Raw genomic sequence first — 115,343 nt, forward strand, 5'->3', positions numbered from 1 at the left:
GTCGCCATTATCGGATTGGGGCTACACCCTTTTGGCCGCTCACCTGAGTTTACCGGCCAGCAACAGGGCGCCAATGCCATTCGCGCTGCGCTAGCCGATGCCGGTTTAACCTGGAAAGACATGCAATTTGCCTACGGCGGCAGCCAAGATGCCGGCAACGCCGATGCCCTGGTGAATGAGCTGGGTTTAACCGGATTGCAATTCACCAATATATGGAACGGCTGCGCCACCGGCGGCAGTTCGCTGCACGCCGCTTACACGGCCATAAAATCCGGCGAATACGATATCGGTTGCGTGGTTGGTTTTGACAAACACTCGCGCGGAGCCTTTAACCCTAAACCCGCTGACTGGGGGTTGGACGATTGGTATGGTGAAACCGGCATGATGCTCACCACGCAATTTTTTGCGTTAAAAACCCAGCGCTACCTGCACGACCACGGCATCAGTGAAGATGCCATAGTGCGCGTGGCAGAAAAGGCTTTTTTTAACGGCTCTATTACGCCCACCGCCTGGCGCCGACAAGCCCTCAGTTACGACGAAATTGCCAACTCCACCATGGTCAGCGACCCACTGCGAAAATACATGTTTTGCAGCCCGGCAGAAGGTGGCGCCGCGCTGATTCTATGCAACGCCAAATTGGCCAAGCGCTTTACCAGTAAACCACTGTACTTAAAGGCCGCTGCTGTGCGCACCCGCCACTACGGCAGCTTTGAAGTGTTCAGCCCGTCCCAGGCCATGACCGTGGCTGATGCTCCTACGGTGACCGCATCCAAAGCTGCCTTTGAACTGGCCGGCATTGGGCCGGAAGACATCGACGTAATGCAACTGCAAGACACCGATTCCGGAACCGAGATCATCCACATGGCAGAGAACGGCTTTTGCGAACACGGCGAACAAGAAAAATTACTGCGTGAAGGCGCAACGCGCATCGACGGCCGCTTGCCGGTCAATACCGATGGCGGCTGCCTGGCCAACGGCGAGCCGGTGGGCGCCTCGGGTTTGCGCCAGGTATACGAAGTGTGTGTGCAACTGCGCAACGAGGCCGGCGAACGGCAGGTTCCGAATAATCCACAGGTGGGTTACACCCACGTTTACGGCGCACCGGGTTTAAGCGGCGTAAACATCATTTCCCGATAACGACGAATAAGTAAAAGCGGAGATTAGCTATGACAACTCAGCAAAAAAGACAGCAAGGTGATGGTGTACGCTGCGAAGGCATTTCGTTTCAGGAATTACTCGATGCAGAAGAAGTAGAAGTACCGGCTTATTTACGGGAAAACACCTGTGACTATATGGGCGATGAAGACCTAGACGTTGCTCGCTGGATCTCTCCGGAATACCACCAACTGGAAAAAGAAAAGCTGTGGCCGAAGGTGTGGCAAATGGCCTGCCGTGTTGAGGATATTCCGGAAGTGGGTGACCACCACGTGTACGAGGTTATCGACCAGTCGGTGATTATCACGCGCTCATCCAAAGATGAAATCAAAGGTTTTATTAACTCTTGCCTACACCGTGGCCGCATTCTGCGCGAAGAAGACGGCTGCGTGCAGGAATTCGCTTGCCCTTTCCACGGCGCCACCTGGGATTTGGACGGTAATTTTAAGGGCATCCCCTGTAAGTGGGACTTCCGCCATTTAGAAGACAAAGATATGAGCCTACCACAGGTTAAGGTAGATACCTGGGGCGGCTTTGTATTTATTAATTTCGACCAAAACGCAGAGCCTTTGGCCGATTACCTGGCGCCCATGCCGGAACATTTTCAGCGTTTTCCACTACACGAATACTACAAAGGTGCCCACGTACAACGCGTGGTGCAATGTAACTGGAAGGTCGGCGCAGAAGCCTTTATGGAATCTTTCCACACGGTGGCTACCCACCGCGAGATTATGACCTTTACCGGTGATGCCAATTCCCAGTACGACACCTTTGGCGACAACATTAGCCGCTCCGTTACCCCCATGGGTGTGGCCAGCCCACACTTGGAAGGCATTGCCGAAGAAAAAACCTTAAAAGATATTTTGGATTTATCCGGCCGCATGGCGCTGAGCGGCTCCGACGGCCAATTACTACCAGAGGGATTCACCGCACGTAAATACGTGGCCGATATGAACCGCAAAATCTTTGAAGATGTCAGCGGAGAAGACCTGAGCGATGCTACAGCTGCGGAGTTGGAAGATGCGATCTTGTACAGCGCCTTCCCCAATATGCAGGTTTGGACTGGCTACCACGGCAATATTGTGTACCGCTTTTTGCCCAACGGTGACGACCCCGATAGCTGCTTATTTGATACCATGTTGCTGTTCAGAGTGCCCAAAGGGGAAGAAAAACCCGCTGGCAAGCCGGTGACCAAACTACGCCCAGACCAATGCTTTGCCGATGCCAAAGAGCTAGGCGACCTAGGTGTTGTGTTCGACCAGGACGACGCTAATATGCCCATGGTACAAAAAGGCATGAAGGCCTCTAAAAAAGGTGCGGTGAGTTTGGGCAGTTACCAAGAAAGCCGTATTCGGCACTTGCACCAAACCCTGGATAAATACCTAAAAGCCTAAGCTACGATCACGCGTAAAGTCAAAAAAGGCCAAGCTGATTATTCAGCTTGGCCTTTTTATTTTGCCTCTCGCTTATTACCCGAAATGGGCTACTAAGCCGTTTTACTACACCGCTCGAACAAGCTGCTGTAAATTTTATTGTAGAGCTTTTTTAATGCGCATTCTTTTTCCGGTGAGGCGTAAAATTCACGAATGGGCCGTCGCATAATGGTGCCCGCATGCATCACCCCAAAAAACTCCACCATGGCCTCAAGCTCAACTTCCGTGGCATCCGGCAGTGTTTTGCGCAGCATCTGGGTAGCGCTGTCCTTCATGAGGGACTCTTTTTCCAGCAAGATATCGTTTACCAACTCATTGCGGGTGGCTTCGGCGTATACCTCTAAAATAAAGTTGCGATCGCTGTCAGGGCACATGGTTTGAGTACGCTCATTGGTGTACAAACAGGCTAAGTCCTCAAACGTTGTCTTAGGGGAGTGATAATCACTGAGTAAATCCTCGACATAACCCTCCACCCGCTGCGCAATAATCTCTTTAACAATGGCTTCTTTGTTTTCAAACAGACGGTAGATCTGCCCTGCCCCCAATTGAGTGCGCTTAGCGATATCCGCCATGGAAGTTGCCGCTAGGCCTTTTTCTTTAAATAGCTCATCGGCGGCATCGCGAATAAGCTCCCGCCGCGCCTGCTGTCGCTCTTCTCTTGCTAATTGGGCCGTATTCTTCACTGCTGTTCTCGTTATTACTGTAAGAATTTTTTGACACTTTACTACTAGCAAACTCAAATGTTGTTGCTATTGAATTTGATGGCACGTCCCTGTGCAATTTTCCTTTGCTATGTCTATTTGCTATGTCTATTTGTTATGTCTATTTGTTATGTCTATTTGTTATGTCTATTTGTTAAGTCTATCTGCTATGTCTTTTTGCTGTGACTCTTTGTTCTGTCTGTTTGCTTCGACACTTGTCTCGATACTTTGTCTCGATACCTTGCCAAGGCACTGCTTCGCCAGCAATGAGAGTGCATTTTACGTTAGCCTTCCTCAACCGCTTGTACGGATAAATTCTGCCAACCGCCACCCAGCACCTTGTATAAGGTGATCTTTTGCACCAGGGCAGCAAGCTCCGTGCTCACTTGGCTTTGACGCGCAGCGTATAAATTGCGCTGGGCATCGAGCACCTCCAAGAAGCTGTCCACACCCTGGTTAAAACGCATTTCGGCCAGTTCATAATAGCGTTGGTTGGCATCGGCAAAGTCCGCTCGGGCACTGAGTTCGGCATCGTAGGTGGCCTTGCCGGCCAGAGCATCGGACACTTCCTGAAACGCCGTTTGCACGGCTTTTTCGTAGGTGGCCACTTCCACTTGCTTGCTTAGCTCGGCCACGTCCAAATTGGCCTTGTTGGCACCGCCGGTGAATAAGGGCAGCGAAATGCTGGGCGTAAAGGTCCAGGCGCCGGAATTGTCGTCAAACAAGCCACTCAAACTGCTGGACTGAGAACCGGCAAACGCCGTTAACGAAATACTGGGAAAGAAAGCCGCGCGCGCGGCACCAATGTTGGCATTGGCGGCCTTTAGGGTGTGCTCTGCGGCGATAATATCGGGCCTACGGGTGAGCAAATCCGATGGCAACCCAGCACTGACCGCCGGGAACTGCCAATCTTTGCCCAGTGAAGCGTTAGCCAAGGTCTGCGCCGGTACGGCAGTACCCAGCAACAACCGCAGCGCGTTTATATCTTGCCGCACTACTCGCTGGTACTGAATTAAATCCGCCTGGGCACTTTTCACACTGGTTTCGGCCTGGGTTAATTCCAGCTCATTGCTTACCCCGGCATCAAAGGTTTGTTTCACCAATTGCCAAGCGGCCTCTTGGTTAGCATGAGTTTCCTGCGCCAGCCTAAGCAGGTCGTTGTCAGCACACAGGGTAAGATAGGCCTGGGCCACTTCTACCATTAAGCTGGTTTTAACCGCCACTGCGTTGGCTTGGGTTGCAAAAAAAGTTTCCAACGCTTGGCCTTTTAAACTGCGAATACGGCCAAACAAATCCAGCTCCCACGCGGTAATCCCTAACCCGGCCTGGTAATCCTGATAGGTCACCTCACCCCCTTGCTGCGTCATAAATACGCCCTGGGGTAAATGGGTGGCTGTTTTGGTGGCCGTGGCATCCAGTGATGGCAGTAACGCCGAGCGCTCGATACGGTAGCGGGCCTTAGCCGACTGAATATTGAGCGCAGCGATTTGCAAGTCGCGATTATTTTGCAGCGCTAGTTGAATCAGGTTTTGCAAATCTGGCTGATTAAAAAAGCTCTGCCAATGGATTTGATCCACCGCTTGTTCGTCCGCCGAGGCCGGCACCGGTTGGCCCTGCCATTCGCTCTGCACCGGCAATACCGGTGCTTGATATTCTGGCTGCATAGTACAGCCAGTAATACCCACAGCGGAAATCAGCATCGTTAGCAGCGTTTTGTTAGTCGCAATCATACCGTCACCTCCTGACTAGCTGCCTGATCCTGCTCGGGTTTGGATTGGGGATTGGATTGGGGCTTAGGTTTGCGACTAAACAGTTTAACGATCACTACGTAAAACATGGGCACGAAGAACACCGCCAAAAATGTGGAGGTGAACATGCCGCCGATCACCGCGGTACCGATGGAATGCTGACTACCGGCGCCGGCACCTGAGGACAGCGTCAGCGGTAGAACACCCATAATAAAGGCCATGGACGTCATAATAATAGGGCGAATGCGCAGGCTCGCGGCTTCTACTGCTGCCTCCACAATACCTTTGCCTTGCTCGTGTAGCTCTTTGGCAAACTCCACAATCAAAATGGCGTTCTTCGCCGCCAGGCCAACAGTGGTTAACAGCCCCACTTGGAAAAACACATCGTTTTCTAAACCACGCAGTAACATTGCACCCACAGTACCCAACACGCCTAGAGGTACAACCAGTAATACAGAGATAGGGATGAACCAGCTTTCGTACAGGGCGGCTAAGCAAAGGAAAACTACGGCCAGGGAAATGGCATACAGCATAAGGGTTTGCGAGCCCGCTGTTTGCTCCTCGTAGGAAATACCACGCCATTCAATGCGGTACCCCGGCGGCAGTTTTTCCGCCAGTTCTAGCACGGCTTGCACCGCATCTCCGGAACTGTAGCCCGAAGCCGGCGCACCTTGGATATTAACCGAGGTGACGCCATTAAAGCGTTCAAAGCGAGGCGAGCCCCAGGTCCAATCGCCGCTGGCGAAGGCTGAAAAAGGCACCATGTCTCCGTCGCTGTTACGGAAATACCAACTGTTCAAATCGTCCGGAGTACTGCGTGAACTTGCCCTGCCCTGAATGTAGACGTTCTTCACCCGATCATTAAACATAAACTGGTTAACAAAGCTGGAACCCCACGCTGTAGACAAAGTGTTGTTAATATCGGTTAGGCTCAAACCCAGGGCTCGAGCTCGTTCGTCGTCAATCTGTAATTTGTACTGGGGTTCGTTGGGCATTCCGTTGTGGCGTACCATAAACAAACGCGGGTCTTGGTAGGCCATACCCAAAAACTGACCCATGGTTGCCATTAAGGCTTCATGGCCATTACCACCGATATCCTGCAAATAAAAATCAAAACCGGTAGCGTTACCTAGCTCCATTACCGCTGGAGGCACCAAGGCAAATATCTGAGCTTCGCGCACTTGCGAAAAATATCCCATGGCTCTGCCGGCAACGGCTTGCGCACTGAGGTTGGGGTCTTCTCGTTCGGCCCAATCTTTTAACTTAACGAACATCATGGCAACGTTCTGGCCACGGCCAGCAAAGCTAAAGCCGTTGGCGGCAAACGTCGATTGCACGGCCTCGGGTTCTTGCTCGGCGAAATAGGTTTGGACTTTATCGATCACCTGCTGGGTGCGCAGCGCCGAGGCGTTGGCGGGCAAGGTTATTTGCACCATCATAACGCCCTGGTCTTCCTCCGGCAAAAAGGTCGTTGGCAGACGCGAGAACAACCAACCAGTAACACCCACAATACCCAACCAAACCACCATAAACAGCACTCGGCGATTGATCAGGGTGCGCACACCGGAGATATATTTAGCACTACCGCGATCAAACCAACGATTAAACCAACCGGCAAATCCCTTGGTTTTTTTCTCGGCGCTGAGGGGTTTTAACAAGGTTGCGCACAAGGCTGGGGTGAATATTAAAGCCACGATCACCGATAAAATCATGGCAGCAACAATGGTGATGGAAAACTGCCGATAGATAACACCAGTGGAGCCGCTGAAAAATGCCATGGGTATCAACACCGCACTGAGTACCATGGCAATACCAAATAAAGCACCTTGAATTTGCCCCATGGATTTTACGGTGGCTTCTTTGGGGCCTACGCCCTCTTCGTGCATCACTCGCTCAACGTTTTCCACCACCACGATGGCGTCGTCCACCAACAAACCGATGGCCAATACCATGCCGAACATGGTGAGTGTATTAATGGTGTAACCGAACGCGTATAAAACGCCGAAGGTACCCAATAACACCACCGGTACCACCATGGTGGTTACCAATGTGGCACGCAGGTTTTGCAGGAACACAAACATCACAATAAACACCAAAACAATGGCTTCTATTAATGTGTGTACCACTTTCTCAATGGAAGCTTCAACTACCGGTGAGGTATCGTAGGGAAATTCAACCTGCACGCCGTCAGGTAAAGACGGTTTTAGATTTTCCACCGCTGCTTTTACGCCATTGATGGTATCCAGCAAATTGGCGCCAGTGGCTAAGCGCAAGGCCAAACCCGAGGCTGGGTTTCCTTGCACTGTGGTGGAAATGGCGTAGCTCTCTGGCCCCAGGCCAACGTTGGCCACGTCGCTTAAACGCACCTGGGAGCCATCGGGGTTTACTTTTAGCAGTACATCTTCAAATTGCTGGACGCTCTCAAAACGAGTTTTACTTAAAATGGTAGCACTGACTTTTGAGGTAGGAACCGTGGGTAAGCCGCCAATTTGGCCGGAGGATACCTGCACGTTCTGCTGCTGGATCGCGGTGCTAACATCGCTGGGGATCAAATTGTATTGCGCCAGTTTTGCTGGGTCTAACCAAATGCGCATGGCGTACTCGGAGCCCATCAACATAAAATCGCCCACGCCTTTGGTGCGCACAATGGGGTCTTCCAGCTTCGATACCAACAGATCGCTCAAGTCGGAATCGGTCATTTGACCGTCGGTATTGATTAAGCTCACCACCAACATAATGTTCATCTGGTATTTGCGTACCGGAATGCCCTGCTCGGTTACCGATTGCGGCAACAGTGCTTCGGCCAAGGACACTTTGTTTTGCACTTGTACCTGGGCAATATCTGGGTCTGTGCCCTGATCGAAAGTAACAATAATTGTGGCGCTGCCATCGCTGTTACTTTGTGATTCGATATATCGCAGGTTATCAATGCCGTTTAATTGCTGCTCAATCACCTGCACCACGGTCTGTTGAGTGGTCTCCGCACTGGCGCCCGGGTAGGCAACGTTAATGGATACCGCCGGCGGGGCGATATCCGGGTACTGATTAATGGGCAGCTGCTTGATGGACATGGCACCGGCCATCATGATCAACAAGGCAATAACCCAGGCAAAAATTGGCCTGCGGATAAAAAAGTTAGACATGAATTATCCCTACCTTAGCGTGCGGAAGGGTCGGTCATGGACAGTGCCGCCTTCGGTTCTTTTTCCGCTCGCGGCGTTTGCTCGGTAACGGCAACCGTGGCTCCGGCGTTGATCATCTGTAAGCCTTCAACAACTACTTGATCACCCGCGCTGAGTCCCTTGGCGACCAACCAATTTCCTTGCATCATATCGCCCAGTTCGACGGTACGACGCTCAACCTTGTTTTGTTCGGCAACAACGTATACCCAGGCATCGCCTTTGTTATCATGTTGAATGGCTTCTTGCGGTACTAGGATGGCATTCTCTTGTACGGCTTTTTGCAGCTTAGCATGCACAAACATGCCAGGTAGCAGGGCTCGATCTGGGTTGGGAAAGGTCGCTCGTAAGGTTACCGAGCCGGTGCCGTTATCCACTGTCACCTCAGAAAATCCCAACTTACCCTCATGGCTGTAGACGGTGCCGTCTTCCAACAGCAAGGTTACGGCTGCTTGGTGATCGTTAACTGCTTCCAATCTGCCCTGCTGCAGGTCTCGGCGCAGCTTTAATAACTCTCGTGAAGATTCGCTTAAATCTACGTAGATCGGATCTAACTGGGAAATGGTTGTTAGATAGCTGCTCTGACCGCTGGTGACCAGCGCGCCTTCGGTAACCAAAGAGCGACCGATAACACCGCTGATAGGCGCCTTAATATTGGCGTATTCCAAGTTGACTTTGCTGGAATCCAGGTCTGCCTTGGCCTGCTCTGCGGTGGATACAGCATCGTCGTAAACCTGCCGGCTGATGGCGTTGGATTTAACCAAAGCCTCGTAACGACGCGCGGTGGCAGACGCAGAATTGTAGGATGCCTGAGCTTTGTTAAAGGCGGCTCGGTAGGTGGCTGGGTCGATTTGGTAAAGCGCTTGGCCTGCTTTTACTTCGGCGCCCTGGGTGAAAAACCGCTCTTGGATAATACCTTCAACCTGGGGGCGAACCTCAGCGGTTTTAATCGCCACAGTGCGACCCGGCAGAGTGGTAGATAAAGTAACCGGACTTGATTCCAGGGTGACCACGCCAACATTGGTAGGTGGTGGTGGCGAAGTTTGCTGAGCGACCTCTTTACCACAAGCTGATAGGAGCGCAACAAGCGCAATTAGGGGGACAGACATCCGCGACATAAGAGAGATACCGAATCGGTTGGCGTAAAAATGAGAATATTCGATCTCAAAAAATGAGATTACCCATTCTCATTTCTCTATAGTGAAAAGTCAATGCGAAGATGCATCAATTTTATTGAGCAAGTTGGAGAGTTTTGGTGAACTCCAGGCCCTTTAGTAGCCCATTTAAGCAAGCAACTCGCAGGGTAACGTGTTCATCAGTGGATAAGATCGGCGAACGCCGTGGAATAAGTAGCCTACCGTGGAAAAGAGAACAAGGCGTGTCGTAATCGACTATTGGCAAGTGTTTTGAGGTTATTGATAAAACGGCACAAACACCAAGCTGTGGTAGGCATTCATTGGCACCATGGTTGGATTGCTGTCGCTTGCAGCTGCTTGGCGCCGGAGTCGTAATACATGGAGGCGGCCAGCGGCAGGTTTTCTACAATCAAGCGCGGCTCCTTACCCGGCGCGATCTCCGTTATGCCACCTTGCCTAGCACTTGACACAGAGCGTGTTCCATCCGGCAAAATTACCAGGCCATCATTACCGGCTTGGAGAGTGGACTCCCGTCGCAGCAACTCGCGCTTTGGGGAAAAGATTAATATATCGGTGCTGTGTATATCATCAATCGTTAAATCAGCAACTTCCTATGCAGGGATCTTGAGTTAGGCCCCGTTTGCACGGGGCTCACACGACCCTATTTTTTTAATTTAAAAACCCAAAGTGTAATGGACCCGGTGGGGTTTTGGATTTCGGGCGTTAGTTCAGCATAATGCCGATCCTGTGGATTACCGGCGCCAGTGGTCACGGCAATATATTGTTCGCCGCCAGCGCTGTAGGTAATTGGCGAAGAGCTCGCCACCATATCCAAACGCGTGCTCCACAATTCTTCACCAGTTTTTTGGTGATGAGCTCGGAAATAGCGGTCACGAGCACCGTGAAATACCACACCTCCGGCAGTGGCCAAAACAGAGCTGGCGTTGGTGGCCCGACGCCGTTGTTTCCACAGTGTCTCTCCGGTTTTTAAATCGATAGCGTGTAAACCGCCAAATAATCCGTCGTTACCCGGCCGAGCACGCATGGTAAATTTTTGGTCGATACCACCGTTAATACGTTCTTCTTCAGGCAAAGGCTCCCAATAAAAATCCGCACAGCCATCGTTAACCGGTACAAACAGCACCTGGGTATCCGGCTGGTAGGCCGTGGCTGGCCAATTGCGAATCCCGCCGGCAGAAGGACAGATCAACTTGGCCACATTGGGCTCTGGTTTTAAATCCGGGTTGATGGTTTTAGCGCCGGTGACTGGATCGACCGCAGTGACAACATTTTGCAATCCCACATCGCGGTAAAATACAAATTCACCATCTTGACGATCAATGGCATCGAACAACCCCATTTTACCGCCGGTGACTAACAGTTTGCGCTTTTCGCCGTCGACAGTCATATCCACCAGGGTTTGTTCGAAGGTCCAATCCATGTCCCACACATCGCGTTTCATGTGTTGGAAATACCAAGCCAATTCACCGGTGTCTGGCTTTAGGGCAATGGTCGCTTCGGTATAGGCAGCATCGTTGGTGTGGCCTTCTGGTGTATCTACCAATAGCAGTGATGCTGTGTTGTAGGTGTTGCCTACACCAAAATAAATCAGATCCGACTTTGGATCATAACTGCCGCCAGTCCATACGGCGCCACCAAACCGTTGTTCCACCTGACGTTGAAGCGTCAAACTAAAACAAGGAGGGTTACCAATATTGCCCGCGAACCATTTCATACGTCAATTGTCTGAACATACTCGCAAATCTCACATGGGGAATGTATGACAACTGTTAAGTCAGCAATATTAGCAATAACTTTCTTAATAGCCAGCCTATCATCAGTTGCCCAAGCACAGAAGCTACACCCTGAGCAAGAAAACCCGATACCCAAAGTCATATTCTTCGACGTTAACGAGACACTACTGGACTTAGAATCCATGCGTGAATCAGTAGGTGCAGCACTCGGAGGGAGAGACGACCTTTTACCGCTGTGGTTTTCTACTATGCTGCACTACTCCCTAGTAGAGAGCGCCACCGGCCGCTATCACCAATTTGGTAAGGTAGGTGTTGCAGCCCTGATGATGGTGGCAGAGATTAACGACATTGCAATTACGGAGCAGGACGCTAAGAAAGCCATTGTTGAGCCACTCAGAAGCCTGCCGCCTCACCCGGATGTGAAACAAGGCTTAATTGCCCTAAAAAAAGCCGGTTTCACCTTAGTCAGTCTAACCAATTCCTCTAACGCAGGCGTAAAGGCGCAATTTGAAAACGCAGGCTTGCTGGACTTATTTGATCGCCGGCTAAGCGTTGAAGATATCGAATTGTACAAGCCCCATCTAAAAACCTACCAATGGGCCGCTGAACAAATGGGCATTCAAACTGATCAAGCGTTAATGGTAGCCGCGCATGGCTGGGATACTGCTGGCGCTAAAGCTGCCGGTATGCAGGCCGCGTTTATACAGAGGCCTGGAAAAGTATCCTACCCGTTAGCAATTGATGCCGATTACACTGTTAAAAACCTTACTGAGCTAACAGACATTTTGCTCAAACCATAACGTTTTACTCAGCACTTCAATTTACCACAATAGCGCTTGCTCAACCCTAGCGCTGCTGGGCTGACCTCACTTATGGGGCTTTAGTGATGTAGCGAGAGCCTTAAATATCTACTCATCATCCTGGAGCGGCACCGCGGCCGCTCCAGATCCCAGCCCACTTAAAATTCTTAAATAGATCAATCAAACCAGAGAAGCAAAATAGAGAACCATCGGATTTTTTTGACGTCACAAGCGATTCTCTCGCTTCCGATCTCGTCATTGACAAAGTTTCGACACCCACCAGAAAAATAAATCAGCTGCCCAAAATAAACTAATTAAGTGCTCACTTAATTACAGCGAGAAGCCATCTATTTATTAGCCTTCTTGTACTGCATGGCTATCGCAGCCCAGAATAAATTAGCGTCGACTTTACAAGACTTACATCAGCAAAACTAAATTCAGCCGCGCTAGTTTGCATTCGGCTTTTGGTCAAGTTCACACTGAGTAAGGATTGATATCAAACACCCTTTCAGAAGAAATTATTGGTATTTTTGAGAACTGCAGCAGAGTTCTAACCACCGCCAAGAACAGAAAAAAACGCGCCTCCTATACTCAATTTGACATGCGTAGCAACCGCCGACGGACCGCATTGCTGAATGACAATTGACTTAGTAGCTGTTCTTAAATATGAAAAAACACCTTACCGTACTTGCCTCCGCCCTTGCTTTGGCCTCCGCAGAACTAAAGGCGGATTTTCCAAACCAAGCTTCATCGTCTCCGGGTAAATTAATCAGCAAGTCGCACCCGGAATTAGGCCGTTTATCTACCATTGATGTGCTTGGCGATTACATCATCGCCATTCCAGAACAGCCATCCGCCCCCGAGGGCTCCGATTTTATTGTGCGGGCAATCGATATTTCTGACCCGAAAAATCCGCGCACGGTGGCAACCTTCGGTACCACTAAGCACCCTATGCTTGCCCACGGCACCTACAAACGCGGCAATCAATTGTATTTAGGTGGCTGGCCAACGGATGCCGTAACGTTGGAAAACGACGGCTCGCTAACCCATGAGCGCTGGGAGGGCTGGGATGTTAAAGAATTTGGTAAAACCGGCGGCCAATATCCGTGGGCGGTAAAAAACTGGTGGAGCTACAACCCAGTTTCAGGTAACGCTTATATTAAAAAGCACAATAAAACGTTAGCGGAATGGGATCACCTAGGGCTGACCGGTGTGGTCGGCTTCCCCACCGTAGTGGGTAATGTATTGCTGTACGGATCGGATCAGTCCATGTCCGGGGCTGCCGCCTACGATATCAGCGACCCTACCAACCCAGTATTGTTGGACGTGCTCAAATTACCAGAGCAACACCCTACTCTATCGGTAACCAAGTGGAAAAACGGCAGCACCGAGCAGACCCCACTGCCCTACGGACTGGGCGGCTACTGGCATGAGATTCACAGCCACTACATGGTCTTTGCGCGCCGCCACGAAAACCCCGGCATACAAGTGGTTGATTTCTCTGACCCAACCAATTTAAAACTGCACTGCGATGTGTTTTTTAAAGATCCTAAGCACGGCTTAACCAATAAGCGCGGTACTCACGACCCAATGTACCTGAACTTTCAGGATGAATACGTGTTTGCCGAAAAGCTTAAGGTCAATATAGAAACCTGCGAAGTTGAACAATACTTCGACGAATTAGAAGCCGGTATTGAAACCAATCAATACTCTCGCCCCATCGGTAATTTACTGCTTACCGGTGGTGGTAATAACTACCTTATTGAAGGCAGCGGTGGCAAGCCTGGCGGCCTGGGAATTTGGGCGCACCAATCTCAAAAAGATACTCGCCCACCCTACGTGGCCTACCACATCCCCAAGGCAAATCAGACCAATTACCCGGTGGGTGCCCCAATCACATTGATGATTCCCGAAACCCTGCACTCCACCACCATTACCGCAGGTGAAACGCTTAAATTAACCAAAGTTGGCGGCGGCGAAGTAGCCATCGATTACGTGCTTACCCACGCTGGCCTGTTAACCGTAAGCCCCCTTCAAGATTTGGAGGCTAACAGCACCTATGAAATGGAACTGGCCGGCATAGAAGATGCCGTGCACAACAAAATGGAGCGCTACACTTTCCGCTTTGCCACCGGTAGTTCTGTAAACGACGACGATAAAGGCGGCGATACCGGCGGTGGTTCTGGCGGTGGTGGCTCAGGTGGCGGCGGTGGTAATGACAACGGCAGCGACCCTGTTGTGGTAGAGACCAATACAGCCCCAGTCATCAATAATGTTAACGTCGGCCCCAGCAGCACCGCGGTTATTGGTGATAGCGTAACCGTCTCGGTTAACGCCAGCGATGCCGACGGCGACGCTTTGCAATACCGCTTCCGCAAACAAGATGGCGAAGAATACAGTGCTTGGACCTCGTCCAGCTCCGCATCGTTTAATTACAGCAACGTTGGCAGTTACAGCATTAACGTGCAGGTAAAAGATGGCAACGGCGCTCAGGTTACATCCGTTGCCCATGTGGCCGTAGTACAGGACATGGTATTGGGTGAAGCCAGCTTGGTCAGTGGCCCCATGGCACTGTCGTTAAACGGCGACTTTATTTGGGTAGCCAACCCAGATAACGACACCATCAGTAAAATTTCCACCAGCACACATCAATTGCTGGCAGAAATACCTGTCGGCAAAAAACCCACATCCATCGCCATGGATAAACACAACCGCGCTTGGATCACGTTAAAAGATGAAGACGCCATTGCAGTGGTAGATCAACACGGCGGCCGTTACGACACACACCAACTGGATTACGGTAGCGCCCCGGTGAGCGTGGTATTTAACCGTGAAGGCACACTGGCATTTGTTGCCCTGGCTAACAGCGGCGAAGTGATCAAAATTAACCGCTGGACCAAAGAAATCACAGGCCGAGTAGCCGGCATCACCGATCCAAAAGCCATGGCGCTAACCCACGACGAATCCCGTCTGCTAGTCACTCGTTTTACTTCGGGCCAACATTGGGGCGAGGTCTATGAGCTAAACACCACAGCCATGACCCACACCAACACCATCCGCCTGGAAGAAAGCTTGGTACCTGACGACCTGGACAACGGCCGCGGTGTGCCCAATTATTTGGCCAGCATTATTGTCGACGGGTCTGATCAGTACGCTTATGTCGTGGGTAAAAAAGACAACACCGCGCGCGGCCTGTTAAATGGCAACGGTGATTTGGACGATGACAACAGCGTACGTACTTTCATCGGTAAAATTGATTTGGCCAGCGGCACCGAGGTTCGAGCCGAGCGGTTGGATTTCGACAACGCCGACTCCCCCAGTGGTTTGGCCATCTCGGATAATGGCCAGTACGTGTTTGCAGCTCTGCAAGGTAACAATCAAATTGCTGTGCTCAGCCGCGATACCACCAATGGCAAACTACTGGGCACGGTGAGCAAACTGGCAACAGGCCTAGCACCACAAGGCCTGCTGTTTGACGCGGCTAGCCAACAGCTGTTTGTGAAAAACTTTACCGATCGCAGTGTTTCCACAGTGGACCTTGCACAATTTCTTACCGGCAGCCTGGCCAACCCGGCAATTGTAGAAACCGTTACCGTGGGCAACGAAAAACTCAGCGCCCAAGAGTTGCAAGGCAAGCAGATCTTCTACAACGCCGCCCACGGCTTGGATGAGGAAGGCCAGGTCACCGGCCGCACCAGCGCCGAGGGATATTTGAGCTGCGCCACTTGCCACTTTGAAGGTGGCCAAGATAACCGCGTGTACGATTTCACCGGTCGTGGTGAAGGCTTGCGCAACAATATTTCACTGGTGGGACGCATGGGCACCCGCTACGGCAACGTGCATTGGTCTGGCAACTTCGACGAAATCCAAGATTTCGAAAACGACATGCGCCACAACTTCCTTGGCCGAGGCCTGATGAGCAACAGCAGCTTTGCCGCCACCGAAGACCCGCTGGGTTCTCCCAAAGCCGGCCAAAGCGCAGAGCTAGACGCACTAGCCGCCTACGTTGAGAGCCTGGGCAAAGCGACATTGGATCGCAGCCCCTTCCGCGATAGCCAAGGCCAAATGTCTTCTGCGGCCAAAGCGGGTGAGCAAGTCTTCTCCGATCTCGGCTGTAGCAGCTGCCACGCCGGCAAAGGCTTTACCGATGGCGAATTACACAATGTGGGTACTCTGCGGGAATACTCTGGCAAACGCCTGCACGCTAGCTTGCCCGGCATCAGCACGCCCTCCTTGCTGGGTGTATTCAAAACCGCGCCTTACTTGCACGACGGTAGTGCAGCAACCTTAGAAGACGTGTTTAAACTGATTGGTGGCCGAGTGTTCCAGGCAGAAGACGCCAACCTCAGTGGCGGTGCCAGCGTGGTGACCCCGGCGGCGGATTTCTCGCACTACCGTAAAGGCGTCGGCGTGCAGCTTACCGCTGGCAGTAAGCTAGCCCTTACCGCTCGCTCTAATCCGCACACCGGTATTGTTCGAGTTCGCTATTCCACCGCCGCGGCTAACGCCACCTTGCAATTAAAAGTGAATGGCACCTCCTACTCCACAAAATTAGCCACACTACCCACCGTGGATGGCCTGCAAACGGCGTTTGAGGAGGCCATATTCACCGCTCAATTGGGCAGCGGCTTCAATAACATTGAAGTGAGCTTTACCAGTGCCAATGGCAACGACAAGGTGTACGTTGACGACCTCACCGTAAGCCGCCCCTGGGAGCAAAAACTGTCTTTGGCGCACACCAAAGTGCAAACTGCCAGCGCCACACAGCGCAGTAACCTAATGGCGTACTTAAAGCAATTGGACCAAGCCAGTGCCCCAGAGGATGACGAAGCCGTGAAAGTGGGATCAGCCCCGGTATCTCCAGTGGTAGATGACGCCCCCAAAGTAGACGTCTGTGGCCGCCCCAGCTTCTCATTCGGAGCAGACAAAGGCGCTTACGTGTGGAAGGACTGCGAGCAAGCCAAGTGGTTTATGTATGTGTCCCCCGGCGGTACCAGCATCGACTACAGCGGCAGTATTTCATCGAGCACAGGCTTCACCGCCACTAACAAAATTAGCTTTGAGCGGCACGACACCTTCAACGCCAGCGCTCAGTTGATTGAGTTCAGAATGCGCGCCTGGGGCAGCTCCGCCGATGGCATAGCCGTCTCCGTGGCCGATACAGCCGACGCCTGCTTTAACATCGATACCAGCAACGCCAAGGTTTACCTTGGGCCACAAGCGGTAGAAATGAGCCAAGGATTTGACCTAAACTCGTTGCAGGGTTGTGACTAAACGCGTGCTAAGGAAGCTGAGCAACAGAGATTGTTGCTTGGGATAAATTAACGATCGGCATAATGAGCGATAGGCACAACTGCTGCCCCGCCCCACCATCCACAGAAGCCCGCCACAAGCGCGGGCTTTCTTGTGTATGGCTAATTCAATCCGGGCCTGCAGATTTTGCAGGGGCAGAAATCCGGAGAAACTAGAAATCTACGGGAGGAATACTGTAAACGCTCCGAGCGACAAGAGAAGGAGCGTAAACCTCAGCGGAAACGGGACAAAAGCCGAGATCATGGGCATGAGCCGGAAATACAGTGTCCTTTAAATGAGAAAATGTCCTAAAAAAGATTGAGAATGTCCTATAAGTGGGATAACTTGATTTAAGAGACATTTTTGAGAGTGAATATGACACAGGAAATTGAGCGGCAAAACCAAGAAATCATCACGCTTCTGAGTGAAAACCCCGAAGGGCTTTCTCGTGGCCAAATCTCTAAGTCCCTAAGTTTTACTATAAATGATAAGACCTTACAAAGACGGCTAACGGCACTTGTTGATGCAGGCAGGATAGTCAGAAAAGGTGAGCGGAAGGCGACTCGCTATCACCCTCTTGAAGCTTATATAGAGACAAATAAAGGACACTTAAAGGACAACTCAGCCACTATATTCAGTCCTGAAAGCCAAGAAAAACTTAAATTCCTGGATACGCCCCTCCATGCTCGGGAAAAGGTGTCCTATAACCGTGATTTTTTGGACTCCTACGTCCCTAATCAAAGCCAATATGTCCCTAAAAAACTGCGAGAAGCACTCTTTCAAGAAGGCAAACGCTTCGACAGGGCATTAGCAGCAGGCACCTACGCACGGGAAATTTGCCAGCGGCTACTCATAGACCTGTCCTATAACTCCAGCCGCCTGGAAGGCAACACTTACTCACGGCTGGATACGCAAAAGCTCGTTGAGGAAGGCATTACCGCAGAAGGCAAGGTTCATGAAGAAACCGTAATGATCATGAACCACAAGGAAGCAATCCTGTTCCTGGTGGAAAACGCACAGGATATTGAGCTAAACAACCTGATGATCCGCAACCTACACCATTTGCTATCGCAAGATTTGCTGGCAAACCCTGGGGCTTGCGGCAATATCCGGTCGATTGAAGTGAATATTGGACAATCGACCTACCAGCCGTTAAACAATCCCCACCTGCTAAAAGAGCTATTCGAGCTGATTTTACTCAAAGCCCGCAAGATCGAAGACCCATTTGAGCAAAGCTTCTTTTTGCTGGTGCATCTTTCATACTTGCAGGCGTTTGAAGATGTCAACAAGCGCACTTCACGCCTGAGCTGCAACATTCCCTTTATCAAGGAAAATTTATGCCCGCTCAGCTTTACCGATGTTTCGCGGGATGATTACACCGCCGCTTTGCTTACCATGTATGAGAAAAACAACGTCGAACCCATGCTAGAACTTTATGCCTGGGCCTATCTGCGCTCGTGCGAGCAATATGGTGTCGTCAAAAAATCGCTCGGCGAAATTGATGCGTTCCGCATTCAGTACAGACAACAAAGAAAAGAAGCCATGGGGCTGGTCGTCAAACACGGGTTGCACGGCAAGAAAGCAGAAGACACTATCGAAAATTTTTGTGAGCAAAATGGCATAGGCGAGGCTGCAAAATTTACAGCCATGACGCTAGCCGATTTAAGCACATTGCATGCTGGTGCAATCATTGGCTTGGGTATCACTGAAGCGCAGCTCGACGCATGGCTTTCGAGCAAGCCGTAAGCTACGGCTTGATTTTATAGTTTTGTATTGGGTCTGCCGTTTAGAGCCGCCAGCAACACCGGCGGCGTTTTGCTTTCGCGCTTGCCATGGGATAAAGGTTTTTTACCGCGGCTCTCGGCAGTAGTCATCGTTTGAGCCACATGGGCAGATCGCCAACTATCTTTTCGCCATAGCATCCAAGGGCTTCCCTTGGTCGTAACCCACTGGCAAAACAGCGGTCGGGATTGGCAGATATTTGCTCCCGCAATACCTGCATTCACACCGTCCATGGTGCTCAGCGGCGAAACGCTCACGGCATCCAATCGGCGCACGGTTGGTCGGGGCTATGAAATGCCCAATGGTCGATGGGAGATCAAAGGGGAGAACTGAAATCTCCACCATTGCCATGGGGTCTTTGGGTAGATGTTTATGCCAGACGATTACTCGAACCTATCAAGCTTCTCACCCTTTCCGACCGCGCATAAAAAAACCCGCCAAAGGGGCGGGTTTTTGTATATGGCGCACTCGGAAGGATTCGAACCTTCGACCGCTCGGTTCGTAGCCGAGTACTCTATCCAGCTGAGCTACGAGTGCGTAAGTTGAAGATATTTCAATCACTTAGGTGTGATATTCGTCTTCATTTTGCTTCCGGCCACTCCGGAAGAGGCGCGTATACTAATGAGAAATTTCTTAGCCGTCAACACTTTATCTCATGTGATCTACATTCAATTTTAATAAAACGTTCAAACGGTGGCACAAAACGTTCAGTTTGGGTTCAACTCGAAAACACTACATTGAGTGTCATTGGGATGCAGGCCCAATACCGGGGGTGCCAGCCCCCATCTAGTGGACTCTTAACGGGCTTATGAAGGCCCGTTTTTTTTGCCCCCTCAAACCACCTCCCCTAATATTAATAACCCCAGCTCTTCCCCCGCTCGACACATTCACGCTAACTATCAAACACCGGTGGTTACTGCAATCGGGCTTAATGCCAAGCTGGGTAAGAGGCTTGCTATCTAAGCCCTACTATAACCACATCCAGACTGATACAAGGAGACCTTTGTATCAGAGCAAGGGTTACAAATACTGACAGGCCAAATGATGACTGACTAAAAGCCGCTGGCAACGCGAGTCGAAACCTGTTTTACCAGGCTTTTACGCGAGGCCAAGGGCCTGCTCCTTTGCATCCATGCAATCGCGGCATTAGTGCATCCATGCACGTCACGGCCTCGCCGAAATACCGCGCCAGGGACGGTTGCTTGCGAAACACTCTAATCAAAAATACCTGGAGGGAACTACCGAGGCACGTCCCTGTGCCTCGCCCTACGGGCGCACTTCGAGCGGTGCAAATCGTTCGAGCCACCTGGATCGGTTAGCCGTCCCCGGCTAAGCGCCCCCAGCTAGGCGCCCCCAGCTAGGCGCCCCCAAGCAAATGCCGATTACGCAGGATTATTCATCGGCCAGACGTTCTATCGAACCTAAGGGCTCTTATCCCACGCCTCACCGTCATTTAGACACATCGAGTTACTGCCTCATCCCCCTCACAGAACCGTACGGACGTCGTCTACGGCTCCTGCATACTCTTATCACATTGAATGTGACACTCTACCCACCAACAGCGCCCTTGCCATTCGGATTATCTTCCCCTCAGTCAGGGTGATCTCGCTTTCTTTCAAACGAGCGGGTTTGCCAGCTTCGCTGGGCAAACGAAAAAACCGCCTCAAATGAGACGGTTTTTTCGGATGTGCGATTAGCTGATATGTTAAGTGCTATCCGTCGATGTAAACGGGAGGCATCGCCAAAGTCCACACCAACACGCTGCCCACTCGCACTACGACAGCCATAACGATGGCAACGGTCACCACCGAAGTAGCGTACATAAAGGCGCGCTCTTTGGGGATATTCATGAGAATGGGAATGCCTTCGTAGATCAAATACACGGAGTAGGCACCGGCAAGGCACAAAGCCGCTGCGTTGAGGTATATACTGGGGTAGAGCTGCACAATGCCCGCCAGAAATACCGGTATGGTTACGTACACAGCCAGAGCTGTACCTTCGTAATGCCTCTTATCCGCGTCGTCGCGCACACCGTATGTGTGGGACATCCAATTGATAAACTCGCCCAACACATACACACCAGCCAACAAGGAAACGTAGGTGATGGCACACAAGCTGAGTGCACTCATGTGGGTGAGCTTAACGGTGTTGCCGCTGCCGAAGGACCAGCCGAATTGGGTGACCCCGATGTACGAACAAATAACCGGAATTAATGCCAAAAATGGCACGTGACTAACAAACACTTGAATGAATGAATGACGCTCGCTGCGGATGGCCCGCCACTCGCGATCAGGGTGAATCATAATACCGAGAGTATGCTCCAAGATGGCCATAGGCCCCTCCTAGCTGTGAGTGTTGATTGCTTTTATTTTGGTAACAACGACTAAAGTATTAGCGACTATCTTGACCGCCTCCAATAAGAACTTCTCATTAGCAGACTATTTCTAAGAAAGAATCACCATAATTAATAGCCAATTGTAATTACCTTCACAGGTACGAACGGTGGATAGCGGCGGATTGGGATAAGGAAGATTAATACGCAATTAAAATAGGGTTTTTAATTGCCAAATAGCAGCTTTGAGGCGGGATTGTTTTAATTTAAGCGCCGAATATTGCCAATATTCTTAATGAAAATTGGCAATAGCGGAGGCGGCGGTGTTACCCAAGCGTTTCGTTTAGCAACAAACCGAAAGTCTTGAGGCTTTACTTGATGATTTTTAAGCTCGGCTTCGCGCCCTGCGCCGTAGGCTTGGGCTTGTTGGTGCTGACCGAACGAAGCTCACCACCGGGTTTTGGTGGCTCGGGAGGCTTCTCTAGATCGAACATCATACCGCGGCCATTTTCTTTGGCGTATATACCCAATACTGCATAAGCGGGCACATAAATACTGATCGGCACACCGCCGAAACGTGCGCTGAACGAAATAGCCTCTAGGTCCATGTCTAGGCCCACTACAGCAGATGGCGAGATGTTTAACACAATTTGGCCATCTTTATTAACGTATTGCTGGGGAACCGAAACGCCCTTTGAGTAGGCATCAACTGCTAGATAGGGCGTGCAGTCGTTATCGACGATCCACTGATAATGCGCCTTGATCAGATAGGGTTTACTGGAAGTCATCGTCATGGTGGTAGCTCACGGGCGATAAAGCAAAAAAGGTTGGTATTTTGAAGGCTGGGACGATTGCCGCAGGCCAACCGTCCCGGGAGAAATCCGCTTTAGGGGCGCATTTCCCGTTCTAGCTCGGTGAGGCTCGCCTGGAATGACTCACGCTCAAACAGACGATCCATATAGTCTGTCAGGGGCTTGGTCTGTTTGGTGCTAGGCAGATTGATATCCATAGCATCCAAACGCCAAAGGATAGGCGCCATGCAGCAATCGACGATACTAAACTCTTCACTCATGAAAAAATTCATTTCAGCAAAGATAGGCGCTACGGCCATCAGACTGTCTTTCAGCTCTTTACGCGCTTTGGCGGCGGCTTCTTTGTTTTTACCGGCCAAAATCACATCAACCATGGGTGACCAGTCTTTTTCAATACGGTGCATCCACAAGCGGCTCTGGGCGCGGGCCACCGGGTATACCGGCAACAGTGGCGGATGAGGAAAGCGCTCATCGAGGTATTCCATCATCACTTTGGTTTCGTACAAGGCCAGGTCACGGTCTACTAAGGTGGGTAAGGAACCGTATGGGTTTAGGTCGGTTACTTCCTCGGGTAGGTTCTTGGGATCGGCGTCGATGATATCGACGGATACGCCCTTCTCGGCCAAAACGATACGCACGCGGTGGCTGTAGTGATCTTGCGCGTCGGAAAAGTACGTCATGGATGAGCGTTTCGCAACAACTCCCATTATGGTTCACCTCGATAATTTAATATGTAACGGAATTCTTATGCGGCGTTCGGTTACCAGTACTCCCCCAACCTAGCCCTGCTAGAGCTTGCCGGCCACGGGTTAAAACAAAGGGCAATTTAAATGCCGAATTTGGTTCCAACTGCATTGAACTGCTAATAACTTCAGCCAAGCCAGCCATTATAGCTTATTTCGACAACAAAATGGGCAATCAAATAGCCACATTACATAACTGTATAGAAATAAACGCCGTCAACCTGTTCACCTTTTAGCCAACACAATCAAAAAAGGCGACCCTTTGCAGGGTCGCCTCGTCAGTTTTGGCGAACGGCTAGCCGCCATTCAGTTCTGCACAGTAACTTAGTGCAGGTCGCGCCAGTATTCGCGATTCAGCAGGTAAGCGAAAACAAAGAACACCGCCACAAACAACAAAGAGTAAACACCAATGCGCTTGCGATCCATTGCAGAGGGCTCTGCCACATATTCCATAAAGTTGACCATATCGTATACGACTTTGTCGAACTCCTTCTCGCTCATTGAGCCTTTGGTTTTACCCACTTCAATCTTGCCGCAGTTTTCGTCTTCGATCGCTTCACCCAGCTTGTTGCGCAGCACGTGACCGTGATCATCGTGCATTTCGCCAGGGGCACATTCCGGTAAGCCTTGCAGCTCCATCAAAACGTGAGGCATAGCAACCTTATCGAATACCTTGTTGTTAACACCGGTAGGACGGCTTTCGTCTTTATAAAAGTTACGCAGGTAGGTATACAACCACTCTGGGTTACGAGAGCGCGCTACCAGGGTCAGATCCGGAGGTGTAGCACCAAACCACGCTTTGGATTGCGCGGCAGGCATTGCAACACTCATTAGATCACCATAGCGATCGTCGCCCAACACGAGGTTGTCGATCATCAGATCTTCTGGGATTTCCAGGTCGGTGGCGACCCGCTCCCAACGCGAATACTCCAATGAGTGACAACCCATGCAGTAGTTAACAAAGTACTTGGCACCGCTTTGCAGTGAGGCTTTGTCGGTGAGATCTGGTTCCATGTGATCACAAGCAACCGCGCCACAACCGCCGCCGCCTGCGGCAACAGCTTTAATAGGCACAACGGCAAGGATCAAGAAGAACGCCACACCAGCCCAAACAACACCCGCTGGCAAGCCTTTGGCTTGTACGCGATCTGGCTCTTGCTCAACAGAGTCTTTGTTGGTTAACCATGGCGTTAACAGAGTTAACAAGCCCAAGTAGATACCAGTAACACGAACCATAAATGGCACAGGAATTTCAGCATCCATTAGGCCGAAAGACATGTAGATAAGCCCAAGACCAAGCACTACGGCAATCACCCAGTTAACGATGGTCGCCTGGTTGCGGGTTGGGTTGCTGTAGGCCGGCATTTGGATAAAGTAAACGAAGTAGTACACCGTGGCCAATTGAGCCAACAAGGTACGGCCTTCGGTTGGCGACTGCACACCCAGGTAACCCAATACCACGAACATAGCAGCGAAGGTCAGCAGGTGAATGCGCGGTAACCAGCCTTTGTAGCGCATGGATTTCACCGGGCTCTTGTCCAGCCACGGCAGCACAAACAAGATGGCGATTGACGCACCCATGGCAATTAAGCCGAGGAACTTGGAGGTCAATGGGCCGATGTCGATGGTGACCGCACGTAAGATGGCGTAGAACGGCGTGAAGTACCAAACCGGTGCAATATGTTCTGGTGTCTTCAGGTTGTTGGCCTGCTCGAAGTTAGCGTACTCCAAGAAGAAGCCGCCCATCTCAGGCATAAAGAACATGATGAAACAGAACACGAACAAGAATACCGCGATACCCATAAGATCGTGCACGGTGTAGAACGGATGGAAAGGCACGCCGTCACGTGGGATACCGTTTTCGTCTTTGTTCTTTTTAATCTCAACGCCGTCTGGGTTGTTAGAACCAACTTCGTGTAGCGCGAGAATGTGCAGCACCACTAAGGCCAACAACACGATTGGTAAAGCAATCACATGCAGAGAGAAGAAACGGTTAAGAGTAATGCCAGAGATCAGGTAGTCACCACGAATCCACTGAACCAAATCTTCACCGACCACCGGAATCGCACCAAACAGCGATACGATTACCTGGGCCCCCCAGTAAGACATCTGCCCCCAAGGCAATACATAGCCCATAAAGGCCTCGGCCATAAGCGCCAAGTAGATGGTCATACCGAAGATCCACACCAGTTCACGTGGGGCCTTGTACGAACCGTATAGCAGGCCGCGGAACATGTGCAGGTAAACAACGATGAAGAACGCCGAAGCACCGGTGGAGTGCATATAGCGAATTATCCAGCCGTAGTCGACGTCACGCATGATGTATTCAACCGAGGCAAAAGCCTCCTCGGCGCTGGGCACGTAGCTCATAACCAACCAGATACCGGTTAGCAACTGATTTACTAAAACCAGTAGAGACAAGACCCCAAAGAAATACCAGAAGTTAAAGTTTTTGGGCGCGTAGTATTTACCCATATGGGTGTCCCAAGCGCGCTGTACGGGCAGCCTTTCATCTACCCAATTCCAGATATTGGCTAACATTTTCATGGATTTTAGGCTCCTTGCTCTGGATCGATACCAACGGTCAGAAGGGCGTCACCTTCATACGAATAGGGAGGCACCTCCAGATTCAAGGGGGCGGGAACGCCCTTGTAGACTCGACCGGCCAGGTCGAATTTGGAACCATGACAGGGGCAGAAGAAACCACCCTGCCAGTTAGCACCGCCAAGGTCTGTGGCGCCCACCTCGGGCCGGAACATAGGCGCGCAACCCAAGTGTGTGCACACACCCAATAACACCAAAAATTCGTCTTTCAACGAGCGGTATTTGTCTGTGATGTATTCTGGCTGTTGTGGTTCTGCGGATTCTGGGTCGCGGACTAAACCGTCAACCTTATCGATGCCAGCAAGAATTTCTGGCGTGCGACGAACCACGTAAACCGGCTTACCACGCCATTCCAGCGTGACCATTTGGCCGGGCTCAAGGTTGGCTATATTGGCTTTCACCGGCGCTCCGGCAGCTTTCGCTTTTGCGCTGGGGTTCCAGGAACCAACAAAGGGCACTGCGGCACCGACTGCGCCCACAGCGCCGACCACGGAGGTGGCTGCCGTCAGGAACTTGCGTCGACCGGCATTGACACCGTCTTCACTCATGAGGATCTCTCCCATATCAGGCCTTCTATCTATTGGATAGCGGAGTGTGTATTACTAAGTTTAGAATTTAGAAATTTGTTTTATGGGGCTACGCCAAAATTTTGCGACATGGTATATAACTTGTCGAAGCTAAACAATCTACGCGACGGTTCAAAAGCGTAAGCACTCAGCTGACGTTGACCTTAATCAAGCGCGCATACCATACTAATTTTAAGGGCATTTTGCGAACCAAAAAAAAGCCCGGGGGGTGAATCCCGAGCTTTTTGGCAAGCATTCGCAGTTCGATGATCCGAACCAGAAACTTAACGCTTGGAGAACTGAGGCTTCTTACGAGCTTTACGCAAGCCGACCTTTTTACGTTCAACTTCACGCGCATCACGGGTAACAAAACCAGCTTCACGCAGCGGACGACGCAGTTCTTCGTCGTAGGCCATGAGCGCGCGGGTTAAACCGTGACGAATAGCACCGGCTTGACCGAAGCTACCACCGCCTTTAACGGTTGCTTTGATGTCGAACTTTTCGGTGGCGTCTGCTACATCTAAAGCCTGACGTACGATCATACGAGCCACTTCGCGACCAAAGTACTCCTCAAGAGCGCGGCCGTTAACCGTGATGTTGCCACTACCTTCGGTGATGAATACGCGAGCAGTCGAAGTTTTACGACGGCCTGTACCGTAATATTGTTGTGCAGCCATGATTCCCCCTAATTATATGTTCAGTTCTTGCGGCTGTTGCGCAGTGTGTGGGTGCTCAGTGCCGGCGTAGACTTTGAGCTTTTTGAACATCGCACGGCCCAATGGCCCTTTTGGCATCATGCCTTTTACGGCAATCTCGATGGTGCGCTCGGGAGCTTTCTCGATCAACTTGTCAAAGCTGATGGATTTGATACCACCAATGTAACCAGTGTGGTGATAGTACATTTTGTCGGTAGCTTTACGGCCTGTTACGCGAACTTTCTCGGCGTTGATTACTACGATGTAATCGCCAGTGTCCACGTGTGGGGTGTATTCGGGCTTATGCTTACCGCGCAGACGATGGGCGATTTCTGCCGCCATACGACCTAGCGTTTTACCTTCTGCGTCAACGACGAACCATTCGCGCTGCACAGACTCGGGCTTGGCACTGATAGTCTTCATGTTGTAATTGCCTAAACTAAAGTCAGTTGATAATTGCCGCTACAGCGGCGGTTTACGGTGGCCAAATGGGCCAGGGTAAAAAGGGTTTACCCTCTAAACAAGCGGGCGGGTTACCCCGCTCTGATTGGCCGGCGCACAAGTTAATGCATGTACAGTGCTGCCTGGGCTGTATTAGCCATGCCAAAAAGGAGCGCGGATTCTACTTGAGCGGCGACACAAAAACAAGCGGTTTAAAGCCTGTGCGGTTAGGGCTTGTGAGGGCGAGACAAATACTCATTACTTTGCATCTCCAGCAGTCGGCTGGTGGTGCGCTCAAATTCAAAATTTAGCCTGCCGCCGGCGTAGATCTCAGCCAGAGGCACGGCTGCCGACACCACCACTTTCACATTGCGGTCGTAGAACTCGTCCACCATATTAATGAAGCGACGAGCTTGGTCATCTATTTGTACACTCATTTGTGGCACGTTAGAAATCAACACGGCACAGAATTCCCGCGCCAGCTCGATGTAATCATTTTGTGAGCGCGGGCCATCGCACAGGGCGGTAAATTCAAACCAAACCACGCTCTCCGCCACCGCCTTAGACGGTATAGGACGCCCTTCGACCTCCAGCGCCTCAGCCAAACGCACGTTGCCGACATCTAATACCAAGGAGTCAAAGCTGGATTGCAAACTAACCTCGGCCTGTTCATCCAACGGGCAGTGATAAAGTTCGGCTTGCTCCAGGGCGCGCAGACGATAATCTACCCCACCATCCACGTTGACCACTTCGGTATGCCGGTTGAGCAAATCAATGGCTGGTAGAAAGCGCGCCCGCTGCAAGCCATCTTTGTAAAGACCATCTGGCACAATATTAGACGTCGCTACTAGACTCACTCCTCGGGCGAACAAAGCCTCCAATAAGGTTGCCAGGATCATCGCATCGGTGATGTCCGAAACAAAGAACTCATCAAAACAAATCACTCTAGCCTCCGCCGCAATGCGGTCGGCAACGATCTCCAGTGGGTTCTTTTGGCCGTCCAGGGTTTTCAGCTCCTGGTGCACACGGCGCATAAAACGGTGGAAGTGAGCGCGCATTTTTTGCTCAAACGGCAAGCTATCGTAGAAGTTATCCATGAGATAGGTTTTGCCACGGCCTACCCCGCCCCAAAAGTACAAACCTCTTACAGGCTCCACAGGCTCTGGCACGCCACCCAAAAGCCGTTGCAAAAAGCCTTTTTTGGGCGCCGAAACGGGCCTAGCAACCAAGGCGTCATAGAGCGCCTGCAGTTTTTCCACAGCAGCACGCTGAGCTGGGTCGAAATTGAAATCTTCGCGCTCTAGATCTCGCTCGTGCCGGGCTAGTGGCGTGTTTTGCATAGCGTTTTCCAAATTACTTCCTGTGGCAGTGGGGCAGCCGTGCACAGTGCTGAACCCAGTTTACAAACTTGATCAATGCAAAGTTGACCCATTTAAAGCTGACTAATACGGGGCCTTCGTCAAAATATTAATGACTACCCCGCTTTGAAATGAAAAAGCATTATAATGGCAAGCCCAGTTATCACCTAAAGAGATTTGCACGCGCCACAGTAGCCAAGCCCGATTGCCCGGTCATCGTTGTCTTTTAGACTAACGTATAGGCCACGAAAGGCCCCTTTGAAGGTGGGAAACCATTTCCCGGTGGGTACGGTCAGTGCTAATCTCCCGGTTCAGAAATTGTCTTATTGCATGGAGTCGATAGTGTTTTCAGAAACTACCCTAATCCTAACCGCTGGTGTTTGCTTGTTCGTTGGCGCCGTCATTGGTTATGTCATTGCCGCCGGTGTTGCCCCGTCTGGGTCTGGCCGCCGCACCTTGGAAAACCGACTCAAATCCACCGAACAACAGCTCGAGGACTACAAAACCGAAGTTACACAGCACTTTGAGCGCACCGCTGATTTGGTCAACAACCTTACCGAAAGCTACAAAGACGTACACGAACACCTAGCCAAGGGCGCCGCCCACCTGGCAGACCCTAACCTGGGCCAGCAATTTTTAACCAACGCCGACAAAGCGTGGTTACCGGATGAGTCTTCGGACGAGCTGGTCGATGAAAGCGCCAATATCGAGCCACCAAAAGACTGGGCACCGGAAAAAGGCACCCTCAGCGAAGACTTCGGACTGGACAAAAAAGCCGGAGAAGCCTCATCCGAGCCCACTAATCGCCCCTCCTAATGCCCTACTCATCGCCCAACAGATCTTGATTTCTGTTCTATGAACACCAAATACCTTAGTATGCATCACTAAGGTATTTAGTGTTCCCTATCCGCCAGACTTACTGTACTACCCAAAACCACCGTGAAACGAGTGTTTAACTATATTGGCGGGCCAACCATAATTGGCCTCTGCGTTGCCGCTTTGGTACTGTTTTTCAGCCAAGAGCGCTCGTTGCGCCTGCCCGACGTTTCCCTGGATTCGTTCCGCCAACCCACCGCCCCAACCTCCTACGCCGATGCCGTAAAAATCGCAGCGCCCTCGGTGGTTAATATTTACGCCCGCAAGTTTCCCGATAAACATCGCTACCCGTTCATTGACGATCCGCTATTTCGCCACTACTTTAACAACGCTAATCGCGCCATGCAGCAGCGCATGCAATCGGCCTTGGGCTCCGGCGTTATCGTTAACACCGATGGCTATATCCTAACCAACAACCACGTGATTGAAGGCGCCGTGGAAATTGTGGTGCTGATTAGCGACGGCCGAGAAGCCTTGGCTGAGGTTGTAGGCACCGACGCCGAAACCGACCTAGCCGTGCTCAAAGTTGAACTAAAAGGTCTGATACCAGCCACCCTAGGCAAGCCCAAAGAAGCCCAGATCGGCGATGTGGTATTGGCCATCGGCAACCCTTTTGGCGTGGGCCAAACCGTCACCCAGGGCATCATCAGCGCCACCGGCCGCTATGGCCTTGATTTAAGCAACTACGAGAACTATATCCAAACGGATGCGGCCATTAACCCCGGCAATTCCGGTGGCGCCCTAGTGGACGCCCACGGCGCACTGCTGGGCATCAACACCGCCATCCTCGACGATGCATCACCTTCGGTGGGCATCAGTTTCGCCATCCCTTCCGACCAAGCCATGCAGGTTTTGCGCAACATCGTCGAAAACGGCCGCGTGGTGCGCGGCTGGCTTGGGGTGGACGCCTCGCCGGCACCGCAACAGGTGGCCGAACAGGTGGGGCTGGAAAGCGGCAATGGCGTGATCGTCACGGGAGTGTATCGCAATGGCCCCGCCCATTTGGCCGGCCTGCTGCCCGGCGACATCATTACTCATATAGACCAACAACCCGTGGGCAATGGCCGTAACGGCATGAACCAAATTGCGGATAAAAAACCGAACGATGAAGTGATGGTGGATGTGATTCGCAACGGCCAACGACTGCGCTTGATCGCCCTGCTGGCCGAAAAGCCAGTGTTGTCCGGCTGACCTACCGAATGCGGGCTCAGCGCTAGGCTGGCCCCCTCCTGCACACAGCGGCATCCTAGGCGATGCACGGCTGTAGTGGCTGCTGAAAATACGAGGCCGATACTCAAGGCGAGCCGATGGTCCGCACTCATCTCCAATCGAGCTAGGCTATATCGGCTTGTGTTTAATCTTTAATGCGATACTCGGCCGATTGCGCGTGCGCTTGCAAGGATTCGCCGCGCGCCAGTACCGACGCTACCTTACCCAACTCAGATGCACCCTGCTCGGAACAGTAAATAATGGAACTGCGCTTTTGGAAATCGTAAACCCCCAAAGGCGAAGAGAAGCGTGCCGTACCTGAGGTTGGCAGCACGTGGTTGGGGCCGGCGCAGTAATCACCCAGGGCCTCTGGCGTGTGGCGCCCCATAAATATAGCCCCGGCGTGTTTTATTTTGGGCAGGCAGGCGTCTGGGTCGGCCACCGATAACTCCAAGTGCTCCGGCGCTATTTTGTTGCTGATGACCAAAGCCTGGTCGAGATCACGCACGCGGATAATGGCCCCACGACTGGTAAGGCTCTGCCGCGCTATGTCAGCCCTATCCAAGGTGGGTAACAAGCGCTCAATACTGGCCTGCACCTGGGCGATGTATTCGTCGTCGTAGGCCAGCAATATCGACTGCGCCAACTCATCGTGCTCGGCCTGGGAGAACAGATCCATGGCGATCCAATCTGGGTTGGTCTGGCCGTCGCACACCACCAGAATTTCGGAGGGCCCGGCGATCATATCAATTGCCACCTGACCAAACACCGCACGTTTGGCCGACGCCACAAACACGTTACCTGGGCCGACGATTTTATCCACCGGCGGTACCGTTTCGGTGCCGTAGGCCAGTGCAGCCACGGCCTGGGCACCACCCACAGCGAATACTCGGTCAACACCGGCAATGTCGGCCGCAGCCAACACCATATCGCTGATCACGCCATCCGGTGTGGGCACCACCATAATCACTTCGGCAACGCCGGCAACCTTGGCGGGTACGACATTCATTAAAACGGAAGAAGGATAACTGGCTTTGCCACCGGGCACATAAACACCAACGCGTTCTAGCGCTGTTACCTGTTGGCCAAGCACGGTGCCGTCGGCCTCGGTGTACCGCCAAGACTCGGCCTTTTGATGCTCATGGTATTGGTGAATGCGCTGGGCGGCCTGCTCCAGGGCCTGACGCTGGGGTTCAGAAATACGAGCGCGAGCTTCGGCCAAGGCCGTTTTCGACAGTTCCAAATCGGAGGCGGCAGATGGCTGCCAGCGGTCGAACTTTGCGGTGTATTCCACCAAAGCTGCATCACCACGGGCGCGGATATCGGCAATAATGGCGTGCACTGTCGAATTTACATTACCGCTAACGGTTAGATCGGTGGCTAAAAGCGCCTGCAACTCCTGCTCAAAGTCCGCGCTATTGGCGTCGAGGGTGCGCATAAGCGATGCCTGAGTCATGTTCAGTTACCTAAAACCTTATTTACCTACGGATTAGCCACGGCGGTGCGCAGCCCATCGATCAACTGCTGGATGCGTTGGTGTTTCATTTTCATGGACGCCTTGTTCACAATCAGCCGCGAGCTGATGTCGGCGATCTCCTGGCGCGGCTCAAGACCATTGGCGCGCAAAGTATTTCCGGTATCGACAATATCAACAATTTCATCGGCCAAACCGATGATCGGAGCGAGCTCCATGGCGCCGTACAATTTGATGATGTCCACCTGCCGGGCCCGGGCCGCGTAGTACTGCTTGGCGACGTTAACAAACTTGGTGGCCACGGTAATTCGGCCAGATTTTAACGGCTGACCTTTGATGCCAGCGGTCATCAGTTTGCAGCGCGCGATGCCCAGATCTAAGGGCTCATAAATGCCCTCGGCACCGTGCTCCAACAACATGTCTTTACCAGAAATACCTAGGTCTGCAGCGCCAAATTGCACATAGGTAGTCACATCTACTCCACGCAGCACAATTAGGCTCACCCCAGGCTGATTGGTCTCAAAGGTCAACTTGCGGCTTTTGCTGATGTCTTCCAACGGCTCCAACCCTACACGCGCCAATAGCGGCAGGGTCTCTTTTAGAATTCGGCCTTTGGTTAGGGCAATGGTTAGCTCAGTCATAATTTGGGTTTTAAATTAACCTGGGATTCGGCGTATGTTGGCGCCCAACATTTGCAGTTTTTCTTCAATACATTCGTATCCGCGATCAATGTGATAAATGCGGTCTACCAAGGTTTCGCCCTCGGCCACCATGCCGGCAATCACCAAGCTGGCAGAAGCCCGCAGGTCCGACGCCATCACCGGCGCGGCTTTGAGCTTTTCTACACCAGTTACAATGGCGGTATTGCCTTCCAAGCGGATATCGGCGCCCATGCGGTTGAGCTCGTGAATTTGAATGAGTCGGTTCTCGAAGATGGTTTCGGTAACCGCTCCACTGCCCTCGGCCACCGCATTCATGGCCATAAATTGGGCTTGCATATCGGTGGGGAATGCCGGGTACGGCGCCGTGCGCAGGCTCACCGCTTTAGGACGATTGCCTTTCATATCCAGCGCGATCCAGTCGTCGCCAGTACTGATGTTGGCTCCCGCCTCTTCCAACTTGAGCAGCACCGCCTCTAGCATGTGCTCGTTGGTGTCTTTCAGTTTGACCTTGCCGCGGCTGGCGGCTGCGGCTACTAAGTAGGTGCCGGTCTCGATGCGGTCTGGCATCACGTCAAATCGGCAGCCGTGCAATTGCGGCACGCCTTTGATGGTTAGCGTATCAGAGCCAATACCAGATATATCCGCCCCCATAGCCACCAAACAGTTGGCCAGGTCCACCACCTCGGGCTCCCGCGCGGCGTTTTCGAGCACGGTGGTGCCGTCAGCCACTGCGGCTGCCATCATCAGGTTTTCGGTACCGCCCACGGTAACGGTATCCATAAAGAAGTGGGCACCTTTAAGCCGGCCGTTACTGCGAGCCCGGATGTAGCCCTGGTCAACTTCAATAGTGGCTCCCATGGCCTCCAGGCCACGCAAATGGATGTCCACCGGCCGGCTACCAATGGCGCAACCACCCGGAAAAGACACGTTGGCTTCACCGTAGCGGGCAAGCATAGGCCCCAGTACCAAAATCGAGGCCCGCATGGTGCGTACAAGCTCGTAGGGCGCTGTAAATTCATTGATAGTGCTGTTGTCCACCTCAACGCTGAGCTTCTCGTCAATGGTTACCCCCACCCCCATACAACGCAATAGCGCCAACATGGTGGTTACGTCGTGCAAATGGGGCAAATTACCTACCTGCATGGGCGTATCCGCCAGCAGCGTGGCGGCCAATATGGGCAGGGCCGAGTTTTTGGAGCCGGAAATGCGGATCTCGCCCCTAAGCGGACCACAGCCTTTGATAATCAGTTTATCCATAAAATAAAAGCCAGACAGGAATGAAATACAGCGCTAGAAACGGCTTAGCCGGCTTGCTCTGGCGTGAGGGTACGCATGTTAACCGCGTGCACAGTGCCACTGGCGATGTAATCAGACAGCAACCCGTATACCAGCTGCTGCTTTTTGACAGGATTTAAGCCTTCGAATGCAGGGCTAACAACCACTAGATTAAGGTGATTACCGGCCATTTCCACCTCTGCGGTGCAGCTCGCCAGTTTGCTTTCTAACAGTTGCTTGATCTCTTGCTCTAGCATGGAGGACCTCATCGTTCGGGATTCGTCGTCGGTGGGGGCCATGGCACTACCCACCAGGAAGGCGCGGTAGTTTATAGAAACCCGAGCCGCATTGCAGCCCGGGCCGGATAATTAGTTTTGCACCACTTGCGGCTTACCTAGCCATTGAAAGGTACTGGGATAAAAAGCAAGACCTTTTATTCCTTTCAATTTCAAAGACTTATATCATTTCAAAGGCTTGTGTCACGTTAAAAGACTTGCACCTTCAAACTTGGCCGCACATGGTCATTTAGCAGCCCTGCTACCAAAGCCTCACACTTCGGCGGCATCGCTACTTTAATTCAATGCATCGCGCTAAAGCACTGCCCTGCGCGAAGGATTAGGCGTTCCAAGCCGCAATTACTGCGTCCAAGTCTTTGTTGTTTTGCTTCATGGCAGCGCGGAACTGGCTTTGGAACTGCTTACCCAAGTTAATGCCGTTAAGCACAACGTTGCGCAATACCCACTCGCCCGAACGATCAACCGACATGGAGTAAGACACCACGGAAGTACCGGAATCGCTCTTCACTTCTTGGAATACCGTTACTGACTTGCCTTCGTCTTCGCCGTCTTTTGGCGGCACTACTTTTACCGTGTTGTCCGAGAAGGTGGTCATACCCTTGGAGTAGGTATCGATAAGACCTTGCTTGAACACCTTAGCGAATTCTTGCAGCTGCTCGCGGGAGGCATTGGATACCGCATCGCGGCCCATAACGTTAAACACAATGTAGCGGAAGTCCACCACCTGGCTCATGATCTCATCCAGCGCCACGGAAGCATCTTCCACGGAAACTTCCTTGGTTTGCGTTTTACGCACAATGCTCATTACCTCTTCGGTAACCTCGCTTACCACCTCGTGGGCGCTGACTTTATCGGCGGCACGCTCGATGGCGTGCACTTCTACCCCCTGCTCGACCTCCGGCTTGGCAGTGTCGGCAGCGTACACCAACGGGCTGGCCAACGTTGCCACTGCTATAGCGGCGATCATCGCCGAAGAAATAGGTTTAAATTTTACTAACATGTTGCGTTCTCCCTACGCCAGTAGGTGCTGGCTAACTATACTCATGCCGTGGATTCTAGCGGCTGAACTTCTTTCACTCAATGCACACAAAGTTACCGCAAAGATTCCGACGCCACACCAAGGTTTAGCCATCTTTACGTCTAGGCTTTGCACAAAGCGCTCAAATTTTTGTGGCTTCGCTCAATACGAGAACCGACGCATAGACAACAAAGGCGCCGTAAAGGTCGCATTAAGGGAACATTGATTTAACTTCAACCCACACCTATGGGGCTAAACGTGATAAATTCCGCGCAAATTTTGAGGCAGGATACCCGGCGTTCGGTGAACCGGCGCTAAACACCGCCTCGCATACCCGAACGCTACGACACCGAGCAACGCCACTAGGTTTACGAGAATCGCCACTTTTTACACTTTTAATAGAAAATTACTTCTTTGCGTATGAACAATCGGCCCGCGCCTAACTCTGTATCCGCCCAAACTCTTAAAAACACTGCCATCCGCACGATTCGCATGGAAATTGACGCCATTGCCGAGCTACAAGCTCGAATCAATGATCAATTCGTTACCGCCTGCAAGTTGATCATGGCCTGTCCTGGTCGAGTGATTGTCTCCGGCATGGGCAAGTCCGGCCACATCGGCCGCAAAATTGCCGCCACCCTGGCCAGCACTGGCACCCCCGCATTTTTTGTGCACCCCGGTGAAGCCAGCCATGGTGATTTGGGCATGATCACGGCTGACGACGTGCTCATCGCCATATCTAACTCTGGGACATCCGCCGAGCTTCTGGCCTTAATGCCCGTGCTAAAACGCATGGGTACCAAGATCATCAGCATGACTGGTAACGATGAAAGCCCCCTTGCGGAACACGCCGAAGTTAACCTCAACATCGGTGTACAAACCGAAGCCTGCCCGCTGGATTTAGCCCCCACCTCCAGCACAACGGTTACCTTGGTAATGGGTGACGCCCTGGCTGTAGCACTGCTAGAAGCCAAGGGCTTTAGTGCAGAGGATTTTGCCTTTTCCCACCCAGGCGGCGCACTGGGGCGCAAACTGTTACTAAAAGTCGCCGACATCATGCACAAAGACGGCGAAGTACCGGTAGTAACACCTGCCACGGCAGTGTCACAAGCATTAGTTGAGATGACCCAGAAAGGTTTCGGCATCACCACGGTGGTGGACGAAACGGGCCAGCTACTAGGCGTTTTCACCGACGGCGACCTACGCCGGCACGTGGACCTGGGGACGGACTTGGGTAAAGCCACCATGATTGATGTAATGACTCGCGCCCCCAAAACCGTGGATAAAGATCTGCTGGCGGTGGCCGCACTGAATCTTATGGAAGACAATAAAATTACCGCCGCCGTGGTGGCCGACGAACAGGGCTCGGTGGCGGGCATTATTCACTTGCACGACTTACTGCGTGCCGGCGTGGTGTAAACCAGACATGCCGTTTCGAGAAGTCTTGTGCCAAAGCTGGTTGGCGTTTCTATTAGCGCCCTTATCATTGGCGGATGTAACCCATGGCGCGTAGACTGCTGACGCTGGCATTGGTCGCCGTATTGGTTATTGCAGCGGTTTTATTGGTGGACAACCCCACCCTAGAAGAGCCACAACAGCAGGCGCCACAGCAAAATACCCCTGGTGCAATTATTACCGCGGCCACTACCCGACAATACGATGCCAATGGCCAGCTACAATATGTGTTGCAGGTGGATAGAGCCGAGCAGTACTTTCGCTTTAATCAGCAGGATAAACCTCTGGCCACGTCTCGCGGTTACACTGATTTAAGCTCTCCACGCTTGGTGTTGCATTCGGACAGCAACCCACAGCCCTGGCACTTTAGCGCCGATCATGGCCGCACAGAAAACAACGGCAATCTTATTACGCTGTGGGGTAATGTAGTGGCAGAGCAAGCCCTAGCTGGTGGCGGACAATACCGCATAGAAACTTCGCGCCTAAGGGTGGAGCCTTTGCTACAGCAGGCCACGAGCCAGCAGCCCGTGACCATTCGTTCACCGCAGGGCTTGGGCAACTCCACTGGCATGAGCATTGATATGCCGCAACAAACTGTTACGTTGAATTCACAGGTAAAGGCAACTTATGAAGCCAAGTAAACGCACCATTGCACGGGCCTTAGCCGCTGCCTGGCTGGTGACCCTAGCCGCCAGCTGGATACCTAACGCCCAGGCGCTACCAGAAGACCGCGACCAACCCATCGAAATCAACGCCGACCGCGCCGTTCGTAACGAAAAAACCGGTGTGACGGAATTTGTTGGCAACGCCCTACTCAGCCAAGGCTCGCTGTCCATTGCCGCCGACACCATTACCATCAATTACAACGACAACGGTATACGCGATATCCTGGCAGTGGGCACGCCGGCTGTGCTTCACCAAATACCCAACCCAGAGCAAAGCCAGGTAACCGCCAAAGCCAACCGTATCGAATACAGTGTTGGCGACGAAGTCATTAACTTAAAAGAGCGCGCCAGCATTGATCAGGATGGTTCGGTCATAACCAGCGATTTGATTCGTTACGACATCAATCAGTCTATGGCAGAAGCCAGCGGTGACAATCGGGTGAATATTATTATTCCACCTAGCAATGCCCGAACAACCAACCCGCCGACATCGGAATCCGACAACAGCGACGCTATCCCAAACGACCCCAAATAACCGACTTCAGCTAGATTTCATGGCCAAACTCAGCGCACAACATCTCGCCAAGGCTTACCGCGGACGCCCCGTGGTGACAGACGTTTCATTGGAAGTAAACACCGGCCAAGTGGTCGGCCTACTCGGCCCCAACGGCGCCGGTAAAACCACCTGTTTTTACATGATCGCGGGGCTGGTGCCGGCAGACAACGGCCAAGTTTTTTTAAACGACGAAGAAATTTCGAGTCTGCCAATGCACGGCAGAGCACGCAAGGGGCTGGGCTACCTACCGCAAGAAGCATCGATTTTTCGTAAGCTCAGCGTACGTGATAATCTCCTGGCGATTTTAGAGACACGGGCCGACCTCAACAAACAGCAGCGACTGGACAAATGCCAGCAACTGCTGGAGGAATTCCACGTCACCCATGTGCAAGACAGCCCGGGCATGGCCCTGTCTGGTGGTGAGCGCCGGCGTGTAGAAATCGCTCGCGCCCTGGCGGCGGAGCCGCGCTTTATCTTATTGGACGAGCCCTTTGCAGGGGTCGACCCGATATCGGTGTCTGATATCAAAAACATTATTGAACATCTGCGCAGCCGCGGTATCGGCGTGTTAATCACCGACCACAATGTGCGCGAAACCCTGGATATCTGCGAAAAGGCGTATATCGTCGGCGGCGGACAAATCATTGCCGAGGGTAAACCCCAAGAGGTACTGGCCAACCAATTGGTGCGTGATACCTACCTGGGGGATAAATTTCACCTTTAACGAAGCAAATTGCCCTGCCCCTTTACGCGAGGCCAATTATGCGCGACTATACCGGGGTAGCGCCCTTTTCTAGTGCGCCCAAAGCCGCCTAACAGGCACCTTTCTCCCGGTGGATTGATCCGCCAAATCTCCTTATATTTTCTTCACACAAAACACATAATTTTTAGGCATAAAAATTGCTTAAATTTGTTGCGCGTTCACCGGTTTCGGTACTACACTGCCAAGACGGCAGCGGAAAGTCCCTGCCCAGATTTTTATTTGGCGTACCAACACCGGATCGATTAGCCGCATTATGAAGCAGTCTCTACAGCTTAAGCTCGGTCAACAGCTCACCATGACCCCCCAACTGCAACAGGCCATTCGCCTATTGCAGCTTTCCACGCTCGACCTACAGCAAGAAATTCAAGAAGCGCTGGAATCCAACCCCATGTTGGAAATGACAGAGGGTGAAGATCAATCCGGCAGCGACGGTGACAGCAAAGACAGCGGCGAAGCCAACTCAGAAGGCGCCAACACCACTGAAGCCACTGCTGCGGAAAACACAAGCGACGACAACAACACAGAAACCGCCAGCGATAGCAACGACGATTGGCAGGACAACATCCCCGACGACCTACCCGTCGACACCAATTGGGACGATATCTACCAAGGCAGTGGCCCCTCCAGCTCCGGCAGCGTCGGCCCAGAGCGCGATGACAGCTACTTTGATAGCCAAATTGACAACTCGGAGACACTGCAAGAGCATCTGCTCTGGCAACTGAATTTAACCCCCATGTCAGATCAAGATCGCAGCATCGCCATGAACATTATCGATGCCGTGGCGCCCAGTGGCTTGTTAACCTCCACCATTGAAGAGATTTACCTCGGTTTGATCGGCCAATCCAGCCCATCTGAAGCCGAAACGACAGAAGCGGATAAAGAGGATGCGCTATCGGCAGACAGTGAAACGTTTGAGGATGGCGACACCGCTACCGAAGCCGAAACTGTGGTATCTAGCGCTACCGACTTAGACGACGAAGATAGCCTGAGCATTGAGGAAGTACTGGCCGTACAGCATCGTTTGCAGCTGTTTGACCCTATTGGCTCGTGCAGTGAAGACCTGGGCCAATGCCTTTTGGTGCAGCTGAATCAGTTCCCGGCGGATACCCCGGCGTTGAATTCCGCCAAGCTGGTAGTACGTGAACACCTGGCACAATTGGGAAACCGCGACTATAAACAAATTATGCGCCGCGGCCGGATGAAAGAGCCTGAATTGAAGCAGGCTATTTTGCTGATTCAGCAATTGACTCCCCACCCCGGTGAATTGATTGGCAGTAGCGAGACCACCTATATAGTGCCGGATGTATTTGTCAGCAAAAAGGACGATCGTTGGAGCGTAGAGCTGAACCCAGAGATCGCGCCCAAAATTCGCATTAACAACAGTTACGCAAACTTGGTTAAGCGCGCGGATAGCAGCGACGACAACACCTTCCTTCGAGACAACTTGCAAGAGGCACGTTGGTTTTTGAAAAGCCTGCAAAGCCGTAACGAAACTTTGCTGAAAGTGGCGAGCTGTATCGTTGACAAGCAGCGCGGCTTCCTTGACCATGGCCCTGAAGCGATGAAGCCATTGGTTCTGCACGATATTGCCGAAGACGTCGGCATGCACGAATCGACCATTTCTCGAGTCACTACACAAAAGTATATGCATACACCCCAAGGCATATTTGAGCTGAAATATTTCTTTTCTAGCCACGTCAGTACCGACGGCGGCGGCGAATGCTCCTCTACGGCCATCCGCGCCATTATCAAAAAGCTGGTTGCCGCGGAAGACCCGAAAAAACCGCTCAGCGACAGTAAAATCACCAACTTATTATCGGATCAGGGTATTCAGGTGGCGCGCCGTACCATCGCCAAATACCGAGAATCTCTGGGCATTGCTGCGTCTAACGAACGCAAGCGCCTGGTGTAAATATCAGCAATTAGCACGGCAAACAGTCAGGGATGTAATTTACCCCTGCCAGGCACTAAAAAACTGGAATTTTTAGTGCCAACGAAACTCACAATAACAACAGAGAAAAATCAAGAACAACAGCGAAGTAACAGGTTTTCACCGCGCCGGATCGCCGACGTGGTGGCAAAGGCGGCCCAGCCGCCAAAAAACCAACCGGCCCAACATCTGCAAGGGCCAAATCGACAAAGAGGAAACGCAATGCAAATCACTATTAGCGGGCATCACGTCGAACTAACCGACTCAATTAAAGATTATGTAAACAACAAGCTGTCCCGCCTCGATAAACACCACGGCCAGATAACCAACACCAACGTCACCCTCTCAGTTGAAAAAATGCGGCAAAAAGCCGAAGCTAACATCCACGTGAGCGGTAGAGACTTCTTCGCCAACTGTGAATCCGAAGATCTATACGCTGCCATTGACGGCCTAACCGACAAATTAGACCGACAGCTACTCAAACACAAAGAGAAAATCAGTAGTCATCGATGACCACCAAACTGTCTTCCATTTTAGCTCCAAGCCGTGTCGTATGCGGCTTGGACGGCGTTAGCAAAAAGCGCGCACTGCAAACCATAGCCAATCACATTGCCGAAGACCTACCGGTATTGGATGCCGAAGAGCTGTTCCGCCGTCTTATGGCCCGTGAGCGATTAGGCTCTACCGGTATAGGCCAAGGTATCGCCATACCCCACTGCCGTTTAGAGAACTGCTCCGGTACCTTAGGGGCCTTTTTCAAGCTCAGCGACAAACTCGACTTCGATGCCATAGACGATGCACCGGTGGACTGTATTTTTGCCCTGCTGGTACCTGAAGAAGCTGACGATTCACACCTACAAACATTGGCCGCCATCGCGCGGACCTTCTCCAACCCCGATTTGATGCAACGCATTCGTCAGTGCGACGATAGCGAAACACTCTACCAAACATTGATTAGCGCCGACTAACAACGGGGATACCACATGCAACTTGTCATCATCAGTGGTCGCTCTGGCTCCGGTATTAGCAGCGCCCTGAGGGTGCTCGAGGATGCTGGCATGACCTGCATAGACAACCTGCCCGTGGCTCTGCTGAGCCACTTGGTAGATACCACCGATGATACTGAGCTGCGCTGTGCGGTGACCCTGGATGCGCGCAGCAACCTGGGCCAACTGGCCAATTTCCCAGCACTGTACCAACAATTAAAAAGCCAGTGCCAATCGGTACAGGTGATCTTTCTCGATTCTCGGGACGACATTCTGCTCAGACGCTTCAGCGAAACGCGACGCAAGCATCCTTTAACCAGCGTTGATGTGGGCCTTAAAGATGCCATCATCCAGGAATCCGAACTGCTGACTCCGGTGGTGGACCACGCCGACTTAGTAATCGACACCAGCAATTTAAGCCTACACGCACTGCGCGACTTGATTCGCAAAGCGGTGACCGGCGCCGAGCACATGGACCTGGCTGTGCAATTTCAGTCTTTTGGGTTTAAGCGCGGCGTGCCCGCCGAAGCGGATTTAATTTTTGACGCCCGTTGCCTGCCTAACCCCTATTGGGTGCCAGAGCTAAGAGCCTGTAGCGGCAACGACGACAAAGTGATCGAGTTTTTAAGTCAAGAACCGCTGGTGGCAGAGATGCTAGACGACATAAAAACCTATGTACGCAAATGGCTACCCCACTACGCGGCCTCTAATCGCAGTTATATCACCGTGGCAGTGGGCTGCACCGGCGGCCAGCACCGCTCGGTTTACCTATGCAATCAATTAGCAAAACAATTTCGGGAGGAACCCAGTAACCCACTGCAAACCGACGTACTTGTGCGTCATCGAGACCTGCACTGATGCCCAACCGATAACTATAAGAGCGCTATGCTGCAAGAAACCCTCACCATCATCAACAGCCGCGGCCTTCACGCCCGCGCTGCGACCAAACTGGTCAAAACCGCACTCACTTTCGACTCAGATATTCATATAGAGTTTGATGGTAAAACCGCCGACTGCAAAAGTGTCATGTCCATACTTTTATTGGCCGCTACGGTTAATTCTGAAATTACACTCACCGCCACAGGCTGCGACGAGCAAAACGCCATCGATCGAATCAAAGCCCTATTCAGCAATAAATTCGGTGAAGATAGCTAAGCGCTAAAATCTATAGCCTAAAAACTAAATCCTTAATAAAACGCTCAAAAGTTTGCCTTGCTTGCCCCTTACCTCTGATCACCAGCTACACTTAGTGGTAAGCACTGCGAGCCAACTGAAAACGATTACTTAGCCTTAACCTGACAAGGCGCGATGATCGTTTCGCGTGGCCGACGTATAACCGAAATAAAAAGCTGTTATTTTTTTGTTTTTTCCAGGCGTTAGCCAATTAAGGCTATGAGACCGACCACAAGCGGTTTTTTCTTGTAAATTAGTCGGAGTTAGGCAAATCGTGCTTGTGTTTGTCCTCAGGACATTACTAAACTAAACCCTTGTTTTTACTGCACCTTTAATTTCCTATGTAGGCGCTTGAGAACATCAAGCCACGCCTAAGCAGTGAACACCTCCGACCACACCTAGCCACGCATTGATTGAGAGTTGCCCCACCCATGGCCAATCAAACTAACAGCGCAGAAGTACTCTCAAACCAAACTCAGAACAAACTGGCTTTGGTTCAAGAAGCATTAGACAGCGGTGCACTGAGCTCCATTCGCCGCATGCTCAACGGTTTACAACCCACCGCCATCGCGCACCTTCTAGAGTCGTCTCCGCCACAGCGCCGGGTAGTACTGTGGGAGTTGGTAGATAAAGACCAAGAAGGCGAGGTCATCCAGGAACTGGCGGATAACGTGCGCGCCCAGCTGCTATCGGATATGGACTCCTCTGACCTGGCGGCCATGACCGAAGAGTTGGAAGCCGATAACGTCGCCGATATTTTGCAAACATTGCCAGATGCGGTTATTCAAGAAGTGTTGGCAGCCATGTCGACGCAAAATCGTGAGCGGGTAGAATCGATCCTCTCCTACGAGGAAGACACCGCCGGCGGCTTGATGGACCCGGACGTCATTACCGTGCGGCCCGACCTCACCCTGGACGTGGTACTGCGTTACCTGCGCCGCCACGAAGAATTGCCTCACTCCACCTATTATTTGGTGGTGGTTAATCGGAAAGATATTTTTCTGGGGCTTTTGCCCATTCTGAAGGTACTCACCTCGGACCCGAACATGACCGTACGTGAGGTTATGGATACCGACGTCACGGCCTTGCATTTCTCCATGCCCGATAAAGAAGTCGCCAAACTGTTTGAGCAGCACGACTGGGTGATGGCGCCGGTGATTGACGACGAACAGCGGGTGCTGGGAAGGATCACCATTGATGACGTAGTGGACGTTATCCGGGAGGGCGCGGACCACTCGCTGATGAGCATGGCCGGTTTGGAAGAAGACGCCGATACCTTCGCCTCGGTGGCCAAAACCGCGCCTCGCCGGGCCATTTGGTTGGGTATTAATCTGTTGACGGCGATTATCGCGTCATCGGTGATCAACCTATTCCAAGGCACCATAGATAAGGTGGTTGCCCTGGCGGTACTGATGCCCATTGTGGCCAGTATGGGCGGCGTAGCCGGCAGCCAAACCCTCACGGTAGTGATTCGCGGTATGGCCTTGGGCCATATTGGCCGGGCCAACTTATCCTGGCTGTTGAGCAGAGAGTTTCAGATTGGGTTGTTTAATGGATTAATTTGGGCCGCTTTGATGGCCGGTGTAGCAGGTTGGTGGTTTAACGATACCACCATTGCCGGTATCATCGCCGCCGCCATGGTGATCAATTTAATCTTTGCCGCCCTGGCAGGTGCCCTGTTGCCTATTATATTGAAAGCCATGCGTATCGACCCGGCCTTAGCGGGTGGTGTTGCGCTAACCACCGTTACCGACGTGGTTGGCTTCTCCGCATTTTTGGGCCTGGCCACCTATTTTTATGCTTAATTTCGCTAATTTAGGGCGGTAGCTGTGGGCTGCTGCCTGCACAACGCCAGTGGCTACCATGAACGATATCCCAGAAGACGAAGAGTTTGATCTCGGCCCCAGTAAAACCCAGCTGAAGAAGGCCTCCCACGCGTACCAGGATTTGGGCGAGGAATTGACCCAGTTGAGCGATCAACAATTGGCCCGGCTGCCGCTGTCGGACGAATTACTGTCGGCGGTAACCCAGGCCCGCACCATGCGAGCCAACGCGGCCCGCAAACGACAGATTCAGTTCATTGGCAAGCTGATCCGCAACAGCAACGGTGATGACATCATCGCCGCACTGGATAGCCTCAACGCCGAGACCAACAACAGCCACCAGCTATTGCAACACAGTGAGCAATGGAGCCACCGCCTAATCCAAGAGCCGGATGCTCTAGCAGAGTTCTTAGCGCAGTATTACGAGGCCGACCGCCAGCAATTGCGCTCGTTGATACGCAACTGTCAAAAGCTGCCAGCCGAAGAAATCCACAGCCCCGCCCATAAAAAGCTGCGCAAGTGGTTGCGAGAGTGCTTTGCCCAGCACAACTTTTAAGCGCCATTCAATATCCCAGGCCTAGGTAAAACGCTGTGGCCAGCATGTACCGACGCGGTTACCAGTAACAGTACGTTAGGACTCAGCCCCAGGCTTGGGCGATAAGCTTTCCCCCTCACTGTAGGACTCCGGCAGAAACTCTGGCCGGGTTTGGGCCGGCTGCGCCGGGTTTGAGCCCTCATCGGGGTTGGATTTTTGGGTGGGATCGGTTCCGGGTTCGGCCGTATCAAAACGCTCGGGAACGGCCGCTTCAGGGTTGCTCTGATTATCACTGCTGGTGTCCGGTGCTAGTAACTCCGGCGATAAAAACTCGCTGCCGGGTAAGTCCTCGCCCGGGCCGTCGGCCTCCTTGGACGATTTATCTTTGCGTACGGCATTGTTGTCAAACAGGCGATCAAACTCGGATTGCGGGTTAGCCCAATCACCGTGGATGTGGTAGCTAACGCTGGCCACCTTGCTGACTTGCTTTTTGAATATCTTACTCACCGCCCAAATGCCCGCCGCCGCCGGCAGCCCCGCAGCCACCGCCGCCAAGAAGGTTAAATTACCGCCCACCGGTAGGGTTGCTACCAGTTTGGTATCCAGTAATTCGTTTTGTAAATCGAAGGTGCCGGCGTAGCGTAGGGTGCTGGATGGCGCCTTAACAATGATGGGCTCGGGCAATAACAAGCGGTGATCGTCAAACACCAGCCTGCCATCGATGCTGTCGAAGGTTAGGCCTTTATCGACGATATCCGACAATCCCAAGCGCAACCGACGAGCCCAACTATCAAAGTTAAACAGGGCCACCAATCGCAATAGGGCATCACCACCACCCTCAACGCCCTCCAAAAACCGGCCGTGCTCGATGTCCACACCGATGCTGCCGTTGAAATTAACGTAGTCCACCATGGCCGGTGAGCCTTTCCAACTGATATCGGCGTCAAAAAAGGCCTTGGAGGTTTCCACGACTTCTGGCTGCTGCCACAGGTAGAGCACTTCGCGCAGGTCACTGGCGATAAGCTTGCCTTTGAAGTGGGTAGTGACAATGCCATCTTGATTGAGCCATTGCAGACGGGCGCCCTCGCCTTCCAGGCTGCCATCGCTGCCGATCACTGCCATGCCACGCACCGAGCCCAGTATTTCACTGGCAACCACGCCATGTTCGGCTTGGCGTAATTTAAATTTCCAGGCGCCGTAATTTTCGTTGCCTATAAAAAACTTATCCAGGTTTACATCCATATTGGGCAAATCTGCCAACACCACATCGGCCATTGGGTCCGCCGTGGCGGTGCCGTCCTCGGGCTCAGGCTCCTCCGGCAAACGCAAATAATCGATGGTAGCCCGCATGGGCGCTGCTTCATCATCGGGCAGGACAATCTCTCCGCGAATCATTTGGCTGTCTACGTCGAACAACCAGTGATCAGTGTTTTGCGTGCCTAATAAGCGCAGGTTATCCGCCACCAGGTCATCCATGGTGGCCTGCTCTATGTACAAATTGATGCCCGCCAAAAGCTCCGGCGCGTTTGGATCCGACGGATAGGCCTCGGCGTACTCCATGTATTGTTCGATGACGTCGAGCCAATCGTAGAAGTCCCCGCCCGGCAGCGCGCCGGTAATTTGGATTTCGCCGTCTTGCATTATGGGTTTACCACCAATGGCCACCCCCACCGAGGAGACGTAGTCGCCTTGCAGCTCGATTTGCGCGTTGAGCAGCTCATTGGCACTGATGTGAACTTCGGTGCGGTCCTCATAAACGGGAATGTGCACGGCCAAATCCACCGGTGTTTCGGAGTTTTTGTTCAACGGCGCAGGCAAATCCAAGGTCACGCCTACTAGGTCGGATTTTAGTGCCAACTCTACGAGCGGACCATCTTCCGCCACCGGCACGCGCAAACTGCCTTCTATCTCGGCCTTGCCTCGGCCAAATTTCAGCTCAGGGCTTTCCAGCCACTGCTGCAACTTAGAAACATCAGTTTTGCCTTTAAAATGCGCCAAGATATCCCGCTTGGGATAATGCGGGTCTTCTTCTACCAACGGGCTGGTCAGGGTAACGTGAACATCTTCGCCCCACAGCTTGCCGTCCATGCCCCGGCTGGTAATACCCTTTTTGGAGTCGTACACTAGATTGCCACGCACGTCCGTGAAATCCAGCTTTAGCTCGTTAAGCTTTAAGTCCCCCGGAGCAACCGATAACTCCAAGCGCTGGTAGCCGCCTGAGGTATCGCCGGACAGGGGCAACTCCAAATCAATGGAGCCAGTGACTCGGCTACCCAACTGCCATTCATTAAACACCTCGCCCACTGCCTCACGCAGAGGGGTTTCCCGCAAAAAGCGCAGGCCATCCTCTCCCGGGGCGTCGATTTGGGCCGTAAGCTTGAGATCGAGCTGATCGCCGTTGCTGTTGATGATGAGGTCGGCATCTTTGGCGTTGGCGTTCCACAGGCTGGCCTCGCCAATAGCGGCTTCCACCCGGTCGTTATCCACCACCACGGTGGCGGCCACGTCATTAACCACAGGCCAATCCGGGTGGTAATTAACCGCCCCTCCCAGCACCGAGAACCAGAGCTGCACGGCGGTTTCAACGTACTCCCCACCAAACGGGCCGCGGTACAAAAAGCCCGCCTGAGGTACATCGCCACCTTGAATCCCCGTGGCTAGCCATTCTCGTAGATCTTTGTCGATTACCGTGGGGATGTAGTTTTCACGTTCATCGGCCTTGCCGTTGGTGAGCCCCACCGCCAGGGTCATGTTCATGGGTTCAGAACCGTCTACCCATGGCAGAAACAGGCGGAACTTGCCGCTAACTTCGCTTTCGTTGCGGGTTAACTGCAGCAGACCAGAGTTGACGTATATGGCGTTATCTCTTGGACGTAACTGCCAGCCCACGGAGCCCTGCACCGAATTAAAATCCAAGCCATTGGCAAAGATATCGGGGAAGTGCACGGCAAACTCTGGGGCATCGGCTAACAACACGTAACCGTCTTTGGCGCCGGAGGAGACAAAGCCATTGATGTTGGTCAGCGCCGGGGCGCCGCGCCAGCTGTCCACAGAGACCTGCTCTAAATTGGCCTGAATGGAAAACTCTGCCGGGTTACTGGCGGGGATTCCAATAGCAACATTGGCCACACCACCGCGGGCATTGAGCCCTTCCACGGCGCTGTTTAACAGAGGCTGCTGCATACCAAAGGCTTTGAAACCTGCGGTTACTTCGGCCAAATCCAGGTGGTCTGCATGGATGTTCCAAACATTCTTACTGTAATCCAACTGTACGTTGGTTTTACTGAGGGTGACGTCGGGCCAAGCAATGGCAAGGTCATGAACCTGCAGCAGTACCGGCTGCTCGCTGTCACCGGGGCCGAGCTCGGCCTGGAACCGCCCGACAACTTGGCTAGGCATGGCCAGGGAGTCTTTGATATAAGTATCCACCAACTCCAGGTCAATATCACCGGAGACCTGGTAGTAGCCCTTGCGCTGGCTAGAGAGCCAGGCGGTGAGCCCCAAATTGGAGTTTTGCAGTTCATCGCCGTGAATATTCCAACCACTGGATAGCAACAAGTCTTGGATATCGATCACCGGCAAGTCGCTGACTTTTAGGTAGGCCTCCAGATCGCGCTCACCTTCGGCCCTAGGGTCGCCCTCGGCCTCCATCACAAACTCTAGAATGGGTTCGTTATCGATGGTGAGGTTGGCACTTACCCGGTGAAATAAATCGCTGTTTTCGAACTGGACGGAAGAAATACTGAAATCAAATTCGTTGCCGTAGTAATTGCGCAGTCGCAGTTTAACGTCGTCGACGTTGGCCCGTTCTGCCAACAAAAAGATGTCCATCGGGTCGTCAATGGACGGCGTATTACCCTGGGCGGTGGTTTTAATACCAGCCAAGTGCCAACTGCCCTGCTTGGTTTGGGTAAGGCGGACATTAGCATCGATAAGAGAAACGTCGGTGATCACCGGCCGCAGTTGCAGCAATGAGCGCAACACATCGATTTGCAGGGCTGCTTCGCCAACCTGCACGCTGGGCGGTGTGTTATTAGCCTTACTGTGTTTGGGGTATATGTCTAGATTGCGAACGCGAACGCTGGGCGTAAAACCCGTCCATTGCGCCTCTAATTCGCCGATTTTCACTTGGCTATTAAGTAGCTTGGCGATGCGCGCGGCAAAAAAGTCTGTGTTGTCGTTTAAGCTAGGGGAAAATTCCCGCGCCAGTTGCACAGCCACAGCGGCCAGCACCACAATAATTGCGGTGATGATCCAAAACCAGCGTGCTGAAGTGACTAGGAATTTTTTCATATTTCTCGTGTGCTGAGGCATCCGAGCCTCACAAACTCGTCCACGCGAAAACCGCCTGGGGTCTCTTGGCCAATGTGGATTGTGACCGATATTGGCCAGGTAAACCGTAACTATTTGCGGGTTCTACCGCGGGTTCTTTAACCGGCTTCTAGTGCACCCTCTATCGCAAATACTATGGCACCTTTTACGTCACTTTTATGCCTGCAAATGTAAATTAAGCTAGTCCCACTATCATAGGGCCTGTTGATACTAATTTGGTACCACTGCTGGAGGCTACGCGCCCCCGGCTACGCGCCCCGAGCTACGCGCCCCGAGCTACGCGCCCCGAGCATCTTCCCGTTCAACTAGGCGCCAATCGTGAAATGTAGTGGGCCTACATGAGCGATTGGCAACAACGTTGAGCGGGAAGCGGGTCGGGGGCGCCCAGCCCCAGCCATACGGGTTGAGCCAGGAAATAGCCCACTCGTTGTTGCTCGCCGCTTATTTGGGCCCACCAAACTTCCGGCTCGCGCCTAGATTGGGCTATTACCTGACTCAACAGAGGCTCCGAATTAGTGTCAACAGGCCCTACCATTTCACCGCGCCTTCAGTAGATCACAATAAGACAAAAATAAGCAAAAAAGGTCGCAAAGATTAACGAATTAGACGCCAAAGAGGCGAATCGCTAAATGGGGATGATGTCGTATTGCTCCTGGTTATAGATGGCCTCTACCTGGAACTGAATTTCGCGACCAATAAAGGTCTCAAGGTCGGCAACGTTGGCCGATTCTTCATCCAACAAACGGTCCACGACCAACTGCGATGCCAACACCAATATTTTGGACGTATCGTAGGTTCTCGCCTCTCGCAGAATCTCCCGAAATATCTCAAAACAAATGGTTTCGGCCGACTTAAGGGTGCCCTTTCCTTGGCACACCGAACAGGGTTCGCACATAATTTGGCCAAGGGATTCCCGCGTGCGCTTGCGGGTCATTTCCACTAAACCAAGCTCAGAAACACCGGTAATGCTGGTTTTGGCGTGGTCTTTTTCCATGGCTTTTTCCAACGCCCGCAGTACCTGGCGCTGGTTTTCGGCATCGCGCATGTCGATAAAGTCGACCACGATAATACCGCCGATGTTGCGCAATCGGAGTTGCCGAGCGATGGCGCTGGCCGCCTCCAGGTTGGTTTTATAGATGGTTTCTTCCAGGTTGCGATGGCCGACAAAACCGCCGGTGTTAACGTCAACGGTGGTCATGGCCTCGGTTTGCTCCACCAAAAGATAACCACCGGACTTCAACGGCACTTTGGTGTTGAGCGCTTTCTGAATTTCGTCTTCCACGCCGTAGAGATCAAATAGCGGCCGCTCGCCCGGGTAGTGCTCGATTTTGCCGATAATCTCTGGGGCGTATTGTTCGGCAAATGGCAGCAAACGACCGTGAACCTCGCGGGAATCCACCCGAACCTTTTCTATATGAGGCTTTACCAAATCCCTCAGCGTGCGCATAAACAACGGCAGATCTTCGTAAATTGTACTCGGCACTTTGGCACTTTTGATCCGCCCTTCCAGCTCCATCCAGAGCTTTTGCAAAAACGGAATATCGGTGATTAAGTCTTCCTCACTGGCACCCTCGGCCACCGTACGCACAATAAAGCCACCATCGGGCTTGATATCTAGCCCTTTAACCGCATTTTCCACCAGGTTTCGCAGCCGGTCACGCTCGGAATCTTCTTCTATGCGCGTGGATATACCAATGTGCTGGGTTTTTGGCATATAAACCAGGTAACGGCCAGATACCGACAAATGGGTGGTTAATCGCGCACCTTTGGTGCCGATAGCGTCTTTTATGACCTGAACAACGAGGGTTTGCCCCTCGCGCACTACATCGCGGATGTCCGGCACTTCACTCTGCCGGCTCTCCATGCCGTTTTCATCCAGCGGGGCAATGTCTGCCGCGTGGATAAACCCTGCTCGCTCCAAGCCGATATCCACAAACGCGGCTTGCATCCCCGGCAACACACGTACTACTTTGCCTTTAAATATGTGGCCAACAAAGCCTCGGCTTTGGGTGCGCTCGATATAAACTTCCTGCAGCACACCGTTTTCCACCAGGGCGACGCGGGTTTCGGTTGGGGCAAAGTTGATTAATAGCTCTTCAGACATAACGTTCTTTTAGTGTCGTGGGCGTTTCTAAGTCGCAATGACAGCGCAGCCTATGGCGCCGGATGCCATATCGGCACGGCAAAACTGTGCAGCAAGGGCACCAGGGATTCGATGGGCAAGCCTACCACGTTACTGTAGCTGCCGCTGATAGACTGCACAAATACCGCGCCTAACCCCTGAATTGCGTAGCCACCGGACTTATCCTGTGGCTCTGCGGTGTGCCAATACTCATCGATTTCCGCCTCAGTCAGCTGCCGAAAGCGAACATCAGTGATGCTCACTGCGGTTTCCAACCGTCCCTCATGCACCAAAGCAACACCGGAAATAACTTGATGGGTGGTGTTAGACATAGCCAATAACATAGCTTTGGCGTGCTCTGGGCTTAGTGGCTTCTCTAAGATCTGTCCCTGGCAAACACCAATGGTGTCAGCGCCGAGCACGGGTACCTCTGGCAACCGCTCGGCCACAACCTGAGCCTTGCTACCGGCCAGGCGCACGACGTATTGCTCGGGTGATTCCTGGGCGGTGTGGCGCTCTTCGATGTCAGCACTTTGAACGCGGTAACGCACCCCAATTTGACTGAGGATTTCTCGGCGTCGGGGCGACTGAGAGGCTAGGGTTAGGTCGAAATTGGCCACGATCTTTCCTTTAAAACAGCGACATTTAACCAGTACTTACAATACTCGGTAGCGTACCCGCATACGTTCGAGCAGCGTGTGTAGCAGCGGCCACAACAATGCACTAGACAATGCAGGAAGCAAAAATTGTTGTGGGTGGGCCGAGTGGCCATCCAAGCTGTGCACCCAGTTCACAAACAACTGGTTAATACCCACCATTACAAACACCCACATGGACTGCTGCCAAAATAGATAACTGCGAATGCGCTGGTAGGACAACAAACAAATATAGGCCACCACCACCAGGGCTAGGGCATGCTGGCCGAGCACATTGTGATTGACGATATCAACGCTAATGCCCACCAGCCAGGCGCTAATCACCCCCACCACCTGCGGCAGCGTAAGACACCAGTAAATAAACACCACAACCACAAACTGCGGCCGAAGCCAGCTAACTTCCTCCGGCATGGGCAGCACACCAAAGGTGAGCGCAGCAACAAAAGAGAAAATAATGATCCAGCGATTGTGCGGCCTAACTGCCATGCTATTGTTCCAATGCCTCCACTTCGGTGGCTAGGCTGTCGTCACGGAATACCAATAAAACATGCCGAGTGCGATTAAGATGGGCGCGTGGCTCAACAAACACATCGGCAAATGGCTTGCCGGGATTGCGCTCTACTTTTTTAACGACACCCACTGGATAGCCACGGGGAAAGCGCCCGCCCAGGCCGGAACTGATCACCAAATCGCCCTCCTGAACATCCATGGTGTTAGATACATGGCGCAAGGCCAATTGTTCTAAATCGCCGACACCTTCTACCACCGCCCGCAAGCCATTGCGGTTAATTTCCACTGGTAATGCATGGGTGGAATCGGTAATTAGGAGGACTTGGCTAACGTAGGGGCCCACTTCAACTACCTGCCCCATTAAACCGAAAGCATCGAGTAGCGGTTGGCCGACGTAGACGTCGTCTCTGCTGCCTTTGTCTACAATGACCTTGTGCACCAATGGGTCAGGGGACACACCGATCAACTGGGCCACCAATACTTGCTCGGCTACCATGTCTGCGGAATTCATCAACTCTCGCAGACGCACGTTATCAGTGGTGACCGAAGCCAGCCCCTGCAGTTTGCGTTCTAGGATCATGACCTGCTGTTTGAGGGAGGCGTTTTCGCGCAGTAAATCGTCCCGTGAAACGAGATTGTCCTGGCCCCACTCGCCCAGACGAGCGGGAAGATTGGTCACCCAATAAAACGGGATAGACACCGTGGTTAGTTTGGCTTTTACCGGTTTTAACCAAGGCGTAAACAAATCCACCAACACCAATGCCAGTGTTGCCGCAATAATCCACAGGGTAAGTCGAGACAGGTAGAGCTGCGTTTTGGAGAAAAGTGGTTTGATGGTTATCTTCCCATGGTCGATAAAACGAAAACAGCCACTGTTTATTTTAGCGGTTTATAAACTATTTGCTTAGCAGATAAACAGTGGCCGACGGGAATGGCTACATCAGCTGGACAGCAGATCGATACGGTGGGTATCCATAAATTCCATGGCGCGGCCGCCGCCTCGTGCTACACAGGTCAGTGGATCTTCTGCCACAATCACAGGCAAGCCACTCTCTTCGCTGAGCAGGCGGTCAATATCACGCAACAATGCCCCGCCGCCGGTTAGCACCAAGCCGGTTTCGGCAATATCCGAGGCCAGCTCCGGCGGAGATTGCTCTAGGGCGCTCTTTACTGCTTGCACAATACCGGCTAACGGCTCTTGCAGGGCCTCTAGGATTTCATCGCTGTTCAAGGTGAAGCTGCGCGGAACACCCTCAGCCAGATTACGGCCGCGCACGTCGATTTCTCGCACTTCGCTGCTGGCGTAGGCACAACCGACTTCTTCTTTTATGCGTTCAGCCGTGGCGTCACCAATAACGCTGCCGTAGTTACGGCGCACATAGTTAACAATGGCCTCGTCAAAGCGGTCGCCACCAATGCGTACGGAATCGGAATACACCACGCCGTTAAGTGAAATAATGGCGATTTCTGTGGTGCCACCACCGATGTCTACCACCATGGAACCGGCGGCTTCTTCTACCCGCAAGCCAGCACCTATGGCAGCCGCCATGGGTTCTTCAATTAGACGAACTTCCCGCGCACCTGCGCCCAAAGCCGATTCTCGAATGGCTCGTTTCTCCACTTCTGTGGACAAACACGGCACGCAAATCAACACTCGAGGACTGGGTTGGAACCAACTGGACTCATGCACCTTTTTAATAAAGTGCTGGAGCATTTTTTCTGTCACCTGGAAATCGGCAATAACGCCATCTTTTAGGGGGCGGATGGCCGTAATGTTACCGGGCGTACGGCCCAGCATGCGTTTGGCTTCTATGCCTACGGCCTCAACGATTTTGTGCCCGTTATGCGTTCTGATGGCAACCACCGATGGCTCGTCTAAAACAATACCGCGATCTCGAACATAAATAAGGGTGTTGGCGGTTCCCAAATCGATGGATAAATCATTGGAAAACATGCCGCGCAAACGCTTGGGCAATAACATAAATTTCTTTTGACCTTAAATTAAATAAATCGCAGTTAACCGGGCGCACGCATTTTTATTGCCACAAACAGACCGCAAAACCAACCGTATTCTACCGGTATTTTTTTACCTTTACGTAGGCTTAACCACAAGTGGCTGCACTCTATCAATGAGGGCTAATTAGAGCAAGGCGCAATTGGGGCCATTACCGCTTAAATACCGGGCTTAGCGCACGCCACCGAGAAATGGCCCACGCATTAATGCCAGTTTTTCTGTCACCGTTAAAAGCCCACTCATGCGGGCGGTTATTGGCGCGTAAAAGAAATCAGCCTGAGTACGATTCTTGGTGTCTAATCTGAGTGACTATCATGGGTAACAAATAGAGGTAACAAAACACGGGGCTACCTGCTGGCTTATAAAAGCCAGTTACACACCCCAAAGTTTCGACCGCTTTGCCTAAGTAACATGCCGGGACAAACTCTTGCCTAAGCACCGCCACGCCCGATACAACCTACCAGTTTAGACGAACCTAATAAAACTGCACCTCCAGCTCCGCTCAACGGGCACGAAAACCTGTCAATGTGCCAATCCGCCGGGTAAAATGTTCGCCCGCTCCTGTTCGCTAGGCGATGTTTACGCCGATAACAGGGCATTTTTAGGTAAATAGGTTTTAACGGAGTCAGTTTTGGACCCAGCCGAGATACACAAATTGGCCAATCTTGCCAAAATCGAGATCGATGACAGCCACATTGCCGAGGTAACGGCGCGCATCAGCGACGTTCTCGCCCTAGTGGACCAACTACAAGCCGCCGATACCCGGGGCGTTACCCCTATGGCCCACCCCTTGGATGCCGTGCAACGGCTACGGACGGACGAAGTTAGCGAGCCTAATCGCCGGGAAGACTTCCAGGCCATAGCGCCTGAGACCCAGGAAGGCTTGTATCTCGTGCCCAAGGTCATCGACTGACCGCAAGCCCACCACGCCCACCCATAGATAAATTTGTCACAGGGACAAAACCCCATGCACCACCTTTCTATAGCGGAGCTGGCCAAAGGATTACGCGCTAAAACCTTTTCCAGTGTTGAACTCACGGAGCACTTTTTGCAGCGCATTAAGCGCTTAGATGGCGAGTTCAATAGCTTTGTAACCGTTACCGAACAAGAGGCTTTGGCCCAAGCCAAGGCCGCCGACGCCGCTCGCGCCGCCGGTAAAGACACCCCTTTGCTGGGCGTACCCATTGCCCACAAAGACATCTTTTGTACCCAGGGTGTGCGCACCAGCTGCGGCTCTAGGATGTTAGAAAATTTTGTACCCCCCTACGATGCCACCATCGTGGATAACTACCAGCAAGCTGGCGCCGTCGTGTTGGGTAAATTGAATATGGACGAGTTCGCCATGGGCTCCTCCAACGAAACCAGTTACTTTGGTGCTGTGAAAAATCCTTGGGACACGCGCTGCGTGCCGGGCGGCTCTTCTGGTGGTTCTGCGGCGGCGGTTGCGGCCCGTCTTACCCCCGGTGCGACTGCCTCGGATACCGGCGGCTCCATTCGCCAACCCGCCAGCCACTGTGGTCTAACCGGGTTAAAGCCAACCTATGGCCGGGTTTCCCGCTACGGCATGATTGCCTTTGCTTCCAGCCTTGACCAAGCCGGCGTGCTTACCCATAGCGCTCTGGATGCCGCCATTATGCTTAACACCCTGGTGAGCTTCGACCCCTTGGATAGCACCAGCGTGGACGCGCCATTGGAAGACTACACCGCTGACCTTGGGCGCGATGTTGCCGGCATGACCATTGGCGTACCGCAAGAATACTTTGGCGATGGCTTAAACGTGGAAGTAGCCGCAAAAGTACAAGAGGCCATTGATGAATTCGCCAAAATGGGCGCAAACATCAAAGAAATCAGCCTACCCCACAGCGAATTAGCGGTGCCGGCCTACTACGTGATCGCACCGGCGGAGTGTTCCGCCAACCTTTCGCGTTTCGACGGCGTGCGCTATGGCTACCGGTGCGACAACCCCAAAGACTTAGAAGACCTGTACAAACGCAGCCGCTCCGAAGCCTTTGGCGATGAAGTGATCCGCCGGATTTTGGTGGGCACCTATGCGCTATCGGCCGGTTACTTCGATGCCTACTACAAAAAAGCCCAGCAAGTTCGCCGCCTCATTAAACAAGACTTCGACCAGGCCTTTGCCGATGTCGACGTCATTATGGGCCCAACCTGCCCCTCGCCGGCGTTTAAGCTCGGCGCAAAAGGCACAGACCCCGTTGCCATGTATCTGGAAGATATCTACACCATCGCCACCAACCTAGCCGGTTTACCTGGGCTTTCCATTCCCTGTGGTTTGGTGGAAAACAAGCCCGTTGGCCTACAGCTTATTGGCCCTGCCTTTGCCGAGCAACGCTTGCTTGGCCTGGCGCACCAATTCCAGAACACCACCGATTTCCATACCCTTACGGCCCCAGGCCTAGAGTAGACTGAGGAGCAACGAACATGACCTGGGAAACCGTTATCGGCCTGGAAGTACACGTGCAATTGGCCACCAAATCGAAGTTATTTTCCGGCGCCAGCACCGCCTTTGGCTCCGAGCCCAACACCCAAGCCTGTGCCGTAGATTTGGCCATGCCCGGCACCCTGCCCCTGGCCAACGAACAGGCCTTCCGCTACGCCACCATGTTTGGCCTGGCCATTAACGCCGACATCGGTAAAGAGTCGGTCTTTGAGCGTAAAAACTATTTTTACCCCGATTTGCCAAAGGGCTATCAAACCACACAATTGGAAAAACCCATTGTTGGCCCAGGCGAGGTTGAGATCGCCCTAGCCGATGGCAGTACCAAAGCCATTCGTATTCACCACGCACACTTGGAAGAAGACGCCGGCAAATCCCTACACGAGGATTTCCACGGCATGAGCGGTATCGATCTCAACCGTGCAGGCACTCCTCTTATAGAGGTGGTCACCGAGCCGGATATGAGCAACGCCGAAGAAGCCGTTGCCTTTGCCAAAAAACTGCACGGGTTGGTGACCTCACTGGGCATTTGTGACGGTGAGATGAGCCAGGGCTCCATGCGCTTTGACGTCAACATCTCGGTACGCCAACCTGGTGGCGAACTGGGCACCCGCACCGAAACTAAAAACCTAAACTCGTTTAAGTTTATGGAAGAAGCCATCGCCCTGGAGGTAGAACGCCAAATTGATGTGCTGGAATCCGGCGGTAGCATTCAGCAAGAGACACGCCTCTACGACGGCGACAAAAAACGCGCGCGCACCATGCGCAGTAAAGAGGAAGCCAACGATTACCGTTACTTCCCCTGCCCGGATTTGCTTCCCGTTATCATCGACGACGAGTACATCGAATCGGTGCGCGCGCAAATGCCAGAGCTGCCCGAGGCCCGCAAAGCCCGTTTTGCAAGCGAATACGGCTTAAACGACTACGACGCCGGCATATTGGCTGGAGACCTAGCCACCAGCCAATACTTTGAAATCCTCACCCAGCGCACCACAGACGCCAAGCAATCGGCCAACTGGATCATGGGCGAGCTGTCGGCCAAGCTTAACAGCGAAGAGAAATCCATCGGCCAAAGCCCAGTAAGCGCCGAGCAACTGGCCGGCGTCATTGAGCGCACCAAAGACGGCACCATTTCCAGCAAAATTGCCAAACAGGTTTTCGAAGCCCTGTGGCAAGGCGAAGGCGACAGCGCCGATGCGGTGATTGAAGCCAAAGGCCTAAAACAGGTCAGCGACACCAGCGCCTTGGAAAAAATGGCAGAAGAAGTGATCGCCAATTCTCCCAAACAGGTGGATAACTACAAAAACGCCGACCCGGAAAAGCGCCCCAAAATGCTGGGCTACTTTGTTGGCCAAATCATGAAAGCCTCCAAAGGCCAGGCGAATCCGCAAGCCGTTAATGAAATCCTACTGAAGAAACTCGACGAGTTGCTGTAATCCAAGAATTTAAGAGAGTCACACCATGGCACTAAAGAAAGACAAACAAAAAGTATTGGGCGAAGTATTTGACGATGCCCGCGTCAAAAGCTTTTTGCAATTTAAAGCCCCAGAGGGGGTTAACGAAGATTTTCACCTGCTGGAAAAAGCCTACCGCGGTATGAAGGCGGAAAACTTCGCCACCTTTATCGAGTTTTTCAAAGCCGACGGCCGCGACATCAACGCCCAGGGGCCAGACGGTAAAACGCTGAAACAGCAACTGGAAGGCCACCGCCTAGCCGAGGATTACCTCAATACCCTGGGCCAATACGGCGCCCAATAAACCTTTTACTGGCTAGAAGAGTCTATTTATAAGCCAACTATTCTTTACCCTCTGCTTCCAAAGTGGGGTATCTAAATCGTTGAGCATGCCGCGCAATTAGAGATGTATTTAACTGCCGGAAGAATAGACTTAGCAGGAAGGAAGCCGATGATCAGGCTGATAGGATACTAATGTGAACCACAACAACCTCACCAATGGGGCTGGCTATTTATTCGACGGCGCACAGTTAATCTTTCAGCCTAAATTCCGCTTATTTGTGGTGGTGCCCATTCTGGTGAATGTGGTGATATTTTTGCTTCTCACCAGCCTAGCGGTAACCTACTTCAATACTGCCACTGGGGCCATTACCGGCCTGATGCCCGAATGGGATTGGTTGGCACCGGTTGTGGGTGTGTTAGGGGTTGTGCTCTGGGTGGCGGTAGCGTTAATAGCTGTTGTTATTTATGGCTACAGCTTTAGCATGATCACCAACATCATCGCCGCGCCCTTCTACGGCATACTGGCCGAGCGCATAGAAACCCATCTAACCGGCACGGCGCCGCCCCCCGAACCCATTGTGACCATGATTGGCCGGGTATTGATACGCGAACTCATCAAAATTTGGTATTTTGTCAGCCGGGGCATAGTGATATTTATCGGCTGCTTCTTTTTAGGCTTCATCCCCTTAGCCAACTTATTTATCCCCGTCATTCTGGCGCTGTGGGGAGCTTGGTGCATGGCAATCCAGTACGCTGACTACGCCGCAGACAATAATCGCCTATCTTTTCCTCGCTTTAAGCACGCGCTTGGTGCAAGCCGATACAGCGCCTGGGGCATGGGCGGAATGACACTACTCGGGACCATGGTGCCGGTGATTAATATTATCGCTATGCCGGCAGCAGTGGCCGGCGGCACTATTTATTGGGTGAGGGAATTGCGCGATTTACCCTAGCACTAGCGTCTGCCCGGCTTTCAAAAACACCAATTCTTTTACGCAAAAAAACGCCGAGCGCATTAAAAAACTCGGCGTTTTTTCGACACTGTGGTTACAGAAGCATCCAACGACTGTTGACAAACGTAGCCAATGGCTTACTTGCTTAGCTCGCCATCGGAGGACTCTAGGTGGGCGCGCACAAACCATTGATACTGCTCTAATTCACCCAGCTGGGCGATGATCATATCCTCGGACACCGGATCTATTTCACCCAACTGACCAACGGCTTTACGGTGGTCTTCATTAACGCCGGTGTAAACCGCATCCAACGCAACAAGATGATCTGTTACGGTAGCCTTACCCAATTTGTAATCTTCCCAGCTACGTTTTTCAACAATGGCGCCAGGGGTACCACAGGGCGTACCACCCAGCGCAGCAATCCGCTCAGCAAGCGCGTCAGTCATGGCTCTTACGCCGTCCACTTGAGGGTCTAGCATTTCGTGCACACCAATAAAGTGACGGCCAACAACATTCCAGTGAACATGCTTAAGCGTTAATTGCAGGTCAAGCAAGGCAATTAAACGGTTGTGCATAATACTGATAATTTGCTCGCCAGTTTCTTGGCTAACGCCGGGTACGGTAAATTTGGTATTGCTCATGTCTTACTCCTATCTGTTTAATAAGAATTTGTTAGTTCTTCAGTGAAAATTCAATGATTAGCTAGTAGAGTTTTGCACCGCCGCAGGTCGAACAAGCGGGGGATTTTCGCCACCGATATACCAATGTTAGAAACAGGATTATCGGCGTCTAACCAAGAGCTTGCGATAGCGCTTTGCCTTTTGACTATAAATACTCGTGGCGCATTGGCATCCGACATTGCTGCAGCTTGCCAGGCCGATAAACGCTGGTGACCTTGTTGGCCATTTGCGCTTCTTGCCAAGACCAGTGATATCCTACGCCTGCAACAAATTTGCTACATGTCGCCCTTATTGCGCGGCTTGCTAATTTTGCGCGGCTTGCCAAGCACAGTGCAAAGTTAAAGCCAACTTCGACCACCCCTTGTTTTCTGGTTTCTTAGGCCTAGTTCGATTAATAGGCCACCGTTTAAGCATGCAAGCCCTACAAAAAATTGTAATTTCTTCCGCAGCTTTTACTTAGACATTTTTTTACTGCAGTAATAGGAAGGCGTTTTTACTCCCGCTGTGTCACTGTCTTTACAACCGTCTTTTTAATGTCTCTCTAACTGCTTGGGCAAACCAAAACCGCACATTTACCGTAGGCGATGTACATCACCTGCCTGCGGCCGTAGTTAGCTCACGCTAGTAGCACAATATTTGTAAGGTCTGCCGGCGCAATTAAGTTAACAACGGAAATTTTAATGAGCAAAAACAATATACAGAAGACAACGCAGTGGTTAGAGGACCGCAACCCCAATCAACCGGAGTTTATTCAAGCAGTAAAGGAAGTATTTGGCGATATTGAGCCGCTGGTGGAAGCAGACCAAGACATATTGGCTGAGGCGGTACTGCAGCGGCTTAGCGAGCCGGACCGAATTATTTCCTTTCGTGTCACCTGGGAAGATGATGCCGGTCAGGTTCATGTCAACCGAGGTTACCGAGTGCAATACTGCGGCGCCCTAGGCCCCTACAAAGGCGGCATTCGATTCCACCCATCTGTTAATGAATCCATCCTAAAATTTTTGGGCTTTGAACAAACGTTTAAAAATGCACTCACCAACATTCCCTTGGGTGGTGCTAAAGGCGGCTCGGACTTCAACCCCAAGGGCCGCTCGGACCGTGAAATTATGCGGTTTTGCCAAGCTTTTATGAATGAACTTTACCGTCATATTGGCGAAAACACCGATATACCCGCAGGCGACATTAATGTTGGCGCAAAAGAAATCGGGTATTTATTCGGTCAATATCGCCGACTTAAAAATCGCTTCAGTGGCGCATTAACGGGCAAAGGTATCGAATTTGGCGGCAGCTTCTTAAGGCCTGAGGCCACCGGCTTTGGGCTTATTTTCTTTGTAAAAGACATGCTAGACCGGCATGACCAAGCGCTAGAAGACAAAACCGTTGCCATTTCCGGCTCGGGTAACGTCGCTTTGCACGCAGCATTAAAGGCGACGGAAAATGGCGCCAGGGTTACTACGCTATCAAACAGCGAAGGCTGCTTGTATGTGGAACAGGGGCTTAGCACAGAGGCAATAAAACAATTGATAGACACCACCGGCCGGGTTGATTTGGCAAGTGTTGCCGAAGACGTCAACGGCCAATGGCAGGAAGACGCAAAACCCTGGCAATACCCCTGCGACATTGCCCTGCCCTGCGCAACGCAAAACGAACTAGACGAAGACGACGCCAAGGCATTGGTGGACAACGGTTGCCAGTTTTTGGCCGAAGGCGCCAATATGCCATGCACCAATGACGCCGTGGCCACGCTGAACGAGGCTCAGATACCCAACGCACCGGGTAAGGCATCCAACGCCGGCGGCGTCGCTCTATCAGGCCTAGAGATGGCACAAAACGCCTGTTTTAATCCAATGAGCTATTCGCAACTGGATGAAAAATTGCGCTCAATTATGAAAAATGTACATCAGCAGTGTCTGGACGAACACAAACATGATGACCAATGGATCAACTATCGCCAATGCGCCAACCGGGCTGCATTTCGTCGTGTAGCCGCCGGCATATTGGCCCAAGGTACCGGATAATGGGGCTTCAGGGATGTTTTCTATTCAAAAAAATAGGCTTTTAGAGGCAGCAGAATTTCAGCGGAAAATGTTTTATTTTTAAATTGGCACAGTGTCTGCAACACCCTTGGTGTGAAGTTAATAAACGTCGATTTGAACCGGGTTTTTTTACCTGCTTTACAAAGACCCGTGTAAAACCGACAACCACCAATAAAGGTGGATACATCATCAACTATGAGGATACGACAATGTTACATTGGGCACTGATATTTTTAATTGTAGGTTTAGTCGCTGCTGTTTTTGGTTTTACAGGTGTAGCAGGCGCAGCAACCAACATCGCTTGGATCTTATTTGTAGTCGGTATTATTTTAGCAATTGTATTTGCTATCACCGGCCGTCGCTCGCGGCTATAAATTGATAGTGACCAGGCGGCAGCGACAGATTGGCAACGGTTGTCGCTCGCGCCCACTAGCAAAAGTGCAATGAGGGCCTGATGGCCCTCGCTGTCAGAGTATCAAATCCCTACAATCAATTTCTATCTACTTCACTAATAATTGTTTAAAACAAAACCTCCACCGTTTATACAATTCTCTCTGCCGCTCAAATGGCTCTATGTCGCATTGCTCACTGCGGACCTTTCAGCTTAAGCCGTCTATAGGTGTATTCCTGTTTCTTTTCTGACACTCACGCTTTAGGATGACTGTGTGTCCGGTATCCTGTACCTAGGTGTAACCCATGCCCTCGTTTTCCCGTCGCTCATTTCTCGGCACCACCCTGGCCGCTGCGGCCGCCAGCTCCGCCTTGCCCAGCACCGGCGCCCCCCTCGATTGTCTGCAATTTAACCCTGCGAAAAGCAAAATCGCGCCGCAGTCACTGGCCCAAGACGAAGCCTATTGGCGCTACGTTGGCCAGTTTTATGAAACGGCCCTAGGGGTTATCAATCTTGAACACGGTTATTGGGGCAAAATGGCCAAGCCCGTGGAGCAACACTACCAGCGCTTAACGCACATGGTAAATCAGCAGCTGTCGCTCTACGCCCGAACCCAGTGGAATGAAGATTTCAACGAGGTGGGCGCAGCAGTAGCCGAAGCGTTAGCGGTAAAGCCTTCTGAAATCGCCTTAACACGCAATGCCACTGAATCTTTGCACGGCATCATTAGCCAATACAAAGGGCTGGCCAAAGGCGACGCGGTTTTATACGCCGACATAGACTACCCGGCCTTCCAGCGGGCCATGCAATGGTTGGCGGAAACTCGTGGCGTGGAAGCCATTAAGCTCGAAATTCCGGCCCAAGCCACAGTGTCCCAGCTTAGCCAGCTGTATCGGCAAACCTTGCAGAATAACCCACACATCAAGCTGGCACTGTTAACCCACGTTAGCAACCAGCACGGCCTTTTACTGCCCGTGAAAGAGATCATTGAGCAGGCCAAACGGCAGGGCGTCGATGTCATTTGTGATTGCGCCCAATCCTGGGGGCTGGTGGATTTCACCCTGCCAGAACTGAAAGCCGACTGGGCTTTGTTTAACCTGCATAAGTGGATTGGATCGCCGGTTGGTGTGGGCGCGCTGTATATGAAAGAAGGCACCTTGGACAAAGTGGCCCCGTTCCCAGGAGAGAGCGACCCAAGCAATACCGACATTAGCAGCCGGGTCCATATGGCCACCTCCAACTTTGCCGCGTTTCTGGCGGTGCCGGCGGCATTGGAATTTCACCAAAACGTTGGCGCCCAAGCGAAACAAGAACGCTTACGCTACCTACGGAAGGTTTGGGTAGATGCGATAAAAGACAATCCCAATATTGAAATTCTGGGCGCAGCGGACAGCGACACCAGCACCGGCATGGGCGGCTTTCGGCTAGCAGGCAAAACCAGCGTGGCTGACAACGAAAAGCTGCAAGCAACCCTGCACAAACAGTACAACCTATTTACCGTGGTGCGCAAAGACTTGGCCAGCGGCGCAAATATTCGAGTCACGCCGCAGGTATTTACCCCGGTTGAGGACGTTCAGGCTTTGGCATCTGCACTAAATGACATAACGAAGTGATACCTAAAGCAGAATTTTACGCTGCAGAACTCGCGTGCGATAAATCTACAGGACTATTGAAAATACCGCAGAGAGTACAACCACACGGTTAAGGTCACTGCCGCTAACGCCGTTTGTAGTGTGATCACCGCGGCCATTAAACGGCTATCACCACCCAGCTCCTTAGTTAACACATAGGCGGTAGGTGCGCAGGGTAAAGCAAAGAAAATCACCAGTATTGCCGCCTCTTGGCTGGGTAGGCCTGCCAACCAAGCTGCACCCATTGCCACTGCCGGCATCATTACTAACTTTAAAACCGCCGTCGCCATCAGTGGTTTGGCCTCGCCCAATAGAGTTTTGGGCTGCAGCGCCGCGCCCACGCACAGCAACCCCAAAGGCAAACTGGTTGCAGACAGCTGCTTCAGTAGAACTTCCACCCCCTGGCCCAGGGTTAACCCACTTAAATTAGCCGCAGCGCCGGCGAGGCAGGCCAATATCAACGGGTTTTTAACGATGGGCAATACAAGCTGCAACACGCTAGGCCGATGACCGGCGGTTAACGATACTACCGAAAACACATTCACCAAGGGCACCAGCAGTGTCAGCATCATGGCTGCCAGCGCCAAACCCGGAGCACCGTACAAGGCCCCAACAATGGCCAACCCCAAGTAGGTATTGAAGCGCAGCCCGCCCTGGGTAAAAACGCCAAAACGTTGCCCCGGCCAACGGTAATAACGCTGGGCGCACAGTAGTAAACAGAACCCCACCACCATGCACAGTAATGCCAAACCGCCCAGGGACTGCAACGCGGCTGTGGTGAGCGGCGCTTGGCTGAGGTTATAAAATAACAGTGCCGGAAATAGGCAAAAATAGTTGAGACGCTCTGCACCCGGCCAAAATACGTCGCCAGGGAACTGCCGAACTTTTAAGAAGTACCCCGCCACTATCAGCGCAAAAACTGGCCACAGAGCCGTTAGAACATTGGACAAGGGTCAACCCCCGTTAACGTATGCAATCCGGCGCGCACAACTAGGGTTTTGCTTTTATAACGTAGGTTTTGGCCAGCTTGTCATGAAAGCCCTGTTTGTTTTCGTCGATGGCGATCCAAATAAAGCCCAACATCAAAGGGATGGTTGAGAGATAATAAGCGAAGTATCGACCAATCGATTGGCTCACACTTAGGCCCTGGCCGTCTTTTTGGCTGATCACCTTTAAGCCCAATAACATCTTGCCTGGGGTAGCCGATTTATAGAGCCAGAACATTATCACTACCACCGCCGGTAAAACGTAACTGAAAAGAATATCCCAAAAGCCGCTAACGGCTGCCCCACCGGTAAAGTAATCGAAGCCATAAATAGCCGCTAATATCGGGTAGGTTACGATCATCATCAGCAGCGTATCCACAAGCGTTGCAACCAACCGCACCCAAAAACCGGCAAACTGATACCCAGCCGCGGAATGTTGCTCAACGTCACTTTGCGGGGGTTGGTATATATCGTCCATGGTTTATCCTCTTATCAATAGAATTCCGTAGTACAACGGGTGGGGCAAATACCGCTGTGAGCCCAGGTGCATAAAGAGTGTGGCTTGAGATAGCTCCCGGTTGGCAATGCCAGAGATCAATAGATCACTCGGCCTTAGCCTAGCACGGGGGCAGTAACTCGGCTAATAAGAATGCTAAAAGGAGTGAACCCCGAATAGGATGGGGAGTAAGCAGTAACAAAAGATGAGTTTGGCGAAGCGGGGAAAGGCCCACCCGTTGGTCGGTAGCCTAGCGCTGTTTTGGGATTGCAGCCAGAGGCTGGTTTAGTGCTAACCAGCCCCTAGTGTTTCGTATAGGTAATACTTGAACGGGTAATGCTTGGGTGGATTATTCTTGAGTAAAATGCTCCGGAACCACTGGGTCACTACCGCCCTTTTCCCAAAGGATAATTTCGTTGCCCCATGGGTCTTGGAAAGCGGCATTAAAGCCGTTGAACTCTTTCCAGAAATGATCTTTCCACAACACAGTAGCACCTTTACTGGTGGCTTTATCTAAAATCGCGTCCATAGAATCGTCTTCGCTGACTAAAATCCAAACCCGCGGTTTACGGCCGGCTTCGGAAAGCGAGCGAGGCTCAACGCCGTCTCTATCTGGGTGCGGGCGTACGTTGGCCGCTTTATGTATGCCGATATGGAAATTACCGATGGCCGATTCGTTACCGTCGCCGTCAAACATATTGCCACCGGGCACCATTCGATGGTACTCGCCATAGGGGCGCGGATCGTTTTCCCAGCCGAATACCTCGGCGTAGAATTCGCCAGCAGCGGCTGGGTCGTCTGAAGTGATATCAACAAAAATAAGCGTGTTGGGTTTAGTCATGGATAGCCTCGTAGATTGCGCACCTGCGATAGAGCACCGCCCTATTTATAGGGTACGCATGGTTAATTAAATAAGCTGCCGATTTAATTAGGGAAATTTAACTGCCACGGATTTATGGCGGCGGAATCGGCCTGGGTGAAACTAAATTAGAGATCGATAAACTCATCGGTTACGCCACTACCTGAAACAGCAGCTTTGCCGTTCAGGTTTGGGCTAATAATGAATTAAAAATCGATACTAAAATTGGCAACCACTTGGCGCGGCGGGATATATTCGTCACTAACAACACCGCTGCCATAAGGGTCCACAAAGCGGCCCACGATGTTAGCTTCGTCGGTTAAATTGGTGGCGGTTACCCAAGCTCGCCAATTACCTTCGAAGGGCTCGTATTGCACAAATAGATTAAACTGGTCGTAACCGTCCACATGGCCTACGTCGGTATTAAAAATGCGAGATTCATAATCGCTTTTATAGAGATATTCCACACGAGAAGTGATTAATCCAAAGTCACCTAACTCGGTGTACAGTGTGGCATTTAAGCCGCTACTGAACTCAGGCAAATTGGCTGGTGTGTTGCCTTCGGTATTAACGGTGGCGGAACCACGAGCCAAAAACCACTCATAACTCCACTCATAGGGTGCGGTACCATTTGCGATTGCTTCTGCGCCTGCGGCATCCGCCACGCGTCGATCTAATGCGTAGTACTCATCCGAGAATTCGCCCTCCAACACGGTGGCGTTGAAACCCAACTCCAACATACCTTCCATCAAAGCCAGTTTGGTTTCTAATTCCATCCCATAAATATTGGCTTTTGGAATATTGCCTAAACCACCGGAATACGGAATCGGATCTTCCTGGATATATTGCATGTCTTGATAATCGGAGTAAAACACCGAGGCGTTAACTGTGAGGGCGTTTTCCAAAAAGATATTTTTAGTACCCAACTCGTAAGTTGTGACAATCTCGGGCTCAATGGTGGTACTAACTACCATGGCGTTCACCGCGCCTGAATTAATACCGCCGGTTTTATAGCCACGAGACGCCACCGCGTAAATCATATTGTCTTCGGTTAAGTGGTAATCGATGCCTATTTTTCCGGTCACTTCCTCGGCGCCAAAACTGCTGGGGTTTGGCTCGGCGAAATAGGTAGAACCTAGGCCATCAAAGCTATCGTCGTTGTAACGCAAGCCAGCGGTAAGGCTCAGTTTATCGGTTAAGTTAAATGTGCCCTGGGCAAAGGTAGCCCATGAGGTTCTATCCACCGTTGAGCGCTCGGAATAAGAAAGATTGGCTGGGATATCGCTGGCGGCGGTACTGGGAGACAGTATGGGTGTCGGGTCGCTAACATCTGTTCCGGCGTATTCATTTACGTACTGGCCGCTTTCTGATTCCAGATAAAAAGCACCCACCACCCACTCAAACGCACCATCGGTATTAGAGCTTAACGACAGCTCCTGCATGTAGGTTTCTGCGGTGGTGGCCCAAACGGCCACGTGATCATAGCCACCGAACAACTGCGCTGTGCTGCGGTCGGTATCAAACGACTGGGCGTGGTCCATGTCTTGGTAGCTGCTGGTGGATTTTAACGTCGCAAACGGTAATTCCCAATTAATAATGGCAGTGGCAATATCCATATCCATATCAAACTTGCCTGGAAAATCCTGGGAAACAACGCGCTCATCACGGTTAGGGTCGTCAACGGCTTTTAACGCCGCGGCGTTGTGGTGATCTTTATAACGCTGGCCCATTACCAGCACGGATAAAGAATCCGTCGGTTCCCACAGTGCAGAGATACGCGCATTTTGATTATCGGCGTCGTCTAAATCGTAGCCGCCATCAATGCCATTAGATTCCGAATAGCCATCGTGACTGGTGTCTTTTATTACGCCTCGAATGGCGAAGTTTTCGCCCACAGGAAGATTCACCGCCACCTGGCCTTCACGGTAATTGTAGTTGCCCAACCCCGCTTGCACCTCAGCACTGAACTCGCCCATTTTGGGTTTTTTACTGATGACATTGAGCGTACCGCCGGTAGACGCCGCACCGAATGCAGTGCCTTGCGGGCCACGTAGAACTTCGATGTGTTCTACATCTAAGAAGCCCATATTCAAAGCAATATTATTGGTGATATAGGCGCCGTCCATATGGAAGGAAACACCGGGTTGGCTATAAAAGTTTTGCGGCGTTTGCGATCCCACGCCCCGGATACTTACCATTCTTTCTGCGCCGCCACTTTTGTTGACTTGTAAGCCTGGCACGTAGCCATTTAAGCCTGTGGCGTCAGTGATGTTGGCCTGCTTCATTAATTCGTCGCCGACGGCGGTAATCGAGGCGGCGACATCCTGCAGATTGACTTCGCGCTGGTCGACGGACACGGTTACGGTGACTTCTTCAATATAATCACCGCTCGTTGTACGATCTACGACATCCATCCCCTCTTCAGCCGCGTACGCTTCTGGAAAGGCACAGATGATCGACAGTAAAGTGGTGTGTAGTGATAATTTTTTAAACGGCAGGTTCTGCATTGTCTTTCCTCTGTAATTGGCAACCACGAACGATCATAAAAATCGAACCTATATTTTTGAAAGCGCAGAAGCGACAGCAGTTTATTAGAATGTTTTTGTCCTGTACAAGCAGCGGACCGTACATTGACAAAACCTCTTTACAGAGGAGGTACTGTTCTCTTCTATGGCAGCAAACGATGTTCACTAGAGCTTGCCAGCTAGGGTTTGCTTACAATTCATACTACTGCAAGATGTTTATAGAAAATTGATAAAATATGTATGAGTAATGTGGAATCAGCGAATTAGATTTAGCGTATACATGCAGCGCTGAGAGCCGCGCCTGAGCAGCGTTAATACCTATGCACCTTTTTAGACAGTAGTTTGTGGGGCTTTCCCCTTAGCTCACGCCCCTCGTTGGAGCATGAAATTTTGATCCAGCGGCGCAGGCGAGCCAGATTGAAGCATGAGCAAATTTCATAAAGATATTAGCTGACGCTGTTACGCATTGATATGAATCAAATAAATCCTTTTAAATCAATCACCTCGCTTTTTAGTATCCGTCGACGTGCCTGCGTTTAGCCTCGGCTGCCAGCGGCAATAACATTTCTTCAAAAACCGTGGCACGTTTACTGCTCCTTCGATTGTACTCGCCTGGCAAACGGATAGCATTCGTTGAAGGCAGCTTGGATCAGTCGCATTTTTCGTATCAATGCTTTTTTCTGCTAACTGTTTCCAGCGTCGCGGCTCTTTCCAATCAAAGTTCCAACGAAAGGCCTGATATTCCATTGTCCGCCAGAGACAATCCGAAAACAAAGAGGTGCCCCCCTATGAGCTCATGGAAATTATCCACCGATAGCTGCCCGGAATTTGAACGCTCTGCCGCTTGGCAAAATGCACTAACCCGACTGTGTTTGCCCGATTGTAGCTTTACCCAACACGACCACGATTTCCGTGGCAACGTTAGTAGCATCAATTCACCCCAGGGAATCGAGTTCTCCATTATCACCGGCTCGCCGATGGAGATAGCGGGTAAATGCAGCGAACTGCCCTACTCGTTTTGGTTGGCACTGTTGCTAGAGGGGGATTTTTCGCTTAAATACAAAGGCATGGAGTACCCAGCCCGAGAAAACTCCATTATTTACGCCCCCACCGGCTTAGATATGACTCTATCCGTCCAATCCGATTTTAAAATCTTGTATATGAATGTACCCAAGGGCTTAATTCATAAGCGACTGCTTAACCTGGATACCATCAACGTTGGTTACCTTCCCTGCGAATCCGGTTTAAATAATGTGTTTGCCTGCATGCTTGGCGCATTGAGCGACAACATAGAGTGCTTGGAATCCGAAGCCCTGCGGCCGGTGGAAATCGCCTTAACGGAGTTCCTAATCAGCAATCTAATCCACCAAAGTGGCGTCTTAGATTTTGGCAGCACCGCGAAGATCGACCAATTTAAACGCATTTGCCATTTGATAGACGCCAATCTATCAGATCCTGATTTATCGCTCAATTTAGTGGCAGTAAAAAATAAGGTGAGTGCTCGGTATATTCAGAAGCTGTTTGAATCAAGCGGCACCAGTTTTGTAAGCTATGTGCGTTCGCGCCGACTGGAGCGTTGCCGTTACGAGTTGAGCCATCCCGAGTATCAGCATTTGTCGGTATCCGATATTTGCTTCCGCTGGGGCTTTAATGACGCAGGCCATTTTAGCCGAGTATTCCGCAGTGAATTTAATACCACACCCCGTAACTATCGCCGGGAACATTGCGCCGCATTGCAAGTCGGGTAGTTGAGTGGAGAACAACACGTTGGGTTATAGCCTGACTGGTACAGTATAAACCGAGGCGGTATCCTCGCCGCCGCCCCTCCTCTCTTATTGCTAGCCTAGCCCTATGTCCCCCCAAGCATTGGATATTTCTGCCCAACACTCAGACTGCGAAAAAATCGACGATACAGACACGACAAAAGACACTTCTAAAACGATAAAAAAAAGGGCCAAATAGTTGGCCCCAAACAAACGAATTAGCTTCTAACGCTAAGCCTATCCTGAATCACTCTACCTTAAATACCCCATCTTAAATATCCCGCCTCAAATATCCAGCACCAAACGCTTGGACTTGGCACCGGAGCAACAGGTCATAATGGTTTGATTACTGGCTTTTTCTGCGTCGGATAAAACACCGTCGCGGTGATCTGGTGTACCTTCTAGTACCGCCACCTCGCAGCTGCCGCACAGGCCCTCTTCGCAGGCATAGGTCACATTGATTTTGTGCTGCTTTAGTACCGATAGGATAGATTCGTCTTCTGCCACTTCTACCTCTAGGCCAGAACGCGCCAGCTTTAGGGTGAATCCGCCGCCGGCGGCAACCAGGTCGTCTGCACTGAATCGTTCGCTGTGTTTACGGTTTTCGGGAATGACTTGAAAAGTATCGTCGAAGTCATCCAGCAACCGGGTTGGGCCACAACAGTAAAAGTGGGCACCAATGGGCGCGTTGTCTCGAATGCAACGCAGTTCCATGCGTTGTTGTTCGGCAGAATAGTAAATATGCGCCGTACCAAAGTGTACATCGGCTAGCAGACTGGCCAGAAGCGAAGCCATGGGCGCACTCTGTGGTGTTTTAGCACTGTAGTGCAAAGTCCAGGGACGTTGCTGTCGCTCCAACTGGTAAATCATGGCCAAAATCGGCGTTACGCCAATGCCACCGGCAATTAATACACTGTGGTTTGCCTGCGCATCCAAGGCAAAATGATTTCTTGGTGCGCTGACGTTTACCGAATCGCCGGCGTGTAACTGGCTGTGAATATAGTCAGAGCCGCCGCGGCTTTGTGGCTCCCGCGCCACCGCAATTAAATAACGGTGTGTTTCGTCATCGCTATTACACAGGGAATATTGCCTGATTGCGCTGGGGGTATGCACATCGATGTGGGCGCCGGCGCTAAAGGCCGGCAAGGCAGCGCCGTTGGCACTGCGCACATCCAGAACTTTCACGTCCTGGCCATCAAGCCAGGTATCGTGCACCACAACGGCTATGGTATCGGCCCCAGTCATTACTCACCCACGGCGGCTTGCTGTTTGATGTCTTCCCAGTGGGCACGGTAGCGCGGTACCAACCAGGTGTTGAACTGGCGCTGAGCACCCTCCTGCCAAGAATAGCGTCCCCTTTTGGCAAACCGTGATCGCAGACCAATTTGCACCAGCTCATCTACGTGCACGTCCTGTGCGTTAATATCTAAGGCGCGCTCTAACACCATTTCCATTTTGTTGTCGAACTCAGGGTCATCCATGGCGCCTTTGGCAAATAGCACACCCAGATCCAACTTGTGGCTCTCTGGTCCGTCGGCTCGCAAAATCAGGTAAATCACGGCATCGCTGGTTAGCACCAATGACAGGGTCGGTGGCAAGTTGGCAAAGGCCATGCGATTACGCTCTTCTTCGGTAAGCTTGGGGAATACCGGCATCAGCGCTTTTTGCGTGGGGTTAAAGCTGGCATCTTTGTGCAAGGTACCATTGGTGCGGAAAAAGCCCGCGGTATTTTCTGGCAGCTGCTCTGGGAACTCGGCCAAATCGCTGGGAATGTAATCGTGGAATTCACCCTGGTGCAGTTTATTAGCGTGGTAGCCGTCGTTGTTGTTTTCGAACATGACTTTCCAGCTGAATTCGTATTTGATGTTTCTGTCCGGCACTGGGCCTTCGGCATTTTCAATGTCGTAATTAGCTAAAATGGGCTCTAGCGCGGCCAAACGAGGGGTTAACGGCTCTGCGTCATCATTGAAGTTGATGAAAATAAAGCCGTGCCATATTTCCAACTTAAATACTGGCAGACTGGATTCTTCCTTGTGGAAGTCACAGGTTTTTTCCATAGCCGGCGCGTTAATGAGTTCGCCTTTAAGGTTGTAGATCCAGTGGTGGTAAGGGCAGGTGAAGGTTCGGGTGTTTCCAGAGCCTTCGGCGACCAACATGGCGCGATGTTGGCAGACCGATGACATCGCACGAATGGTGCCGTCTCGGTCGTGAACGACAACAATGGGTTCATCAATGATCTCAGAGGTATAGAAATCGCCTGGGTTGGGAATCCAGTCTACCCGGCCTACGCACAGCCACTCCTTGTCGAATAAGGCCTTTTTCTCAAACTCAAAAAAGCCTGCATCGGTGTAACACAGTGGAGGGAGTGTCTCTGCTTTATCGATGTCCAACACCGAGCTGTTCAATTCGTCAAAAAACATATCGGTTAAAAAAGTCTTACTCATAGTCACTCCTAACAGCAACCCTTCTGGCTGCACTGATTTGCGGTACTCGTCGAGAACTTAAAACGCTTGCCCGGTTTACCGTGTTACTTTGAAGGTTTAATGCTAATGCAGCGCCCGGCAAGAAGATTGTTCAATCGCGTACAAGTTTTAGTGCGCCGGCGCATTGCAGCGGCGTAAAAAAAGCCCACAAGATAGACGAGTGGGCTTGGAGCAAGGGTTCAGAAACGGGTTTTGGCAGACGCTATTCGGCTACCGGGATAGGCTTGTCACCTTTTACCCACAAGCGGTGGGCCATGCGCTGGTACTTTTTGTCGTCGTAGCGGGTGCCGGTATGCAACGTACATCGGTTGTCCCACATTAGTAGGTCGCCTTTTTGCCACTTGTGGGCAAACACGTATTTATCCTGGGTAATGTAATCCACTAAACGATCTACCAATTTAAAGGCTTCGTCGTCATCCATGCCCAGGATATGCTTCACGGTGCCGGTGCTCACCCACAACGCCTTGCGGCCGTCTGCAGGGTGCACACGAATTAAAGGATGGATCACATCGGGGTTTTCTTGGCGCAGTTCATCGGTGATTTCGTAGCTATTGAAGTCTCGATTTTCAATAAAATGCACTAGGGAATGGTGCACTTTAAGCGGATCTAAAAAGGCTTTCTCGTCCTCGGGCAAATCGTTGTAGGCACTGACTTGATCGGCCAATAGAGTATCACCGCCCTCTTCGGGCACGGTTACCGCATACAGCATGGTGCACATTACCGGTTCTTCTTTGTAAGAATAATCGGTGTGCCAGCCCAGGCCATCGTTGTGAGCGCCGATGGGTTCTCCGTTCTCATCCTCCATATTGGATATTTTAAATATGTGTGGATAGCCGGGCAGGCAAAACTTGGTTTGCGTGTGCAGCTCGGGCTCGCCAAAAGCGTGGATAAAGCGCATCAGGTCGTCTGGCTTCATGGTTTGATTGCGCAGTAGAATAGCGCCATGGGCGTGGAAGGCGGCAACCACTTTAGCCAGGGTTTCTTCATCTGCGCTTTGCAGATCGACATCAAATATCTGCGCTCCAAACCCGGGTTTCAGCGGCTCAATGGCAAGTTCTGCAGGGGCTTGTGTTTGTTGCATGTTTAACCTCACTTGTGCGTGGCCAACGTTATAAACGGCCACAAATGGATAATGCTGTTAGCGCATAAATTAATGCGCTGTCGACCAAATCTTGCGGACGCGGTCGCCACCGGGGCATTCCCGTGGTTATCGCAGGAATTCGTTGCATGTTAAAAACGTTGTGATCGCGCCACATACTGCTGTAGCCAGGGTGAGCCAATTGCACCGGCTGGCCACGCACAGACTGGGTGGCATGGCAGAGCGATTTCACCAGCGGCGCAACGGCGTTTTGGTCGGCCTCAAAGCCGTGCCGCACTACCACCGGTTCAATGTCGTAACCGCTAAGGTTTAAATCCATTAATACCTGTTTAATTTGATGATAGGCCTGGGTTGCGGTTTGGTGGGCGGTGAGCCCAACCTCAAGGTACAGCGAACACACGTCGGTACCGGCTCCAAAAGTCAGTGGCGAGCCGGCTTTGATGGAGTCGATTTGCACCTTGGGCATGGAAGTGCCGCCGGCGGTTTGATAGGTGTTTTCTTTTTCGTAGGCTCTGCCCCAGCGATGCAGAGCATCAATCACCGGCCCCAGCTGATAGATAGGGTTGGGATGCTCCAGTGGGTTTTCTGGGGCGTCGTAAATGGGGGTAAAAACCCCTTCGCCGATCAATTGGATTCTAAACAAGGCGTAACCGTTGCCCTGCCAGGTTACGCCCCAGTCGCAGCCCTCGGCGGCGATGGTGTAATCGGCAACCACACCACCGTGGTGGAATAAATAATGCGCACCAATATCTTTGCCCATAAAATCCACACCGCGCCACTCTTCCATGGGCTCCGGGCCAATTTCTCCTGGGCAGGCGGTTAGGTACAGTTTTCCAGCCAGCTCAATGCCAGCCGTTTTTAATGCCTTGGCGGCCATTAAAAAGCAGCTCATCGGCCCGCGGTCGTTACTGATGGGAAAGCCGTGAAACTGGCCGTCTTCCAACCAACACTGTTTCCACTCGGGGTTGGCCAGTGTGGCTGGGCTGTATTTGTGACGGTTGATATCGTCATCGGCGCTGGGGCTTTCGGTATCCAGGTGCGCGGTGAACAGCAGGTTGGCGCCGCTGCCCTTTCCACCGTATTCGCCAATCACATTTTGCCGATGGGGTACTGCACCCGCAGTACGCGTTTTAAAGCCCTCCGCTTGCAACCAGTTTTGCACAAAACCGGCGGCTTCGGCTTCCTCACCAGAGCTGCTGTGAATATTGCCCAGGGTTAACGCCAGCTCGGTGATTTCTTCGATATTAAGAGCGGCTTTAATGGCAGCCTTTTCTTGCTCGTTTACCACATAGGGCGTTTGAGTCTCTACTGGGTATAGGGAGGTGTTCATGGTTGGCTCCAGGCATGTTCAATGGCTTGGGTGGAGCTGAGTAATGCACAGTTCATGGCCATAGCTTTTAGACTGGCGGTGTGCATTTTGTCGTCGTAGGCGGCGCAGGCGTCGACGGGTAAAAATACGTGGTAATCGTGATGAAACGCATCTCGAACGGTGGATTCCACACAGCATTCGGTGGTAATTCCCGTGACCACCAAAGTATCGATAGCCTGTTGTTGCAGTAATTTACTGAAATCGGTTTGCCAAAAAGCGCTATAGCGTGCCTTTTCTATAATTAAATCACCGGGCTGTGGCAAACAATAATAAAATTCTGCGCCGGCTTCTCCCTGGCGACATATAGCGCTGTCTGCGTCGGCATCCCGGCCTTGGCGCTGCATCCATAATTTCCATGCCTGGGAATCCGTGGCGGCTTGGGTTTTAAGGGCAATAAAAATAATGGGTATGTCTACACTGCGGGCACTGGCGATTAACCGGTTGATATTATCAAAGCAAGGCTCTAGGCCACGCATATCGATACCGTACTGGCCAAGCAAACCTTCCGAGCTGGCGAAATCCACTTGCACGTCTATTACACACAGTGCCGTGCGCCCGGGAGATATCCAGGCGGGCTTTAAATCGACCATGGGTAGCTGCTCACTATCACTCATAGTAAGCTCGTAAAGCCGGTAAAATTTCGTTACCGAAATAGGTAAGGCCGGATTGATAATCATCGAAATTCAACATCACCCCATCCATCTCGGTGTTGTCGATCATTTCGATTAATTGATTTTTAACCGTCTCTGGCGAGCCAACAAACTCCCTAGCCATAAAAGCCCCCTGTGCTCGTACCACCATGGCGTTATCTTTCAGTGCCGGGTCTATGCCGTAGGAGCGCATCATGCCCTCCACTGCACCCTGGTCTTTGCCCGCCCGGTAGGACTCGGCTTTGGCCTGAGCGGCGGCGTCGGTTTCGTCAATCACCAACGTCGCCATGCAAAAACAGCTTACGGGCTCATCATATTCTTCCGCGATTTTTCTCGCCAGCCGGGTAATTTTCAGTGTTTCTGCGTCGTCTTTACCGCCGACAAAACAGGCATCGGTATTGCGCACCGAAAACCGCAGGCCGCGTTCGGATTGCCCAGCGCAGACCGTAAACGGTTTTTTGGCGGGCTTTGGCTCGGATACGCAGTCTTCAAATTTAAAATATTTACCGGCAAAATCTACCCGCTCTTGCGACCACAAGCGATGCACAAGCGTCGTCCACTCTTGGGTATACACGTAGCGCTCATCGTGATCGATTTCATCGCTCCAAGCATTCATTTGATTTAATTCATCGCGGAACGAACCCGAAACAATATTCAAACCCGCCCGGCCGCCGGAGATTTGATCTAGCGTCGTTACCATTTTGGCAACAGCACCGGGGTTCATCAATGAGGTGTGTACGGTGGCAATAATTTTGGCGTGCTGTGTGGCCTCGGCGATGCCAGCCATCATGGTCATGGATTCCATGGAGCTGCCCCAATGATTGGTTTCGCCTCCGTAACCGCGCCACTTAGCCATGGACATAATCATATCCATGCCAATTTCATCGGCCAATACCGCGGCTTGCTTATTTTGTTGGTAGGAGCCGTCCAGTAGTGGCGTGTTTTTAGAAACGATCCAGCCGCCATTGGCTATGGGTAAAAATACGCCGAACTTTTTCTTTTGGGTAGTTTTCATTATTACGCTTCCCTCGCTACATGCAATTGAACATCCGGTGCCGTGGTGGGTTCTGTGGGTAAGGTGATCTCGGCCAGCGTTTCAGTTTCATCGGCCAAATGGGGAGGCCGCATAAAAACCACCAGCACCAAAACTATGGCGGGTGTGGCCGCTATGATTAAAAATGGTGTAACAAAAGATCCAGTTAAATCGCCCAAGGCCCCGCACACAAAGGGCGCCGCTGCAGCCACCGTGGCAAACATATTCATGGTGGCAAACAACTTTAAGTAAGGTGTTGACCCAAAATAGCGTATCAGCAATACCGTGCAGGCTAAGAAGGTCATCCCAAAACCAAAGCCAATGGCTAGCGCATAGCCGATGAGCAAAATATTGGAGCTGGCAAAACTTAGCGACAACATGCCCAAGAGCAGTAACAACAATGAACCACACAGCATAAACTTGGGCTCAAAATACTCTGCAATCACACCGCCGATAACCCGCGAGAAAGAATTGCACAGTGCCTCGGCCGAAAGCAGCGAACTGGCTAAGCCAAAGGAGATACCCATTTGGGTCAGATGCGATACTGAAAAGCTGTTTACTGTGGTGCCAACAAACAACACGCTGGTGTAGGCGGCACAAATAATCCAGTACTGGGGGCAGTACAGTGCTTGCTTAAAGCTCCAGGTTTGTTTGGTTTGGTACACTCTTGGGTTGGCGTTTTCTTCGCGCTCTTCATCCACCGGTGGCCGCCGCAGGCGCTCGGAATCAGTGAATTTTAATGCCAGTAACGTCAGTAATACCGAAAATGTCATCAGGCCCAGCGTGAGCATCCAGTGCAGCCGCCAATTACCCAAGCCGCCATCGGCCAACCAAACGATAAAAGGCCCGGCCACACCACCCAAGCCACCCACGGTGTAATAAAAACCAAAGGCCGTTGCCCGCTTAACAAAGAAGTGGGTAATGATGTAAGTACCGGGAACCGAGCCCACAAAAACGTAGCCCACCCCAAGCAGAATACACCCCAAACAATAGGTAAGAGGCGATTTAGTTAGCGCCAGCGTGACAAACCCAAGCGCCAGAATTAACAATCCCAACAGCAGTGTGTTTTGCACGCCATAGCGTTCAATGGTTATGGACGGTAAATAGCCACTCAAGCCGCAGGCTAAGGCTAAAAAAGTGAAACCAAGGCCGGCGATGGTCCAATCCCAACCCAGCTCCTGCACCATAAAAGGAATCACAACACCCAGGGAGTTGAAGGTAGCTGCGGTGATGACAAAAAAGCACAAGCTAAACGTACATAAAATGAACATCGCTTGGTTTGCCGGGCTGATCTTGGGCATAGTGTTTCCTCTAAGGCGGTGTTGTTATTCAACACCGTGGCTTGGCAATGGTAACCGCCAGGGTCTCTTGCCGGCCGCCGCGCCTAAAGTACTGGCGCGGGGCTGGGCTCTGTTACCGTTTAGGCATCGTCGGGCTCACCTTTATCCATCACACTGCGTGGAATTTTGGCGTGCACACCCTGAACCGTGTCCACAACTTGGGTTACGGTAAAATCGCTGGCCACACTCATCAAAGAGTAGGCGTCGTCTCGGCTTAGGCCACGGTGCTCACCTAGCAAATCTAGCATTTCCAGCGAGGCATTTTTCATGGCCTGGTTCAGGTCCTCGTCAAAGCCGTGGACAATGAAATAGTCTGGTGTTTCCAGCAATGGCGAATTGAATGCAAAATCTTTGCGCAAAATAATCTGCATGGTTACATCCAGCGAGGCCTCAATGGCGGTACCACTGATTTCACCGTCACCTTGGGACACGTGGGGATCGCCGATGGAAAACAAGCCACCTTCCACCTGCACTGGGTAATACATGGTGGCACCAGCACCAATGCGCCAGTTATCAATGTTGCCGCCGTGCTTGCCCGGCGGAATGGTGCTCACCCTGCCACTGACATCCGGCGCTACACCGGCGGTGCCCAGATGGGGCCGCACGGGCACCCTCACACCATTGAGCGTTTTGTGACGATCGCACTCGGCGCAGTGGGTAACGGTTCCGGGGATTTCGTATTTGCCGTTGAAATCGTAGGCGTAATGACCGTGAGCCTGCATGCTGGCCATGTCCAAACGATAGATGGTTACGCGTTCTTTTTCGCCAAACTCTTTGTACAGGTGGCCCCAGTTGGCGGCCAGGTTGGAACCGTAGGAAAAGCGTGGCCGCATGGAGAGGTAGCGCACCTCTAGCATGTCACCGGGCTGAGCACCTTCAACAAAGATAGGGCCGGTCATTAAATGCACACCAGGGTTGCGGTCTTCTTCTGGGATACCCGCCCAAAGTGCCTTTAAGCCATCGTCCATCATAAGGTCTGGCGCATCACCAGCGTGGTGGGTGATGGCCTCGGCGTGCACGATATCGCCACTTTTCACCTTGATCGCAGGCGATTTGGTGGCGGAAAAATAGCCCCAATGGCAATTCTCTACCGTGGCCTTAAGGTTGTAAAACTCGTTGGGTTGACGACGGTCGGCTTCGGTTAAGTCATCGGTTTTCAATAATGACATTTGCAACTCCTATACAGTACTTTAACGGTTATCCCCGGCACTCCCGCCGAAATCCCCTGTAATACAAAGATTACCGCCCCACTTGGGCGCATTCTTGTTAATTAGCGCCCCGAAAGTTGTGCTGATTCCCCCGGCTGAAAAATCACCGAAGTCATATCCAAAGAACCGTATTCCACATAGTTAGAGCGGAATTCCACGCTGTCTTCTGGCTGGCGAGCCCCCATTACGTACAACAGCGGCAGGTAATGATCCGGACCGGGCACGGAGTACTCGGCGTCGACACCAAAGTGGAGATAATTAATGGCGTTTTCCGGTGTGTTATCGGTGATGGACTGGCGAATATAATCGCCAAAGCGCTGGGCCCAGGGATAGGTTTTGTCGCGCCCCCGCCAGTCCATCACTGCCAGGTTATGCACAATATTACCGCTACCTAAAATGAGGTAGCCCTCTCCTCGTAGTTGCGCCAGCTTTTGGCCCACACGGTAGTGATAGTCGTTACCCTTGGTTTTATCGATGGACAATTGCACCACGGGTATATCGGCCTCGGGGAAAATCTTAATTAAAATCGCCCAACAGCCGTGGTCAAAGCCCCAGCTATCGTCCAGCCGAGCCCCCTCCTCGCTCAGTAAATCAACCACCTTGGCTGCCAATTCAGGGTCGCCTGGCGCCGGGTACTGCATCTCGTACATCACCTGGGGAAAGCCGCCAAAATCGTGGATAGTGCGCGGCGCTTGGTTGGCAGTAACCGCAGTGCCTTGGGTATACCAATGCGCTGAAACGCAAATGATACCCTTGGGCTTGCCTAATTCCTGGCCCAACTGTTCCCACATGGCCGTGGCAGTATTGTCTTCCATTACGTTGCCAGGGCTGCCGTGGCCAATAAATATGGCCGGCTGAGCCTGAACGGTGGCGCGAGTATCAGTCATAATTTTTCCGTTTTCTTGTCGTTGGTCTTGACGGTTCTCGCCCTTGGCTTAAACCTAAACATCGGCCACCACTATAAACTCGGGACTGACGTGACTCTTGGCCATAGCTGCAACACAAATTGCACATTCACGCTCTAGCAACAGGCTGTTTCAAGAATTGGGGCGCAAATCGACAAGATCTAACCAGAATTGAGGCGTAGCGTTGTCAACCAAGAATTTATTTATTTGAAGTATGGGCGCAAACAGCTTTGGGTTAACTATGAAAATTGCAATCATCTGTGGCAGCCAACGGCAAAACTCACAAACCCGAAAAGTGGGTGGAACGTTACAACAACTGCTTGAAACAAGAGGCGTTGCGTCGTATTTGTTGGACTTGGCAACTTTAGAGCTGCCACACTTCGACGACAGCTTTTGGAAGCAGCCCGATGGAGCGCTGCAGCAACAATGGCAGCCCATTGGCGACCAATTATCCGAGTGCGAGGCATTAATTGTGATTGCACCGGATTGGCACGGTATGGCGCCAAGCGTGTTAAAAAACTTTTTCCTCTACTGCGGCACCAGTGAAGTGGCCAATAAGCCGGGCTTATTGATTGGCGTATCCGTCTCTTCCGGCGGCCATCTGCCGGTTACAGAACTGCGCATCAGCAGCGCGAAAAACAATCGAATTTGCTGGATACCAGATCACCTCATCGTGCGCAACGTAAAGCAATGCTTGAATTCCGCTGAGGCATCAGAGTTTAAAGACGACCTGTATATTCACGCCAGGGTAAAGCATTCTTTAGATTTACTCACCGAATACGCCAATGCATTGCAACTGGTACGCGATAGCGGCGTGGCCGACTATAAAACCTACCCTTACGGTATGTAGGCAAGCAGACTTTTAAGGAAATAACATGGCCAGCAACGCGATAACTGTAACTCCATTGACTCATAATATTGGAGCAGAAATAGGCAATATCGATTTAACCCAACCGGTATCGGCCGACCAAAAGCAACAGCTCTACGATGCCTTAATGCAGTACCAGGTTATTTTCTTAAGGGATCAAGCCATTAGCCATGATCAACACCGCATTGCCGGGCAGATATTCAGTGATTTGATTATTCACCCCGGCGCTAAGGGCATAAACGGGTACGAAGATATTGTCGCCATCCACGCCGATAAAGACTCAAAATACATTGCTGGAGACAACTGGCACTCAGACCTAAGCTGCAACGAAGAGCCACCCATGGGTTCTATGCTGTATTTGCACACTCTGCCAGAATACGGTGGCGATACGTTGTTTTCATCTATGTACGCTGTATACGATGCGCTTTCACCGGCCATGCAGCGCTATTTAGAAGGCCTGCAGGCAGAACACGATGCCAACCACGTGTACCACTCTATTTACGGCGACTATGGCACTGCTTACCCATGCAATACGCATCCGGTGGTACGTACGCACCCCGTAACGGGCAAGAAAGCGATTTTTGTTAATGCTTCTTACACCACCCGGATAATGGGGCTTTCAAAAAACGAAAGCGATGGCGTATTAAATATGTTGTACGAGCACGTCAAAGACCCTAACTTTCAGGTCCGTTTTAAATGGCGTAAGCACTCTATTGCCATTTGGGATAACCGGTGCACACAGCATTTTGCGGTGTGGGATTACTTTCCACAAACACGCTCGGGTTTCCGGGTCACCATGGGTGGAGACAAGCCGTTTTAATACGTAGTCGCGGATTACAGTGATCCTAGCCTGGAGTTGATCATTCAGTAGCTGAGCTATTACCACCCTGGTCACGATTGCCCAACATCGCCGCTATTAACCGGCCAAAGAGAAGCATACCCACTTTACGCGGCAGCAACCGCAAGTAGAAAATAGTGGAACGGTTGAAAAACCCCGGCACATACACATTGGATCTACCTAAGCGTCGCAACGCCTTGGTCACCACGACACCGGGTTTTACGACGAATGACTTCGCCAATAGCCCTTGATAAATTTCAAACTCAGTGGCTGTCGGCCCAGGGCAAAAGACCAACACATCAATGTTATCCTTCGACAACTCGTGGGCCAATGCTTCACCAAATAACCGGTCGTAACTTTTACTGGCAGCGTAGGTGGCCCACTGGGGAACACTGCTAAATGACACCATGGAGGCTGTTATAACGATGGCACTGCGGGCACGCTGGCGCATTAAATTGCCGAAGTGATGGGATAATAAGGTCACAGCTCGGCAGTTTACATTCAGTAAACGCTCCTCCTGTTCAAGGCTATTGCTTAAAAACCGGCCATAGTTCGCAAAACCAGCGTTGTTGACAAAAACACCAACATCTAGACCTTCAGTGGCGGCTACTACTGTCTCCATAAATCCCTGCTGTGCGAGATCAACGGATACCGCACGATGCTCAACACCGTATTGCCGCGTTAACCGTTCACCCAACGCCTCCAAACGGCTTTGCCGACGAGCAATTAACACAACATTAAAACCCTGCTGCGCCAACTGAACGGCAAACTCTTCGCCTATGCCAGATGATGCTCCGGTAACAACTGCCCAACCGTTGTAGGTATTTACTAATTGACCTAACTGCACAACGACTCCTTTAGCATTGGATTTTCACAAACGTAGAAAGCAACTTGCCTAATAAATGACACCGAAAAAGTGAGACTAATCGCTACTGCTCACGTTCCATTAAAACCGCCCCCATCATATTGACGTAGTAAAACAGCAGCAGTAACAAACCCAGGGTAAGCGCACCGGGTAAACTGGGAGGCCAATACACGCTTACGAGAGTGCCACCTAAGACAACGATAAAACTGACCATAAACCAGTGCGCACGGACGCTGGCGTGGCGGTTTAAACGGTACAAACAGACAAAACCGATAAACAACGCCGTCGCTAGAGCAAAGCTACCCAATACGATGAACCCGGTATCTAATGAGTAACCCATAAAGGCCAACAAGACATTAACAAACATAACCAACAAAGCGGTTATGGCCCCAACAACTGCAGGTAAAATCGCACTGGGGTTAGCACTGTTCGCTTTGTGCCATATTTGCGAGGGAGATTCATTTTTATGCTGTAATGCGTAGCGCAAATATCGGCGCCTTCGCCAATCTACTAATGGGCGAGAGGCTTCGACCTGGCCTAACGACTCGTCTAAAACGAAGCTATTGATTCTTACGCGATTGCGAATACGATGCTGTTTGAGGGTTTTTAAGAGACTACGATTGTTTTTGGTATCGGTGATGCCAGAGTTAATAATCAAAACATTGAAAACGACCCAGTGTTTTAATTTAGTAATCTTTTTGTGTTTAGCCTTTTTACCATCCACTTCGGCATTTTGTACCGTTTGCATCACATGGAGATACTCTTGCTCAACGGTTTGGCGCAACTGACTGCCAGCCTCGATCAGCGCATTAGCGCTTAACGACCGCACTTGATTTTTATCGACAACTAAAATGATACGGGTAGTGTTGAGCTCCGATTTCAGTAAAATACGATGGCAAACCCGCTTCAACACCAACAGCTCTGGTGCACACACGGTAAGCGTGCGAGCAAACCCATATTGCAATCGAGCAAGCTTCTGCCAGTGAGGAATGGCGCCGCCTATCAATGGCAGTTCATTATCCAGTTTTACAGACGCGTTATAGAGGTTGATTTCAGCCTGGCCGAATTCTGCATCGGATTCAGCTTCATCAAGTGCTGCATAGAACTCGCTAAGTTTGTCCTCGGTATGGTTTTCTTCGGCATCAGCCACTAGGCTGTAGTCGCCTTCGAGCACATATCTGTAGGCGAGCGAATCGGCCAGTGAACTACTTTGCCCGCAATTCGCATTTGTTACTTTTTTCACCGCATTCATCCGTGAAACCTGCTTACTTCTTCATTAAACTGCAGAATCATTTTGATTAGACGACTGCCTTATCTTTGGCCAACACAGGTACCTTACCACCACCGTTTCAGTGCAATAGGAATGGCTTCTCAATTTTGACAGACCACTCGGTTTATTTTTTGCAAACGTATTAACACTCTATGTGTCTTCGCGTAAGGCAAACGTAAATCCAGGTAGTGAAGCCGGGCCTAATCTCCTCAACAGATTTGAAAACCCTATCGCGCCGGCCTTACTCGCCCTGGACACCTGATAAAATCAGGCTTTACACTTAAACGGATTGGACGTCTGGCCAGAGTAGATTCTAGCCAGCCCACAAGAGTAGATCACACATCCTTACGGGCCAGGAAATGACCAAAAGCGAGCCAGACACGAACCCAAAAAGCGATAACCGCGACATAGTCACGCCGTTTGCCTTTGAGCTAGATCCGCAACTGATGGGCAAAGCCATTGCCCGCCCCTGGCGGCGCGGCGCCGCTCAATGTATCGACTTTGTGCTCATCGCTATACTTAGCCAGCTCTCGTCCGTAGTGCTAGCCGTGCTCACCTCAATCGCATTCCTGCGCGCAAGCCGCAACAACAATCCCAACATTGAATCCAAAAAAGCGAAAAGCTGGCTCAGGTTTGCCGGCACCGGGTTGTTATTTCTGGCTACGCTAATCGTGGTGGAGGCCTTAAGAACAGAGCCAGAGCCCGTGGAATCCGAGGGCACTGTAGCCCAGGCCATTGTCTACGGCTTAAACTTGATCGCCTGGGACAAATGCGAAGCGGCCCAGAAATGCCAACTGGAGCTGGCGAACAGTGTTGGTGAGTTGTTGGCCGAGTCCAAGGCCGACCGCGACGACGTGGAAGAGCACATCACTGAATTTTTGGAAAACAGAGAACTACCGCAAGCGCAAATCGAGCAACTTTTAAACGCTTATCTAGACGCCTACGACAAATCCGTGGAGCAAATGACCGCGGTAGACGAGATAGCCAGCGCAGCGCCCAGCGAACCCGACTCCCCCCCAACGTCGGCAGGCGAAGAACAAACCTACAGCCCCTTAAGTTGGGCTCAAGGGTTCGCCGGAGACCTAGGACTAGGGTTTGGCTGGGCAGCGCTCTACCACAGCGTTTTTATTGCCTGGTTCCGCGGCCGCACACCGGGCAAAAAGCTGTTAAAAATACGCGTGGTAAAGCTCGACGGCTCCGCCTTTTCACTGTGGGACAGCTTCGGCCGTTACGGCGGCTACGGGGCGGGTTTTGCAACGGGCTTATTGGGTTTCGCACAAATCTATTGGGATGCCAACCGCCAGGCCATACAGGATAAGATAGCCGAGACTGTTGTAATCTTTGAATAGCAAAGAACTCTGCTCATTAGGCTATGATTTGTAGTGTACCGTTAGGTTGACACTAAAGACTGGAGTTGCTCTGGCAAGTAATTTTTGAACTTGTAAATTAACTCACCGATTTCAAATTGACTTTCTCTGCTTTCTTAAAATTAGGAATATCAAGTATATCTAAAGACGCTTCCGTCATTCGTTCGGCGGTTTCTGATGTGAGCTGAAAACGATGAAATTGTTGTGGCACGTGGGCTCGATGAACAAAAAATGACTGGATAATGGCCCGCTTTGAATCTGAGTGTTTTGCCGTGCCACCGTGCCAGACGTGAGAGTTAACAAACAGCACATCGCCAGCTTTAGCTTCAACAAGAATTTCATCTGGATGGTTATCTTTAACATTAGCCATTCCCTGGTAAGGTAAACCACCCCACTTATGAGAACCACAAATCACTCGCGTTGCGCCACTTTCTTCGGTCATGTCGTCTAGCAACCACAGAGCGTTACACGCATAGTATTTTTCGCCACGAACCGCCCAGGGGTAATCTGAGTGCATGTCTTGGTTTTTAATACCCTTCTGCGGATCTCGTAAATTCATCGATGAGAGTTTGAAATCATCGCCGATGAGGTACTTCACAAGCGCTAGGATTTTTTCGTTTTGGTAAAACTGATCGAACACCTCACCACAATTCACCAAATCACACACACGCCTGTCTTTTGGATCATCCATTTGCTCAACGATGCACAGCATCATTTGCCGAATCTCTCTCTGTAGCGTGGATGTATGTTTGTAGTCCATGGGCACTCTGGTGTACAGCGACATTGCCTGCCTGACCTGGGGCACAAGCTTAATGACCAAACGCAATACCGATCTAACAGCCACAAACAAAAAATCGTATAACTTTAATTTAATGGTTGAGTTGTTTTTTATAAATTTTTCACGTAACAGCGATGTACCAAATTCACCCCACCTAGCCCCTTGATGCTTTCTAACCTCGGCGACTCGACTTTTCACCTTGTCGATCTCCTCTTGAGAGATCACGGACTTTACTACGAGGTAGCCATTTTCATCCAAAAACCGCAGGTCTTCATCTACGTTTTGGCAGTCGAGTGTATTGCTAGCTTGCATAGGATGTTGTCTCTAATACAAATCACTGATTAGGCTGCTGACGCGTTCAGGGACGGAAAAATTTAGCAAAGCCTTTGTTGAATAGTGAAAAAGCTAACAGAACAACAACACCCAAAACGCTTAATTTGCCCTTCTTTACGGTATGCAGTCCTTACTTTACAGTGTATGCCAGTCGACGGTTACAACTACGCTTCTGTTGCGTTTTATCGACTAAAAACAAACCGCCGAGCAAAAAAGAAATTAAACAAAAGTGCAGCAAAACAGCCCACAGCAAAAGCAATGTAATCGCCCCAAGCCAGCTCATTCAGCGCTTGGCTTACCCACACAAATAAACCGAAATTAATTAAAAAGCCTTTGCACTGGCCAAGCACATACAACCAGCGCTTACCATTGCCGGTAAACGTGATTCGATTATTTATTTCGTAGGTAAACGCAACGGACAATAAGAAAGCAAATAATCGGGCGGGATAAATGTGCAGCCATTGGCTTAGCAAAACGAACGCACATAGGTCGACAACAAAGCCGAAGGAGCTGGCAATAGAATATAATAATAGCTGCTTCATAGGCCGATGAAATCAGGCTTAATAAATACGCTAGCCTTTTAATCTGGCCAGCACCTCTTCTTCGTCTTCGTCCCACCCGCTTTCGACGAAACCCAGCGCAGCGTAGAGCCGTTTAGCTATGTGGTTTTCCGGTACATAGCAAACTTCTATTTCAGGCTTAATATTGGTTTTGGCGAAAGACTTGTTGGCTTGCGCTCGAATCAGATCTAAGCCTTTCTGCATAGCTAGCTTGCCGTAACCTTTGTTTTGATGGGGCTCGGCGATCATAAAACGCCAAATGGAAATCAACGCTGGGGATTCTTGCACCCACATCATAAACCCCACCAGCTGGGCGCCGGCGTAAATGGCTTTTACGTAATGATTGCGGTTGTAGGCGGCTTCTACCAGCGACCAGGTATTACTGGCCACGTAGTCTTCTTGGTGGGGAGCAACTTCCAAATCACAAACGGCCTCGTAATTGTTCTGATCTACCGGCCGCAGTGATATTGTCATGTGCCTTGCTGACGTTTAAATCCGAGCGCTTAAGATCGACGACGGTTGCCGCCGTTGCTGCGGCGCCGGCGGTTGTTGTTGCCTCCGCCACTGTTGCTACGGCGAACGGATTTGTATTCCACTTGAGGAATCTCCGCCAACAGCGCTTCCGGCGGCTGCTCGCATTTTAATTCCATGCCCAGCAACTTTTGAATGGGCTCCAGGCGTAAGGCATCGTCCTCACAGGCGAAGCTAATTGAGGTACCGTGATTGCCGGCACGGCCGGTACGGCCAATTCGGTGCACGTAATCTTCGGGCTCTTCCGGCAAGGTAAAGTTCACCACATGGCTGATGCCGTCGATGTGTATGCCTCGCCCAGCCACATCGGTGGCCACCAGTACTTTTAACTCGCCTTTTTTGAATTTATCCAAAGTGCGCACGCGCTTGTTTTGGGCAATTTCACCGCTCAATAGGCCAGCCTCTAGGCTGTGGTCGAGTAGCATTTGGTGCAAGCGACGGCATTCATCACGTCGGTTGGCAAACACCATTAGGCTCTCTACGTCTTCCTGTTGTAATAGGTTGTACAACAAGGCGAACTTTTCTTCCGTGGACACCAAATAAATGTGCTGGGTTACGGTGTCAGTGGCAACGGATTCCGGTTGGATTTCTACCGTTACGGCTTTGTCCGTCCACTGTTCCGCCAACATCAGAACATCGTAGGTAAAGGTAGCGGAGAAAAATAAGGTTTGGCGATGGCTTTTAGCCGGCGTAGCTCGCACGATACGCTTCACTTGCGGAATGAATCCCATGTCCAGCATGCGGTCGGCTTCGTCGATAACCAGCACTTCTACTTGATCCAGGTGTACTACGTCGTTGCTGACGAAATCCAATAGACGGCCGGGCGTGGCTACCAAAATATCCACCAAACGGGCAGCGACTTTATCTTGCTGCTTCTGGTAGTCCATGCCACCCACTAGGGTGTGCACTTGCAGACCTGTGTACTTGCATAACAACTTGGCGTCTTCGGCAATTTGCAGCACCAGCTCACGGGTAGGAGCCAAAATAAGTGCTCGCGCCTCACCAGCGTAGCGCTCTTCTTCCAGTGGATTACACAATAGATCATCAATGATGCCGAGTAAAAACGCAGCCGTTTTGCCGGTACCTGTCTGCGCTTTACCAACCACATCTTGGCCATCAAGGGTAAAGGGTAATGCTTGAGCTTGAATGGGCGAGCAATACTCAAAACCCAGGTCGGCAATGCCGTGCATGAGTTCATCGGGTAAGTCTAAGTCGTGGAAGCGGGTTTTACCCTCTTGCGGCTCTACGTGGAACTGATCGATCGACCACGCTTGCACACGAGTGTTACGAGCGCGCGACCGACCATAGGGCTTTTTGCTCGAGCGCTTTTTGCTCTCTGAGGCTGGAGCAACGTCCTGGCCTCCCTCGGTGCTGACTTCTGGGCTGTTAAATGTACTGTGGTGGTAACGCTGTCCGATCAAACCAAGTTGCTCGCTTATAAAAAAATGAGCAGCGATTGTACCACAGCCAGTTCAGTTATTAACCGCTTATGGCCCCTGCTTTACCATCAATATGACCTGATTTGCGCCCTATTGCCGCTCAAAGCCAGTGGTTTCGGTGGTGTACCACCGCACCCAGCGGTAGTACTCATTTCGGTACTAGCCGTTTCGGTAGCATCCTTTTCCATACTACTAGCTATCGAAGAGAGATTACAAACAACAGTTTGGCGAGTGGAATCCGCCAAACCACGAGTAATGACAGTCATCATTAGCGACGACTAAAATACCGATTCAGCCAATAATCCACACTTAGATAGCGCCCTGCACCGTAAAACAACAGGGTTAACAACATGATAAAGTAAGTCGCGGCGAACTCCACGCCGTTATTCAGCAGCGTCACACTTCCCCTACCGGTTAACCAAGAGTAGTTTCCATGTTGCTTTAAAATAGCGATTACCTGGGTTTTACGCTCCGCCGCCTCCAACACGCGCTGGTTGGCCAACCAACTGCTGGCATCCGCAATTGCCAACCAGCCATTGGGCCAGTGCACAAAGAAAATCGCCACCAGCATGGTTGCCATCAACGGCACCACCGCCAACCGGGTGGCCAACCCCAACGCCAACAGTGCTCCGCCCACCAACTCAGCAGCCGCGGCTAAAAATACCATCACCTCGGGCATGGGCAGGCCTAGCCCCCAGTCCGGGTTTCCAAACCACGCCACGGTGTCCTGCCAGGCGGCGAATTTTACCCAGCCGGCCTGCATCATCACTGGCGCTAAATACAATCGCAGCAATAGCAACGGCACGCCGTCACCGTGGGCCAGCAGGTTACGGGCGGTGGCCGCAGCATGTTTGATGGCAGTTATTGTTAGCACGGTATCTCTCCATAGGTTTCAAGGGTACACTCAACGCCCTTTTTAGGAGTGGCTAGCAGAAATAGCGGTTCCTATGGAGAGTTCCCGTTTTTGTCACAAATTTGATCACATAACCGTTTATATAAGCCTCTAATTGCCTTGAAAAATCCGACCCAACACGAAGTTATCACCATAGCCCGCATGGGCGTTCCGCTGATCATTTGCCACATTGCTATCATCGGCATGGGTGCCACTGACACCATTTTTTCAGGCTTAGTTAGCACGCAGGACTTGGCCGGGCTGGCCATTGGTGCCGCTATTTGGGGGGCGCTGGCAGTGTTTGTGATGGGCATGTGCGGCGCCACTGCTACCATTGCCGCTCAATACCACGGTGGTGGCCGCTACTCTCGAATTGGCTTCCAAGTTCATCAAACCGCTTGGATCGGTGTGGCCGCCATTATTCTGGTTTGCCTAGCGCTGGTAACCAGCCAACTGTGGCTCCCGGCCATACAACCTCCCGGCCCAATCACCGATATTGCCTGGCGCTACCTTACGATACTAAGCCTGGGCAGTGTGGGCTTTTTGATTTTTGTGGTGCTGGTAAACGCCTGTGAAGCAGTGGGCGACATGGCCATGGCCATGGCAGCTTACGGGCTGTTATTTATACTCAACGCGCTGTTCGATTACCTCTTTGTGTTTGGCAAATTGGGACTCCCTGCCATGGGCGCCAAAGGGTGTGCATGGGCCAGCGTGGTGGCCTATTGGGTGGCGGCCATCGGCGTCGCCTTGGTATTGCAGGGTAAAGCGCAGTATCGCCGTTACCACTTATTCACCAAGGCTTGGCGCCCTCATTGGCCAACAATAAAAAAACACATCGCTATCAGTGTGCCCTTGGCCATCGGCAGCGGCGGCGAAGTATTTTTCTTCACCAGCGTGGCTTTGATGGTGTCTCCCTTTGGCCAGGTTGCCGTGGCCGGACATCAGGTGGTGATTAACTACAGCTCGCTGGTGTACATGATTCCACTGGGATTTAGTGTGGCCGTTTGCATCCGCTGCGCGCAGTTGCGCGGCGCTAAACAATTTCAGGCCGCAACCTTTAGCGCTTTTACCGGGGTCAAAGTCGCCCTAGCAGTGGCAGTGACCACCATTGCCATCACCGTTTTAGCCCGAACACTGATCGCCAAGGTGTACAGCCCAGACCCCGCCGTGCAACAACTGGCGAGCCAATTACTGCTGGTGTGCGTGGTATATCAATTGTTTGATGCGGTGCAGGTGTCTAGCTGGGGTGGCTTACGCGGTTTTGGCGACACTAAAATACCGATGTTTATGCAGCTAACCGCCTACTGGCTGTGCGGATTCCCACTAGGCTACGCCCTGGCCAACTACGCCGAGCTTGGGGTGTTTGGGTTTTGGTGGGGTATTGTGGTGGGATTAATGATTGCCGCAGTGTTACTACACACTCGCTTGCATTGGTTAGCGAAAAGAACTTGCTCTAATTAACAGCCAAGCTGCCAAAGGCTAGCAACTGATTACAACAAGGGATATAAGAATCCGCGTTATTGAATGTTTGTACTCGAAATCAAATATCGCTGACCAACAGCGCTCCGACGACGGAGCGCATCATCATTGATAAAGAAACTTAAGAATACTTATTGAATTTCAACCTCGGCAGTTATTGACACACCTGAACTACTTGTGATCGTTATTGCTTCTGGTGCTTTGTCAATTTTTAACCATCGGTTTTGATAGAAACCAGCGTAATCGCGCCAAAAAACACTACCTAACTTCCGGCTATTTGTTTTGAATTTAGCATCTAAAGTTAATAGAGCAGTGCCTTCGGGCTCTACAGTGGAAGATACACGCACCCAAAGCTTCTTCTGATTAGAAAAATATATTGCCTTAATAACTTGCAAACTTTCAGGTGGGGACGCCTTCACCATACCTGCATCTATAGCCTTACGAACTTGTTTTCCCTTAATAGGTAAGCAACGAGTTAAACCGCTACTCTCGTCCGCATTACTATCCTTTTTATAGTGACCTACCCCCTGCGGACTATACTCGAACCCATCTGGCAGAAGAAACTTGACCTGATAACTACCGTCAACGATATTTCCAAATAAATATCGGCCGCTAGTACTTGTGGTCGTTTTATTTAACAGCGCGCCATCACATGAAAGTAGCTGCACCTCAACTCCAGCCAAGCCTCTTTCACCTGGATCTTGAAATCCGTCACCATCATCATCTAACCAAACAAAATCCCCAATTATGCCAGAGCCTACCGCATTTACTTTCCTCGTTCCGATTTCGGTCCCGTTGGAAATCCAGAGGCTATTATCCTGATCCCCAAACTGCCTGGCGCGGAAATAGAACCCGTTGGCGGTATTAATGTTTTGAAAATCCATAAATATCGGCGCTATTGTGTCTCGGTACGCTATAAATCCTGACTCGCCTGGCAGAGCGTCTAAAACTAAATAAGTCCCCGCTCTAGTACCATCACTACCCCACAACTCTCTTCCGAATTCTTGGTGGTCTGCGACAAAATAAACGTTATTAGAAAACCCATAGAAAACCTGAACGCCATATTGGTCGTACCCTTGGTAGTACCAACCATCGGGGCTACTAAATGAACTTTCTGCTCCAGGGTTGATATCAGCGACCATTTCTGGAACCCCACCTTCATTTAGCTTCCAAACCTCCCTACCAACGCCTTCTTTGTAAGCAGTGAAATACAATACTCCGCCATAGCTGTAAAAGTTCGCTGGCTGACTGCTCTCTGCGCCTGGATTGATATCTCCAACCAATTGGTAGCGGCGATCCGCGCCAATCCCCTCTAACCTCCATAATTCTTCACCTACCAAGCTACCCTCGGCGACAAAATACTCTTCGCCGTCAAACCAATAGCTGTAAACTACGTCATTAATCGTCGGATATCCATCACTAGGACTTCCATACGGGTAGTAGTGACTGGAGACAATTGATGATTCAGCAGTATCTATGTCTATTTCAATTAACTGATAGGAATATGCATGGTAATAAGGTTCAGCTAACAACCTTAGCTCTACGACATACAGCCTTCCATTTTCCGTATAAAGCATTTCGAGAAAATAGTAGTAGCCCCAATCGTGGCTGACATAGTCCTCTGTTATTTCATAAACGTAACTAATTTGGCCATTACTGTCCTTTGACCACACAGTATCACCGACTACGTAGAACATATGATCTCCGATTACAACAGCATGCTCATATGCAGAAGTGTCGAAGCTACTGGACGTACTCAGACCGGAATCACTTTTTTCCTGATTTGTACTAGCTAGTGATTTAACGCTCAAAGGTAAAATCAAAGTAAGTAAGAGCACTAAAAAAGAATAACAATTTAACTTGCTTGGGAAGGCGGGCGCGGAGATCATGAACAGCTCTCTATTATTTTCTAAAGTTATCCTCACAACACCCCTCCGATATTTTAGATATCGGAAAGAAATAAATGAGGCAGCACCGCGAGACTAACATGCAGCACCCAAATAGCACTGAAAATTAATTAAACTTTACCAGAAAATGGAACCTTGTTCCTTGCATTTACTAATTCCCCCCACCCTTACCAACGTAATATCAGATACAACTTAGCTATCGGAGCCACACACCGGGCAGCCGGGTTGCTTGAGAAGATTAAGCGCCTGCCAACTGGTGCGCCAAGCGTCGTAAATAGACAGTTTGCCGGCGGTGGCGGTGCCCAACAGTACTTTTAATGCCTCCAACGCTTGCATCGCCCCAATCACCCCCACCAAGGGCGCGATCACACCACTGGTGGCGCAATTTAAATTTACGTTGGCGGTTTCGTCGTACAGGCATCTATAGCAGGCTGAATTGTTATTCGGGTCAACCACCAATAACTGCCCCTCACCGGCGATGGCCGCCCCGCAAACCAATGCGGTTTTTTGCTGGTAACACAATTTATTGACTTCCAAGCGGGTGGTTAAGTTGTCACTGCAATCTAACACAACATCGGCCTGATCAATGGCCTCTTGCAATGCTGTGCCAGAGAGGTTTACCGCCATGGCAGTCACACGGGCACTTGGGTTGATAGCCTTGGCTGTAGCGGCGGCGGATTCGGCCTTACCCTGGCCTAAATCGCTGTGGCTGTGAGCGATTTGACGCTGCAAATTGGATAACTCTACCGTATCGCAATCGGCCAATATTAAATGCCCCACCCCGCTGGCGGCCAAGTACATAGCCGCCGGGCTGCCCAACCCGCCGCAACCAATCACCAACGCCGTGCTGTTGATAAACACTTGTTGGCCATCAATATCAATTTGCGGCAGCAAAATATGCCGGCTGTAGGTTAAAAGTTGTTGGTCATTCATTGCCATTGCCCCTGGGTAACACGGTCGCGGCCGCCGAAATCCTGGTTACATTGCACGTTGGAATAGCCCAATTCATTCAGCAAAGCTACCGCCCACGGCCCTTGATTGTAGCCGTGTTCAAACAGTAACCGGCCGTTGGGTTTTAAGAACTCGGTGGCATTGCGGGCGATGTTTTCGATATCCGACCTGCCGCAATTGGCCGCCACCAAAGCACTGCTGGGCTCAAAACGAACGTCACCTTGGCTTAAATGCTCATCGTGTTCATCAATGTAAGGCGGATTAGAGACAATCAGGTCAAATTTTTGCGGTACCTGGATATTAGTAAACCAATCGCTGTGCAAAAAGGTGACGTTTTTTAGGCCATTACGCAGCGCATTTTGGCTCGCAACCGCCAAGGCTGCCTGGCTGTAATCCGTGGCAGTGATCTGCCAACTGGGCTGCTCTGCCGCCAATGCTAATGCAATGGCGCCACTGCCCGTGCCTAAATCCAAAACAGTTAATGGCTTGGCGTCGGCATTTGTTAATTGGGCTTTGGCCAGAGCAAGTTCGACCAATAGTTCTGTCTCTGGCCGAGGAATAAGGGTGGCCGGAGTGACCGAGAGGTTTAGCGTCCAAAAGCCCTGCTCGCCCATTAAATAGGCCACGGGCTCTCCCACCTGGCGTTTTTTAATCAGGGCACTAAACTGTACCGTTTGCTCTTGGCTGGGAATTCGCTCCGGCCAAGTAAACAAATAGCTGCGGTCTTTTCTCAAGGCGTAAGACAATAGCAACTCGGCGTCTAAGCGAGCAGATTCTGAGTCGGATAATTCGCCGGTGGCCCAGGTTAGCAACTGGCCAATGGTACCGGTCATAGTTTGAGCCATTGGCTAGGCGTTTACTGCGCCAACGCGGCCAGCTGATCCGCTTGGTATTCGTTCACCAAAGAGCCCACCACTTCGGATAAATCACCTTCCATAATTTCGGCCAATTTATACAGCGTTAAATTAATGCGGTGGTCGGTCACTCGGCCCTGAGGGTAATTGTAGGTGCGGATGCGTTCAGAGCGGTCACCACTGCCCACCAGGTTGCGGCGTTCATCAGCAATGGACTGCGCCGCGGCGGTTTCTTGTTCGGTTTTTAACTTGGCCGCCAGTAACGACATAGCACGGGCGCGGTTTTTGTGCTGCGATCGTTCGTCTTGGCACTCCACCACGATGCCCGTTGGCAAATGCGTAATACGAATGGCCGAGTCGGTTTTGTTAACGTGCTGGCCACCAGCACCGGATGCCCTAAATGTGTCCACACGGATATCGTTTTTATTGATATCCACTGCTTCCAATTCATCGGCTTCGGCCATAATGGCCACGGTGCATGCGGAAGTGTGAATGCGGCCCTGGGATTCGGTCTCCGGTACACGCTGCACTCGGTGGGCACCGGATTCAAATTTTAATTTGGAATAAACGCCCTGGCCGGCAACGCGGGTGATGATTTCTTTGTAGCCGCCGTGCTCACCTTCGTTGGCGTTCATAACTTCCACTTTCCACCCCTGGGTTTCTGCAAACTTGCTGTACATGCGATATAAATCGCCGGCAAAGATTGCAGCTTCGTCACCGCCGGTGCCTGCACGTATTTCCAAATAAACATTTTTCTCGTCGTTAGGATCTTTGGGCAGCAGTAATGTTTGTAGTTCCAGCTCCAGCGGCTCTTTATCGGATTCGGCTTCTTTTAACTCCTCTTGCGCCATCTCTCGCATGTCGGCATCGCCATCGTCAAGCATTTCTTTGGCGGTTTTAATATTGTCTAAAACCTGCCGGTAACTGTTAAAAACTTGCACCACAGGTTCTAGCTCAGCGTATTCTTTGGACAAGGTTCGGAATTTATCCTGATCGCCGATCACGCCGGCATCACCTAATAGATGCGCCACCTCGTCGTAGCGGTCGTGGAGAATTTCCAATTTGTTAAGTATCGATTCTTTCATAGGATTGATTAACTCAAATCTTGATCATTAAGATCAAATAACTCATGGCTAAAACCAATTAAATCCGTGCGCCCTTCGGCGCTGGCTTGGCGGATTTTGGTGGTGGGGCCATGCAACAATTTATTAGTTAGGTTTCGCGCCAGTTGTTTTACCACGTCCTCAGGGCTGCCACCGGCCTCCAGTGCACTGAGGGCTTTTTCCAGTTCGTTATCGCGTACATCTTCGGCTTTACGGCGGTAGGCGCGAATGGTGGAAGCGGAATCCTGCACGCGCAAGCCGTGAATGTAAGCCTGCACGCCTTCTTCTATTATACTGGCGGCCTGCTCTGCAGCCTCCTGGCGAGAACGCAGGTTTTCTTGAATGACGTCGCGCAAATCATCCACTGTATATAGGTATACATCCGAAAGATTCGCTACCTGCTCTTCGATATCTCTGGGCACAGCGATATCAACCATAAACATGGGCTTGCGTTTGCGGGCTTTGAGCGCTTTTTCCACCGTTCCTTTACCTAAAATAGGCAGCGGACTGGCGGTAGAGCTAATAACAATGTCGGCCCTGGGCAACACCTCGGGTATTTCTTCCAGCAAAATGGCCTGGCCGTTAAATTTATCCGCCAAATCTGCCGCTCGCCCAAGGGAACGGTTGGCCACGATGATGGATTTCACGCCTTGGTTGTGCAAGTGGGTAGCCACCAGCTCGATGGTTTCGCCAGCGCCGATCAACAGCGCTGTGTCTTGTTTTAAATCGCTAAAAATTTGTTGGGCCAGCGTAACCGCAGCGTAGGCCACGGACACCGGATTTTGCCCGATGGTGGTTTCTGTGCGCACGCGTTTGGCGGTGGCGAAGACCCGCTGAAACACCTCGTGAAGATTTGCTCCAGCCGTACCAGATTCCTTAGCGTGGGCGTAGCAGGCTTTCATCTGGCCAAGAATCTGCGGCTCGCCTAACACTAGGCTATCCAGCCCCGCAGCCACCCGCATCATATGATTAATGGCCTCTTCACCCTGCTTTTGGTAATGGCAACGCCCCAGCTCTGACACATCGACACCGCAGAACTGACTTATCCATTGCAGTACAGTGTCTGGGTTGGTATCAGCTGGGGTGTACAGCTCTGTTCGATTGCAAGTGGATAATATGGCCACTTCAGCAATACCTGCTCGGTGGGCCGCCAACAACGCAGGTTCCATCTGCTCCGGGCTAAACGCCAGTTGCTCTCGCAGGGCCACCGATGCGGTGTTGTGATTGATGCCGAGGGCAAGAAGAGTCATGAAACGTCGTATGTCTGGTAAAGGCTGAACACTGGTTAGCGGTATCAAATCTAGCGGCTACTAAGCGCATGCAGGCTCCTGTTATGGAGCAAGGCCCGGCAGCACGATTACAGAGCAAGAACCGCGTCAATGCCTGTACCTTCTATCCATACGTCTGCTGTAGGGCAGTCTAAACAAATCTGACTGCGCTCATTAACCCTATAAACTGGGCGGCCCCAACACATTGCTTGCATATTGCTTGGGAGCAAAGGCCAGCCGTTGTGGTCTATCAAGGGCCTTAGCATCAACCTGCATATACTACGATGCGTTAGTTGATTGCAGTTTGGCGCATTTGGCCGCTATTTTTGCTGCCAATGGGCTACAGAAGCGTAAATTGTCCGCATCTAGGGCCTTACTGACAAGTTTTTCCTGTCGAAGCAATCCTAAACAGAGGACAATCCACTAAACCAGAATTATACTGGAATTTCGACCTACTCATTTACGGTTACTAATGCGCCTAAGGCAATCAATGCATAAAACAGCTCTGCAAATGACACCTCGCCGCCGTTCGGCATTTAATGCACTGGGTTATTTGCACCCCGCCGCCGCGCTACTGGCCGCTGTAATTTTGGCCGGCTGTGCCAGCCAAGCACCACCGGAGGTGGTTGAAACGCCAGCCTTAGAGCCGGAACCTGCCGTTGCTGAACCTGAAGTCACCTACAAGCCATTTGCCCCAGAAACCCTCTATTCGCTGATAGTGGCGGATCTCGCACTGGATAGGGGCCGCTACGATATAGGCCTTGGCAACTACGTGCAACAAGCACATGCCACCCGCGACCCTGCCGTGGCCGCCCGCGCCACCCGCATTGCTCGCTTCCTCAACGCCAACCAAGCGACCATGAGCAGCGCATTGCTTTGGCTGGAGGTCGACCCAGACAATATAGAAGCCCGCGTCATCGCTGCCAACGAGCTCGCCCAAGTGGGCCGATTAACCGAGGCCTTTGAAATTGCCAAGCCACTGGCCGGCACTGATGCCCAATCAATCTTCCAGACCATTGCCGCCCGGGCTACCCAGAGTGCCCGGCCACAGCAAGAGATCCTGCTCGATGACTTTAATCAACTGATTGCCGAGCATCCCAATCAAACCGATCTGTTAGTGAGCAAAGGGCTCATACTTCAGGCTCAGGAGCAGCACGAAAACGCCCTGGCAGTGGCCGAAGCCATTTTACAGCGAGATGCCGATAGCGCCGCCGCTGTTAGCTTGCAATCTCGCTCACTGCAGGCACTGGGCCGCCATGAAGAGGCGCGCCAGCGACTAGAAGCCATGCTTCAGCGCAACCCCAGCGACCAACGACTGCGGCTAGATTACGCGCGGTTATTGGCCGACGATGACCTAGAGCTGGCCCGCGACCAGTTCCAGGTGCTGCTGGAGCAATCTCCCGATGACGCCAACTATTTGTTTTCGCTGGCCCTTATCAACAACGAAATTGGTGAAACCGATACGGCCAAAGCGCAGTTCACTCAATTGATTGCCCATCCCTCAAGGGGGGCTTCCGCCCACTTTTACCTAGGTGAAATTGCCCTGGCCGAAGGCGACAACGCCCGCTCCCTCACCCACTTTTTGCAAGTAGACTCTGGGCCGGATTTCCTACCGGCGCTGAACCGAGCCTCGGATATTGCCATCGCCCAAGGTGACATCAGCGCGGTGAGAGACCGCTTTGTGCAGCTGCGCCAAGCGTACAGCAATCAAGAAGAGCGGCTATACATCGCCGAGGCGGAAATCCTCGCCCGGCACCAAATGTTAGATGAAGCCGTTGCCACCTTAACCAATGGCCTTACTTTCCACGCTAATAACGCATCACTGCTCTACGCCAGAGCCATGCTCAACGAGCAGCGCGATCACCTAGCGTTAATGGAGCAAGATCTGCGGGCCATTATTCTGCAAGATACCGACAACGCCACCGCGCTCAACGCCCTTGGCTATACCCTGGCGGATCGCACAGACCGTTACCAAGAAGCGCTGGAGCTAATCAACCAAGCACTGAGCTTGCGGCCGGACGACCCCGCCATTATCGACAGTCTGGGTTGGGTGCAGTACCGCCTGGGAAACTATACCGAGGCGGTCTCTCGTCTGCGCGAAGCCATGAAAGCCTTCCCCGATCACGAAGTAGCCGCCCACCTTGGCGAAGTGCTGTGGGTAACTGGTGCGGAAGAAGAAGCGCGACAAGTGTGGCAAGAAGGCTTGCGGCTAAATCCCCGTAGCCCAATCATACCGGCGGTTATGGAGCGGCTCGACGCCCTACAGCGATAATGTTTAATCGAATTTCCCTCCGCGCTCTGGCAATTATTGCTGCGTTGCTAAGCGCCTGCGCCCAGTTACCAAAAACACCTGTGGCCGACTCACCAGGGCGGCCTGCCCAAGCGCTTACCCAGTGGCATATGAAAGGCAAAGTGGGGATTACTACTCTCACCGAACGCGTTAACGCCAGCATCAACTGGCAACAACAAGAATCTGACTTTTCCATCAGTCTAAGCGGCCCCTTTGGCCAGGGCCGTGCGGATTTAATCGGCGATGCCAGCGGCATTGTGTTAGCCACCGGCGGTCAGACCTACCGCGGCACCAGCGCCAAAGACCTTATGCAACAGCAGCTGGGCTGGAGCGTACCGGTGCAACATTTTACCTACTGGGCCAAAGGCATACCCTCACCACTGGCGCCGGTAACGGGACTTAGCTACGATGAACAGGGCAGCCTAAGCGCCCTAGAGCAAGACGGCTGGCAGGTTAGCCTCAGCCGCTACACCACGGTGGACGGTTGGCAGCTGCCCGGCCGAATGAGCGCAAAGACTGATCAAATCGCTTTATTAGTGGTGGCCAAAGAGTGGCTTCTGGATTAGCCTGGGCGGCCTACACGCAGCCACTCTCAGCTTTGCCATGCCCACACTGACTCTTCCCGCCCCCGCCAAACTCAATCTCTTTTTGCACATCAATGGGCGCCGGCCGGATGGCTACCACAACCTACAAACCCTGTTTCAATTATTGGATTACGGCGACGAGCTGTCGTTTACCGTAACAGGCAACGGCAACGACATTGAATTTAGCTGCAGCGACCCAGCCCTGGGCGGCGGCGATAATCTTGTGGTGCGCGCCGCCAAATTGCTGCAGCAAGCAGCGAATCGGCCAGTGGCTGCTAAAATACATCTAACCAAGCGCTTGCCTGCGGGCGGCGGCATCGGCGGCGGCAGCTCCGACGCCGCAACCACCCTGTTGGCGTTAAACCACCTTTGGGGGCTGCACCTAGCGCAAACTGAGTTGTTGCTGATTGCTCGCCAATTGGGCGCCGATGTGCCGGTATTCGTCTACGGCCAAAGCGCTTTTGCCGAAGGCGTAGGCGAGCAATTGCAAGCAGTTGATTTGGCTGATAATTGGTACGTTGTGCTGGCACCAGCCTGCCATGTATCCACAGCAGAAATTTTTTCACACAAGGGTTTGACAAGAGACACGCCCGTCATTAAAGTAGCGGCCTCTTTGCAGCACGGCACCCAAAATGACTGCCAAGCACTTGTGCGTGAGTTATACCCGCCGGTTAAATCGGCACTGAATTGGCTCGGTCAATTTGGCCCTGCAAAACTCACGGGAACTGGAGCTTGCGTTTTTTTAGCGGTGAGTAACGAGCAAGAAGCGCAGCGTATATTAGGCCAAAAGCCAGATGCTCTGGGCGGTTTTATTGCTCGCGGTGTTAACCAATCACCGGTGCTATCAATGCTTGCAAAGCAAATTGCTACTGGGGTGTAGCCAAGCGGTAAGGCAGCGGGTTTTGATCCCGTCATGCGAAGGTTCGAATCCTTCCACCCCAGCCATATTCCAAAAGTGTGGTTGTAACTGGCTATCTAAATAGATACACACCAAGATAGATACACAAAATGAACAGCTACAATCCTCTAAGCCTATCCAGTTGCGCACTCGGCCTTCCTTTTCGCTGCGCAACGATAGCTGCCGGTCTTAGATTCAACCCCCTTTTTATTAACCACACAGGTAATGCTTGTGGCTGATCTAATGCTATTTACCGGGAACGCCAACCCGGACCTTGCTCACGCGATTGCTGACCACCTCGGTATCCCAGTTGGGGATGCTACTGTGGGTAAGTTCTCCGACGGCGAAATTACTATTGAGTTAAATGAAAACGTTCGCGGCCGCGATGTTTTCATTTTGCAGACGACCTGCGCTCCCACCAATGACAACTTAATGGAGTTGATCTTTATGGTGGATGCACTGGGCCGCGCCTCCGCAGGCAGGATTACCGCCGTTGTGCCCTACTTCGGCTACGCCCGGCAAGATCGTCGAGTTCGGTCTTCTCGAGTCCCGATTTCGGCCAAAGTGGTTGCCGATATGATGGTAGCCGTGGGCGTGGATCGCGTACTTACCGTGGACTTGCACTCTGAGCAGATCCAGGGCTTTTTCGCAGTACCTGTAGATAACGTTTACGGTTCCTCAGTATTGCTGAACGACATTGAGCGCCAACACTACGAAGACTTAATCGTGGTATCGCCAGACATCGGCGGCGTGGTACGCGCCCGTGCATTGGCAAAACAACTCGGTATTGACCTGGCCATCATCGATAAGCGTCGCCCACAAGCCAACGTTGCTGAGGTGATGAACCTTATTGGTGATGTATCCGGCCGCACTTGTATCCTGCTGGATGACATGGTCGATACCGCCGGCACGCTGTGTGGCGCAGCCAAAGCACTGAAAGACTTTGGTGCTAAAAAAGTCATTGCCTACTGTACCCACCCGGTATTGTCTGGCAAGGCAATCAGCAATATCAACAATTCTGAACTGGATGAGCTGGTGGTCACCGACTCAATCCCGTTAAGCGAAAACGCCAAGCAGTGCGAGCGTATTCGTGTATTGAGCTTAGCGCCGATGCTGGGTGAATGTGTTCGCCGCATCTGCAACGAAGAATCTTTGAGTGCAATGTTCCGCTAGCGGAGCTTTCACCAAAGCTAACCATCCACGCCTAGCGTGGTTTTATTAACCTGCAACAACTCTGGTCGCAAGAGTGTTGTGAAAATTAAGGACTTTACAATGTCTGAAGATTTCGTATTAGACGCACAAGTTCGCGAACTGACAGGGAAAGGTGCGAGCCGCCGCCTGCGTCGTGAACAAGGCCTGGTTCCAGCCATCATCTACGGTTTGGATAAAGAGCCTCAGCAAATTACTTTGGCTCACAAAGATCTGGTCAAGCAATTGGAGAACGAAGCGTTTTATTCTCACATTGTTACGCTGAACGTTGGCTCTAGCTCTGAACAGGTTATTTTGAAAGACCTTCAGCGCCACCCAGCCAAAGCAATTGTTCTGCACGCTGACTTTCAACGCGTAGCGGCGGACCAAAAGCTGACCACCAAAGTACCTCTGCACTTCATTAACGAAGCCAGCAGTGTTGGTGTTAAAACCCAAGGCGGTGTAGTAACTCACAACATCACTGAATTGGAAATCTCTTGTTTGCCGAAAGATTTGCCAGAGTTCATTGAAGTTGACGTTCAAGCCCTTGAAGTTGGCCACAGCCTGCACATTTCTGAGCTTACCCTGCCAGAAGGTGTTACTTCCGTTGATCTGACCCACGGTGGAGATCACGACTTGGCCGTTGTCACCATCTCCAAAACTCGCGGTGCTTCTGACGCTGACAGCGAAGAAGAAGGCGAAGACGCCGGCGAAGAGTAATCTTTGCCACGGTGGGGGCACTGGCCCCCACCCACCTACCCTCCTACCGAAATCACTGCCGTGAATACGCCCATAAAACTGTTAGTTGGCCTGGGTAATCCAGATGCCCAATATCAACATACCCGCCACAACGCCGGCTGGGATTTTGCCGCTCTTATCGCCCAGCAATACAGTGGCGAATTAAAGCCAGAAAGTAAATTCTTTGGATTAGCAAGCCGAGTTCTCATTGGTACCAAAGAACTGCGTATATTAATTCCCACCACCTACATGAATCGCAGCGGCCAAGCGGTTGCCGCCATGGCCAATTTTTATAAAATTGAACCAGAGGCAATATTGATTGCTCACGACGAGTTGGACATGGTTCCCGGCGTGGCGCGATTAAAGATTGGTGGCGGCCACGGTGGCCACAACGGCCTGCGCGATACCATTAGCGCATTGGGTAACAACAAAAATTTTGCTCGCCTGCGATTGGGTATTGGCCACCCCGGTAACGCCAAGCAGGTGAGCGGCTACGTGTTAAAACGGGCGCCGGATTCAGAGTACAAACTGACCGAAGACGCCGCTTACGAAGCTAGCCGAGTGCTACCCGATTTAATGGCCGGCGACTGGGCCGGCGCAATGCAAGCGTTGCACACAGCTACCGGTTAAACTTTTAAAAAATTGTCAGCCCACCTCAGGCAGGCGGGTGACTCATACAGGACAACAAACCATGGGTTTTAAATGCGGTATCGTCGGCTTGCCCAACGTGGGCAAATCAACTCTTTTTAATGCGCTTACCAAAGCCGGTATCGACGCAGAAAACTTTCCTTTTTGTACCATTGAGCCTAACTCTGGCGTGGTGCCCGTACCGGACCCTCGCCAAGACAAGCTAGCAGAGATCGTCAAGCCGGAAAAAGTCATTCCTACCACCATGGAGTTCGTCGATATTGCAGGCTTGGTGGCCGGCGCGTCAAAAGGCGAAGGCCTCGGCAACCAATTTTTAGCCAACATCCGCGAAACAGACGCCATCGCCCACGTGGTTCGCTGCTTTGACGACAGCAATGTTATCCACGTTGAGGGCAAAGTAGACCCTGCTGCAGATATAGAAGTTATTAACACCGAGCTGGCCCTAGCAGACTTAGACGGCGTAGAAAAAGCCCTTACCCGGTACACCAAGCTCGCTAAGGGGCAAGACAAAAACGCCCAGGCCATGAAAGCACTGTGCGAAAAGATTTTGCCGCACCTAAACGAAGCCCAACCACTGCGCTCGTTTGAATTAACCGACGACGAGCTGGCGCTGCTTAGACCACTGAGCCTATTGACGTTAAAGCCCACCATGTACATCGCCAATGTTGACGAAGAAGGTTTTGAAGACAACGCCCTGCTAGATACTGTGCGCGGCATTGCTGAAAGCGAAAACGCCGTGGTGGTCGCCATCTGTAACAAGCTGGAAGCTGAAATAGCGGAACTGGATGACGAAGAAAAAACCGAATTCCTGGCCGACCTAGGCATGGAAGAACCAGGCTTGAACCGAGTCATCCGCGCCGGTTACGAACTATTGGGCTTACACACTTACTTCACCGCCGGTGTAAAAGAAGTGCGCGCCTGGACCATCCCCATTGGCGCCACTGCCCCCAAAGCCGCCGGTAAAATCCACACCGATTTTGAAAAAGGCTTTATTCGCGCAGAAATTGTTTCCTACGACGATTTTGTAAACCACAACGGCGAACAAGGCGCAAAAGAAGCGGGTAAATGGCGTTTAGAAGGCAAAGAATATATCGTTAAAGACGGCGACGTAATTCACTTCCGCTTCAACGTCTGATCCCCCAAAACAAGATCAATGGGGTCAGAGCCATTGATTCTTGTCTGTGCTAAACCTGCCCCCGGCAGGTTTTTTTTCGCCTAATAAAATCGACTTATATATCAATGGGGTCAGAGCGATTGATACGTTGCTTACATCAATTGCTCAGATCAATCGCTCTGACCCCATTGATTTATCGACTCTGCTCATGAGAACAATCGGGTTTCGATAATTGTTCACTTTGGTGGAAGGCGGTAAGGTCTTAGCTCTTTTTTATTACGACCTTTCCGCTTATTAAATCGCTCTAATTTATGCCCACCACCAAGAACGAAACTTCACCCAATAATTCTATCCACCAATCGCAGCAGTCAGCCTACTGGAGCGGCGTGTTTGCCATGACGCTGTGCGTGTTTTCTTTGATCGCCTCGGAATTTATGCCGGTGAGCCTGTTAACTCCGTTAGCTGAAGATCTCGCCGTGAGCGAAGGCTTGGCCGGCCAAGGCATTGCTATCTCCGGCGCTTTTGCCGTGATCACCAGTTTACTGATCAGCCGGCTGGCCGGCGCCATAGACCGCAAAGCCCTTCTACTTTTGTTTACCGCGCTAATGGCGGTGTCCGGTGCAATCATCGCGCTGGCTCAAAACTACGCAATTTATATGGTAGGCCGTGCTTTTATTGGTGTGGTAGTGGGCGGCTTTTGGTCGTTATCCGCCGCCACCGCCATCCGCTTAGTGCCCGCCAAGGACGTCCCCAAGGCGTTGTCCATTTTTAACGGCGGCAACGCTTTGGCCACTATCGTAGCGGCTCCTCTGGGGGCTTATTTAGGTGCGGTGGTGGGCTGGCGCGGCGCTTTTGCCTGCTTGGTGCCCATCGCAATTATTGTATTTATTTGGCAGTGGCGAAGCCTCCCCTCTATGCCAGCCTTGGCGAATGAAGGCAAACCCAAAGGCTTTTTTCATCTGCTACGCCGCAAGCATATCGCCTTGGGTATGGCTGCCTGCGGGTCCTTTTTTATGGGCCAATTTATCCTCTACACCTACATACGGCCGTTTTTAGAGATCGAAACCGAAGTTAGTCCTTCAATGTTATCGTTAGCTTTGGTAACCATCGGCATTGCCGGCTTTATAGGTACAACGCTGGTTAATCTATTTATTAGGCGCAGCTTATTCGGCACGATTATCACCATACCGCTTTTGATGGCCGCTGTAGCCTTGAGCCTGACGGCTTTAGGGCATTGGTTACCTGGCGTATTTTTATTGCTGGCACTTTGGGGGCTGTTCTCAACTGCGGCCCCGGTGGGATGGTGGAGTTGGTTGGCGCATGCCATGCCAGAGGACGCAGAAGCCGGTGGCGGGCTCATGGTGGCTATTATTCAGCTGGCTATTGCGCTGGGTTCTACTGTAGGCGGCTTGCTGTTTGATTGGCATGGCCATATCAGCACCTTCAGCGCCAGCGCCGCGGTGCTGGTACTGGCTGCAATCATTGCTTGGTACACAGCCCAGAAAACTCCCGCTTAGCCCATATTTGATACCGAAAAAATCTGTATTAAGCCACCCCGGCATTCGGTTTAGAGGCCTTTTTAAGGCCTGCCAAAAACCAGCTACCTGGGCACAAGCGCCACACTTGGTGCAGAGCCCAGGGCCAGTAATTGGTTAGCCACAGCACTAACATCGCCGCTAGTGTAAGCACACCAAACCACAAGGTGGTTCCAATTTCTGCCCCGCGCAAAGCAACCATGGGATAGAGGGAGGCCAGCAAGAAAACCCAGGCCAATACTTGCAAAGCCCAAAACTCCAGCGGGGTAGGTGCACCTTTGTACACCCGCTTATATTCTGCCTTGCGGCAAAGCGTAAAGTGCAGAAACGCCGCACTACACAGTAAAAAACTGATAATCATCGATTTTCCTTCTTGCCCTACCCTAGGCTTTGGCTTCGTTTTTTGCGAATAGTCCTTTGGCCAGTTGAGCAAAGTCGCCAACCCGCTTCACTTTAACTTGGCTTATAAAAACGGCGGTTGCTGCAAAGGCCAAACCAGCGAAGAGGCTTACACCATCAAACCCAATTCGTTGCCAGTCTCCATTGCTGATAGCCGCTAACAAAGAGGTTGGCGATGTTAAGGTATCCACCAATGGTATTAATATGAGCAGCACCGATAACAAACCCAATTGCTGAATCCAGCCACTGCGATGGCGCCACACCCCAGCGTGTAGCAAGCACAGTAGCCACACACCAAAGAAAATACCGATTTCCTTTTCAGGCCGCGCCTCTAGGCCCACCGGCAACAACCGGCTGGCCCAAAAATACGCAGCTGTAGCAATCATTAGCCCGGCTATAGAAGCCAAATTAACGGCGTTGACCAGCTCATAGCCAAATTGGCCCTGCTGTTGTTTTTTTCGTTTGCGCACCCAAAAAATCAGCCCTGTGGCGACCATGGCCGTGCCCAGCGCACCGCTGATAAACAACGACCAACGCAGAATGGGGCCAGAGAATTTAGCCTGATGCAAAATCACCAACGAATTAGCAACGGCAGCGATGGCGTTCGGTGCCGACCGCGTGGCAACATCCTCCACAAGGTTACCTTGCCCATCGTAAATAAGCTGTTTGCCACCGCCACGGCCATTACTAAAGCGATCCCCCTCGGTTGGCGAAACCGTTATTTCGCTGCCTACACTGCCTGGCTTACTAACCTCCACCGAAGCCACCGGCTGGCCCCAGTGTTGCTCGGCGTGACTAATAATGGCCTGCAAAGGAGGTGGCTGGAAATTTGTAGGCGCCACCTGGGCCACAGGCCGACCAGCGCCGGCCCCATGGCGCTCTCTGGGTTCGTTATTCCAAAAAACCAAGGTGCCCGCCAATAACACCAAGCCGGAAAAGGTGATCATTAAATGAAAAGGTAGCGCAAACACCGCGGTGAAGGCATGGGCATCCAAAAACCCCCGCTGGGATTTTTGGGTGCGAAAACTGAAAAAGTCTTTAAAGATGTTCTTGTGGATAATAATGCCGGTGATTAAACCGATGAGCATCAGCATCGTGGCAATGCCCACAAGGGTACGGCCCACCTCTCGCGGTATGCCATAGAGCTCAAAATGAAAACGGTATAAAAAGTTAGCACCGGCAGTCTCCCTTGCCGATAATGCTTCTCCGGTACTGGCATCCAGCGTTTGCACCGGCCCTCCGCGACGACTCTCATCACCGGGGTTGCGCCAGCGTACATCCAAGGTTCTGTGCCGGTCGTCTGGCAGTTCTATGCGCCACTCTTGGGCCAGGGGCGCATGTTCCGTTAGGTACTGCACGGCTATTTCGGCGCTATTGTCAGCCGGCACGGATTGGTGCAATTCCGGCTCCATCCAGTAGGTGATCTCCTCGCGAAAAAATACCAGGGTACCGGTAAGAAATACGGCAAACAGTAACCAACCTAAAATTAAACTGCTCCAGGTGTGTAGCCACAACATAGAGGCGCGGAAGCCCGCTGCTTTCATGATGCAACTCCCTGGGGCGCTATCGCCCACCATGCCGCCCAGGCAAGTCCTGTAACACCCAAGGTGCTGAGCACGGCTTTGAAATGAGATTGCGGGGAAAAAACCCAGATGATGACGCAAGCGTAAAACACGAAAAACATCATGTTATTTAACGTGCGCGCCTCTTGCTTATTTAGGCTGAGCCCCTGGCCAAGCCATAAACACGCAACCATAGCCAAAACGTAGCCGGCCAACGCTGCGACCAACACTCGCGCCGTGACGCCAAGCCGGTCGGCAACAACTGGGCTGTAGCCTGAGAATTTAAACATGCGATACATCCGCGATAGCTGATCTTAAAAACAGAGAGCCGGCAGAGCAAAACTCTACCGACAGATTGCAGCACTTCCCTGTGCTGTAGCCGTGAGGATTTTAGAAGGAATAGCTCACGCTTAAATCCAGACGTCGACCATCCAATACAACACCGAAGGTGTCGTTGGTGACTTCTTTATTGGCAACGTTGTACAAGCCGAGCATTAACTGCAAGCTTTCCGTTGCGTTATAGGAGCCGCCGATATCAACCATGGTATAGCCGGGAGTGCCCTCACTGACCGAGGTGCGGCCAAGGTAATCACTGGTTTCGCCACGGTAGTTAACTCTGCCCCAAACATTCATGGCAAAATTGATGTCCCAATCCAGGCCAAGGTTGGCCATGCGCTTGGGAATTTTATTCAACGGCTCACCGGCAAACTCGCCAGACTGCAGCTCAGATTTGGTTAACGTCATGTCGGCAGTTAAGCTTAGCGCCTGGGTGAGGTTATATTTAACACTGGCTTCTAAGCCACGAATCTGTGCTTCGTCGATATTTTGGCGTGTACTTAAAAAATAATAGGTATTGCCGCCGTACTCACAGGTGTAGCTTAGGTAGTCATTTCGATCGACGCTGTCCGGCGATGTGCAATAACGATCTTCGGCAATTTTGTCTTTGAAGTCCGTTTGGTACACGGTGACCGAAGAGGATAGGCCCTTATCCCTATCGTGATAATGCAACCCCATCTCGTAGTTGATGCTGGTTTCTGGCTCTAGCTCGGAATTACCAACAATTAACGCCCGAGAAATAGAATCACCACTAGGGCTTAAATTAGGTGAACCGCCACCGCCGGTGCCTCGGCCGAAACCCTCCGTAGCGTTTGGTAGCGATGGCTGGGAATAACCCGTACTCACCCCGGTTTTTAGGGTCAATGAATCAGAGATGGTCCAGTTACCATAAATCCGAGGCGAGACATGGCCGCCGAACAATTCGTCATCGTCGTAACGCAAGCCGGTAGTAATGGCAATGTCGTCAAAGAAATTCCATTCCACTTCGGCAAATACCGCCGCAATCCAACGGTCCACCGTGGCAACCGCACCTGCAACATTGGCCGATAAAAGACCGTTAGTTTCATCCACCAGCTCTTCGGTTTTATAGCGGCCACCGAAGGTGTAAATATGTGGGCCGGCGGCATAATTCATTTGCGTGTTTAACGTAACAATTTCTTCTTCTTTATCATCGGTTTGTACGCGTTTTGAGGTGTCTTGCTGTAAGAACGTGCTGGTTGTTAGCGCGCCGTAACTGCCGTCATGGGTCAGCGTTAGCAGTTCTTTTTCGTACTCATAATTAGAAGGGTCAGAGTCAGCAGAGATCGATTTTCCCGGCGTACGATCAAATTCGGTATTAGCGTAATCATAGGAGAGCCCTATTCTATTGGACTGATTCGCTTGCCAAGTTAATTCGCCACCAAAACGTTGGGTATCAAGCTCCGGCTGACTCGATGCGCCATCATCACCGCCACTGAAGTCACTTTCGTCGGTATGCTCTAAGCTGCCGGTAACCGCTAAGCCAAGCACGTTGTCTATCAGTGAGCCGGCCAAATATAAATCCGTAGTATATTCGTCGTTGGTAATGTCATTCATGGAGTTGACGTAGTTGGCCGCCACATTACCCGTCCACTCCTGGGGCGTGGCACGGGTGATAATATTGATAACCCCTCCCATGGCCTCCGAGCCGTACAAGGAGGACATTGGCCCACGAATCACTTCCACGCGCTCAATCATGGCCAGTGGTGGCATGGCAATTTGTTTGCCGCCATCAGAGCCATTAGTGTTTATATTCCGGCCGGCAGAAATCGGGCGACCGTCGACCAAATACAGCGTGTAGGCGTCGTCCATCCCCCGGATACTGATGTCTTGCATATTGCCGCCACCATTAACGTAGACGCCGGGGATATCCCGCACAGCATCAACAATGGAGGTATAGGCTTGTTTGCGCAATTGCTCGGCAGTTACCACTGAAATAGAGGCTGGAGCATCGATAATTTTCTGTTGATAGCCAGCGGCGGTCACTACCACTTGCTCGATCTCTGAATCGGTAGCTGCATCCGATTGCGCAAGCGCCGTGCTTGCGGAGAGCAGCGAAGCCAGTATTACGGTGCTGCTGTGAGAGGCTATTACCAGTGGTCCCTTTGATATGGCGTTAATTGCCATAGTGTCGTACTCCTCTGAGTGATCTTTAATTCGTATATAGAGCTTACAAAAACGAGGCAGAAACTTTCCTTCTAACACGCGCCGACTGGTGGTCACTAATGAACTCTAACAACCAGTCTAGTGTCACAGGTGTGTATCTATCGTTTTTAGTTAATCAGGTAACGGATGCGCGCTATCCATAGCGCTTTGTAGAAACGCCGTATTTCCAGCGTTTTTCTAGTGTGAAGGAAAAATGTTAGCTAAAGTAAAATACTAAACTGCAGTCGACGATCTTAGGCATAAGTGATTAAAGTACACAGCATCGCTTTTGGGGTCTGTTTCTAGCGTCGCCATTACAGATAATTGCAAATCCTTCGTGCAATACAACTTCGCAGAGAAGATATAAGAAAATAAAATATCGAAGTTTTCTCTTCGGCCGTTCAGCAACTGTCTAAAACGGACGTCTCTGAAGGCTGAACAAAAATGCAATTCGCCACGTCTAAACCGGGCGTTAATGGATCTCTAAATCCTGCCAAAATTTCACTACCTATTGTTTGGTGTCGCTAGGCCAAGGTTATACACCGCGTAATTCCGTGTTTAAGGTTAAACATTTAAAAACGAACCTTAACCACTGGAACACCAAAATCAAAAATTATCCACAGGCACGCCCAACACGCCGTAAACGTAATTTGCATTTCACCAGCAAAGAGCAGATGGATTCGACAGTGCTGCGCTGCTGTAGGGAATAGATAAAAGAAACTAAAAATGATGAATAGATGCGGTATCGCTGCGCAATTGCTGAACTCAGAACACCTCGTCGGGGAAAGTCAGATACTTTGTTGACCCAATCCCTGCGTTTGTAGCACTGTCTCAAATTCAACCAAACCTAAACGCTAACAATTATCAATCACCAGCTAATTTCGCCATAGTAAAAGCTTTGTACAAATCATTAAACGCGACCAAATTTGAGCAAGATGCTCAGTATATTTGATGCATTCCTCTCATCAGTGAGGAAATCGATCGCCGCCCGTGGCTTTCGGTGACGATAATGATTTTCATTACCCCGCTGATTATTGCACCATATTTCCTATAAACAAAAGTGGCAAATGTGCAAAGATTGTGAATAACGTACACCGTTGATGACTAAGCTGTCAGGCCTACAGATGAGCCAAACTAGGCTTAAACAGACTCCAAGGATATGTCCAGTACCATTGCGTGATAGTGCCAATAAGTCTTGACACGGCCTCAGGTGTCGTCGATAATGCGCGCCCTCACCAAATGGCGGGCAACCAAATCGGTTATCGCTACTCGGTAAAGAGGCATATATAGTGGCTAGGTAGCTCAGCTGGTTAGAGCGCAGCACTCATAATGCTGAGGTCGGGAGTTCAAGTCTCCCCCTAGCTACCACTTCCCCCTTGCCTATACACAAAACTCCCCCAGCTACAAACCCTGGCCAAATCCGCCTGAAATATCCTTATCGGACGAGCATCTTTCTAACAATTCTCGGCCCTGCACAAGCAAACGGGCAAAGTTTGCACAACAATTACATGCAAGCCCTTTCCAAGCACGAAAATGACCTCCGGCGTTCCGCATTGATGGAAGAGCCCAATGACGGGCCATACACTATGGAAATAATGTGCACATCGCTCTCCCTCGTGTGACCATTTCTTTTAATTGAGGAAAGATTAAGGAATGGTTAGCCAAAACACTGATCATAGATAATTCTTCATAGTATTATTTTATTGAACTCGTCGAACGACGATCAAATAAGACATTCTCTGATTACGAATTAAGCGCCATAAAGCTTAGGATTTATGGGGATTTAGGTTAGTCAGTGGTGGATTTTTGATAGCTCGATCGGCGCTTGGGCAATAGCAATAATTAATTGCTGCCGCCCTAATGAATATTCAGTTAAGGCTCGAGCCATCTTATTGAAATAGAGGCTTTGAGATACGTGCGCGCTGCACGAAGAAAAAACGTTTTACGAACAAAACAATCATCACACAGGCCTGGGTCAACGCCTGTGTATCAGCCGCTTTTTTAGGAATCGTTACATGGATAACAGTACTCCCCCTAACACTCCCAAGCGAGGACGTTTGTTAACCGGAATTTTGGGAGGCGGTTTAGTGGCCGTGGTGGCTGGGGCCATCGTCTATTCCTTTTTGCCATCTTCCGATTCTCAATCCATGCCACCGCAACGCCGAGGTTGGGACAGCCCCGCCATAGTGCAGGCCCAGCCCGCGGTGATCGGCGACTTGCATGTGTTGGTTAAATCCATTGGCACAGTTACACCGCTGAATACAGTTAATGTTTCCAGCCGTGTTGGCGGCATCCTCGACAGCATTTTATTTAAGGAAGGCGCTACGGTAGAAAAAGGGACCGTTTTGGCCGCAATTGACCCACTGCCCTATGAGGCACAGCTAGAGCAAGTAGAGGGACAATTGCAACAAAACCAAGCAAAACTGGCGAATGAAAAATCCAATTTGGCACTCTACGAAACTCTGTGGGAACAAGATTCTATCGCCCGCCAAACCCTTAGTGATCAAAAGGCTCTAGTGAACGAGCTTTTAGGTACGGTTAAGGCAAACGAAGCTGCGGTAAAAGATGCTCGCTTGCAACTTTCATGGACGCAAATTGAAGCGCCGATATCGGGCATGCTTGGATTGCGAAAAGTCGACCAGGGCAACGTAGTCAGCACCGGCGACGCAGAAGGGTTAGTCACAATTACACAGATGCAACCCATTACCGTTAACTTCACCGTGCCGGAGGTTCAAGTAGGACCACTGCGCAAATCCTACCTTGGCAACCAAAAGATGGTGGTCGATGTATTAGACCGGGAAGAATCCAAAATTATTGCCACCGGCGAACTTACCACGCTGGATAACCAAATAGATTTAACAACCGGTACACTAAAAGTACGGGCGCAATTTGCCAACGATGATTTGGCACTTTTCCCCAATCAGTTTGTTAACGTACGCCTGCGCTTGTCCACATTAAATGCCGCTTTATTAATCCCTGGTGATGCCATTCAATACGGCACCAACCGCAGCTATGTTTACGTCATTACCGAAGGCAAAGCCTACGCCCGGGACATCGTGTTGGGAGAGGCCTCTGGTGACCAAGTACAAGTGATCGAAGGCTTAAAAGAAGGCGAATTGGTGGTGC

At 51.5% G+C, this 115,343-nt stretch carries 96 protein-coding genes, 3 tRNA genes and 1 pseudogene (2 of these 100 only partly in view); 43 read left to right on the forward strand and 57 right to left on the reverse strand.

Going from position 1 to position 115,343, the window contains the following annotated elements:
- Both ACGHM3_RS17790 and ACGHM3_RS17795 read left to right on the forward strand, forming a co-directional pair.
- Positions 1–1,137, forward strand: the 3' portion of a protein-coding gene (locus tag ACGHM3_RS17790; RefSeq protein WP_345425908.1) for a thiolase family protein. The gene continues 6 nt to the left of window position 1, outside the view; 1,137 of the gene's 1,143 nt are visible here — the last part of the coding sequence; its start codon lies off the left edge, out of view; it ends in the stop codon at positions 1,135–1,137.
- Positions 1,138–1,166: 29 nt separating this feature from the next.
- A complete protein-coding gene (locus tag ACGHM3_RS17795; protein ID WP_345425910.1) occupies positions 1,167–2,549 on the forward strand; it encodes an aromatic ring-hydroxylating dioxygenase subunit alpha in 1,383 nt (460 codons plus the stop codon).
- Positions 2,550–2,641: 92 nt separating this feature from the next.
- Here ACGHM3_RS17795 and ACGHM3_RS17800 read toward each other — a convergent pair whose 3' ends face one another.
- The 6 genes from ACGHM3_RS17800 to ACGHM3_RS17825 form a co-directional block, all read right to left on the reverse strand.
- Positions 2,642–3,271: a helix-turn-helix domain-containing protein gene (locus tag ACGHM3_RS17800; RefSeq protein ID WP_345425912.1), complete on the reverse strand. Its 630-nt coding sequence runs from the start codon at positions 3,269–3,271 to the stop codon at positions 2,642–2,644.
- A 302-nt stretch (positions 3,272–3,573) separates the two neighbouring features.
- Positions 3,574–5,019, reverse strand: coding sequence for an efflux transporter outer membrane subunit (locus tag ACGHM3_RS17805; protein ID WP_345425914.1), 1,446 nt, complete (start codon positions 5,017–5,019; stop codon positions 3,574–3,576).
- A complete protein-coding gene (locus ACGHM3_RS17810) occupies positions 5,016–8,180 on the reverse strand; it encodes an efflux RND transporter permease subunit (RefSeq protein WP_345425916.1) in 3,165 nt (1,054 codons plus the stop codon). Before ACGHM3_RS17810 ends, ACGHM3_RS17805 begins: the two co-directional genes overlap by 4 nt.
- Before the next feature lie 14 nt (positions 8,181–8,194).
- Entirely contained in the window at positions 8,195–9,334 is a 1,140-nt protein-coding gene (locus tag ACGHM3_RS17815; RefSeq protein WP_345425918.1) for an efflux RND transporter periplasmic adaptor subunit, read from the reverse strand.
- A gap of 335 nt (positions 9,335–9,669) precedes the next feature.
- Positions 9,670–9,822 (reverse strand): hypothetical protein, encoded by a 153-nt coding sequence (locus tag ACGHM3_RS17820; protein ID WP_345425920.1) that lies wholly within the window; start codon positions 9,820–9,822, stop codon positions 9,670–9,672.
- A gap of 191 nt (positions 9,823–10,013) precedes the next feature.
- Complete coding sequence (locus ACGHM3_RS17825; RefSeq protein ID WP_345425922.1) at positions 10,014–11,087, reverse strand: PQQ-binding-like beta-propeller repeat protein; 1,074 nt, start codon at positions 11,085–11,087, stop codon at positions 10,014–10,016.
- A gap of 45 nt (positions 11,088–11,132) precedes the next feature.
- On the opposite strand from ACGHM3_RS17825, the gene ACGHM3_RS17830 reads away from it, so the two are divergent.
- The 4 genes from ACGHM3_RS17830 (at position 11,133) to ACGHM3_RS17845 (ending at position 19,313) form a co-directional block, all read left to right on the forward strand.
- Positions 11,133–11,906 (forward strand): haloacid dehalogenase type II, encoded by a 774-nt coding sequence (locus ACGHM3_RS17830; protein WP_345425924.1) that lies wholly within the window; start codon positions 11,133–11,135, stop codon positions 11,904–11,906.
- A gap of 666 nt (positions 11,907–12,572) precedes the next feature.
- The gene (locus ACGHM3_RS17835) at positions 12,573–17,180 is read left to right on the forward strand and encodes an Ig-like domain-containing protein (protein ID WP_345425926.1); all 4,608 of its coding nucleotides are present in this window, start codon (positions 12,573–12,575) and stop codon (positions 17,178–17,180) included.
- 393 nt (positions 17,181–17,573) lie between these two features.
- Complete coding sequence (locus ACGHM3_RS17840) at positions 17,574–18,944, forward strand: Fic family protein (RefSeq protein WP_345425928.1); 1,371 nt, start codon at positions 17,574–17,576, stop codon at positions 18,942–18,944.
- 189 nt (positions 18,945–19,133) lie between these two features.
- On the forward strand, positions 19,134–19,313 hold the full coding sequence (locus tag ACGHM3_RS17845; protein WP_390517355.1) for a hypothetical protein: 180 nt from the start codon (positions 19,134–19,136) through the stop codon (positions 19,311–19,313).
- Positions 19,314–19,440: 127 nt separating this feature from the next.
- On the opposite strand, the gene ACGHM3_RS17850 is transcribed toward ACGHM3_RS17845, so the two are convergent.
- The 10 genes and pseudogenes from ACGHM3_RS17850 to zapE form a co-directional block, all read right to left on the reverse strand.
- Positions 19,441–19,517: transfer RNA gene (locus ACGHM3_RS17850), tRNA-Arg, on the reverse strand.
- Positions 19,518–20,692: 1,175 nt separating this feature from the next.
- A complete protein-coding gene (locus tag ACGHM3_RS17855) occupies positions 20,693–21,313 on the reverse strand; it encodes a Yip1 family protein (protein ID WP_345425930.1) in 621 nt (206 codons plus the stop codon).
- 370 nt (positions 21,314–21,683) lie between these two features.
- Positions 21,684–22,100 (reverse strand): ClpXP protease specificity-enhancing factor, encoded by a 417-nt coding sequence (locus ACGHM3_RS17860; RefSeq protein WP_390518263.1) that lies wholly within the window; start codon positions 22,098–22,100, stop codon positions 21,684–21,686.
- Between the two features lie 98 nt (positions 22,101–22,198).
- Positions 22,199–22,831 carry a stringent starvation protein SspA gene (gene sspA, locus ACGHM3_RS17865; RefSeq protein ID WP_345425934.1) on the reverse strand — a complete coding sequence of 211 codons (633 nt, stop codon included), beginning with the start codon at positions 22,829–22,831 and terminating at the stop codon, positions 22,199–22,201.
- Between the two features lie 360 nt (positions 22,832–23,191).
- Positions 23,192–24,232 (reverse strand): cytochrome c1, encoded by a 1,041-nt coding sequence (locus ACGHM3_RS17870; RefSeq protein ID WP_345426112.1) that lies wholly within the window; start codon positions 24,230–24,232, stop codon positions 23,192–23,194.
- Positions 24,218–25,408, reverse strand: a pseudogene (locus tag ACGHM3_RS17875) (cytochrome bc complex cytochrome b subunit); the annotation flags it as partial. The gene ACGHM3_RS17870 and the pseudogene ACGHM3_RS17875, both read right to left, overlap by 15 nt.
- An 11-nt stretch (positions 25,409–25,419) precedes the next feature.
- Positions 25,420–26,019, reverse strand: coding sequence for a ubiquinol-cytochrome c reductase iron-sulfur subunit (gene petA, locus ACGHM3_RS17880; RefSeq protein ID WP_345425936.1), 600 nt, complete (start codon positions 26,017–26,019; stop codon positions 25,420–25,422).
- 302 nt (positions 26,020–26,321) lie between these two features.
- Positions 26,322–26,714, reverse strand: coding sequence for a 30S ribosomal protein S9 (gene rpsI / locus ACGHM3_RS17885; protein ID WP_345425938.1), 393 nt, complete (start codon positions 26,712–26,714; stop codon positions 26,322–26,324).
- 12 nt (positions 26,715–26,726) lie between these two features.
- Entirely contained in the window at positions 26,727–27,155 is a 429-nt protein-coding gene (gene rplM, locus ACGHM3_RS17890; protein WP_345425940.1) for a 50S ribosomal protein L13, read from the reverse strand.
- A gap of 245 nt (positions 27,156–27,400) precedes the next feature.
- A complete protein-coding gene (gene zapE / locus ACGHM3_RS17895; protein ID WP_345425942.1) occupies positions 27,401–28,513 on the reverse strand; it encodes a cell division protein ZapE in 1,113 nt (370 codons plus the stop codon).
- 360 nt (positions 28,514–28,873) lie between these two features.
- Between zapE and ACGHM3_RS17900 the strand changes: the two genes are divergently transcribed.
- Positions 28,874–29,347 (forward strand): ZapG family protein, encoded by a 474-nt coding sequence (locus ACGHM3_RS17900; RefSeq protein WP_345425944.1) that lies wholly within the window; start codon positions 28,874–28,876, stop codon positions 29,345–29,347.
- 132 nt (positions 29,348–29,479) lie between these two features.
- Positions 29,480–30,598: a trypsin-like peptidase domain-containing protein gene (locus tag ACGHM3_RS17905; RefSeq protein WP_345425946.1), complete on the forward strand. Its 1,119-nt coding sequence runs from the start codon at positions 29,480–29,482 to the stop codon at positions 30,596–30,598.
- 163 nt (positions 30,599–30,761) lie between these two features.
- Here the strand turns inward: ACGHM3_RS17905 and hisD are convergent, their stop codons facing one another.
- The 5 genes from hisD to ACGHM3_RS17930 all read right to left on the reverse strand — a co-directional run bounded on the left by hisD (position 30,762) and on the right by ACGHM3_RS17930 (position 35,323).
- The gene (gene hisD, locus ACGHM3_RS17910) at positions 30,762–32,072 is read right to left on the reverse strand and encodes a histidinol dehydrogenase (protein ID WP_345425948.1); all 1,311 of its coding nucleotides are present in this window, start codon (positions 32,070–32,072) and stop codon (positions 30,762–30,764) included.
- A gap of 26 nt (positions 32,073–32,098) precedes the next feature.
- Positions 32,099–32,731, reverse strand: a complete 633-nt coding sequence (gene hisG, locus ACGHM3_RS17915) for an ATP phosphoribosyltransferase (protein ID WP_345425950.1) — start codon at positions 32,729–32,731, stop codon at positions 32,099–32,101.
- 15 nt (positions 32,732–32,746) lie between these two features.
- The gene (gene murA / locus ACGHM3_RS17920) at positions 32,747–34,009 is read right to left on the reverse strand and encodes a UDP-N-acetylglucosamine 1-carboxyvinyltransferase (protein ID WP_345425952.1); all 1,263 of its coding nucleotides are present in this window, start codon (positions 34,007–34,009) and stop codon (positions 32,747–32,749) included.
- A 44-nt stretch (positions 34,010–34,053) separates the two neighbouring features.
- On the reverse strand, positions 34,054–34,326 hold the full coding sequence (locus ACGHM3_RS17925; RefSeq protein WP_345425954.1) for a BolA/IbaG family iron-sulfur metabolism protein: 273 nt from the start codon (positions 34,324–34,326) through the stop codon (positions 34,054–34,056).
- A 316-nt stretch (positions 34,327–34,642) separates the two neighbouring features.
- The gene (locus ACGHM3_RS17930) at positions 34,643–35,323 is read right to left on the reverse strand and encodes an ABC transporter substrate-binding protein (RefSeq protein ID WP_345425956.1); all 681 of its coding nucleotides are present in this window, start codon (positions 35,321–35,323) and stop codon (positions 34,643–34,645) included.
- A gap of 438 nt (positions 35,324–35,761) precedes the next feature.
- Here ACGHM3_RS17930 and ACGHM3_RS17935 point away from each other — a divergent pair, with 438 nt between their 5' ends.
- The 11 genes from ACGHM3_RS17935 to yjgA all read left to right on the forward strand — a co-directional run bounded on the left by ACGHM3_RS17935 (position 35,762) and on the right by yjgA (position 45,248).
- On the forward strand, positions 35,762–36,760 hold the full coding sequence (locus tag ACGHM3_RS17935) for a KpsF/GutQ family sugar-phosphate isomerase (protein ID WP_345425958.1): 999 nt from the start codon (positions 35,762–35,764) through the stop codon (positions 36,758–36,760).
- Between the two features lie 83 nt (positions 36,761–36,843).
- Positions 36,844–37,437, forward strand: a complete 594-nt coding sequence (gene lptC, locus ACGHM3_RS17940) for an LPS export ABC transporter periplasmic protein LptC (RefSeq protein WP_345425960.1) — start codon at positions 36,844–36,846, stop codon at positions 37,435–37,437.
- Positions 37,424–37,996, forward strand: coding sequence for a lipopolysaccharide transport periplasmic protein LptA (gene lptA / locus ACGHM3_RS17945; RefSeq protein WP_345425962.1), 573 nt, complete (start codon positions 37,424–37,426; stop codon positions 37,994–37,996). The genes lptC and lptA overlap by 14 nt, the downstream gene beginning before the upstream one ends.
- A 19-nt stretch (positions 37,997–38,015) precedes the next feature.
- Positions 38,016–38,741 (forward strand): LPS export ABC transporter ATP-binding protein, encoded by a 726-nt coding sequence (lptB, locus tag ACGHM3_RS17950; RefSeq protein ID WP_345425964.1) that lies wholly within the window; start codon positions 38,016–38,018, stop codon positions 38,739–38,741.
- A 292-nt stretch (positions 38,742–39,033) separates the two neighbouring features.
- On the forward strand, positions 39,034–40,692 hold the full coding sequence (locus tag ACGHM3_RS17955; RefSeq protein WP_345425966.1) for an RNA polymerase factor sigma-54: 1,659 nt from the start codon (positions 39,034–39,036) through the stop codon (positions 40,690–40,692).
- Positions 40,693–40,932: 240 nt separating this feature from the next.
- Positions 40,933–41,223 (forward strand): ribosome hibernation-promoting factor, HPF/YfiA family, encoded by a 291-nt coding sequence (gene hpf, locus ACGHM3_RS17960; RefSeq protein WP_345425968.1) that lies wholly within the window; start codon positions 40,933–40,935, stop codon positions 41,221–41,223.
- Entirely contained in the window at positions 41,220–41,678 is a 459-nt protein-coding gene (locus tag ACGHM3_RS17965; protein WP_345425970.1) for a PTS sugar transporter subunit IIA, read from the forward strand. The genes hpf and ACGHM3_RS17965 overlap by 4 nt, the downstream gene beginning before the upstream one ends.
- 15 nt (positions 41,679–41,693) lie before the next feature.
- The gene (rapZ, locus tag ACGHM3_RS17970; RefSeq protein WP_345425972.1) at positions 41,694–42,554 is read left to right on the forward strand and encodes an RNase adapter RapZ; all 861 of its coding nucleotides are present in this window, start codon (positions 41,694–41,696) and stop codon (positions 42,552–42,554) included.
- A gap of 27 nt (positions 42,555–42,581) precedes the next feature.
- Positions 42,582–42,851 carry an HPr family phosphocarrier protein gene (locus ACGHM3_RS17975; protein WP_345425974.1) on the forward strand — a complete coding sequence of 90 codons (270 nt, stop codon included), beginning with the start codon at positions 42,582–42,584 and terminating at the stop codon, positions 42,849–42,851.
- A gap of 449 nt (positions 42,852–43,300) precedes the next feature.
- Positions 43,301–44,674 (forward strand): magnesium transporter, encoded by a 1,374-nt coding sequence (gene mgtE / locus ACGHM3_RS17980; protein ID WP_345425976.1) that lies wholly within the window; start codon positions 43,301–43,303, stop codon positions 44,672–44,674.
- Positions 44,675–44,732: 58 nt separating this feature from the next.
- A complete protein-coding gene (gene yjgA, locus ACGHM3_RS17985) occupies positions 44,733–45,248 on the forward strand; it encodes a ribosome biogenesis factor YjgA (protein WP_345425978.1) in 516 nt (171 codons plus the stop codon).
- A gap of 75 nt (positions 45,249–45,323) precedes the next feature.
- Here the strand turns inward: yjgA and ACGHM3_RS17990 are convergent, their stop codons facing one another.
- The 6 genes from ACGHM3_RS17990 to ACGHM3_RS18015 form a co-directional block, all read right to left on the reverse strand.
- Positions 45,324–49,520: a YhdP family protein gene (locus ACGHM3_RS17990; protein WP_345425980.1), complete on the reverse strand. Its 4,197-nt coding sequence runs from the start codon at positions 49,518–49,520 to the stop codon at positions 45,324–45,326.
- A gap of 664 nt (positions 49,521–50,184) precedes the next feature.
- Positions 50,185–51,663, reverse strand: coding sequence for a ribonuclease G (gene rng, locus ACGHM3_RS17995; protein WP_345425982.1), 1,479 nt, complete (start codon positions 51,661–51,663; stop codon positions 50,185–50,187).
- A 50-nt stretch (positions 51,664–51,713) separates the two neighbouring features.
- Positions 51,714–52,301 carry a nucleoside triphosphate pyrophosphatase gene (locus tag ACGHM3_RS18000; RefSeq protein WP_345425984.1) on the reverse strand — a complete coding sequence of 196 codons (588 nt, stop codon included), beginning with the start codon at positions 52,299–52,301 and terminating at the stop codon, positions 51,714–51,716.
- Positions 52,302–52,337: 36 nt separating this feature from the next.
- On the reverse strand, positions 52,338–52,823 hold the full coding sequence (gene mreD, locus ACGHM3_RS18005) for a rod shape-determining protein MreD (protein WP_345425986.1): 486 nt from the start codon (positions 52,821–52,823) through the stop codon (positions 52,338–52,340).
- 1 nt (position 52,824) lies between these two features.
- Positions 52,825–53,727: a rod shape-determining protein MreC gene (gene mreC, locus ACGHM3_RS18010; protein ID WP_345426115.1), complete on the reverse strand. Its 903-nt coding sequence runs from the start codon at positions 53,725–53,727 to the stop codon at positions 52,825–52,827.
- A 60-nt stretch (positions 53,728–53,787) separates the two neighbouring features.
- Positions 53,788–54,822: a rod shape-determining protein gene (locus ACGHM3_RS18015; RefSeq protein ID WP_345426117.1), complete on the reverse strand. Its 1,035-nt coding sequence runs from the start codon at positions 54,820–54,822 to the stop codon at positions 53,788–53,790.
- A gap of 670 nt (positions 54,823–55,492) precedes the next feature.
- On the opposite strand from ACGHM3_RS18015, the gene gatC reads away from it, so the two are divergent.
- From gatC to cysZ, 5 genes are all read left to right on the forward strand, one after another.
- On the forward strand, positions 55,493–55,774 hold the full coding sequence (gatC, locus tag ACGHM3_RS18020; protein ID WP_345425989.1) for an Asp-tRNA(Asn)/Glu-tRNA(Gln) amidotransferase subunit GatC: 282 nt from the start codon (positions 55,493–55,495) through the stop codon (positions 55,772–55,774).
- A 54-nt stretch (positions 55,775–55,828) separates the two neighbouring features.
- A complete protein-coding gene (gene gatA / locus ACGHM3_RS18025) occupies positions 55,829–57,283 on the forward strand; it encodes an Asp-tRNA(Asn)/Glu-tRNA(Gln) amidotransferase subunit GatA (RefSeq protein WP_345425993.1) in 1,455 nt (484 codons plus the stop codon).
- A gap of 17 nt (positions 57,284–57,300) precedes the next feature.
- Positions 57,301–58,752 carry an Asp-tRNA(Asn)/Glu-tRNA(Gln) amidotransferase subunit GatB gene (gene gatB / locus ACGHM3_RS18030; protein ID WP_345425995.1) on the forward strand — a complete coding sequence of 484 codons (1,452 nt, stop codon included), beginning with the start codon at positions 57,301–57,303 and terminating at the stop codon, positions 58,750–58,752.
- 25 nt (positions 58,753–58,777) lie between these two features.
- Positions 58,778–59,074, forward strand: a complete 297-nt coding sequence (locus tag ACGHM3_RS18035; protein ID WP_345425998.1) for a PA4642 family protein — start codon at positions 58,778–58,780, stop codon at positions 59,072–59,074.
- Positions 59,075–59,246: 172 nt separating this feature from the next.
- Positions 59,247–60,005, forward strand: coding sequence for a sulfate transporter CysZ (gene cysZ, locus ACGHM3_RS18040; RefSeq protein WP_345426000.1), 759 nt, complete (start codon positions 59,247–59,249; stop codon positions 60,003–60,005).
- A gap of 137 nt (positions 60,006–60,142) precedes the next feature.
- On the opposite strand, the gene dps is transcribed toward cysZ, so the two are convergent.
- Positions 60,143–60,646 carry a DNA starvation/stationary phase protection protein Dps gene (gene dps / locus ACGHM3_RS18045; RefSeq protein WP_345426002.1) on the reverse strand — a complete coding sequence of 168 codons (504 nt, stop codon included), beginning with the start codon at positions 60,644–60,646 and terminating at the stop codon, positions 60,143–60,145.
- 719 nt (positions 60,647–61,365) lie between these two features.
- Between dps and gdhA the strand changes: the two genes are divergently transcribed.
- From gdhA to ACGHM3_RS18060, 3 genes are all read left to right on the forward strand, one after another.
- On the forward strand, positions 61,366–62,703 hold the full coding sequence (gene gdhA, locus ACGHM3_RS18050; RefSeq protein ID WP_345426004.1) for an NADP-specific glutamate dehydrogenase: 1,338 nt from the start codon (positions 61,366–61,368) through the stop codon (positions 62,701–62,703).
- 227 nt (positions 62,704–62,930) lie between these two features.
- Positions 62,931–63,095, forward strand: coding sequence for a DUF1328 domain-containing protein (locus ACGHM3_RS18055; RefSeq protein WP_345426006.1), 165 nt, complete (start codon positions 62,931–62,933; stop codon positions 63,093–63,095).
- Between the two features lie 322 nt (positions 63,096–63,417).
- Complete coding sequence (locus ACGHM3_RS18060; RefSeq protein ID WP_345426008.1) at positions 63,418–64,725, forward strand: aminotransferase class V-fold PLP-dependent enzyme; 1,308 nt, start codon at positions 63,418–63,420, stop codon at positions 64,723–64,725.
- Between the two features lie 53 nt (positions 64,726–64,778).
- Here ACGHM3_RS18060 and ACGHM3_RS18065 read toward each other — a convergent pair whose 3' ends face one another.
- The 4 genes from ACGHM3_RS18065 to ACGHM3_RS18080 all read right to left on the reverse strand — a co-directional run bounded on the left by ACGHM3_RS18065 (position 64,779) and on the right by ACGHM3_RS18080 (position 69,591).
- Positions 64,779–65,693: an AEC family transporter gene (locus ACGHM3_RS18065; RefSeq protein WP_345426010.1), complete on the reverse strand. Its 915-nt coding sequence runs from the start codon at positions 65,691–65,693 to the stop codon at positions 64,779–64,781.
- Between the two features lie 40 nt (positions 65,694–65,733).
- Entirely contained in the window at positions 65,734–66,207 is a 474-nt protein-coding gene (locus tag ACGHM3_RS18070; protein ID WP_345426012.1) for an RDD family protein, read from the reverse strand.
- A 367-nt stretch (positions 66,208–66,574) separates the two neighbouring features.
- Entirely contained in the window at positions 66,575–67,066 is a 492-nt protein-coding gene (locus ACGHM3_RS18075; protein ID WP_345426014.1) for a VOC family protein, read from the reverse strand.
- Between the two features lie 224 nt (positions 67,067–67,290).
- Positions 67,291–69,591, reverse strand: a complete 2,301-nt coding sequence (locus ACGHM3_RS18080; RefSeq protein WP_345426016.1) for a TonB-dependent receptor domain-containing protein — start codon at positions 69,589–69,591, stop codon at positions 67,291–67,293.
- Between the two features lie 806 nt (positions 69,592–70,397).
- Here ACGHM3_RS18080 and ACGHM3_RS18085 point away from each other — a divergent pair.
- A complete protein-coding gene (locus ACGHM3_RS18085; RefSeq protein WP_345426018.1) occupies positions 70,398–71,357 on the forward strand; it encodes a helix-turn-helix transcriptional regulator in 960 nt (319 codons plus the stop codon).
- Between the two features lie 300 nt (positions 71,358–71,657).
- On the opposite strand, the gene ACGHM3_RS18090 is transcribed toward ACGHM3_RS18085, so the two are convergent.
- The 9 genes from ACGHM3_RS18090 to ygiD all read right to left on the reverse strand — a co-directional run bounded on the left by ACGHM3_RS18090 (position 71,658) and on the right by ygiD (position 81,441).
- Complete coding sequence (locus ACGHM3_RS18090) at positions 71,658–72,617, reverse strand: PDR/VanB family oxidoreductase (protein WP_345426020.1); 960 nt, start codon at positions 72,615–72,617, stop codon at positions 71,658–71,660.
- Entirely contained in the window at positions 72,617–73,816 is a 1,200-nt protein-coding gene (locus tag ACGHM3_RS18095; protein WP_345426022.1) for an SRPBCC family protein, read from the reverse strand. Before ACGHM3_RS18095 ends, ACGHM3_RS18090 begins: the two co-directional genes overlap by 1 nt.
- A 241-nt stretch (positions 73,817–74,057) precedes the next feature.
- Positions 74,058–74,936, reverse strand: a complete 879-nt coding sequence (locus ACGHM3_RS18100; RefSeq protein ID WP_345426024.1) for a TauD/TfdA family dioxygenase — start codon at positions 74,934–74,936, stop codon at positions 74,058–74,060.
- A gap of 28 nt (positions 74,937–74,964) precedes the next feature.
- Positions 74,965–76,284, reverse strand: coding sequence for a hypothetical protein (locus tag ACGHM3_RS18105; protein WP_345426026.1), 1,320 nt, complete (start codon positions 76,282–76,284; stop codon positions 74,965–74,967).
- Positions 76,281–76,937, reverse strand: a complete 657-nt coding sequence (locus ACGHM3_RS18110; protein WP_345426028.1) for a cysteine hydrolase — start codon at positions 76,935–76,937, stop codon at positions 76,281–76,283. The genes ACGHM3_RS18105 and ACGHM3_RS18110 overlap by 4 nt, the downstream gene beginning before the upstream one ends.
- Complete coding sequence (locus tag ACGHM3_RS18115; protein ID WP_345426030.1) at positions 76,930–77,988, reverse strand: LLM class flavin-dependent oxidoreductase; 1,059 nt, start codon at positions 77,986–77,988, stop codon at positions 76,930–76,932. The genes ACGHM3_RS18110 and ACGHM3_RS18115 overlap by 8 nt, the downstream gene beginning before the upstream one ends.
- Before the next feature lie 2 nt (positions 77,989–77,990).
- Positions 77,991–79,307, reverse strand: coding sequence for an MFS transporter (locus ACGHM3_RS18120; protein ID WP_345426032.1), 1,317 nt, complete (start codon positions 79,305–79,307; stop codon positions 77,991–77,993).
- A gap of 119 nt (positions 79,308–79,426) precedes the next feature.
- Complete coding sequence (locus ACGHM3_RS18125; protein WP_345426034.1) at positions 79,427–80,515, reverse strand: acetamidase/formamidase family protein; 1,089 nt, start codon at positions 80,513–80,515, stop codon at positions 79,427–79,429.
- A 101-nt stretch (positions 80,516–80,616) separates the two neighbouring features.
- Positions 80,617–81,441, reverse strand: coding sequence for a 4,5-DOPA dioxygenase extradiol (gene ygiD / locus ACGHM3_RS18130; RefSeq protein ID WP_345426036.1), 825 nt, complete (start codon positions 81,439–81,441; stop codon positions 80,617–80,619).
- Positions 81,442–81,700: 259 nt separating this feature from the next.
- Here ygiD and ACGHM3_RS18135 point away from each other — a divergent pair, with 259 nt between their 5' ends.
- Both ACGHM3_RS18135 and ACGHM3_RS18140 read left to right on the forward strand, forming a co-directional pair.
- Complete coding sequence (locus ACGHM3_RS18135) at positions 81,701–82,309, forward strand: NAD(P)H-dependent oxidoreductase (RefSeq protein WP_345426038.1); 609 nt, start codon at positions 81,701–81,703, stop codon at positions 82,307–82,309.
- A gap of 25 nt (positions 82,310–82,334) precedes the next feature.
- A complete protein-coding gene (locus tag ACGHM3_RS18140) occupies positions 82,335–83,147 on the forward strand; it encodes a TauD/TfdA family dioxygenase (RefSeq protein WP_345426040.1) in 813 nt (270 codons plus the stop codon).
- A gap of 40 nt (positions 83,148–83,187) precedes the next feature.
- Here ACGHM3_RS18140 and ACGHM3_RS18145 read toward each other — a convergent pair whose 3' ends face one another.
- Together ACGHM3_RS18145 and ACGHM3_RS18150 are read right to left on the reverse strand one after the other, a co-directional pair.
- A complete protein-coding gene (locus tag ACGHM3_RS18145; protein ID WP_345426042.1) occupies positions 83,188–84,012 on the reverse strand; it encodes an SDR family NAD(P)-dependent oxidoreductase in 825 nt (274 codons plus the stop codon).
- An 82-nt stretch (positions 84,013–84,094) separates the two neighbouring features.
- On the reverse strand, positions 84,095–85,273 hold the full coding sequence (locus ACGHM3_RS18150; protein WP_345426044.1) for a hypothetical protein: 1,179 nt from the start codon (positions 85,271–85,273) through the stop codon (positions 84,095–84,097).
- 386 nt (positions 85,274–85,659) lie between these two features.
- Between ACGHM3_RS18150 and ACGHM3_RS18155 the strand changes: the two genes are divergently transcribed.
- Positions 85,660–86,649 carry an RDD family protein gene (locus tag ACGHM3_RS18155; protein ID WP_345426046.1) on the forward strand — a complete coding sequence of 330 codons (990 nt, stop codon included), beginning with the start codon at positions 85,660–85,662 and terminating at the stop codon, positions 86,647–86,649.
- A 97-nt stretch (positions 86,650–86,746) separates the two neighbouring features.
- Here the strand turns inward: ACGHM3_RS18155 and ACGHM3_RS18160 are convergent, their stop codons facing one another.
- The 5 genes from ACGHM3_RS18160 to ACGHM3_RS18180 all read right to left on the reverse strand — a co-directional run bounded on the left by ACGHM3_RS18160 (position 86,747) and on the right by ACGHM3_RS18180 (position 91,173).
- The gene (locus ACGHM3_RS18160; protein WP_345426048.1) at positions 86,747–87,757 is read right to left on the reverse strand and encodes a phytanoyl-CoA dioxygenase family protein; all 1,011 of its coding nucleotides are present in this window, start codon (positions 87,755–87,757) and stop codon (positions 86,747–86,749) included.
- A 203-nt stretch (positions 87,758–87,960) separates the two neighbouring features.
- Positions 87,961–88,320, reverse strand: coding sequence for a GtrA family protein (locus ACGHM3_RS18165; protein ID WP_345426051.1), 360 nt, complete (start codon positions 88,318–88,320; stop codon positions 87,961–87,963).
- Positions 88,321–88,350: 30 nt separating this feature from the next.
- On the reverse strand, positions 88,351–88,812 hold the full coding sequence (locus ACGHM3_RS18170) for a GNAT family N-acetyltransferase (RefSeq protein ID WP_345426053.1): 462 nt from the start codon (positions 88,810–88,812) through the stop codon (positions 88,351–88,353).
- A gap of 29 nt (positions 88,813–88,841) precedes the next feature.
- Positions 88,842–90,290: an ATP-dependent RNA helicase RhlB gene (rhlB, locus tag ACGHM3_RS18175; RefSeq protein WP_345426055.1), complete on the reverse strand. Its 1,449-nt coding sequence runs from the start codon at positions 90,288–90,290 to the stop codon at positions 88,842–88,844.
- A 286-nt stretch (positions 90,291–90,576) separates the two neighbouring features.
- Positions 90,577–91,173 (reverse strand): DoxX family protein, encoded by a 597-nt coding sequence (locus ACGHM3_RS18180; RefSeq protein WP_345426119.1) that lies wholly within the window; start codon positions 91,171–91,173, stop codon positions 90,577–90,579.
- A 147-nt stretch (positions 91,174–91,320) separates the two neighbouring features.
- Here ACGHM3_RS18180 and ACGHM3_RS18185 point away from each other — a divergent pair, with 147 nt between their 5' ends.
- On the forward strand, positions 91,321–92,661 hold the full coding sequence (locus tag ACGHM3_RS18185; RefSeq protein WP_345426057.1) for an MATE family efflux transporter: 1,341 nt from the start codon (positions 91,321–91,323) through the stop codon (positions 92,659–92,661).
- Between the two features lie 149 nt (positions 92,662–92,810).
- Here ACGHM3_RS18185 and ACGHM3_RS18190 read toward each other — a convergent pair whose 3' ends face one another.
- The 5 genes from ACGHM3_RS18190 to hemA all read right to left on the reverse strand — a co-directional run bounded on the left by ACGHM3_RS18190 (position 92,811) and on the right by hemA (position 98,744).
- Positions 92,811–94,568: an SdrD B-like domain-containing protein gene (locus ACGHM3_RS18190; protein WP_345426060.1), complete on the reverse strand. Its 1,758-nt coding sequence runs from the start codon at positions 94,566–94,568 to the stop codon at positions 92,811–92,813.
- A 210-nt stretch (positions 94,569–94,778) separates the two neighbouring features.
- Positions 94,779–95,519 (reverse strand): molybdopterin-synthase adenylyltransferase MoeB, encoded by a 741-nt coding sequence (locus ACGHM3_RS18195; protein WP_345426062.1) that lies wholly within the window; start codon positions 95,517–95,519, stop codon positions 94,779–94,781.
- Positions 95,516–96,370 (reverse strand): peptide chain release factor N(5)-glutamine methyltransferase, encoded by an 855-nt coding sequence (gene prmC, locus ACGHM3_RS18200; RefSeq protein WP_345426064.1) that lies wholly within the window; start codon positions 96,368–96,370, stop codon positions 95,516–95,518. Before prmC ends, ACGHM3_RS18195 begins: the two co-directional genes overlap by 4 nt.
- 23 nt (positions 96,371–96,393) lie before the next feature.
- Positions 96,394–97,476: a peptide chain release factor 1 gene (prfA, locus tag ACGHM3_RS18205; protein ID WP_345426066.1), complete on the reverse strand. Its 1,083-nt coding sequence runs from the start codon at positions 97,474–97,476 to the stop codon at positions 96,394–96,396.
- Between the two features lie 8 nt (positions 97,477–97,484).
- Positions 97,485–98,744: a glutamyl-tRNA reductase gene (hemA, locus tag ACGHM3_RS18210; RefSeq protein ID WP_345426068.1), complete on the reverse strand. Its 1,260-nt coding sequence runs from the start codon at positions 98,742–98,744 to the stop codon at positions 97,485–97,487.
- 508 nt (positions 98,745–99,252) lie between these two features.
- Between hemA and ACGHM3_RS18215 the strand changes: the two genes are divergently transcribed.
- From ACGHM3_RS18215 to ACGHM3_RS18255, 9 genes are all read left to right on the forward strand, one after another.
- Positions 99,253–101,034 carry a tetratricopeptide repeat protein gene (locus ACGHM3_RS18215; protein WP_345426070.1) on the forward strand — a complete coding sequence of 594 codons (1,782 nt, stop codon included), beginning with the start codon at positions 99,253–99,255 and terminating at the stop codon, positions 101,032–101,034.
- Positions 101,034–101,618, forward strand: a complete 585-nt coding sequence (gene lolB / locus ACGHM3_RS18220; protein ID WP_345426072.1) for a lipoprotein insertase outer membrane protein LolB — start codon at positions 101,034–101,036, stop codon at positions 101,616–101,618. The genes ACGHM3_RS18215 and lolB overlap by 1 nt, the downstream gene beginning before the upstream one ends.
- A gap of 37 nt (positions 101,619–101,655) precedes the next feature.
- Positions 101,656–102,516 carry a 4-(cytidine 5'-diphospho)-2-C-methyl-D-erythritol kinase gene (ispE, locus tag ACGHM3_RS18225; protein ID WP_345426074.1) on the forward strand — a complete coding sequence of 287 codons (861 nt, stop codon included), beginning with the start codon at positions 101,656–101,658 and terminating at the stop codon, positions 102,514–102,516.
- A tRNA-Gln gene (locus tag ACGHM3_RS18230) sits at positions 102,507–102,581 on the forward strand. The genes ispE and ACGHM3_RS18230 overlap by 10 nt, the downstream gene beginning before the upstream one ends.
- A 178-nt stretch (positions 102,582–102,759) precedes the next feature.
- On the forward strand, positions 102,760–103,707 hold the full coding sequence (locus ACGHM3_RS18235) for a ribose-phosphate pyrophosphokinase (RefSeq protein WP_390517381.1): 948 nt from the start codon (positions 102,760–102,762) through the stop codon (positions 103,705–103,707).
- Positions 103,708–103,806: 99 nt separating this feature from the next.
- Positions 103,807–104,442 (forward strand): 50S ribosomal protein L25/general stress protein Ctc, encoded by a 636-nt coding sequence (locus ACGHM3_RS18240; RefSeq protein ID WP_345426078.1) that lies wholly within the window; start codon positions 103,807–103,809, stop codon positions 104,440–104,442.
- 60 nt (positions 104,443–104,502) lie between these two features.
- Positions 104,503–105,090 carry an aminoacyl-tRNA hydrolase gene (gene pth, locus ACGHM3_RS18245; protein ID WP_345426080.1) on the forward strand — a complete coding sequence of 196 codons (588 nt, stop codon included), beginning with the start codon at positions 104,503–104,505 and terminating at the stop codon, positions 105,088–105,090.
- Between the two features lie 61 nt (positions 105,091–105,151).
- Positions 105,152–106,243, forward strand: a complete 1,092-nt coding sequence (gene ychF, locus ACGHM3_RS18250) for a redox-regulated ATPase YchF (RefSeq protein ID WP_345426121.1) — start codon at positions 105,152–105,154, stop codon at positions 106,241–106,243.
- A gap of 290 nt (positions 106,244–106,533) precedes the next feature.
- Entirely contained in the window at positions 106,534–107,739 is a 1,206-nt protein-coding gene (locus tag ACGHM3_RS18255) for an MFS transporter (protein WP_345426083.1), read from the forward strand.
- 28 nt (positions 107,740–107,767) lie between these two features.
- Here ACGHM3_RS18255 and ACGHM3_RS18260 read toward each other — a convergent pair whose 3' ends face one another.
- From ACGHM3_RS18260 to ACGHM3_RS18275, 4 genes are all read right to left on the reverse strand, one after another.
- The gene (locus ACGHM3_RS18260; protein WP_345426086.1) at positions 107,768–108,118 is read right to left on the reverse strand and encodes a DUF3325 domain-containing protein; all 351 of its coding nucleotides are present in this window, start codon (positions 108,116–108,118) and stop codon (positions 107,768–107,770) included.
- A gap of 22 nt (positions 108,119–108,140) precedes the next feature.
- The gene (locus tag ACGHM3_RS18265; protein ID WP_345426088.1) at positions 108,141–109,700 is read right to left on the reverse strand and encodes a PepSY-associated TM helix domain-containing protein; all 1,560 of its coding nucleotides are present in this window, start codon (positions 109,698–109,700) and stop codon (positions 108,141–108,143) included.
- Positions 109,697–110,008, reverse strand: coding sequence for a hypothetical protein (locus ACGHM3_RS18270; RefSeq protein ID WP_345426090.1), 312 nt, complete (start codon positions 110,006–110,008; stop codon positions 109,697–109,699). Before ACGHM3_RS18270 ends, ACGHM3_RS18265 begins: the two co-directional genes overlap by 4 nt.
- 100 nt (positions 110,009–110,108) lie before the next feature.
- Positions 110,109–112,199 carry a TonB-dependent receptor domain-containing protein gene (locus ACGHM3_RS18275; protein ID WP_345426092.1) on the reverse strand — a complete coding sequence of 697 codons (2,091 nt, stop codon included), beginning with the start codon at positions 112,197–112,199 and terminating at the stop codon, positions 110,109–110,111.
- A gap of 1,309 nt (positions 112,200–113,508) precedes the next feature.
- Between ACGHM3_RS18275 and ACGHM3_RS18280 the strand changes: the two genes are divergently transcribed.
- Both ACGHM3_RS18280 and ACGHM3_RS18285 read left to right on the forward strand, forming a co-directional pair.
- Positions 113,509–113,585, forward strand: a tRNA-Met gene (locus ACGHM3_RS18280).
- A 647-nt stretch (positions 113,586–114,232) separates the two neighbouring features.
- Positions 114,233–115,343 carry the 5' portion of an efflux RND transporter periplasmic adaptor subunit gene (locus tag ACGHM3_RS18285; protein ID WP_345426094.1) on the forward strand. The gene runs 188 nt beyond the window's last position, so 1,111 of the gene's 1,299 nt are visible here — the first part of the coding sequence; it begins with the start codon at positions 114,233–114,235; its stop codon lies off the right edge, out of view.

It is taken from the genome of Halioxenophilus aromaticivorans (genome assembly GCF_042850945.1).
Lineage (GTDB): Bacteria > Pseudomonadota > Gammaproteobacteria > Pseudomonadales > Cellvibrionaceae > Halioxenophilus > Halioxenophilus aromaticivorans.

Coding starts and splice junctions, on each gene's coding strand:
- ACGHM3_RS18135 (WP_345426038.1), top strand. CDS start 81,701: ATGAAAATTGCAATCATCTGTGGCAGCCAACGGCAAAACTCACAAACC.
- prmC (WP_345426064.1), bottom strand. CDS start 96,370: ATGACCGGTACCATTGGCCAGTTGCTAACCTGGGCCACCGGCGAATTA.
- ACGHM3_RS17835 (WP_345425926.1), top strand. CDS start 12,573: ATGAAAAAACACCTTACCGTACTTGCCTCCGCCCTTGCTTTGGCCTCC.
- ACGHM3_RS18275 (WP_345426092.1), bottom strand. CDS start 112,199: ATGGCAATTAACGCCATATCAAAGGGACCACTGGTAATAGCCTCTCAC.
- ACGHM3_RS18035 (WP_345425998.1), top strand. CDS start 58,778: ATGGCACTAAAGAAAGACAAACAAAAAGTATTGGGCGAAGTATTTGAC.
- hisD (WP_345425948.1), bottom strand. CDS start 32,072: ATGACTCAGGCATCGCTTATGCGCACCCTCGACGCCAATAGCGCGGAC.
- ACGHM3_RS17810 (WP_345425916.1), bottom strand. CDS start 8,180: ATGTCTAACTTTTTTATCCGCAGGCCAATTTTTGCCTGGGTTATTGCC.
- prfA (WP_345426066.1), bottom strand. CDS start 97,476: ATGAAAGAATCGATACTTAACAAATTGGAAATTCTCCACGACCGCTAC.
- ACGHM3_RS18260 (WP_345426086.1), bottom strand. CDS start 108,118: ATGATTATCAGTTTTTTACTGTGTAGTGCGGCGTTTCTGCACTTTACG.
- ACGHM3_RS18235 (WP_390517381.1), top strand. CDS start 102,760: ATGCTTGTGGCTGATCTAATGCTATTTACCGGGAACGCCAACCCGGAC.
- ACGHM3_RS18125 (WP_345426034.1), bottom strand. CDS start 80,515: ATGTCATTATTGAAAACCGATGACTTAACCGAAGCCGACCGTCGTCAA.
- rplM (WP_345425940.1), bottom strand. CDS start 27,155: ATGAAGACTATCAGTGCCAAGCCCGAGTCTGTGCAGCGCGAATGGTTC.
- ACGHM3_RS17795 (WP_345425910.1), top strand. CDS start 1,167: ATGACAACTCAGCAAAAAAGACAGCAAGGTGATGGTGTACGCTGCGAA.
- ACGHM3_RS18110 (WP_345426028.1), bottom strand. CDS start 76,937: ATGAGTGATAGTGAGCAGCTACCCATGGTCGATTTAAAGCCCGCCTGG.
- ACGHM3_RS18190 (WP_345426060.1), bottom strand. CDS start 94,568: ATGATCTCCGCGCCCGCCTTCCCAAGCAAGTTAAATTGTTATTCTTTT.
- ACGHM3_RS18075 (WP_345426014.1), bottom strand. CDS start 67,066: ATGACTAAACCCAACACGCTTATTTTTGTTGATATCACTTCAGACGAC.
- ACGHM3_RS17815 (WP_345425918.1), bottom strand. CDS start 9,334: ATGTCGCGGATGTCTGTCCCCCTAATTGCGCTTGTTGCGCTCCTATCA.
- rpsI (WP_345425938.1), bottom strand. CDS start 26,714: ATGGCTGCACAACAATATTACGGTACAGGCCGTCGTAAAACTTCGACT.
- ACGHM3_RS18100 (WP_345426024.1), bottom strand. CDS start 74,936: ATGCAACAAACACAAGCCCCTGCAGAACTTGCCATTGAGCCGCTGAAA.
- ACGHM3_RS18090 (WP_345426020.1), bottom strand. CDS start 72,617: ATGACTGGGGCCGATACCATAGCCGTTGTGGTGCACGATACCTGGCTT.
- ACGHM3_RS17990 (WP_345425980.1), bottom strand. CDS start 49,520: ATGAAAAAATTCCTAGTCACTTCAGCACGCTGGTTTTGGATCATCACC.
- lolB (WP_345426072.1), top strand. CDS start 101,034: ATGTTTAATCGAATTTCCCTCCGCGCTCTGGCAATTATTGCTGCGTTG.
- ACGHM3_RS18240 (WP_345426078.1), top strand. CDS start 103,807: ATGTCTGAAGATTTCGTATTAGACGCACAAGTTCGCGAACTGACAGGG.
- ACGHM3_RS17830 (WP_345425924.1), top strand. CDS start 11,133: ATGACAACTGTTAAGTCAGCAATATTAGCAATAACTTTCTTAATAGCC.
- ACGHM3_RS18115 (WP_345426030.1), bottom strand. CDS start 77,988: ATGAAAACTACCCAAAAGAAAAAGTTCGGCGTATTTTTACCCATAGCC.
- ACGHM3_RS18105 (WP_345426026.1), bottom strand. CDS start 76,284: ATGAACACCTCCCTATACCCAGTAGAGACTCAAACGCCCTATGTGGTA.
- zapE (WP_345425942.1), bottom strand. CDS start 28,513: ATGCAAAACACGCCACTAGCCCGGCACGAGCGAGATCTAGAGCGCGAA.
- lptB (WP_345425964.1), top strand. CDS start 38,016: ATGGCCAAACTCAGCGCACAACATCTCGCCAAGGCTTACCGCGGACGC.
- dps (WP_345426002.1), bottom strand. CDS start 60,646: ATGAGCAATACCAAATTTACCGTACCCGGCGTTAGCCAAGAAACTGGC.
- ACGHM3_RS18140 (WP_345426040.1), top strand. CDS start 82,335: ATGGCCAGCAACGCGATAACTGTAACTCCATTGACTCATAATATTGGA.
- gdhA (WP_345426004.1), top strand. CDS start 61,366: ATGAGCAAAAACAATATACAGAAGACAACGCAGTGGTTAGAGGACCGC.
- ACGHM3_RS18255 (WP_345426083.1), top strand. CDS start 106,534: ATGCCCACCACCAAGAACGAAACTTCACCCAATAATTCTATCCACCAA.
- hpf (WP_345425968.1), top strand. CDS start 40,933: ATGCAAATCACTATTAGCGGGCATCACGTCGAACTAACCGACTCAATT.
- ACGHM3_RS18155 (WP_345426046.1), top strand. CDS start 85,660: ATGACCAAAAGCGAGCCAGACACGAACCCAAAAAGCGATAACCGCGAC.
- ACGHM3_RS18170 (WP_345426053.1), bottom strand. CDS start 88,812: ATGACAATATCACTGCGGCCGGTAGATCAGAACAATTACGAGGCCGTT.
- ACGHM3_RS17870 (WP_345426112.1), bottom strand. CDS start 24,232: ATGCCGGCCTACAGCAACCCAACCCGCAACCAGGCGACCATCGTTAAC.
- ACGHM3_RS18070 (WP_345426012.1), bottom strand. CDS start 66,207: ATGGACGATATATACCAACCCCCGCAAAGTGACGTTGAGCAACATTCC.
- ACGHM3_RS18215 (WP_345426070.1), top strand. CDS start 99,253: ATGCATAAAACAGCTCTGCAAATGACACCTCGCCGCCGTTCGGCATTT.
- sspA (WP_345425934.1), bottom strand. CDS start 22,831: ATGGGAGTTGTTGCGAAACGCTCATCCATGACGTACTTTTCCGACGCG.
- ACGHM3_RS17975 (WP_345425974.1), top strand. CDS start 42,582: ATGCTGCAAGAAACCCTCACCATCATCAACAGCCGCGGCCTTCACGCC.
- mgtE (WP_345425976.1), top strand. CDS start 43,301: ATGGCCAATCAAACTAACAGCGCAGAAGTACTCTCAAACCAAACTCAG.
- ACGHM3_RS17840 (WP_345425928.1), top strand. CDS start 17,574: ATGACACAGGAAATTGAGCGGCAAAACCAAGAAATCATCACGCTTCTG.
- lptC (WP_345425960.1), top strand. CDS start 36,844: ATGGCGCGTAGACTGCTGACGCTGGCATTGGTCGCCGTATTGGTTATT.
- yjgA (WP_345425978.1), top strand. CDS start 44,733: ATGAACGATATCCCAGAAGACGAAGAGTTTGATCTCGGCCCCAGTAAA.
- gatB (WP_345425995.1), top strand. CDS start 57,301: ATGACCTGGGAAACCGTTATCGGCCTGGAAGTACACGTGCAATTGGCC.
- ACGHM3_RS17925 (WP_345425954.1), bottom strand. CDS start 34,326: ATGGCCCCCACCGACGACGAATCCCGAACGATGAGGTCCTCCATGCTA.
- ACGHM3_RS18270 (WP_345426090.1), bottom strand. CDS start 110,008: ATGTTTAAATTCTCAGGCTACAGCCCAGTTGTTGCCGACCGGCTTGGC.
- ACGHM3_RS18080 (WP_345426016.1), bottom strand. CDS start 69,591: ATGCAGAACCTGCCGTTTAAAAAATTATCACTACACACCACTTTACTG.
- ACGHM3_RS18095 (WP_345426022.1), bottom strand. CDS start 73,816: ATGAGTAAGACTTTTTTAACCGATATGTTTTTTGACGAATTGAACAGC.
- ACGHM3_RS17805 (WP_345425914.1), bottom strand. CDS start 5,019: ATGATTGCGACTAACAAAACGCTGCTAACGATGCTGATTTCCGCTGTG.
- ACGHM3_RS18060 (WP_345426008.1), top strand. CDS start 63,418: ATGCCCTCGTTTTCCCGTCGCTCATTTCTCGGCACCACCCTGGCCGCT.
- ACGHM3_RS17965 (WP_345425970.1), top strand. CDS start 41,220: ATGACCACCAAACTGTCTTCCATTTTAGCTCCAAGCCGTGTCGTATGC.
- ACGHM3_RS18195 (WP_345426062.1), bottom strand. CDS start 95,519: ATGAATGACCAACAACTTTTAACCTACAGCCGGCATATTTTGCTGCCG.
- lptA (WP_345425962.1), top strand. CDS start 37,424: ATGAAGCCAAGTAAACGCACCATTGCACGGGCCTTAGCCGCTGCCTGG.
- ACGHM3_RS18160 (WP_345426048.1), bottom strand. CDS start 87,757: ATGCAAGCTAGCAATACACTCGACTGCCAAAACGTAGATGAAGACCTG.
- ygiD (WP_345426036.1), bottom strand. CDS start 81,441: ATGACTGATACTCGCGCCACCGTTCAGGCTCAGCCGGCCATATTTATT.
- ACGHM3_RS17825 (WP_345425922.1), bottom strand. CDS start 11,087: ATGAAATGGTTCGCGGGCAATATTGGTAACCCTCCTTGTTTTAGTTTG.
- murA (WP_345425952.1), bottom strand. CDS start 34,009: ATGGATAAACTGATTATCAAAGGCTGTGGTCCGCTTAGGGGCGAGATC.
- ACGHM3_RS17855 (WP_345425930.1), bottom strand. CDS start 21,313: ATGGCCATCTTGGAGCATACTCTCGGTATTATGATTCACCCTGATCGC.
- petA (WP_345425936.1), bottom strand. CDS start 26,019: ATGAGTGAAGACGGTGTCAATGCCGGTCGACGCAAGTTCCTGACGGCA.
- ACGHM3_RS17930 (WP_345425956.1), bottom strand. CDS start 35,323: ATGTTAGTAAAATTTAAACCTATTTCTTCGGCGATGATCGCCGCTATA.
- rapZ (WP_345425972.1), top strand. CDS start 41,694: ATGCAACTTGTCATCATCAGTGGTCGCTCTGGCTCCGGTATTAGCAGC.
- hemA (WP_345426068.1), bottom strand. CDS start 98,744: ATGACTCTTCTTGCCCTCGGCATCAATCACAACACCGCATCGGTGGCC.
- ACGHM3_RS17860 (WP_390518263.1), bottom strand. CDS start 22,100: ATGACTTCCAGTAAACCCTATCTGATCAAGGCGCATTATCAGTGGATC.
- ACGHM3_RS17955 (WP_345425966.1), top strand. CDS start 39,034: ATGAAGCAGTCTCTACAGCTTAAGCTCGGTCAACAGCTCACCATGACC.
- ispE (WP_345426074.1), top strand. CDS start 101,656: ATGCCCACACTGACTCTTCCCGCCCCCGCCAAACTCAATCTCTTTTTG.
- ACGHM3_RS18085 (WP_345426018.1), top strand. CDS start 70,398: ATGAGCTCATGGAAATTATCCACCGATAGCTGCCCGGAATTTGAACGC.
- ACGHM3_RS18055 (WP_345426006.1), top strand. CDS start 62,931: ATGTTACATTGGGCACTGATATTTTTAATTGTAGGTTTAGTCGCTGCT.
- ACGHM3_RS18120 (WP_345426032.1), bottom strand. CDS start 79,307: ATGCCCAAGATCAGCCCGGCAAACCAAGCGATGTTCATTTTATGTACG.
- gatA (WP_345425993.1), top strand. CDS start 55,829: ATGCACCACCTTTCTATAGCGGAGCTGGCCAAAGGATTACGCGCTAAA.
- hisG (WP_345425950.1), bottom strand. CDS start 32,731: ATGACTGAGCTAACCATTGCCCTAACCAAAGGCCGAATTCTAAAAGAG.
- ychF (WP_345426121.1), top strand. CDS start 105,152: ATGGGTTTTAAATGCGGTATCGTCGGCTTGCCCAACGTGGGCAAATCA.
- mreD (WP_345425986.1), bottom strand. CDS start 52,823: ATGGCAGTTAGGCCGCACAATCGCTGGATCATTATTTTCTCTTTTGTT.
- ACGHM3_RS18165 (WP_345426051.1), bottom strand. CDS start 88,320: ATGAAGCAGCTATTATTATATTCTATTGCCAGCTCCTTCGGCTTTGTT.
- rng (WP_345425982.1), bottom strand. CDS start 51,663: ATGTCTGAAGAGCTATTAATCAACTTTGCCCCAACCGAAACCCGCGTC.
- ACGHM3_RS18265 (WP_345426088.1), bottom strand. CDS start 109,700: ATGAAAGCAGCGGGCTTCCGCGCCTCTATGTTGTGGCTACACACCTGG.
- ACGHM3_RS17935 (WP_345425958.1), top strand. CDS start 35,762: ATGAACAATCGGCCCGCGCCTAACTCTGTATCCGCCCAAACTCTTAAA.